At 71.1% G+C, this 92,774-nt stretch carries 76 protein-coding genes (1 of these 76 cut by a window edge); 37 read left to right on the top strand and 39 right to left on the bottom strand.

Annotated features, from left to right (window positions below; translation table 11 throughout):
* Nucleotides 1–575: 575 nt before the first annotated feature.
* Nucleotides 576–2,048 carry a phosphodiester glycosidase family protein gene (locus ACFWY5_RS36105; protein WP_379637339.1) on the bottom strand — a complete coding sequence of 491 codons (1,473 nt, stop codon included), beginning with the start codon at nucleotides 2,046–2,048 and terminating at the stop codon, nucleotides 576–578.
* Between the two features lie 246 nt (nucleotides 2,049–2,294).
* On the opposite strand from ACFWY5_RS36105, the gene ACFWY5_RS36100 reads away from it, so the two are divergent.
* Nucleotides 2,295–2,444 (top strand): hypothetical protein, encoded by a 150-nt coding sequence (locus tag ACFWY5_RS36100; RefSeq protein WP_379620467.1) that lies wholly within the window; start codon nucleotides 2,295–2,297, stop codon nucleotides 2,442–2,444.
* A 182-nt stretch (nucleotides 2,445–2,626) separates the two neighbouring features.
* Nucleotides 2,627–3,589: a tryptophan--tRNA ligase gene (gene trpS / locus ACFWY5_RS36095; RefSeq protein WP_379637337.1), complete on the top strand. Its 963-nt coding sequence runs from the start codon at nucleotides 2,627–2,629 to the stop codon at nucleotides 3,587–3,589.
* Nucleotides 3,590–3,877: 288 nt separating this feature from the next.
* Here the strand turns inward: trpS and ACFWY5_RS36090 are convergent, their stop codons facing one another.
* The 4 genes from ACFWY5_RS36090 to ACFWY5_RS36075 all read right to left on the bottom strand — a co-directional run bounded on the left by ACFWY5_RS36090 (nucleotide 3,878) and on the right by ACFWY5_RS36075 (nucleotide 8,316).
* Nucleotides 3,878–4,252, bottom strand: a complete 375-nt coding sequence (locus tag ACFWY5_RS36090; protein ID WP_184967307.1) for a cupin domain-containing protein — start codon at nucleotides 4,250–4,252, stop codon at nucleotides 3,878–3,880.
* Between the two features lie 23 nt (nucleotides 4,253–4,275).
* Entirely contained in the window at nucleotides 4,276–5,892 is a 1,617-nt protein-coding gene (locus ACFWY5_RS36085; RefSeq protein ID WP_379620472.1) for a PucR family transcriptional regulator, read from the bottom strand.
* 101 nt (nucleotides 5,893–5,993) lie between these two features.
* Nucleotides 5,994–7,601 carry an AMP-binding protein gene (locus ACFWY5_RS36080; RefSeq protein WP_379637335.1) on the bottom strand — a complete coding sequence of 536 codons (1,608 nt, stop codon included), beginning with the start codon at nucleotides 7,599–7,601 and terminating at the stop codon, nucleotides 5,994–5,996.
* A gap of 13 nt (nucleotides 7,602–7,614) precedes the next feature.
* Nucleotides 7,615–8,316, bottom strand: coding sequence for a TetR/AcrR family transcriptional regulator (locus tag ACFWY5_RS36075; RefSeq protein ID WP_379620476.1), 702 nt, complete (start codon nucleotides 8,314–8,316; stop codon nucleotides 7,615–7,617).
* A gap of 55 nt (nucleotides 8,317–8,371) precedes the next feature.
* Here ACFWY5_RS36075 and ACFWY5_RS36070 point away from each other — a divergent pair, with 55 nt between their 5' ends.
* The gene (locus ACFWY5_RS36070) at nucleotides 8,372–9,832 is read left to right on the top strand and encodes an MFS transporter (protein WP_379637333.1); all 1,461 of its coding nucleotides are present in this window, start codon (nucleotides 8,372–8,374) and stop codon (nucleotides 9,830–9,832) included.
* Here the strand turns inward: ACFWY5_RS36070 and ACFWY5_RS36065 are convergent.
* Nucleotides 9,829–10,533, bottom strand: coding sequence for an alternative oxidase (locus tag ACFWY5_RS36065; RefSeq protein ID WP_379637330.1), 705 nt, complete (start codon nucleotides 10,531–10,533; stop codon nucleotides 9,829–9,831). The two genes, ACFWY5_RS36070 and ACFWY5_RS36065, sit on opposite strands and share 4 nt — an antisense overlap.
* Nucleotides 10,534–10,772: 239 nt before the next feature.
* Between ACFWY5_RS36065 and ACFWY5_RS36060 the strand changes: the two genes are divergently transcribed.
* A complete protein-coding gene (locus ACFWY5_RS36060; protein WP_379637328.1) occupies nucleotides 10,773–11,663 on the top strand; it encodes a DUF6531 domain-containing protein in 891 nt (296 codons plus the stop codon).
* Here ACFWY5_RS36060 and ACFWY5_RS36055 read toward each other — a convergent pair.
* The gene (locus tag ACFWY5_RS36055; protein ID WP_379637326.1) at nucleotides 11,636–15,016 is read right to left on the bottom strand and encodes an FHA domain-containing protein; all 3,381 of its coding nucleotides are present in this window, start codon (nucleotides 15,014–15,016) and stop codon (nucleotides 11,636–11,638) included. The genes ACFWY5_RS36060 and ACFWY5_RS36055 overlap by 28 nt on opposite strands.
* Nucleotides 15,017–15,165: 149 nt before the next feature.
* On the opposite strand from ACFWY5_RS36055, the gene ACFWY5_RS36050 reads away from it, so the two are divergent.
* From ACFWY5_RS36050 to ACFWY5_RS36035, 4 genes are all read left to right on the top strand, one after another.
* Complete coding sequence (locus ACFWY5_RS36050; RefSeq protein WP_379637324.1) at nucleotides 15,166–16,440, top strand: aspartate aminotransferase family protein; 1,275 nt, start codon at nucleotides 15,166–15,168, stop codon at nucleotides 16,438–16,440.
* Entirely contained in the window at nucleotides 16,427–17,932 is a 1,506-nt protein-coding gene (locus ACFWY5_RS36045; RefSeq protein WP_379637322.1) for a CoA-acylating methylmalonate-semialdehyde dehydrogenase, read from the top strand. Before ACFWY5_RS36050 ends, ACFWY5_RS36045 begins: the two co-directional genes overlap by 14 nt.
* A 66-nt stretch (nucleotides 17,933–17,998) precedes the next feature.
* The gene (locus ACFWY5_RS36040; protein WP_379620490.1) at nucleotides 17,999–19,123 is read left to right on the top strand and encodes an extracellular solute-binding protein; all 1,125 of its coding nucleotides are present in this window, start codon (nucleotides 17,999–18,001) and stop codon (nucleotides 19,121–19,123) included.
* 160 nt (nucleotides 19,124–19,283) lie between these two features.
* Complete coding sequence (locus ACFWY5_RS36035; protein ID WP_379637320.1) at nucleotides 19,284–20,489, top strand: saccharopine dehydrogenase family protein; 1,206 nt, start codon at nucleotides 19,284–19,286, stop codon at nucleotides 20,487–20,489.
* 4 nt (nucleotides 20,490–20,493) lie between these two features.
* Here ACFWY5_RS36035 and ACFWY5_RS36030 read toward each other — a convergent pair whose 3' ends face one another.
* Both ACFWY5_RS36030 and gabT read right to left on the bottom strand, forming a co-directional pair.
* A complete protein-coding gene (locus ACFWY5_RS36030; protein WP_379620494.1) occupies nucleotides 20,494–20,709 on the bottom strand; it encodes a hypothetical protein in 216 nt (71 codons plus the stop codon).
* Nucleotides 20,710–20,886: 177 nt separating this feature from the next.
* Nucleotides 20,887–22,203, bottom strand: coding sequence for a 4-aminobutyrate--2-oxoglutarate transaminase (gene gabT / locus ACFWY5_RS36025; RefSeq protein WP_379637318.1), 1,317 nt, complete (start codon nucleotides 22,201–22,203; stop codon nucleotides 20,887–20,889).
* 119 nt (nucleotides 22,204–22,322) lie between these two features.
* Here gabT and ACFWY5_RS36020 point away from each other — a divergent pair, with 119 nt between their 5' ends.
* Entirely contained in the window at nucleotides 22,323–23,690 is a 1,368-nt protein-coding gene (locus tag ACFWY5_RS36020) for a PucR family transcriptional regulator ligand-binding domain-containing protein (RefSeq protein WP_379637316.1), read from the top strand.
* On the opposite strand, the gene ACFWY5_RS36015 is transcribed toward ACFWY5_RS36020, so the two are convergent.
* Nucleotides 23,680–24,312, bottom strand: coding sequence for a TetR/AcrR family transcriptional regulator (locus ACFWY5_RS36015; protein WP_379620500.1), 633 nt, complete (start codon nucleotides 24,310–24,312; stop codon nucleotides 23,680–23,682). The two genes, ACFWY5_RS36020 and ACFWY5_RS36015, sit on opposite strands and share 11 nt — an antisense overlap.
* 361 nt (nucleotides 24,313–24,673) lie before the next feature.
* Here ACFWY5_RS36015 and ACFWY5_RS36010 point away from each other — a divergent pair, with 361 nt between their 5' ends.
* From ACFWY5_RS36010 to ACFWY5_RS35995, 4 genes are all read left to right on the top strand, one after another.
* Nucleotides 24,674–26,101: an aldehyde dehydrogenase family protein gene (locus tag ACFWY5_RS36010; protein WP_379637314.1), complete on the top strand. Its 1,428-nt coding sequence runs from the start codon at nucleotides 24,674–24,676 to the stop codon at nucleotides 26,099–26,101.
* A gap of 20 nt (nucleotides 26,102–26,121) precedes the next feature.
* On the top strand, nucleotides 26,122–28,959 hold the full coding sequence (locus ACFWY5_RS36005; protein WP_379620504.1) for an NACHT domain-containing protein: 2,838 nt from the start codon (nucleotides 26,122–26,124) through the stop codon (nucleotides 28,957–28,959).
* A 254-nt stretch (nucleotides 28,960–29,213) separates the two neighbouring features.
* The gene (locus tag ACFWY5_RS36000; protein ID WP_379637312.1) at nucleotides 29,214–30,743 is read left to right on the top strand and encodes a B12-binding domain-containing radical SAM protein; all 1,530 of its coding nucleotides are present in this window, start codon (nucleotides 29,214–29,216) and stop codon (nucleotides 30,741–30,743) included.
* Nucleotides 30,743–31,360: a LysE family translocator gene (locus ACFWY5_RS35995; RefSeq protein WP_379637310.1), complete on the top strand. Its 618-nt coding sequence runs from the start codon at nucleotides 30,743–30,745 to the stop codon at nucleotides 31,358–31,360. Before ACFWY5_RS36000 ends, ACFWY5_RS35995 begins: the two co-directional genes overlap by 1 nt.
* A gap of 10 nt (nucleotides 31,361–31,370) precedes the next feature.
* Here ACFWY5_RS35995 and ACFWY5_RS35990 read toward each other — a convergent pair whose 3' ends face one another.
* Complete coding sequence (locus ACFWY5_RS35990) at nucleotides 31,371–32,279, bottom strand: alpha/beta hydrolase family protein (protein WP_379637308.1); 909 nt, start codon at nucleotides 32,277–32,279, stop codon at nucleotides 31,371–31,373.
* A 127-nt stretch (nucleotides 32,280–32,406) separates the two neighbouring features.
* On the opposite strand from ACFWY5_RS35990, the gene ACFWY5_RS35985 reads away from it, so the two are divergent.
* Together ACFWY5_RS35985 and ACFWY5_RS35980 are read left to right on the top strand one after the other, a co-directional pair.
* Entirely contained in the window at nucleotides 32,407–32,982 is a 576-nt protein-coding gene (locus ACFWY5_RS35985; protein WP_379620512.1) for a TetR/AcrR family transcriptional regulator, read from the top strand.
* 57 nt (nucleotides 32,983–33,039) lie between these two features.
* Nucleotides 33,040–33,681, top strand: a complete 642-nt coding sequence (locus tag ACFWY5_RS35980) for a DNA alkylation repair protein (RefSeq protein ID WP_379637343.1) — start codon at nucleotides 33,040–33,042, stop codon at nucleotides 33,679–33,681.
* Between the two features lie 12 nt (nucleotides 33,682–33,693).
* Here the strand turns inward: ACFWY5_RS35980 and ACFWY5_RS35975 are convergent, their stop codons facing one another.
* From ACFWY5_RS35975 to ACFWY5_RS35935, 9 genes are all read right to left on the bottom strand, one after another.
* Entirely contained in the window at nucleotides 33,694–34,818 is a 1,125-nt protein-coding gene (locus ACFWY5_RS35975; RefSeq protein ID WP_379637306.1) for a trypsin-like serine peptidase, read from the bottom strand.
* 55 nt (nucleotides 34,819–34,873) lie between these two features.
* Nucleotides 34,874–35,863: a trypsin-like serine peptidase gene (locus tag ACFWY5_RS35970; protein WP_379637304.1), complete on the bottom strand. Its 990-nt coding sequence runs from the start codon at nucleotides 35,861–35,863 to the stop codon at nucleotides 34,874–34,876.
* 121 nt (nucleotides 35,864–35,984) lie between these two features.
* A complete protein-coding gene (locus ACFWY5_RS35965; RefSeq protein WP_379637302.1) occupies nucleotides 35,985–36,827 on the bottom strand; it encodes an NAD-dependent epimerase/dehydratase family protein in 843 nt (280 codons plus the stop codon).
* Nucleotides 36,827–39,019, bottom strand: a complete 2,193-nt coding sequence (locus ACFWY5_RS35960; protein ID WP_379620520.1) for an FAD-dependent oxidoreductase — start codon at nucleotides 39,017–39,019, stop codon at nucleotides 36,827–36,829. Before ACFWY5_RS35960 ends, ACFWY5_RS35965 begins: the two co-directional genes overlap by 1 nt.
* Nucleotides 39,019–41,295, bottom strand: a complete 2,277-nt coding sequence (locus tag ACFWY5_RS35955; RefSeq protein WP_379637300.1) for a hypothetical protein — start codon at nucleotides 41,293–41,295, stop codon at nucleotides 39,019–39,021. The genes ACFWY5_RS35960 and ACFWY5_RS35955 overlap by 1 nt, the downstream gene beginning before the upstream one ends.
* A 21-nt stretch (nucleotides 41,296–41,316) precedes the next feature.
* Nucleotides 41,317–42,165: a carbohydrate ABC transporter permease gene (locus ACFWY5_RS35950; protein WP_379637298.1), complete on the bottom strand. Its 849-nt coding sequence runs from the start codon at nucleotides 42,163–42,165 to the stop codon at nucleotides 41,317–41,319.
* Complete coding sequence (locus tag ACFWY5_RS35945; protein ID WP_379620526.1) at nucleotides 42,162–43,028, bottom strand: carbohydrate ABC transporter permease; 867 nt, start codon at nucleotides 43,026–43,028, stop codon at nucleotides 42,162–42,164. The genes ACFWY5_RS35950 and ACFWY5_RS35945 overlap by 4 nt, the downstream gene beginning before the upstream one ends.
* Nucleotides 43,025–44,383: an ABC transporter substrate-binding protein gene (locus tag ACFWY5_RS35940; RefSeq protein WP_379637296.1), complete on the bottom strand. Its 1,359-nt coding sequence runs from the start codon at nucleotides 44,381–44,383 to the stop codon at nucleotides 43,025–43,027. The genes ACFWY5_RS35945 and ACFWY5_RS35940 overlap by 4 nt, the downstream gene beginning before the upstream one ends.
* Before the next feature lie 70 nt (nucleotides 44,384–44,453).
* Nucleotides 44,454–45,425: a LacI family DNA-binding transcriptional regulator gene (locus ACFWY5_RS35935; protein ID WP_379620530.1), complete on the bottom strand. Its 972-nt coding sequence runs from the start codon at nucleotides 45,423–45,425 to the stop codon at nucleotides 44,454–44,456.
* 146 nt (nucleotides 45,426–45,571) lie between these two features.
* On the opposite strand from ACFWY5_RS35935, the gene ACFWY5_RS35930 reads away from it, so the two are divergent.
* Genes ACFWY5_RS35930 through ispG form a run of 3 tightly spaced genes read left to right on the top strand, consistent with a single transcriptional unit; the run spans nucleotide 45,572 to nucleotide 49,164 of the window.
* Nucleotides 45,572–46,714 carry a mandelate racemase/muconate lactonizing enzyme family protein gene (locus ACFWY5_RS35930; protein WP_379620532.1) on the top strand — a complete coding sequence of 381 codons (1,143 nt, stop codon included), beginning with the start codon at nucleotides 45,572–45,574 and terminating at the stop codon, nucleotides 46,712–46,714.
* 34 nt (nucleotides 46,715–46,748) lie between these two features.
* Nucleotides 46,749–47,981: a 1-deoxy-D-xylulose-5-phosphate reductoisomerase gene (gene dxr / locus ACFWY5_RS35925; protein WP_379637294.1), complete on the top strand. Its 1,233-nt coding sequence runs from the start codon at nucleotides 46,749–46,751 to the stop codon at nucleotides 47,979–47,981.
* 10 nt (nucleotides 47,982–47,991) lie between these two features.
* Nucleotides 47,992–49,164: a flavodoxin-dependent (E)-4-hydroxy-3-methylbut-2-enyl-diphosphate synthase gene (gene ispG / locus ACFWY5_RS35920; protein ID WP_379620536.1), complete on the top strand. Its 1,173-nt coding sequence runs from the start codon at nucleotides 47,992–47,994 to the stop codon at nucleotides 49,162–49,164.
* Here ispG and ACFWY5_RS35915 read toward each other — a convergent pair.
* A complete protein-coding gene (locus ACFWY5_RS35915) occupies nucleotides 49,148–51,379 on the bottom strand; it encodes a xanthine dehydrogenase family protein molybdopterin-binding subunit (protein ID WP_379637292.1) in 2,232 nt (743 codons plus the stop codon). The two genes, ispG and ACFWY5_RS35915, sit on opposite strands and share 17 nt — an antisense overlap.
* A gap of 136 nt (nucleotides 51,380–51,515) precedes the next feature.
* On the opposite strand from ACFWY5_RS35915, the gene ACFWY5_RS35910 reads away from it, so the two are divergent.
* The 3 genes from ACFWY5_RS35910 to ACFWY5_RS35900 are packed head-to-tail and all read left to right on the top strand — an operon-like array spanning nucleotide 51,516 to nucleotide 54,589.
* A complete protein-coding gene (locus tag ACFWY5_RS35910; RefSeq protein WP_379637290.1) occupies nucleotides 51,516–53,144 on the top strand; it encodes an alpha/beta hydrolase in 1,629 nt (542 codons plus the stop codon).
* 36 nt (nucleotides 53,145–53,180) lie between these two features.
* Nucleotides 53,181–54,023 (top strand): GNAT family N-acetyltransferase, encoded by an 843-nt coding sequence (locus tag ACFWY5_RS35905; protein WP_379620649.1) that lies wholly within the window; start codon nucleotides 53,181–53,183, stop codon nucleotides 54,021–54,023.
* Between the two features lie 50 nt (nucleotides 54,024–54,073).
* On the top strand, nucleotides 54,074–54,589 hold the full coding sequence (locus ACFWY5_RS35900; RefSeq protein ID WP_379637288.1) for a disulfide bond formation protein DsbA: 516 nt from the start codon (nucleotides 54,074–54,076) through the stop codon (nucleotides 54,587–54,589).
* Here the strand turns inward: ACFWY5_RS35900 and ACFWY5_RS35895 are convergent.
* A complete protein-coding gene (locus ACFWY5_RS35895; protein ID WP_379637286.1) occupies nucleotides 54,561–55,211 on the bottom strand; it encodes a TetR/AcrR family transcriptional regulator in 651 nt (216 codons plus the stop codon). The genes ACFWY5_RS35900 and ACFWY5_RS35895 overlap by 29 nt on opposite strands.
* An 84-nt stretch (nucleotides 55,212–55,295) precedes the next feature.
* On the opposite strand from ACFWY5_RS35895, the gene ACFWY5_RS35890 reads away from it, so the two are divergent.
* The 3 genes from ACFWY5_RS35890 (at nucleotide 55,296) to ACFWY5_RS35880 (ending at nucleotide 57,498) form a co-directional block, all read left to right on the top strand.
* Complete coding sequence (locus tag ACFWY5_RS35890; protein ID WP_379620546.1) at nucleotides 55,296–55,667, top strand: nuclear transport factor 2 family protein; 372 nt, start codon at nucleotides 55,296–55,298, stop codon at nucleotides 55,665–55,667.
* 204 nt (nucleotides 55,668–55,871) lie between these two features.
* Nucleotides 55,872–56,540 (top strand): dihydrofolate reductase family protein, encoded by a 669-nt coding sequence (locus tag ACFWY5_RS35885; RefSeq protein ID WP_379637284.1) that lies wholly within the window; start codon nucleotides 55,872–55,874, stop codon nucleotides 56,538–56,540.
* Between the two features lie 25 nt (nucleotides 56,541–56,565).
* Entirely contained in the window at nucleotides 56,566–57,498 is a 933-nt protein-coding gene (locus tag ACFWY5_RS35880; protein WP_379637282.1) for a GTP cyclohydrolase, FolE2/MptA family, read from the top strand.
* On the opposite strand, the gene ACFWY5_RS35875 is transcribed toward ACFWY5_RS35880, so the two are convergent.
* The 3 genes from ACFWY5_RS35875 to ACFWY5_RS35865 all read right to left on the bottom strand — a co-directional run bounded on the left by ACFWY5_RS35875 (nucleotide 57,484) and on the right by ACFWY5_RS35865 (nucleotide 59,432).
* Nucleotides 57,484–57,879, bottom strand: a complete 396-nt coding sequence (locus ACFWY5_RS35875; RefSeq protein WP_379637280.1) for a DUF3037 domain-containing protein — start codon at nucleotides 57,877–57,879, stop codon at nucleotides 57,484–57,486. The genes ACFWY5_RS35880 and ACFWY5_RS35875 overlap by 15 nt on opposite strands.
* Nucleotides 57,876–58,682 (bottom strand): HipA family kinase, encoded by an 807-nt coding sequence (locus ACFWY5_RS35870; RefSeq protein WP_379637278.1) that lies wholly within the window; start codon nucleotides 58,680–58,682, stop codon nucleotides 57,876–57,878. Before ACFWY5_RS35870 ends, ACFWY5_RS35875 begins: the two co-directional genes overlap by 4 nt.
* Nucleotides 58,683–58,892: 210 nt before the next feature.
* Nucleotides 58,893–59,432, bottom strand: coding sequence for a TetR/AcrR family transcriptional regulator (locus tag ACFWY5_RS35865; protein ID WP_379637276.1), 540 nt, complete (start codon nucleotides 59,430–59,432; stop codon nucleotides 58,893–58,895).
* A gap of 63 nt (nucleotides 59,433–59,495) precedes the next feature.
* Here ACFWY5_RS35865 and ACFWY5_RS35860 point away from each other — a divergent pair, with 63 nt between their 5' ends.
* The gene (locus tag ACFWY5_RS35860; protein ID WP_379620559.1) at nucleotides 59,496–59,903 is read left to right on the top strand and encodes a hypothetical protein; all 408 of its coding nucleotides are present in this window, start codon (nucleotides 59,496–59,498) and stop codon (nucleotides 59,901–59,903) included.
* Nucleotides 59,887–60,423 carry a hypothetical protein gene (locus tag ACFWY5_RS35855; protein ID WP_379637274.1) on the top strand — a complete coding sequence of 179 codons (537 nt, stop codon included), beginning with the start codon at nucleotides 59,887–59,889 and terminating at the stop codon, nucleotides 60,421–60,423. The genes ACFWY5_RS35860 and ACFWY5_RS35855 overlap by 17 nt, the downstream gene beginning before the upstream one ends.
* Here the strand turns inward: ACFWY5_RS35855 and ACFWY5_RS35850 are convergent.
* Both ACFWY5_RS35850 and ACFWY5_RS35845 read right to left on the bottom strand, forming a co-directional pair.
* Nucleotides 60,407–61,255, bottom strand: a complete 849-nt coding sequence (locus ACFWY5_RS35850; RefSeq protein WP_379620563.1) for a TIGR03619 family F420-dependent LLM class oxidoreductase — start codon at nucleotides 61,253–61,255, stop codon at nucleotides 60,407–60,409. The genes ACFWY5_RS35855 and ACFWY5_RS35850 overlap by 17 nt on opposite strands.
* The gene (locus ACFWY5_RS35845; protein WP_379620565.1) at nucleotides 61,252–62,499 is read right to left on the bottom strand and encodes an LLM class flavin-dependent oxidoreductase; all 1,248 of its coding nucleotides are present in this window, start codon (nucleotides 62,497–62,499) and stop codon (nucleotides 61,252–61,254) included. The genes ACFWY5_RS35850 and ACFWY5_RS35845 overlap by 4 nt, the downstream gene beginning before the upstream one ends.
* A gap of 94 nt (nucleotides 62,500–62,593) precedes the next feature.
* On the opposite strand from ACFWY5_RS35845, the gene ACFWY5_RS35840 reads away from it, so the two are divergent.
* The 3 genes from ACFWY5_RS35840 (at nucleotide 62,594) to ACFWY5_RS35830 (ending at nucleotide 66,889) form a co-directional block, all read left to right on the top strand.
* Complete coding sequence (locus ACFWY5_RS35840; RefSeq protein WP_379637272.1) at nucleotides 62,594–63,409, top strand: TIGR03619 family F420-dependent LLM class oxidoreductase; 816 nt, start codon at nucleotides 62,594–62,596, stop codon at nucleotides 63,407–63,409.
* Between the two features lie 9 nt (nucleotides 63,410–63,418).
* A complete protein-coding gene (locus ACFWY5_RS35835) occupies nucleotides 63,419–64,831 on the top strand; it encodes a serine/threonine-protein kinase (RefSeq protein WP_379637270.1) in 1,413 nt (470 codons plus the stop codon).
* A gap of 105 nt (nucleotides 64,832–64,936) precedes the next feature.
* Entirely contained in the window at nucleotides 64,937–66,889 is a 1,953-nt protein-coding gene (locus tag ACFWY5_RS35830) for a PASTA domain-containing protein (RefSeq protein WP_379637268.1), read from the top strand.
* Between the two features lie 10 nt (nucleotides 66,890–66,899).
* Here ACFWY5_RS35830 and ACFWY5_RS35825 read toward each other — a convergent pair whose 3' ends face one another.
* Nucleotides 66,900–67,805 carry a class I SAM-dependent methyltransferase gene (locus ACFWY5_RS35825; RefSeq protein ID WP_379637266.1) on the bottom strand — a complete coding sequence of 302 codons (906 nt, stop codon included), beginning with the start codon at nucleotides 67,803–67,805 and terminating at the stop codon, nucleotides 66,900–66,902.
* Nucleotides 67,806–68,292: 487 nt separating this feature from the next.
* Between ACFWY5_RS35825 and fxsT the strand changes: the two genes are divergently transcribed.
* The 3 genes from fxsT (at nucleotide 68,293) to ACFWY5_RS35810 (ending at nucleotide 72,969) form a co-directional block, all read left to right on the top strand.
* The gene (gene fxsT / locus ACFWY5_RS35820; protein WP_379637264.1) at nucleotides 68,293–70,776 is read left to right on the top strand and encodes an FxSxx-COOH system tetratricopeptide repeat protein; all 2,484 of its coding nucleotides are present in this window, start codon (nucleotides 68,293–68,295) and stop codon (nucleotides 70,774–70,776) included.
* Nucleotides 70,777–70,923: 147 nt separating this feature from the next.
* A complete protein-coding gene (locus ACFWY5_RS35815; RefSeq protein ID WP_379620577.1) occupies nucleotides 70,924–71,766 on the top strand; it encodes a RimK family alpha-L-glutamate ligase in 843 nt (280 codons plus the stop codon).
* A 42-nt stretch (nucleotides 71,767–71,808) separates the two neighbouring features.
* Nucleotides 71,809–72,969: a cytochrome P450 gene (locus tag ACFWY5_RS35810; protein WP_379637262.1), complete on the top strand. Its 1,161-nt coding sequence runs from the start codon at nucleotides 71,809–71,811 to the stop codon at nucleotides 72,967–72,969.
* 3 nt (nucleotides 72,970–72,972) lie between these two features.
* On the opposite strand, the gene ACFWY5_RS35805 is transcribed toward ACFWY5_RS35810, so the two are convergent.
* From ACFWY5_RS35805 to ACFWY5_RS35790, 4 genes are read right to left on the bottom strand one after another with little or no spacing between them, the layout of a single operon-like run.
* Nucleotides 72,973–73,782 carry a carbohydrate ABC transporter permease gene (locus ACFWY5_RS35805; protein ID WP_379620581.1) on the bottom strand — a complete coding sequence of 270 codons (810 nt, stop codon included), beginning with the start codon at nucleotides 73,780–73,782 and terminating at the stop codon, nucleotides 72,973–72,975.
* Nucleotides 73,769–74,680, bottom strand: coding sequence for a carbohydrate ABC transporter permease (locus ACFWY5_RS35800; RefSeq protein ID WP_379620583.1), 912 nt, complete (start codon nucleotides 74,678–74,680; stop codon nucleotides 73,769–73,771). Before ACFWY5_RS35800 ends, ACFWY5_RS35805 begins: the two co-directional genes overlap by 14 nt.
* On the bottom strand, nucleotides 74,677–75,930 hold the full coding sequence (locus ACFWY5_RS35795; RefSeq protein WP_379620585.1) for an ABC transporter substrate-binding protein: 1,254 nt from the start codon (nucleotides 75,928–75,930) through the stop codon (nucleotides 74,677–74,679). The genes ACFWY5_RS35800 and ACFWY5_RS35795 overlap by 4 nt, the downstream gene beginning before the upstream one ends.
* On the bottom strand, nucleotides 75,930–77,153 hold the full coding sequence (locus ACFWY5_RS35790) for a Gfo/Idh/MocA family protein (RefSeq protein ID WP_379620587.1): 1,224 nt from the start codon (nucleotides 77,151–77,153) through the stop codon (nucleotides 75,930–75,932). Before ACFWY5_RS35790 ends, ACFWY5_RS35795 begins: the two co-directional genes overlap by 1 nt.
* Nucleotides 77,154–77,262: 109 nt before the next feature.
* On the opposite strand from ACFWY5_RS35790, the gene ACFWY5_RS35785 reads away from it, so the two are divergent.
* On the top strand, nucleotides 77,263–78,348 hold the full coding sequence (locus ACFWY5_RS35785) for an ROK family transcriptional regulator (RefSeq protein ID WP_379620589.1): 1,086 nt from the start codon (nucleotides 77,263–77,265) through the stop codon (nucleotides 78,346–78,348).
* On the opposite strand, the gene ACFWY5_RS35780 is transcribed toward ACFWY5_RS35785, so the two are convergent.
* Nucleotides 78,345–78,839 carry a cupin domain-containing protein gene (locus ACFWY5_RS35780; protein ID WP_379637259.1) on the bottom strand — a complete coding sequence of 165 codons (495 nt, stop codon included), beginning with the start codon at nucleotides 78,837–78,839 and terminating at the stop codon, nucleotides 78,345–78,347. The two genes, ACFWY5_RS35785 and ACFWY5_RS35780, sit on opposite strands and share 4 nt — an antisense overlap.
* On the bottom strand, nucleotides 78,820–81,117 hold the full coding sequence (locus tag ACFWY5_RS35775; RefSeq protein ID WP_379637257.1) for an MMPL family transporter: 2,298 nt from the start codon (nucleotides 81,115–81,117) through the stop codon (nucleotides 78,820–78,822). The genes ACFWY5_RS35780 and ACFWY5_RS35775 overlap by 20 nt, the downstream gene beginning before the upstream one ends.
* A 92-nt stretch (nucleotides 81,118–81,209) precedes the next feature.
* On the opposite strand from ACFWY5_RS35775, the gene ACFWY5_RS35770 reads away from it, so the two are divergent.
* Together ACFWY5_RS35770 and ACFWY5_RS35765 are read left to right on the top strand one after the other, a co-directional pair.
* Nucleotides 81,210–81,755: a TetR/AcrR family transcriptional regulator gene (locus ACFWY5_RS35770; protein WP_379637254.1), complete on the top strand. Its 546-nt coding sequence runs from the start codon at nucleotides 81,210–81,212 to the stop codon at nucleotides 81,753–81,755.
* A gap of 372 nt (nucleotides 81,756–82,127) precedes the next feature.
* A complete protein-coding gene (locus ACFWY5_RS35765; protein WP_379637252.1) occupies nucleotides 82,128–82,448 on the top strand; it encodes a hypothetical protein in 321 nt (106 codons plus the stop codon).
* Nucleotides 82,449–82,681: 233 nt separating this feature from the next.
* On the opposite strand, the gene ACFWY5_RS35760 is transcribed toward ACFWY5_RS35765, so the two are convergent.
* The 3 genes from ACFWY5_RS35760 to ACFWY5_RS35750 form a co-directional block, all read right to left on the bottom strand.
* Nucleotides 82,682–83,422, bottom strand: coding sequence for an ABC transporter ATP-binding protein (locus tag ACFWY5_RS35760; protein WP_379637250.1), 741 nt, complete (start codon nucleotides 83,420–83,422; stop codon nucleotides 82,682–82,684).
* Nucleotides 83,423–84,069: 647 nt separating this feature from the next.
* Nucleotides 84,070–87,315 carry an ATP-binding cassette domain-containing protein gene (locus ACFWY5_RS35755; RefSeq protein ID WP_379637248.1) on the bottom strand — a complete coding sequence of 1,082 codons (3,246 nt, stop codon included), beginning with the start codon at nucleotides 87,313–87,315 and terminating at the stop codon, nucleotides 84,070–84,072.
* Nucleotides 87,312–88,562, bottom strand: coding sequence for an ABC transporter substrate-binding protein (locus ACFWY5_RS35750; protein WP_379637246.1), 1,251 nt, complete (start codon nucleotides 88,560–88,562; stop codon nucleotides 87,312–87,314). Before ACFWY5_RS35750 ends, ACFWY5_RS35755 begins: the two co-directional genes overlap by 4 nt.
* A gap of 103 nt (nucleotides 88,563–88,665) precedes the next feature.
* On the opposite strand from ACFWY5_RS35750, the gene ACFWY5_RS35745 reads away from it, so the two are divergent.
* Complete coding sequence (locus tag ACFWY5_RS35745) at nucleotides 88,666–89,754, top strand: alcohol dehydrogenase catalytic domain-containing protein (protein WP_379637244.1); 1,089 nt, start codon at nucleotides 88,666–88,668, stop codon at nucleotides 89,752–89,754.
* Here ACFWY5_RS35745 and ACFWY5_RS35740 read toward each other — a convergent pair.
* On the bottom strand, nucleotides 89,751–91,112 hold the full coding sequence (locus ACFWY5_RS35740; RefSeq protein ID WP_379637242.1) for an FAD-binding oxidoreductase: 1,362 nt from the start codon (nucleotides 91,110–91,112) through the stop codon (nucleotides 89,751–89,753). The genes ACFWY5_RS35745 and ACFWY5_RS35740 overlap by 4 nt on opposite strands.
* Nucleotides 91,113–91,121: 9 nt before the next feature.
* Nucleotides 91,122–91,877, bottom strand: a complete 756-nt coding sequence (locus ACFWY5_RS35735) for an SDR family oxidoreductase (RefSeq protein WP_379620607.1) — start codon at nucleotides 91,875–91,877, stop codon at nucleotides 91,122–91,124.
* A gap of 74 nt (nucleotides 91,878–91,951) precedes the next feature.
* On the opposite strand from ACFWY5_RS35735, the gene ACFWY5_RS35730 reads away from it, so the two are divergent.
* Nucleotides 91,952–92,774, top strand: the 5' portion of a protein-coding gene (locus ACFWY5_RS35730) for an acyl-CoA dehydrogenase family protein (RefSeq protein WP_379637240.1). 275 nt of this gene lie beyond the right edge of the window; only the first 823 of its 1,098 coding nucleotides appear in the window; its start codon is at nucleotides 91,952–91,954; the stop codon falls past the right edge of the window.

The raw sequence follows: 92,774 nt of genomic DNA, 5'->3' as shown, positions 1-92,774 counted from the left end.
AACCCGGAAGTTAAGCTTCCCAGCGCCGATGGTACTGCACTCGGGAGGGTGTGGGAGAGTAGGTCACCGCCGCACAAAAACATGCAAGAGGAGAAGGGGCCCGACCGATCCGGTCGGGCCCCTTTTTCGCGTTCCGAAGGGGCTGTCCCGCCGTCGCGGGGTGGCCCCCTTTTCGCGTTCCCCCGAGGCGCTGGGTTTCCCCGAGGCGCTGGCGACGGCTCACCGCCCCCACCCTGCACCGGCGGGGGCTTACCGCCTCCCACCCTGCACCGGCAAGGGCTTGCAGCCCCTCCCCGCCCGCCTCGCCTCCCACCCGCCTCCCATCCGCGTCGCCCTCCTCGACGCTTGTCAAGCGCCGGTGCGGCGAGCACTCTCCGCGGACGTGAACGGCGCAACGTGCACGGCGCTCAGCTCCGTCCCGCCGCTTGTCTGGCACCGGTGCGGTGAAAGGCTGAGCGGGCGTGTTCGGCGCAACGTGGACGGGCTACCAAGGCACGACCACGCGTGGCTCGTGTGTTGCTGGGTTGGAGCGAGGGTGGGGGGCGCCCGGTGGGTGGTTGGGCGCCCCCTTCTGGCTACTTGGGGAGGACTAGCAGGGCGTCGCCCACGGCTCGTTCGGCGCCGTCCGAAGGCTTGTTGACGACCTTGTTCTTTACGACCATCGCCGTAGAACCGCCTCCGTCCAGGTTGATTGCCTGGACGGCGCCCAGCCAGCGCATCAGCTGGGCTGCCTCCAGCATGTTGGCCCCCACGGTCTCGCCGGGCTTGCGGCCGTCCACGGTGGCGAGGATCAGGCTGCCGTTTCTGGTGACGCCGGCGAGGGTACGCGGGTGCCGGCGGAGGATCATGTTGACCGAGTCGTGCCCGTCGCGCTTGGCCATGACCTTGACCCGGCCGTTGCGGACGAGGCCGACGCCGCCGGCGACCACGTTCAGGTTGGGGGTGAGGGCCAGGCGCTTGCCGGTGCGCAGGTCCACCAGCTTGGTGTCGATCTTGACGGTCCAGCCGTCCATGGCGTGCTGGCCCAGCCATTCGGCCGCCGCGCCCGCACCGTGCAGGACTCGGTGGCCGGCCGGGACCGCGGCGCCTGCGGCGCGTACGGCGACCACCTTGCCGTTGGCGTCCAGGACGACGTCGGTGCCGCCGTCGGCGGGGGTCTTGGCGCCCCATTCCTCCGTGTAAAGGACTAGTTCGTCGACCGCGGTGGGGCGGTTGATGCCGTTGACGTTGAGGGCCTGGCCGTCCTGGGACACGGAAGTGATGGTGGACTTCAGCTCGGTGATGCTGGCCTTGCGGCCTCTCAGGACGATGGCGGCGCGGCCGGGGACGGGTTCGCTCAGGAGCTTGCCCGCCACCACCGAAGCGCCGAGGGGGTCTCCGCGCAGCGCCTTCGAGGCGTGGATGTTGAAGAAGCCGCCGTTGATCGCGGCCAGGGCGCCTGCCGCCTTGGCCATGGCGGAGGTCGTCTCACGCTTGGCGACGCTGGTGCCGAGGCTGGCGCCGTACGAGCCGCGGAACTTCTTTGCGTCGATCATGAGGACGTTCATGTTCCACGGGCCGGTCGTGTCGACGCCGTCGTCGCCGAGGTAGTCGACCTTGGACTTGATGCCCGCGTCCTTCAGGGCCTTGACGGTCTCTTCCGCCTTCTTCTTGTCCTGCAAGGACCAGAGGCCGACCCGGACCATGAAGATCTCCTGGGCCGGGGCGTCGGCCACGGCGGGGCGGATGAACTGCTGGACGCTGGGGATCTGGCCGGCGGCCTCGACCTCGGCGGCCTTGGCATCGGCGGTCGCGCGGGTGCCGTAGTCGCGGCCGCTGGGCATGATCACGCTGACGCTGTAGCCCTGGGTGGCGGTGCCGGCCCGGACCTTGTACATGTCGATGCCACCGGCGACCGCTTTCTGCGTCTTGGTCGGTACGGTGGCCGTTCCCAAGGGGAACTTGGAGGAGGGGAACGTCACCGCCAGCTCCTTGGCGGCGACTGGCACGGTGGCAGCCGTGATCGCGGTGGCCAGGGACAGGCCGACGACGAGGGTGCGTCGAGACATCAAAAGACTCCAGGGTGCCGATAACAATCCGGACTATCCTGGCGCTCCCGCTTGGCCGGGGTGTGGGAACACGCCCGTGGTTACGAGATTGACATCAGCAACTAGCGAAAGGGCCCATGCCTGCGGCGATTGAATGGTCAATATGGGGGAGTACATGGGATTCTGCTGCGCCACAGGACCGGCCGGGGTTACCTTTCGGTAGGCCGTATTTCGAGCGGCACGAACTTTCCCCGAGAGGCAGCCGTTATGGGGCTGAGCATCCTCCTTGTGATCTTCGCGAGCGTCGTTCTGGGCTTCATCCTGGGCGCGTTCGTGGCGCGTCCCCGTCGGTGGGATCTGTACATCTGCGCAGACGACACCATCCACGCCGACATGTCGCACGATCACCGCAGGTAGTCACGAGCCGGCGCAAGCCGTACAGAATCTGGGTCCTGTACGGCTTGCGCCTACAATGGAGTCATGACCCGAATCAGCATGTGGTGGCGGCCGCCCGGCGGCCGCTGACCTTCGCATGCGAAAAGGCCGTCCCCAGGACGGCCTTTTGTGGTGTCTGGGGACGTCCGGAAAGGAATCCCAGAATGAACCACGTCGTGTTGACCGGCGATCGGCCGACCGGTCCGCTCCATCTCGGTCACTACTTCGGCTCGCTCGCCAATCGGGTGGAGCTGCAGCATCGGCACCGGATGTACGTGCTCGTCGCCGACTATCAGGTGATCACCGACCGTGACCTGCCCGGGGAGGTCCAGCGCAACATCACGGAGCTGCTGCTCGACTATCTCGCGATCGGGCTCGACCCGGCCAAGGTGACGATCTTCCAGCACAGCGCGGTGCCGGAGCTGAACCAGTTGCTGCTGCCGTTCCTGAGCCTGGTGTCGATGGCCGAACTGCAGCGGAACCCGACAGTCAAGGACGAGATCCTGCACAGTTCGCAGAGCGCGGTGAGTGGGCTGATGTTCACCTATCCGGTGCATCAGGCGGCCGACATCCTGTTCTGCAAGGGCACGCTGGTGCCGGTCGGCCGGGACCAGTTGCCGCACGTGGAGGTGACGCGGCTCGTGGCGCGGCGCTTCAACGAGCGGTATGGGATGGTTTTTCCCGTTCCGGAGGCGATGATGGGCGCGCAGCCCAGCCTCAAGGGGCTCGACGGCGGCAAGATGAGCAAGAGCCGGGGCAACTCCATCCCGCTCAAGGCCACCGAGGACGAGACGGCCGCGCTGATCCGCCGCGCGGTCACCGACGCCGACCGGCGCATCACGTTCGACGAGGAACGGCGGCCGGGGGTTTCTGGCCTGCTCACGCTGGCCGGGCTGTGCCAGGACCGCCCGCCGCGGGAACTCGCCGAGGAGATCGGGGACGGCGGCGCCGCCCGCCTCAAGTCCGTCACCACGGACGCGGTCAACGACTTCCTGCGCCCGATCAGGAAGCGCCGCGCCGACCTGGACGAGGGGGCCGTGCGGGCGGTCCTGCGCGAGGGCAACGCCACGGCCCGCGAGCGCGCCACCCACACCCTTGAGGAGGTACGGCAGGCTATGGGCTTCTGAAGGACCCTGTGCCCTGTCCGAAACCCTGAGGGTAAACGCCCACCGGCGGTGAAGGCCGCCGGAATCCCCCTTGCCGGTGGTGGAAGGCGGCAATCAGGGCAAAGGTGCGAAGGGCGGCTAAGGGGTGATGTCGCGGGAGGTGGCAAGGGGCGTCAGCCGGGAGTTGGTCCGAGGTGCTGGGCGGGGAGGTGGCGCGAGGGTGGCCAGGGGGCCGGGCCTGGGGGTGGCTTGGGGGTCAGGCTCGGGGCTGGGCCGGGAGGTGGGAAGGGGGTGGGGGAGTCTGGTGGGTTAGCGGGATTGGTAGACCTTGCGGAGGGTTTCGTGGACGATCCACGTGGTCTTCGCGCCGTCTGCCAGCAATGCCACATCCCCCGGCCCCACCTCGATCGTGGTTCCGCCCTCGACCGCGATCGTCGCCCGCCCCGACAACACCACGAACATCTCGTCCGTCTCCACGTCGGTGACCACGCCGGGTGTGATCTCCCAGATGCCGCGTCCGTTGCCGAGGTCCATGGAGGAGGTGGCGGGGTCGCCGGCGACGATCTGGTCGGGGTGGAGTTCGTCGGGCGTCAGCCGTACCTCGTGGACGGGGACGGCGAACGCGCCCGCGGTGGCGAGCATGGGGCCCAGCGCGGCGGGCTCGGGCACGAAGAGGTCAGGCATGAACGTCCTTGGTCCGGTTTGCTTCAGCGATTCTCGCGACGGAATGACTCCAGCGCCAGCAACGCCACGTGCAGCGACAGGCACGACTCGACATCGTCCAGGTCGGTGTCCAGGATGCGCTCCAGCCGGCGCAGCCGATCGTAGAACGCGGGCCTGGACAGGTGGGCTTTCTGGGCGGCGACCGCCTTGTTGCGGCCGGCGTCCAGGTAGATGCGCAGGATTCTGGTGAGGTCGCCGCCGCGCTGGGCGTCGTGGGCCAGGAGCGCGCCGAGTTCGCGTTCGGCGAAGGTCTGCATTCTGGCGTCGTCGCGCAGCAGGTGGAGCAGGCCGCGCAGGCGCAGATCGGGCAGCCGGTAGTAGGCGCGGCCGTCGGGCTGGCGAACGGCGACGTCGGCCACCTGTTCGGCCTCTAAAAAGCTGCGCCGCACGTCGCGGATCGACTCGACGACGGAACCCGCCGCGAGGACGAAGGCGGAGCCGGGCTTCCACAGCATGCGCAGCCGGTCGGCGAGCGTGGTCAGCGCGGGTTCCGCGTGGGTACGTGGCGGCAGCGGCAGCAGGACGCCGACCCGGTCCTGGTCGAGGGCGCCGACCAGCGCGGGCAGCCGGGCGTCGCGGCAGGCGGCGGCGGTGGCCTCGGCCAGTTCGCCGAGCTGGGCCTGGCCGTCGAGTGCCTGGTCGACGGGTTCGGTCGGCCGGATGACGACGCTGATCAGCTTGCGGCCGGTGAGCGGGACGCCGACGGCGCGGGCGCGGGCGGCGGCCTCGTCGGGGTCGGAGTAGGCGTGGGTGAGGATGCCGGTGATGATCGTGCCGTGGGCCTGGCGTTCGAGGGATTCCTGGTGGCGTTCGAGGAGGCGGCCGAGGGCGAGGGTGGTGGCGGCGCGTTCGGCCAGCACCATGTCGCGCGGTCCGGGCGGTACGTCGCAGAGCAGGATCAGCCGGCCCCAGTCCTGGCCGCGGGCGCCGACGGTGGTGACCAGCCAGCCGGAGGCGGGGTCGTAGGCGGTCCGGTCGGCGGGGGCCACGGCGCGCGACCTGGTCTCCCAGCCGGCGAGCAGCGCGCCGATGTCGCGGCCGGCGGACTCGCAGGCGAGCACCTGGTGGGCGAGGTTCTCCAGGAGGACGGGCCGGTTCGACAGCCGCGCGACCTGGGCGAGCACGTCGGCCGGCGAGGCGCCTTCGACCGACAGCTCGGTGAACACCTCGTGCAGCTGCTCGGAGGCGCGCAGCTCCTCCAGCTGGTTGTCGATGATCCAGGCGTGCACCGACTCGGTGATCTGCACGAACGGCGTCTCGCGGGTCAGCACGATCACCGGCAGCCCGTGCTCCTCGGCGGACTTGATCACGGCTCGGGGCAGTTCGCGGACGAACCGGCGGCCGAGCTCGACGACCAGCCCCGACGCGCCGACCTGGGCGAGCTCGGCGATGTAGTCGGCGAGCTTCTCGGGGTCGTCGGGCAGGGCCACGCCCGTGGTGAGGACGAGTTCGCCACCGCGCAGCAGGTGCGCGATGTCGGCGATCTCCCCGACGTGCACCCACCGCACCTTGGTGTCGAGCCGATCGGCCCCGGCGACCACACGCGGGTTCCCCCGGCGTACGGTCTCCAAGGCCAGGACATCGGCGAGAGTGGGCAGCACGGCCCGAGCCTATCCGATCAGCCTGTAATTATGGACACCTGGACCCTTACAAGATGCTATAGGGGAAATGGTGCTCTTCCTGGGATTTGTCCGTCAGGCGGTTAACGGAAGGACTCCTCGGTGAACTCCCGATCCGCCGCCTGCTCGCGCAGCTCGACCCGGCGGATCTTGCCGGAGATCGTCTTGGGCAGCTCGCCGAACTCCAGCCGCCTGATCCGCTTGTAGGGCGCCAGTTCCCGCCGCGAGTGCTCGAAGATCGCCCGCGCGGTCTCCTCCGTCGGCTCGTACCCGGGCGCGAGGGTCACATAGGCCTTCGGTACGGCCAGCCGTACCGGATCGGGGGCGGGCACCACCGCGGCCTCCGCGACCGCTTCGTGCTCCAGCAGCACGCTCTCCAGCTCGAACGGCGAGATGCGATAGTCCGAGGCCTTGAACACGTCGTCGGTGCGCCCGACATAGGTGATGTAGCCGTCGGCGTCCCGGGTGGCCACGTCGCCGGTGTGGTAGTAGCCGTCGGCGGTGCCCGGGTCCTGGCCGACGTAGCGGGTCATCAGGCCGAGCGGGCGGCGCTCGTCCAGGGGCAGGCAGATCTCGCCGTCGGCGCCCGGCTCGCCAGTGACCGGGTCGAGCAGGACCACGTCGTAGCCGGGCAGCGCGCGGCCCATCGAGCCGGGCTTGACCGGTACGCCGGGTACGTTGCCGATCTGGGCGGTCGTCTCGGTCTGGCCGTAGCCGTCGCGGATGGTCAGGCCCCACGCCTTGGCGACCTGGTCGATGATCTCCGGGTTGAGCGGCTCGCCCGCGGCGACGGCCGTACGCAGGGAGAGCTGCCACGCGGCGAGGTCCTCCTGGATGAGCATGCGCCACACCGTCGGCGGCGCGCAGAACGTCGTCACCCGCTCGTCACGCAGCACTTCGAGCAGCGCCTGCGCGGAGAAACGCTGGTAGTCGTGGACCAGCACGGTCGCCCCCGCGTTCCACGGCGCGAAGACGTTGCTCCAGGCGTGCTTGGCCCAGCCCGGCGAGGAGATGTTGAGGTGCACGTCGCCGGGCCGCAGCCCGATCCAGAACATCGTGGACAGGTGCCCGGCCGGGTAGGAGGCGTGCGTGTGCTCGACCAGTTTGGGCTGCGAGGTCGTGCCCGAGGTGAAGTAGAGCAGCATGGTGTCGCTCGCGAGCGTCGGCCCGTCGGGGGTGAAGTCCGGCTCGCCGTAGGAGTAGGTCCGCCAGCCGTCGGCCGCGCCGACGGAGATCTTCGTGTACGCCTCGCTGGTGAACTTCTCCGCGTCGGCGGCATTGGCGATGACATGCGCCACGCCGCCCCGGGCGACCCGCTCCTCGATGTCCTTGGCGGTCAGCAGCGTGGTGGCCGGGATGACGACCGCGCCAAGCTTGATCGCGGCCAGCATCGACTCCCACAGCTCCGCCTGGTTGCCCAGCATGAGCAGGATCCGGTCGCCGCGCCGTACCCCGGCCGAGCGCAGCCCGTTGGCCACCCGGTTGGAGCGTTCTGACAGCTCGGCGAAGGTGTAGGAGACCTTGCCGACGATGTTCAGGGCGACCGCGTCCGGCGACTCGGCCGCCAGTACGCCGTCGAACCAGTCCAGCGCCCAGTTGAACTCCGGAAGGTCGGGCCAGCGGAAGTCGCGGCGGGCGGTGTCGTAGTCGGACTGGAGCAGCAGGTCGCGCGCGGCTCGGAAATCGCTCATGACCGGAATCCTGCTACGTGACCAGGCGCGCCTCAAGACCGTCGAGCACCGTGTACAGGCCGAAGTCGAAACTCATCGCGCGGATCTCCTGGGGGTCGTGGGCCTGCATGTCCTTGACGAGTGCCTGCATCTCCGGGTAGCCGGCCACCGCGGCCACCACGGCCTGGCGCATGCCGTCCATGTCGGGCTGCCGCTCGTTGATGTACTCGTTCCAGACCGCCTCGGGGATCGTCATACCGAAGACGTAGCTGGTGAGGGTGCTCGCCGCGTAGTCGATCTCCAGGCCTCTGAAGCCCGCCTGGGTGAAGGCCTTGCGCAGCCGGTCGGTGACGCGCAGCGCGTTGGGGCCGATGGCCGGCAGGCGGCCGATGAGGCGGGCCGCCCAGGGATGCCGGAGGATGGCCTGCCGCATGCCCTTGCCGAACGTGGCGGCGGAGTAGCGCCAGCTGATCTGGTCCGGGTCGGCCACCTCCATGTCCGCCCAGATCTCGTCGTAGGCGAGCTCCATGAGCTCGTCCTTGTTGGCGACGTACCAGTAGATGCTGGTCGCCCCGGCGTCGAGCTTGGCGCCCAGCTTGCGCATGCTGAGCCCGTCGGTGCCTTCGGCGTCGAGGAGTTCCAGGGCGGCGCGGACGATCTGCTCGCGGCTCAGGCCGGGCGAGGACCTCGGCGAGCGTGGTTCGCGGGTCCAGACGGAGGTGAACTGCTTGGTCACCACTCCAGGATAAATGCTCTCGCACACTGTGCGAGAAGTGTCGTACAGTGTGCGAGTGGAATCGAACACTGTGCGAGACCCCCGCCGCTGGTGGACTCTCGCTGTACTCTGCCTGGCCACGCTCGTGCTGGCCGTCGACGGGACCGTGCTGAACCTGGCCATCCCGACCCTCGTGCGGGATCTGGGCGCGACGCCCTCCGAGATCCAGTGGATCCTGGACGCCTACGTGCTGGTCTTCGCCGGGTTGCTGCTCACCGCCGGAAGCCTGTCCGACCGTTTCGGCCGCAGGAAGATGCTGGTCATCGGCCTCGCGTTGTTCGGCGGCGCCTCCGCCCTCGCGATCCTGGTGAGCGAGCCGTGGCACCTCATCGCCATGCGGACGCTCATGGGCGTTGGCGGATCGGTGCTCATGCCCTCGACCCTGTCCATCCTCATCACCGTCTTCGACGCGGAGGAACGCCGCAAGGCCATGGCCGCCTGGGGCGCCACGTCGATGATCGGCGTCGTGGCCGGGCCCACGCTGGGCGGCCTCATGCTGGAGAACTGGGGCTGGGCCTCGGTCTTCCTCATCAACGTGCCGATCGCGGTGCTGGCGATCATCGCCGCGATCGTCCTCATGCCCGAGTCGAAGGCCCCGGCCCGCAAGATCGACCCGGTCGGCGTGGTCCTGTCCGTCGTCGGCCTCACCTCGGCCGTCTACGTCATCATCGAGCGGGAGTGGAACGTCGTCGCGATCGCCCTGGCCGTGCTCGCGCTCGCCGCCTTCTTCGTCTGGGAGCGGCGCTCCGACCATCCGATGATGCCGCTGGAACTGTTCAGGCAGCGCAACTTCAGCGGCGCTTCCTTCTCGATCCTGCTCATGTCCTTCGGGGCGGGCGCGCTGATGCTCATGCTCACGCAGTATCTGCAGTTCGTCCTCGGGTACGGGGCCATGCAGGCGGGGCTGGCGCTGGTGCCGTACGTGATCGCGGCGACCGTCTTCAACGCGGCCGGCGCGGCTCTGGGGCAGCGGGTGAGCAACCGGGCGCTCATCTCCTCGGGGCTGCTCGTGCTCGCCGCCGGGTTCGTCATCCTCGCGGTCACCACCGGGTACGGGCCCATGCTGGCCGGCCTCGTGGTCATGGGCATCGGCGGCGGCCTGGCCGGTCCGGCGGCCTACGCGACGCTCATGGGCGCGATCCCGGTGGAGCACGCCGGTGTCGGCTCGGCCATGAACGACACCGTCCAGCAGGTCGGCATGGCCCTCAGCATCGCCGTGCTCGGCAGCGTCCTGGCCGGGGTGTACACCTCAGCGATGCCGGAGAGCGCGCCCGCCCAGGCCAGGGCGTCGATCGGCGAGGCGCTCAGGATGGGCGGCTGGGAAGGCCCCGCCCGCGAGGCCTTCACCACCGCGATGCACGTCGGATCCTGGATCGGCGCGGTCTTCTGCCTCCTGGCCGCCGTGCTCGCGCTCGCGGTCCTGCGTACGCCCGCTCCCAAGCGGGCGGAGCAGTCCGTCGAGGCGGCCATCGGTTAGGCCGCCACGCGCGGCTCGCGCATGTTCTCCAGGCTGTCGAGCTTGTGCACCCGCTCGTCGTGGCCGATCTGGCGCAGCAGGTCGGCCACCGAGCGGTAGCGGCCGTACTCGTCGGCGTAGGTGCCGGGGTCGGGCACGAACTCCAGGTCCGGGTTCTCGGCCACGAACGTCATGTACTCGTGCTCGGCGTGGTCCTCGAACTCGGCGTTCAGCCGGTAGCTCCAGTCGGGCCTGACCAGGAACAGCATCCACGAGACGTGGTAGTAGAACAGTGCGATCAGCCACGGCGCCGCGCGGTGCAGCAGCCAGTTGCGCTTGAGCCCCTGCCGGTCGATCAGGTCTTCCATGATCAGCAGGTGGAACTGCTCGTTGTCCTGGTCGGAGCGGGCCTCGACGATCCGCTCGAAGACCCGTCTGGCCAGCCCGGAGCGGGTGCGGTGACGGTGGACCGCCCAGTAGCCCATGCGCTCCCACGCCTGGTACGGCACGCGGGCGATGATCTCGAGCATGGCGAACTTGGTGAACGAGCCTTCCTTGCCGTACATGATGTCGACCGGCTTGAACATCATCTTGGCCAGCAGGCTGTACTTCATGCGCGGGGTGTCCAGCGTCTCCTGCTGGGCGCGGCGCAACTGGTCGCGGTCGAGCTTCGGCGGGCCGGGGTGGACGTCAGGGCGGGTAAGCGTGGCGGTGTTCGTCATCGGATCTCCTTGTTCGTGGTGATGATCCGATAGTGGGTGATCGGCCCCCTTCCGGTCGTCGGCCCGCAGGCGGCTCTTGCCGTGCCTCAGCCGCGGTAGTGGGTGGCGGCGGCGTACACCGACAGGTGCACGGGATTCCCCCTAGGGGGCCCGGAAAAATCTTGCTCGGGAATTGAACCGCCGGGTGGGCGGGGTGCGTACAACGGGGCAGCCGAATTCCGTTCTGGGGGGGATGGTCCATGGGTGCGCGGGAGGCGGTCGCATCGGGGGCTGGATCGGACCGCGCGTCCGCACACGCCGGACCGATCCACTACGCGACCGGCACGGTGATCCTGCCGCAGCACGACCTGGACCTGCCCGGACCGCCCGCGCTGGAACTGCGGCGCGTGCACCGGTCCGGTCACGGGGACGGACGGTGGTTCGGCCCGGCGTGGACCTCCACCTTCGACCAGCGGGCGGAGGTTCACGCCGACGGCGTGCACGTGTTCGCCGCCGACGGCGCCGCGCGCCTGTTCCCGCATCCCGGCGACGGGTCCGTGGCCGCCTGCCCGCCGCCGGGCGAGCGCGCCGGGCGCGCCCGCCTGAGCAGGATCCGGTACGGCTACGCCGTCACCGACCCCGGCACCGGCCTGACCACGCACTACACCGGCGCCGGTGACCGCCTCCCGCTGACCGCGGTGGACGGCCCTGACGGCGGCCGGATCGAGCTGCGCCACGGCCCGGACGGCGCCCCGGCCGAGGTGGTGAACGCCGCGGGCCGCGCCCTGGACGTCGAGACCGCCGCGGGCCGCGTCGTCGCGATCCGGCGGCGCAACGAGCTCCTGGCCGCCTACACCTACGACCGGGCGGGCAACCTGACGGAGGCCGCCTGCCCGGGACTGGTACGGCACTTCGCGTACGACCGGGCCGGCCGCGTCACCGAATGGGACGACGGCCACCGGCACGCCTACACCTACGACGCCCTCGGCCGGTGCGTACACGCGTCCGGCCCCCAGGAGCTCGCGCTGGAGTACGAGTCACGCGGCACCTCGGTCAGGGACGCCGACGGCAACCACACCGTCTACCTGTACGACGGGCTGTCGCAGCTTGTCGAGCGCATCGACTACGCGCTCGACCCACGCGCGAGCTGAACCAGCACGGTCCGCCCGGACACCGACAGGTAGCCGCGCCCCGGCGGACCGGGGACGTGCTCGTCGTTCTCCAGCACGAGCCCGTGGATCAGCGCGGCGGCCCGGTCGCGGGGGTTCAGCACGATGCGGGCGCCGGACCTGAACACCTCGGTCACGACCGGCGCCAGTGGGTGCGGCCGTCCCTCCAGGATCGGCGTGGCGTCTCCCGCCAGGACCAGGACGTGCGCGCCCAGGCTGGAGGCGGTCTCGTCGAGGAGTGTGGGCCGGTCGGCGGCGGTGACGGTCACCTGGTCGAAGTCGTCCACCACCACGGCGAACCGCTGCCGCCCCGCCACCGCCGCGCGCAGTTCCCCGTCGGCGAAGGCCGTGCCGGTGAGGACCCGCGCCCCGGCCAGCGCCGCGACGGGCGAGCCGGGCGGGGCGATCACCAGGACGTCCACGCCCCGCTCCAGCAGGGCCCCGGCCAGCAGGAGCGCGGCGCCGCTGCGGCCGGAGCCCGGCGGGCCGGAGACCAGGACGGCGTGCGGCCCGGCGCCGAGCGGGTCCAGACCGATCGTGGTCACGTCCTGTCCGCCCATGCCGATCGCGAGCCCCGTGACCAGGCCGAGCTCGCCCGGCTCCACGCTGCCGGGCATCGGCGGGAACGGCCGCGCGGCCGTCAACGGCGTGCGCGGCAGCGCCGGGACGGCGATCTGGACCACCTGGCCGGTGGCCGCGTCGGCCGCCCTGCCCGGCGGCCCGTGCCCGAGCAGCAGCCGGCGGGAGAACAGCACGTTGTCGCGCCGGCCCGCGGCGACCGTGTGGATGCCGGCCGCCGGGCCCCTGGTGACCAGGCGGCGCAGGATCCTCATCAGCGATCGCGCGTCGGGCCGCTCGAAGCGCTCCCAGCCGTCGACCACCAGGACGATCACCGGATCGCCCGGCCCGGCGGCCAGGCGGCGCTCGGCCTCGCCCGCGAGCCAGGTGATGACGCGGCGGATCCGGTCCGGCTCGCCGCGGGAGACGACGGCTCCGCAGTGGGCGGTGTAGGCGGCCAGCTCGCCGGGCTTGTCCTCGATCGCGTAGATCCAGGCGGGGTGCCGGGTCAGGGCGCTGATGAGCGTGCGGGCGAAGGTGGTACGGCCGGATCCGGCGCGGCCCGCTACCAGCAGCCGGTCCGTGCCGCGCAGGTCGAACGCCGCCACGGGCTGGGCCTGGTGGGCGGGGTCGTCGGCCAGGCCGTAGGGCACCACCTGGGTGTTACGCGGCGCGGGGGGAGGCGGTAGCCGTACCGGATCGTGGAGGAGCTCGGGGAGCGGCGGCGGGATGGGGCGGAACGGCGGCCGGGTGCCGCGGCGCTCGGCCGCGCCGAGGATCGCCGCGAGGGTGGACTCCAGGTCGGTGGGCGTGCCGGCGGGCGGATCGGCGGGGCGGGGGTCGCCGAGCTCGGCCCAGGACACCACGCGCACGCGGGCGGGAGCGCCCCACGCGGGCGGGGGGTCGCCGAGCCCGCCGGTCCTGAACAGGTGTGGCTCGCCGCCCGGCCGCATGATCATGCCGAGGCCGCGGCTGCGGGAGGTGAGCGCCGTGACCAGCACCAGGTGCATGCCGAGCTGGGCGTTCTCCACCGGCTGCGGTGGCGCGTGGTCCTCCTCGGCGATCACCACCAGGCGGGGCGGCGGGGCGGCGTGCGCGGCCAGGAGCGCGGTGCGCCGCTGCGCCTCGGCCGTCAGGGCCGTGCTCATGCGCGGCTCCCAGGCCGGGAACCACCCGGTCACGTGCGGGCAGGTCGCGAACGGGCGCAGGCTCTCGCCGACCAGGACGAGGGCGAGCGCGTCCGGCGGATTGGCCAGGAGCAGCGCGGCGACGAGGGCGCGCGCGAGGTCCGGCCCGGCGCCGCCCAGGCGCAGGCGGGACTCGGCGGCGACGTCCACGCTGACGGTCCCGGCCACCGCCGCGCCGACCACCACCTTGGTCACCGGCGCGTCCGACCAGCGCACGGCGGGCGTCTGCATGCCGAGCAGGTCCAGCAGCCGCGCGGGCGAGTCGGGCTCGGCGCGGTCGCGCAGCGGCGCCAGCGCGCGGGCGATGCGCTCGGCCGACTCCGTGTCCACGTACTCGGGCCGGATCGGCGCGGGCAGGCCGTCGCCAGGCCGGGTGAGCAGCAGGTCGGTGCCGTCGAGCTCGCAGATGGCCCGGCACTCGCTCATGCCACGGCGATCGGCGCAGATCGTGTACACGCCGGCGGCGGGGCCGTCGCGCAGCACCTCGCGCAGGCCCGGCAGTTCCCGCAGCGAGCGCGCGCCGTCGAGCAGCACGACCACCTCCTCGCCCTCCGGCGGGTCGGCGATCAGCGCCAGGAGTTCGGCCACGCGCTCGGCCCGCGTCTCCTCGGTGGTACCGATCAGGCACGGCACCCGCCCGCCGCCGCGCAGGTGCGGCAGCCAGCGCGTCCAGGCCAGATGCTCGCCGCCCTCCTCGGCCAGGATCACCAGCCGCAGCTCGGCGGGGGCGCGCAGGGTGGCGAGCTGCACCAGCAGCCAGCGCACCAGCCCGTCGGCCGGCGGGCGCGGCCCCACGACGCCGAGCACGCCGGCCTCCCGCAGGTCCACGGCAGCCGGTACGGCGGGCTCACCCGTGACCCCCACCCGGAGCATGAGCCCGTCGGGGGAGGCGGCGTCGCGCGACCACAACCCCGGTCCCTCCCGCAGCGCGGCCAGGGTCAGGTCCAGCTCGTCGGGCACGTGATCGGATGCCGTTCCCTGCTCCCGGCGGGCGAGCGCGCGGTCGAAGGCGATCATGCCGTCGGCCCCGCGTACGGCATGCGGCCGGGCGGCCGGCAACGGCACCCAGCGCAGCAGATCGTCGCCCACCTGGAGAACCTCACCCGGCCGCAGCGGGGCCGAGCCGCTCACCTGCTCGCCCCCCACCAGCGTGCCGTTGGTGGAGCCCAGGTCGGTGACGGTGAGCTCGCCGGTCACGCTCACCTCAAGGCGGACGTGGAGCCGGGAGACCCGGTGGTCGCGCACGAGGCGGACGGCGGCGTCGCGATCCCTGCCCACGACGTGCGCGCCGGGCGAGAGCCAGACGAGCCGCCCGGCGTCGGGGCCGCCGACCACCCGCAGACCGCCCGTGGCCCCCGCGGGTCTGGCCCGCTCGTCGCGGGCCGGCTCGCCCACGCCGACCACCATTCCGGACACCAGCGGCCCGTCGGCGAAGGTGGCCTCGGGATCGAGCTTGGCGGAACCGGCGTAACAGGGCCGCGGCGGCAGCGCGCCGAGCAGTGTCGAGAGCTTCGTGCCCGGCTCGGCCGCCACTTCGAGGTCGTGCTCGGCGGTCAGTTCGGGGTCGCGGACGGTCAGTCGTATGATCATCGAACCCTCGCAGGGCGGGGACCTCAAGCGTGCCTCGCGAAGTGCCCTTCTGTCCCGGCTTCCGCAGGGTTACGACATGTAAGGCATCCGGCCTGCACTCCGACATGTTGCAGGTGTAAGGTGCTCCGGAATGCGGCGATACTCGGAACATGTCGGAGCTTCTCGCGCGCCACCGGGCAGTGATGCCCAACTGGTTGGCCCTCAATTACCACGAGCCCATCGAGATTGTCAGCGGCAAGGGCAGCCGCGTCGTCGACAGCGACGGCAAAAGCTACCTGGACTTCTTCGTCGGCATCCTGACCAACATGATCGGATACGACGTCCCCGAGGTACGCGAGGCCGTCGAGCGGCAACTGGCCACCGGTGTCGTCCACACGAGCACCGTCTACCTGCTGCGCGGCCAGGTCGAGCTGGCCGAGAAGATCGCCCGGCTCTCCGGCATCCCCGACGCGAAGGTCTTCTTCACCAACTCCGGCACCGAGGCCAACGAGACCGCCCTCCTCCTGGCCACCTACGCCCGCAAGAGCGACCAGGTCCTGGCCATGCGCCAGAGCTATCACGGCCGCAGCTTCGGCGCGGTCAGCGTCACCAGCAACCGCACCTGGAAGAACAACTCGCTCTCGCCGCTCAACGTGCACTTCCTGCACGGCGCCGACCGGCACCTGTCGCAGTTCAAGGGCCTGTCGGACGCCGACTACATCAAGGTGTGCGTCGAAGACCTGCGCCACGTGCTGGCCACCGGCGTCTCCAAGGACGTCGCCGCGCTGATCGCCGAGCCGATCCAGGGTGTCGGCGGCTTCACGATGGCGCCCGACGGGCTGTTCGCCGCCTACAAGGAGGTACTCGACGAGGAGGGCATCCTGCTCATCTCCGACGAGGTGCAGACCGGCTGGGGGCGTACCGGCAGCGCGTTCTTCGGCATCCAGAACCACGGCGTGACGCCCGACATGATGACGTTCGCCAAGGGCCTCGGCAACGGCTTCGCCGTCGGCGGCCTGGTCGCCCGCGGCGACCTCATGGACAGCCTGCACGCGGTCGGCCTGTCCACCTTCGGCGGCAACCCGATCTCCATGGCCGCCGCCAACGCCACCCTCGACTACGTACTCGACCACGACCTGCAGGCCAACGCCGCCCGCACCGGAGCGCACATCATCGACGGGCTGCGCGCGGCCGCCGAGCGGCTGCCGATCGTCACCGGCGTGCGCGGCAAGGGCCTGATGTTCGCCATCGAGCTGGCCGAGCCCGCGATGACCGGCCGCTTCATGGAGCTCACCAAGCAGGCGGGCCTGCTCGCGGGCAAGGGCGGCCTGTACGGCACCGCCATCCGCATGGCCCCGCCGCTCACCCTGACGATGGACGAGGCCGCCGAAGGCCTGGGCATCATCGTCGACGCTCTGGAGACCATCAACGATGAAGTCCGTTAAGCACTGGATCAACGGCGCGCTCGCCGACGGCGGCAGCCGTGCCCAGGAGATCTACAACCCGGCGACCGGCGAGGTCAGCGGGACCGTCGCGATGGCCACGGCCGCGGACGTGGACGCGGCGGTCGCCGCGGCCCTCGCGGCCTTCCCGGCCTGGCGTGACTCCTCGCTGGTCAAGCGGTCGCAGGTGCTGTTCCGCTTCCGCGAGCTGATGTACGCCCACCGCGACGAGATCGCGGCGCTCATCTCCGCCGAGCACGGCAAGGTGCACTCCGACGCGCTCGGCGAGGTGTCGCGCGGCCTGGAGGTCGTGGAGTTCGCCTGCGGCATCCCGCACCTGCTCAAGGGCGGCTTCTCCGAGGGCGTCTCGACGCGGGTCGACTCCTACTCGATCCGGCAGCCGCTCGGCGTCGTGGCGGGGATCACGCCGTTCAACTTCCCGGCGATGGTGCCGATGTGGATGTACCCGATCGCGATCGCGTGCGGGAACGCCTTCATCCTCAAGCCGTCGGAGAAGGACCCGTCGGCCTCGCTGCTGATGGCGCGGCTGTGGCAGGAGGCCGGGCTGCCCGACGGCGTCTTCAACGTCGTCCAGGGCGACAAGGCCGCCGTCGACCGGCTGCTGGAGCACCCGGACGTGAAGGCGGTCTCGTTCGTCGGCTCCACGCCGATCGCCCGCTACGTCTACGAGACCGGCACCGCGCACGGCAAGCGCGTCCAGGCGCTGGGCGGGGCCAAGAACCACATGCTGGTGCTGCCCGACGCCGACCTCGACCTGGTGGCCGACTCGGCGGTCTCGGCCGGGTTCGGCTCGGCGGGCGAGCGCTGCATGGCGATCTCGGTCGTGCTGGCCGTGGACCCGGTCGGCGACGACCTGGTCAAGAAGATCGTCGAGCGGGTGGACAAGCTCGTGATCGGCCCCGGCGACGACCCACGCTCGGAGATGGGCCCGCTGGTGACCGGTCCGCACCGCGACAAGGTCGCCTCCTACCTGGACCTCGGCGTCTCCGAGGGCGCCACGCTGGTCGTGGACGGGCGGCGGACGGAGGTGCTCGGCGGCACGCCGGCGGCCGAGACGCCCGGATTCTGGCTCGGCCCGACCGTGCTCGACAACGTTCCCGCCGGTTCGCGGGTCCACACCGAGGAGATCTTCGGCCCGGTGCTGTCGATCGTGCGCGTCTCCTCCTACGAGGAGGGGCTTGAGCTGATCAACGGGCTCGAGTTCGGCAACGGCACCGCCGTCTTCACCAACGACGGCGGCGCCGCGCGGCGCTTCCAGAACGAGGTGGAGGTCGGCATGGTCGGCATCAACGTGCCGATCCCGGTGCCGATGGCGTTCTACAGCTTCGGCGGCTGGAAGTCGTCGTTGTTCGGCGACACGCACGTGCACGGCACCGAGGGCGTGCACTTCTACACCCGCGGCAAGGTCGTCACCTCGCGCTGGCTCGACCCGTCCCACGGCGGCGTGAACCTGGGCTTCCCGACGAACAGGTGACACCCTCCCGTTGCGGTCTGCCCGGGTAAACTCCAGCGCAGACCGCAACGAGAAGGGGGCATCCTGTTGAACCGCCGCACACCCGCCCTGGCGCTGGCGGCGCTGGCCGTGGTGGTGTCCTCGGCAGGTGCCGCACAGGCGAACCCCATCCCCAAACCCACTCCGTCCACCGCCAAGCCGACGCCCACCCCCACCCAGAGCGACGGCACGCTCCAGATCCTCACCTACCGCGGCTACGCCGAGTACGGCGGCACGAGCCCCAAGGTCAACTGGACCGGCACCTTCGAGAAGGCCACCGGCTGCCGCATCGCCAGGCTCGACCAGGTCCAGACCCCCGGGGAGATGGCCACCCGGCTCAGGGAACGCCCCTACGACGTGGTCTCGGCCGGTCCCGGGCTGGCCGGGAGCCTCATCGCGGACAAGCAGGTGCTGCCGATCGAGCTGGCCAAGGTCGACGGGTACGCCGAGCTGGGCAAGTCGCTGCGCGACCTCACCACCTCCGGCGGCAAGGTGTACGGCGTGCCGTACCTGTGGGGCTCTCACGAGTACCTCTACGACGCGAGCCGGATCAAGGCGCCCGGCATGGACCAGGTCTTCGCCTCGCCCAAGGCGGCGTTCAGGGACGACCCGCTGACGATCGCGGACGCGGCTCTGGCGGCCGGGAAGTCCGGCAGTCCGTTCTCGCTGACCGAGGCCGAGCTGGACAAGGCGATGGAGATGCTCGGGCGGCAGGACGAGCGCGTCTACTGGGACGACCCGCTGGACGTGGTGACCGGGTTCGCGACTGGGCGGCTGGACTTCGCGCAGGCCACGCCGTACCTGCGGCTGGTGTTGCAGACGGCGGGCAAGCCGGTGAAGACGGTGCCGTCCGCGCGGAGCACGGGGTGGGTGGACTCGTGGATGCTGGGCGCGTCCGGGGCGAATCTCGACTGCGCCTACCGGTGGCTGAGCTGGACGGCTTCGGCCGATACGCAGCGTGCCGCGGCGGCGTGGGCAGGGCTGGCCCCGGCCAACGACAAGGCGTGCAAGGGGAAGGCCAGGCGGGTCTGCGAGGCGTACGGGGTGGGCAAGAAGTCGCGGTTCGACCGGATCGCCTTTGCCGTTCGGCCACCGGGGGATTGCCGTCCGCAGGAGCGGGAATGCACTGACTACGACACCTGGGAAGACAGGTGGACCGATCTTGTGAGCTGAGCGGGTGATGTCGGGGGCCCGCTCGCACATGCTGCGGGCGTGCCCGTCCCCCCGCTGGGCATCGCCTGCCTGAGGCGTCCCGGGCGTTCCCCCCGACCCGGGACGCCTCCCTTTTGCCCCTGCGATTGACTGAATAGCCAGTCAGTGAAAGAGTTCGGGCATGAGAATCCTCCTTGTCGGCGCCGGAGGCGTCGGATCCGCTGTCGTGCCCATCGCGGCCCGCCGAGATTTCTTCCAACACATCGTGGTGGCCGACTCCAAACAGGACCGGGCCGCGCGAGCGGTCGCCCAGGTCGACGACGCCCGGTTCAGCGCCATCCAGCTCGACGCCGCCGACCGGGCCCAGGTCGCCGAGGCGCTGCGGGCCCACGACTGCGACGTGCTGTTCAACGCCGTCGATCCGCGCTTCACGATGCCGCTGTTCGAGGCGGCGCTGGAGGCCGGGGCGCACTACCTCGACATGGCGATGTCGCTGTCGCAGCCGCATCCGCGCGAGCCGTACAGCAAGACGGGGGTGAAGCTCGGCGACCGGCAGTTCGAGCTCGACCCGCGCTGGCGCGAGGGCGGGCAGCTCGCGCTGGTCGGGATGGGGGTGGAGCCGGGGCTGGCCGACGTGTTCGCCCGCTATGCCGCCGACCACCTGTTCGCGCGCATCGACGAGATCGGCGTGCGGGACGGCTCCAACCTGGTCGTGGACGGTTACGACTTCGCGCCGACGTTCTCGATCTGGACCACGATCGAGGAGTGCCTCAATCCGCCCGTCGTCTGGGAGGACGGCGAATGGCGCACGACCGAGCCGTTCAGCGAGCCGGAGGTGTTCGACTTCCCCGAGGGCATCGGGCCGGTCGAGTGCGTCAACGTCGAGCACGAAGAGGTGCTGCTCGTGCCGCGCTGGATCGACGCGCGGCGGGTGACGTTCAAGTACGGGCTCGGCGAGGAGTTCATCGGCGTGCTCAAGACCCTGCACAAGCTGGGGCTCGACAGCGCCGACAAGGTGAGGGTGGGCACGGCCGAGGTCGCGCCGCGCGACCTCGTGGCCGCGAGCCTGCCCGACCCGGCCACACTGGGCTCGCGCATGCGCGGCAAGACCTGCGCGGGGACGTGGGTGAAGGGCACGGGCAAGGACGGCGCGCCGCGCGAGGTGTACCTGTACCACGTGGTGGACAACGAGTGGTCGATGCGCGAGTACGGCTCGCAGGCCGTCGTCTGGCAGACCGCCATCCACCCGGTCGTCGCGCTGGAACTGCTGGCCGGCGGCGCCTGGAAGGGGACGGGCGTGCTCGGTCCCGAGGCGTTCGACGCGGTGCCGTTCCTCGACCTGCTCACGGAGTACGGCTCGCCGTGGGGGATGCGTCAGGCGGCCTGAGGCCTCATCGGGCCCGGAAGGCCACCACGGTGGCCAGCGGCGCGGGCCGCAGCGCCTCCGCGCAGTCGTGGCAGGCCAGCACGGCGGTGTCGTCGGGGAAGCGGCCCACCCGCACCCGGGGACGCGGCCACCTCTTGTGGCAGACCACGCAGGCGTCCCCGTCACGCTGGGCCCAGCTCAGGCCGTCAGGGTCGAACGTCGGCATCGAACCCCAGTCCATCACTCTCCCCCAGGCGTTCGCCCACCCCTATACCGGATCCGTTATAGCCCCGGTCGCTCCGCCGATCGGCTAGCGCAGCGTCAAGCTCAGGTGAAATCACTGCCGGGTGGCGTGCGGTACACCAACAAAACAGGGCCATCCCCATCAAGGTGGATGGCCCGTTCTGTGGGGGTTCTTCTAGGAGAACGCCTTTTCCAGGATGCCGAGGCCCTCCTCCAGCAGGTGCTCGGGCATGACCAGCGGCGGCAGGAAACGCAGCACGTTGCCGTAGGTTCCGGCCGTGAGGATGACCAGGCCTTCGGCGTGGCAGCGCTTGACGATCTCCTGGACGGCGGCCGGGTTCGGGTTCTTCGTCCCGGGCTCGACCAGTTCGATGGCGATCATGGCGCCGCGTCCGCGTACGTCGCCGATGATGGGGAAGCGCTCCTGCAGCGCCCTGAGGCGGGGGAGCATGATCTCGCCGATCCGGCGGGCCTTGGCGACCAGGTCGTCCTGCTCGATGGTCTCCAGTACGGCGAGTGCCGCCTCGCAGGCCAGCGGGTTGCCGCCGTACGTGCCGCCGAGGCCGCCCACGTGCACCTTGTCCATGAGCTCGGCGCGGCCGGTGACCGCGGCCAGCGGCAGGCCGCCCGCGATGCCCTTGGCGGTGCAGATGATGTCGGGCACCACGCCCTCGTCCTCACAGGCGAACATGTCCCCGGTACGCGCGAAGCCCGTCTGCACCTCGTCGGCGACGAAGACGATGCCGTTGGCGCGGCAGTACTCCGCGATCCTCGGCAGGAAGCCCTTGGCGGGCTCGATGAAGCCGCCCTCTCCGGCGATCGGCTCGATGACCACGGCGGCCACGTTCTGGGCGCCGACCTGCTTCTCGATCATGTCCACGGCCTGGGCGTACGCCTCGTCGGCCGGGTTCTCGCCGGGCCAGCGGAACGGATAGGCCAGCGGCACCCGGTAGATCTCGGGCGCGTAAGGGCCGAAGCCCTGCTTGTACGGCATGTTCTTGGCCGTCAGGGTCATCGTCAGCAGGGTGCGGCCGTGGTAGCCGTGGTCGAACACCACGACGGCCTGGCGGCCGGTGGCGTAGCGGGCGACCTTGATGGCGTTCTCGACGGCCTCGGCGCCGGAGTTGACCAGGAAGGTGCGCTTCTCGTGCTCGCCTGGGGTGACCTGGTTGAGCTTCTCGCAGACCTCCACGTACGACTCGTACGGCGTGACCATGAAACAGGTGTGGGTGAAGTCGGCCACCTGCTTGCTCACCCGCTCGACCACGCGCGGAGCGGCGTTGCCGACGCTGGTCACGGCGATGCCGGAGCCGAAGTCGATGAGCGAGTTGCCGTCGGCGTCCTCGAGCACGCCCCCGCCCGCGCGCGTCACGAAGACGGGCAGCGTGGTGCCGATGCCGGGGGGCACGGCGGCCTGCTTGCGGGCCAGCAGTTCCTGGGACTTCGGCCCCGGGATGGCGGTGACGAGACGACGCTCCTGCGGAATGCTCATGCTCTTGACGGTACGGCGGGTGATGACCTGCGCCGATACGTCGATATGTCACACTTGAGGGGTCTTAATCTGCCGGACTGGACAAAATGCCGCCTTCTCTGGGAACCGTGGTGCGACGGATGGGCCTTCGGCCCCTGGCCGGGTCGCTGGACTCGGACGTGCGGTGGGTCGCGGTCAGCGAACTCGAGGACCCCACGCCGTTCCTGGAGGGCGCCGAACTGGTGCTGACCACGGGGATGCGGCTGAGCAGCGCAGGCGACTTTCCCGGATATGTCGGGCGGCTGGTGGAGCGGGGCGTCGCGGGGCTGGGGTTCGGGGTCGGGCTGACCCACGACGAGGTTCCGGCCGAGCTGGTGGCCGCCGCTGCCGCCGCCGGGCTGCCGCTGCTGGAGGTGCCCCGCGAGACGCCGTTCATCGCCATCGGCAAGGCCGTCAGCGAACTGCTGGCCGCCGAGCAGTACGAGGAGATCACCCGGGCCTTCGCCGCCCAGGGACGCCTGACCCGGGCGGCGCTCCGGCCCGAGGGGATGCACGCGGTGATCGACCGGTTGGCCAAGGAGGTGGGCGGGTGGGCGGCGCTGGTGTCGGAGACGGGGGAGATCCTGCACGCCACCGCCGGAACACGGACGGACCAGGTGGAGTCAGCGCTTCGGCGCCGGGGCGGGCGGTTTCCGGCGAGTGTGGCCATGTCGGGGCCCGACGGGCAGGTGGTCGTGCAGCCGCTCGGCGGCGGGGCCAGGCCGCGCGGGTTCTTCGCCGTGGGGGCCGGGCAGGCGTTCTCCCCTGTCACGCATACCGTGATCAACGCGGCCGGCTCCCTGCTGACGCTGGCCGTCGAGCAAGGGGGCGCGCACCGGGAGGCCGAGCGGCGGGTGCGCGGCGCCGTACTGGAACTGCTGCTGGCGGGGCAGGAGGGTGCGGCGCGCGCGGTGCTGGCCCCGGTCGGCGCCCACCTGCCGGACGAGCCGGTCGTGGTCCTCGCCGCCGCCCCCGACGCCCTGGACCTCCTCGAACTCCACGGCTTCACCGCCCTCCACGACGGCGCCGCGGTCGCGGTGGTCACCGCGGAGGCGGCCGGCCGGGCCGCCGGGAGGGTGGGGGTGAGCGGACCGGGCCCGTACCGGGACCTGCGCGGCGGGCTCGACCAGGCACGGCGCGCGCTGCAGGCCAGCACGGGCACGCCGGTCCGCTTCGCCGACCTGGCTGGGCAAGGGCTGCTCGCCCTGCTGGATCCCGCCGCCGCCCAGGCGTTCTCGTCCGCGCTGCTCGCCCCCCTCAGCCAGTACGGCTCCCGCGCCGACCTCATCGCGTCCCTGCGCGCCTACCTGGCCAGCAACGGCCACTGGGACGCGGCCGCCCAGCGCCTGGGCATCCACCGCCACACCCTGCGCTACCGGATGAAACGCGTCGCCGAACTCCTCGGCCGCGACCTGGACGACCCGGGGGTGCGCGCGGAGCTCTGGATCGCCCTGGAAGCTACTTGTTGACCAGGTAGCAGCAGATCGTGGCCGTGGTGACCGCCTCGTAGGTGCGGCCGTCGCGCAGGTGACCCGCCCGCTCCAGGCTGATGGCGCCCTGGGCGGCTGCCCAGAGGGCGTCGGCGATCTTCCTGGGCTGGGTCGGGATGAGGTAGCCCTGGGCGATGCAGTCGGAGATCACCCGGTCGAGGATGTTGAGCGCCGCGCGGGCCAGCGTACGGGCGCGCTCGCTGGGCTCGAAGCCGGGGATGGCACGCTCGAACATCAGCGAGTAGTAGCCGGGCTCGGCATGACAGGCCTGGCGGTAGGCGGGGCCGAGCGCGGTGAGGTACTCGAAGGGGTCGCGCCGGTGCGGCACCGCGTCGAGAAAGCGGCGGAACCGCTCGAAGCCCTCCAGGTAAAGCGCCTCGGCCAGGCCCTCCCGGTTGCCGAACATCGTGTAGATGACGGTGGTGGTGCAGCCCGCCTCGGTGGCGATCCTGCGCATGTTCAGGCTTTCCGGGCCGTCGCTGTCGAGCAGGGCGACGGCGACGTCGAGCAGGCGCGAACGCAGCTCGTCCTGCCCGGCCCGCTCGCCCAGAAGGTAGGCACCCTGAAGCCCGAGCGGAGCCGAAGCATGCTGCTCGGTCACGGGGCCCACGCCTTTCTAGCTCGGGGGCCCGCCGCGCTGGAGACCCGCACACGATGACTTAGCCATGGCGGCGATCGTTCAAACCGCTCCACACGGTAAACATCCCGATTTAGTACTACTTCTGTTACACAACGGGTAAACATGAGGGCCACGTGGCAACAGTGACGCCAAGCCCGGGGCGCCGATCAGGGAGCAGGCCTTACCCTGACTTGGGGTTAGAGATCTTACCCATGGCCTGATCGACGCCACCCTCCGAAATGCCGTCCCTCGTCGTGGGTTGTACGTAACGGTGGAGGCCCGGGGTGGGCTTGTGCACCCCGGTGTAAATCACCGATCTTCCTGGTGGCATAACGTCATGGGTATGGACGTGCGTACCTTCTGGCTCGCAGGGCGCCCCGCCACCGGGGACGTCGAGCTCACCGTGACCAATCCCCACGACGGTCGCGAGGTCGGGCGATATTCGGTGCCGACCGCCGCGCAGGTCGAGGAGGCCGTGGCGGCCGCCGCCGCGGTGGCCGGGCAGGCCGCCGCGCTGCCCGTCCACGTGCGCGCCGAAGCCCTGGCCCATGTCTCGCGCCGCCTGGCCGAGCGGGCCGACGAGATCGCCCATCTGATCATGTCGGAGAACGGCAAGCCGATCATGTGGGCCCGCGGCGAGGTCGGCCGGGCCGTCGCCACCTTCCGCTTCGCCGCGGAGGAGACCCGCCGCTGGTCCGGCACCACGCAGCGGCTCGACACCGAGCCCGCCGCCGCCGGCCGGCTCGCCTACGTGACCCGCGTGCCCAAGGGGCCCGTGCTGGCGATCACGCCGTTCAACTTCCCGCTGAACCTCGTCGCCCACAAGGTCGCCCCCGCCATCGCGGTCGGCGCGCCGGTCATCGTCAAGCCGGCGCCCGCGACCCCGCTGTCCTCGCTCGTGCTCGGCGACATCCTGGCCGAGACCGACCTGCCCGAGGGCATGTTCTCCGTGCTCCCCATCGAGAACGAGCGCGCCTCGTCCCTGGTCGACGACCCGCGCCTGCCCGTGGTGTCGTTCACCGGCTCCGCCCCGGTCGGCTACTCCATCGCCGACCAGATCCCGCGCAAGCACGTCACGCTGGAGCTGGGCGGCAACGCGGCCGCCGTTGTACTGGCCGACGCCGACCTCGACTGGGCGGCCCGGCGCATCGCCCTCTTCTCCAACTACCAGGCCGGTCAGAGCTGCATCGCCGTCCAGCGGGTGATCGTCGAGCAGCCCGTGTTCGACGCCTTCGTCGAGCGCCTCCTGCCCGCCGTCGGCGACCTGGTGACCGGTGACCCGGCCGACGAGAAGACCCAGGTGGGCCCGCTGGTCTCGCTGGCCGCCGCCGAGCGCGTCGAGCAGTGGGTCCAGGAGGCCGTCACGAGCGGCGCCCGGCTCCTGGCCGGCGGCACCCGCGACGGCGCCACGGTCGCGCCGACGGTGCTGGCCGACGTCCCGCACGACGCCAAGGTCAACGTCGAGGAGGTCTTCGGCCCGGTCATGATCCTGCAGCGGGCCGCCTCGATCGACGAGGCGTACGCGCTGGTCAACGACTCCAAGTACGGCCTGCAGGCCGGCGTGTTCACCCGGTCGCTGGACGCCGCCTTCCGGGCCAACCGGGAGCTGGAGGTCGGTGGGGTCATCATCGGTGACGTCCCCTCCTACCGGGCCGACCAGATGCCGTACGGCGGGGTGAAGGACTCGGGCATCGGCCGCGAGGGCCTGCACTCGGCGATGGAGGACTACACCTACGAGAAGGTGATGGTTCTGACGGGGCTGACCCTCTAAATCCCGCAATAATCGGCGGCATGGCGAGGGAGTACCGGTACGCCGACGCCGTGCGGTTACTCGGCGGTGACGACCCGGCGGTCAGGGCGCTCGACACGGTTCTCGGGGCCGCCACTCTGGGGCTCTGGGACCTGATCGACGCCAAGGGCGAGCTGATCCGGGTCGGCAACGACCTGCTCGGGCGGTGGCGGGACTGGCGGGCGGGCAAGGAGTGGCGCGGCCGTACGGACCGCATCGAGGCCGCGCACACCATCCTGGTCCTCACCGCGTTCTTCGAGGCGCTGGACGGGATCGAACTGCCGTTCAGCGCCCGTGAGCTGCGGATGAGCAAGACGGAGCAGGTCACGCTGCTGCGCGGGGTGGATCTGGGCAGCCCGGTCTGCCCGTCGCCGCAACTGCCGTTCGAGGAGGCCAAGAGCGTCATCCTCGTGCGGTACGAGCGGCTGCGCGGCGCGCTGCGGAGCTTCGCCGAGGGGCTGAGCCTCTGGGAACGGCTGCAGGAGCACCAGCGGGAGTGGGTCTTCGACAGCTCACTCGCCACGGCGGCCATCCGCAGGTACGAGGACGGCTACCGCCGGCTGGCCCTGGACGTGCCGGAGTTCGGATTCTGGTCGGCGATGGTCGAGCACCAAGCCACCCGGGCACGGCTGGCCGACCTCGAACGGCTGCTCGACGGCCTGGCCCCGGCCCGCGCGCAGGACGCCCGGCTTGCGGCGTTGGGCAACCTGCACCGGGCGGCGCTGCGCCGCCCGGTCGCCGAGACCGGTGACGTGCCCGCCGGGCTGGCACTGCCCAGCCTGGGCGACGCCTACGTCACCCCGCGCTTCCGCTCGGGCCGGCCGGAGCGCGCGGAGGACCCCAGCCAGGAGGCCTGGTGGAGCGAGCGCGAGGTGCGCGACGGCCTGCCGCGTTTCCTCGCCGGCTACCTCACCTCGCCGGAGGCGGGCAGGACGCCGCTCATGGTCCTGGGCCAGCCCGGGGCGGGCAAGTCGGTGCTGACCAAGGTGCTCGCCGCCCGCCTGCCCGCCGACTTCGTGCCCGTCCGGGTGCCGCTGCGCGACGTGGCGGCCGGCGCGGACGTACAGGAACAGATCGAACAGGCCGTCTACCAGCTCAGCGGCGAGCGGCTGCACTGGCCCGACCTGGCGCGGGCGGCCGACGGCGCGCTGCCCGTCGTGATCCTCGACGGCTTCGACGAACTGCTGCAGGCCACCGGCGTGCGGCAGTCCGACTACCTGGCCAAGGTGGCCCGCTTCCAGCAGCGCGAGCTCGACGCGGGGCGCGCCGTCGCGGTGATCGTGACCTCCCGTACGGCGGTGGCCGACCGCGTCGACTACCCCGAGGGCTCGCTGGTGACCCGGCTGGAGCCGTTCGACCTGGAGGAGATCGAGCAGTGGCTGGAGGTGTGGAACCACGCCAACGCCGCCTACTTCGACCAGGCGGGACTGCTGCCGCTGTCCATGGAGGTCGCCCGCGCGCAGCGGAACCTGGCCGAGCAGCCGCTGCTCCTGCTCATGCTGGCTCTCTACGACGCCTACGGCAACGCCCTGCGCAGGAACCTCGCCGACCGCATCGGCGAGGCCGAGCTGTACGAGCGCCTCATGCGTGCCTTCGCCGAGCGGGAACTGGAGAAGAGCCACCCGCGCGAGCGGATCCCGGCCCTGGTCGAGAAGGAACTGCTGCTGCTGGGCATCGTCGCGTTCGCGATGTTCAACCGGGGCCGCCAGTGGGCGACCGCCGCCGAGGTGGACGCCGACCTGGAGGCGCTGCGCCTGTCCGCCCGCCGCCCCACCTCGCTGGCCACCCCGCTGACCGCCGGCGAGCAGGCGTTCGGCCGCTTCTTCTTCGTCCACCAGGCCCAGGCCACCCGCGACGGCGGCGAGATCCTGCAGACCTACGAGTTCCTGCACGCCACGTTCGGCGAGTTCCTGATCGCCCGGCTGGTCGGCAGGCTCCTGGACGACATGCTGGTCCAGGAGTCGCGGCTGGTCGTGGAGGAGGTCAGCGACGGCATGCTCGGCACGCTGCTGTCCTGGTCGACGCTCTCCACGAGGCCGCCCGTGATCACGTTTCTGCGCGAGTCCGCCGACCCGGCCTGGCGCGGGCTGGCCACTCGCCTGTTCGCGCTGGCCGACCTGCGCGACCAGCTCGCCCACCCCGCCTACCGCCCGTGGACCGCCGGGCCCGCCCGCCGCAACGCCTACTACACGGCCAACCTGCTGAAGGTCGCCCTGGCCTGCGACCCCGCCCGCCTCCTCTGGTCCCGAGTACGGCCCGGCCACGAGGACCCCTTCACCGAGTGGCGGCGCTTCGCGCTGCTGTGGCGTTCCCAGCTGGCCAACGAGGAGTGGGACAGCCTGACCAGGGTGGTGCGGGCCGCGTCCGTCGGCGGGGCCGCCGACCTGGAGCTCGCCCTGGACACCGGCTCCACCTGGGATCTCACCCCGATGGACACCTCCTGGATCGCCCCGCCCGACACCGGCGCGTACCTGCGGGCCCGCCAGGGTGTGCTGTTCTCGTTCCTGCCGCACGAGACGCTCTTCCTGCACGCGCTGGAACCCGTGCTCGGCGCCGCCCTGTCCTGGAACGGCGGCAAGTCGCTGCTGCGCGAGATCCTGGAGATTCTGGTCCTGCGCGGCCCGAACGAGGACGGCCGCGCCCGCTCCTACCTGGCGCTGGCCGAGTACGTGCACTACCTCAGCGACCACGTGATCACCGAGGCCGTCATCAGGGCGATCGCCGGGGACATGGCCACGCTGCGGGAGGGCCAGGTGAGCGAGGTGGTCGACGAGGTCTCGCGCGGCTCGATCGCCGGACAGCGGCTGATGAGCCGGATCCTGCGCCTGCATTCCCGCTAATACACCTAGGGCATGGAGGGTGTCAATAGCGAATGACTGCTGTCAACTCTATCTGTCCGGTGCATTGAGCCTGTCCGCGATCGTGAGCGACAGTGAGCGCATGGAGCCGTCGTGGTCGGACAGCCGCGCGCTCTGGCCTGGGGGAAGCCGTTGACCGGGTGAATCGGTCCGGCCTCGATGTGTGTGCCCGCGGGGTTGCCTGCCCGTACTGGCTGGACCGGCACGTCGGCCTGGAACCCGCTGAGAGGTACTCGATGACCAAGAAGGTACAGAGTGTCCTGCTCGTCAACGCCGGCAGCGACGCTGATGTCTCCTCGATCGCGAACGACGGCACGTTCCCCGCACTCGGTGTCGTCTCGCTGGCGACCGTGCTGCGCCGCGACCACCCCGACCTGGACGTGATCGCCGTCGACGGCCAGATCACGCCCATGGCGGAGATCGAACAGCTCGTCAGGGATCTCGGCCCCGACATCCTCGGCGTGGGCGTGCTGGCCACGTCCTACGGCAACGCGCTGCGGCTGGCCGAACTCGGCAAGAACGCCGGGGCCGTCACGGTCTTCGGCAACGACCAGGCCACGGCCATGGCCGAGCGGATCCTGAAGCACCGCGAGGTCGTCGACTACGTGTGCGCCGCCGACGTCGGCGAGTTCGCCCTGTCCGCCCTGGTGAGCGCGGTGAAGGGGGAGCGCCCGATCGACTCCGTGCCCGAACTCCTCTACCGCACGCCCGACGGGCTCGCCCACAACCGCCTGCCGGAGATTCCCCCGGACGTGATCAAGGGCAGCGGAGGCGCGTTCAAGACCATGATCCTGGACGCCATCCCCGTGCCCGACCGCACGTTGATGCCGGACAACAACTGGGAGCGTTACCTGGACAACTACCTGAACCGTTATGGCGGGTTCCACGACGACGAGGAGGTCACCGGCGTCACCACCATGAACCGCGCCCGAGGTTGCGCGCGGGTGAAGGCGCCCTGCCATTTCTGCGGCATCATGGACCTGAGCCTGCGCTTCTCCTCTCCTGAGATGTTCTGGAACGACGTGCGCACCGCTCAGGAGCAGATCTCGGCCTCGATCTTCTACGAGGCGTTCGACAGCATGAGCAGCTCGCCGCGCTGGATCAAGGCCGTGGTCGACGCCAAGCCGGACGACATCGGCGACCCGAAGTTCTTCGTGTACACGCAGGCCGCCGAGACCACCCCGCGCCTGGTCGAGCTCTACCAGAAGCTCGGCGTCTACCGGGTGAACATGGGCCTGGAGGCGGGCGACACCAGAATGCTCAAGGTGCTCAAGGGCCCGCGCGACAGCCTGGAGAACAACCAGCGGGCCTGCCACCTGTTCCAGGACGCCGGAATCCTGATCCACGGCTCGCTGGTCCTGGGCGGACCCGGCGAGAACGCCGAAAGCCTGGAGAACACGGTCAGGTTCGGGCGCTGGCTGATCGACAACGGGATGATGGCCTCGCTGGAAGCCCAGCCGCTCTATCCCGACTTCGGCGCCCTGACCGGCAAATGGATGATGAACCCCGACCTGGCCAGGCAGGTCGCCAAGGAGCGGGGGTTCGAGATCTACGACGAGGAGCTGCTCGACCTCATGCCCGCCAAGTACGGCACGAGCGACATCGTGGACTTCGACGAGGTCTCCAAGGACTGGTGCAAGATCTTCAGCCACTCGACCTGGGACGAGCTCATCGACGCCACCCACTCCATCCGCTCCTACGCCGAGCGCGTCGGCACCGTCACCGGCTCCGGCCGCATCACCCAGGCCACCCTCGGATCGTTCTAGTGCTCTCGCTGCTGGCCGCCACTGTCCTGTCGTGCGCCCTCGTCGTCCTGACCCCCGGTCCGGGCGTGCTGATGGTGCTCCACCTCGGGGCCAGTGGCGGCCGCCGCTCCAGCTTCGTCTTCGTGCTGGGTCACCTGGCCGGTGACCTGATGTGGTCGCTGCTGGCGCTGGTGGCGCTGCGATGGGTGCGGCTGATCTCGCCCGTCTTCTTCGCCGCCCTGACCGTGGCCAGCGCCCTCTACCTGATCTACCTGGGCGTACGGGCCCTGGCCGCCGCGAACACCGAGCAGCGGGCGGCGACCTTCACCGGCCGGCGGGCGATGCTGCAGGGCGCCGCCTTCGGCATGACCAACCCCAAGAGCTACCCGGTGACGCTCGCCGTCTTCACCGCGGTGCTCGGCGACCGCATCGAACTGCTCACCGTGGCCACGATCCCGCTCTTCCTCGCCGCCGGCCTCCTCGGCTGCCTGGCCTCGGGCGCGCTGCTGGCCTGGATCTCGGGCCTTCCCGCGTTGCGGCACGCGTACGGCAGGGCGGCTCCCACGATCAGCCGGCTGGTGGCCCTGGTCTTCTTCGGCTTCGCCGCCTGGTCCCTCATCCACCTGTTTCTTCGGTGATGAACGTGGGCTACTTGCTCCGTAGCGTGCCCAGCGGGTTGGGGTCCTCCTCCAGGGCGGTGGCCGCCGCCTTCCACGCGGTGTCCTCCGGGTAGAGGGCGCTGCGGAGGAAGGCCGTGGTGAGCCGCTGGATCAGCGCGACGCGGGCGGGGTTCTCGTCGGTCGTCTCGGCCACCTCGTAGCCCGCGATGCCGCCGAGCGAGTGCTCCGCCCCGAACAGCGTGAGGAGGCTCTTGTCCGCCGGGCTGTGGAGGAAGGGGTCGACGAACCAGTCAGGTCCGCGGGTGGACAGGTGGGACTGGTCGTTGTCGCCGGCGACGATGAGGGCCGGTGTGGTCATGCCGTCGAAGGACGGCCGCATGAAGGGGAAGTGCTCGGCGGCGAACGGGACCAGGTCGTCGCCCAGGCCGGTCAGCGCGAGCAGTACGCCCGCCTTGACGCGGGGGTCGGACAGGTCCTCGCCGGGGACGCCGGCGGAGTCCAGGACACGCGCGCCCAGCAGCGTGCTCGCCGACTGCGCTCCCCAGGAGTGCCCGGCCACGGCGACGCGGTCGCGGTCGACGCGGCCGGCGAGACCCGGCACCGAGGCTTCGAGGACGTCGAGCTCGTCCAGGACGCGGGTCAGGTCGTTGATGCGGATGCGCCAGATGTCCGGCGTTCTGGGGTCGTCGGCCGGGAGCCCGAGCGTCCTGGAGTCGAGGTGGGTGGGCTGCAGGACGACGAAACCGCTGGCGGCCCAGTGGTCGGCCAGCGGGGCGTAGCCGTTCAGCGACCAGCCGAAGCCGTGCGAGAAGACGACGACGGGCAGGCCGCTGCCGGTGGCGGGGGCCGAGACGCGGACCTGAAGGTCCTCGCCGCGGCCGGGGACGGGCAGGACGACCGGGTGCGCGGATACCACCGTGGTGGTCGGGTGGGACATGGAAGTGCTCTCCATTCGGGTTGGCCGACAGGCCTCTGATCTGCCATCATGAGCGAAACGGAACGCTGCTCCGCTAACAATACGGAACACGGTTCCGCTTTGCAAGTTCCCCTGGAAGGAGTCCGCCGTGAACGACAGCGCGACCGGGTCCAAGCGCAAGGACGCCCGCCGCAACCAGCAGGCCCTGCTGGACGCGGCCGCGGCGGTCTTCGTCTCCGCGGGCGTGGAAGCACCGGTGCGCGACATCGCGGCCAAGGCCGGGGTCGGCATCGGGACGATCTACCGCCACTTCCCCACCCGGGCGGACCTCGTCATCGCCGTGTACCGGCACCAGGTCGACGCCTGCGCGGAAGCCGGACCGGCCCTGCTGGCATCCGGCCCGACCCCGTACGCCGCCCTCGAAAGCTGGGTCGGCCTCTTCGTCGACTTCCTGGTCACCAAGCACGGCCTCGCCGCCGCGATGCGGAACGACGGCACCGGCTTCGAGACCCTGCACGCCTACTTCCTCGACCGCCTGCTGCCGGTCTGCGCCCGGCTCCTCGAAGCCGCCGCCGCCTCCGGTGAGATCCGGTCCGACCTCGACGCGTACCAGCTCATGCGTGGCATCGGAAACCTCTGCGTCGGCGCCGAGACCGACCCTCGTTACGACGCCCGCCGCCTGGTCGCGCTCCTGGTCGCGGGGCTACGCGGGCACGTAGGCTGAGTCCCGCACGTGACGGACGGGAGGTTGTTGGTGGCCGAGACCACGGTGGCCGAGGTGATGGCCGAGCTGGCCGCACTCGAGGACCCGAAGATCCGCGAGGTGAACGAGCGACACGGCGACGACCACGGCGTGAACCTCACCAAGCTGCGCGCGGTCGCCAAGCGGCTGAAGACGCAGCAGGAACTCGCCCGTGAGCTGTGGAAGACGGGCGACACCGCGGCGCGGCTGCTGGCGCTCCTGATCTGCCGCCCGAAGGCGTTCGAGCGCGACGAACTGGACGCCATGATTCGCGACGCGGGCACGCCCAAGGTGCACGACTGGCTCGTGAACTACGTGGTGAAGAAGAACCCGCACGCCGAAGAGCTGCGCGTGGCCTGGTTCGCCGATCCTGATCCGGTCGTGGCGAGCGCGGGCTGGGCACTGACCAGCGAACGCGTGGCGAAGCAGCCCGGCGTCCTCGACCTGGCGGGCCTGCTCGACGTCATCGAGGCGGAGATGAAGGGCGCCCCGGATCGCCTGCAGTGGGCGATGAACCACTGTCTGGCGCAGATCGGGATCGAGCACGCCGAGCACCGCGCCCGTGCCGTCGGCATCGGTGAACGCCTGGAGGTGCTCAAGGACTACCCGACCTCCCCGGGCTGCACGTCCCCGTTCGCGCCCGTCTGGATCGCCGAGATGGTGAGCCGCCAGCACGCCTAGCCGGGCGCGGCTTCAGGCGTTCTGGGCGGTGGTGAAGAGGGCTCGGGCGGAGTCGCCGAAGTAGGGGCCGTACATGGTGCCCTGGTCGTCGGAGTACTTGAAGCTGCTGACCGAGGTCACCGTGCCCTTGCCGGTCGCCGCGTCGAAGCGGGTCAGCCACGGGCCGCCGCTCGATCCCGCGGTCATGTCGCAGCCCAGGCCCTGGTCGCGGGTCTGGCCGTAGGGGTCGTTGCGCAGGCGGCCCGCGCAGTAGAACAGGCGCTCGCCGTCGTACGGGGGGTCGGCCGGGTAGCCGAAGCCGTAGGCCTGGCCGCCCCTGCTGCCGTTGAAGGCGATCTCCTGGGTGCCGACCACATCGGCCACGTGCCTGCCCCGCGAGGTGTTCAGGGCGACCATGCCCACGTCGTAGCTGTCGTCGCCGCTGCGGGACCACGGTCCGGCGACGAACATCCGCCTGGCCGTGTACGCCCCGTACGGCTGCCCCCCGCCCTCCTGGTACCCGGGGACGAACGTCCAGTTGTCCGCCCATTCCCCGGCCCCGTCCTTCACGCAGTGGCCGGCGGTGACGACGACGTCCCGGTTGGCGCTCCTGACGGTGCCCGCTGAGCACACGAAGTCGACGCCGCCCACGGTGAGGAAGACCCGGCCGGTGGTCCTGGACACCAGGCCGCCGGTCACCCAGCGGGAGCCGGAGGTCGTGGCCTGGGGCCTGGCCGACTGGTGCCGGGGAGTCGCGCCGCCCGCCGGCCCGGGGACCGCCGCCTTGCCGGGCAGCTCGCGGGTGACGATCTTGGCAGCGCCCCCGGCCACCTCGGGAGCAGTGCCGACGCCGGACTTGCTGGACAGTCCGCTGAGCAGCCCGCCGTCCTTCATGACGATGCCGAGCAGGTCGATCGGCAGGGCTCCGGCCATGCGCTGAGGTGTCCAGTAGCCGAGCACGCGCCGCTGGTCCGCGGGTGTGCGGGCGGCGACGTGCTCGACGACCTCGGCGCGGGGTGCCGCGCGCTCGACGCTGGTGACGGACGGGCGGTCGGCTGGCTGCTGGGCGGGCGCGAGCGCCGTCGCGCCGATGAGTGCCGGTCCCACCAGTCCCGCGACGAGCGGTGCCGCCGCAAGCAGGGGGGTGCTCAGGGTCATGAACCCCGAGTGTGCACTACGTCGGGTGTTCTTGTGACTACTTTCGGTAAATGCGTCAGAGGGCGTCGGTGCTCTGAGCGGAGTTGTAGACGGCCTGGGCTTCTGCCCCGAAGTATGGGCCGAACATCCAGTTGGGGGCGAAGTTGTATTTGAAGCTGTTGACCGAGTTGAGCGTGCCCAGCCCGGAACTCTCGTTGAAACTCTGGAACCATGGACCGCCGCTCGAACCACCGGTCATGTTACATGTCAGGCCGTGGTCGCGGGAGAGCAGGAAGTCGTCGAAGGTCCGCCCGGCGCAGTAGATCAGCTTCGACCCGTCGTACGGCGCCGCCGCCGGGTAGCCGAACGCGTGCATCTGCACTCTCCGGCCCTGGTTGAAGGAGACGCCCTGCCCGCCCACCACGTCCGTCAGGGTCTTGCCGGACAGGGGCGCGACGACCGCCGCGGCCATGTCGAAGTTGATGTCCTCGCGGGCGTTCCACTGCGGGGTGGTGAGCAGCCTGGTGGCCGGCCAGGTGCCGTGGGGCCGCTGTCCGGCGTTGTAGCCGGGCACGAAGACCCAGTTGGTGTGGAAGGCGCCGCCCATCTTGACGCAGTGCCCGGCGGTGATGACGACGCTCTCGTTGGCGCTGGTCACGGCCGAACCCGAGCAGGAGGCGTTGCGGCCCTGGTAGGTGAAGAAGACCCGGCCGGTGGTCTGCGCGACGGCGCCGCCGCGGGTCCACGGGGCGCCGCCGCTGGCCTGGGCCTGCTGCTGCGGGGTGCCGGTGGGCGGGACGCCCCAGGGGTTGCCCGTGGTGGGCTCGCCGGGGGTGCCGGGCCCGTGCTTGGCGTTGGCCTTGGGCGCGGGGGGAGTGAGCGGCTGCGCGTCCTCCATCTTCTGCGGGGTCCAGTAGGACAGGACCTCGCGCTGCTCGGACTTGCTGTCTGCGGCGGCTTTGGCGGCGGGCTTGGGGCCCGCCGCGGCCTGCGCCGCCCCGGCCGGGAGCAGGAAGCTCCCGGCCGCGAGGGTGACGAGGGAAAGCAGAGCGACTCTGCGGTGCATTACGTACCTCCCGAAACCGGACCTGGGGTTGGAAGGTAGCGGTGCCAATATCCCGATTTCTCAAGATTTACGCGAACAGATATAGCGATATTCGGGCATTAATCCCGTCAATTATCTGGTGTCACATCTGTAGCCGGTATTCGGCCGTGAAACCCAGCAGCCGCTCCGCCTTCGACAGGTCGACCGGGACCGTCCGGCCGGGCAGCGGAGCGCGTACCTCCGCGTCGGGGTGGTAGCGGCGCAGCAGGTCCTCGGTCGGCTCCTTCGCCATCGTCTCGGGGGCGCAGACGTTCACCGCCTCCACGCCGGGACCCGGCACCCCCAGGGCCAGCACGCACGCGCGGGCGGCGTCGCGGGTCTCCAGGTAGGCCCAGTAGCCGCGGGCGTGCGCGCCGGGGTCGGCGGCGCAGCGCGCGGCGAACGCGTCGAGCCGCTCATCGAACCCGCCCACGTACGGCAGGCGCAACGCCACGATCCCCATCCCGTGCCGCCGCGCCATCGTCGCCGCGGTCAGCTCGTCCACCTGCTTGGACAGCGCGTAGGGGTCCTCGGACCGCGACGGCAGCCGCTCGTCCACCGGCACGTAGGCCGGATGCAGTTCCCGCGCCGCGAACGGCACCCCGTCGGCCGCCATCGAGCTGGCCAGGCACACCCGGCGCACCCCCGCAAGCCCGGCCTGTTCCAGCACGGTGAAGGTGGCCAGCGTGTTCACCCCGAACACCTGCTCGGCGGGCAGCCACTCCGGCGTGGCGATGGCGGCGAGGTGGATCACCGCGTCCACGCCGTCCAGCGCCCGCCCGACCGCCGCGGGATCGGTCGCGTCACCGGTCACCACCCGCGCGGCGGGCAGGTCGCCGGGGTCCGAACGTTCCAGCGCGACCGCCTCGACGCCCCGCGCCTTCAGGAGGGTGAGCACCGACCGTCCGATCCGGCCCGCGGCGCCGGTCACCAGCACACGGTTCATCAGTAGGCCCTGACCGCGATCAGGTGCGCCGAGGGCGCCCCGTTCGACGCCTCGACGACGATCCGCAGCCCCTCCGCCGTCACGGGCTCGGGCAGCGGGTGCGCGATCCGCCTGCGGCGGTTGCCGCGGGTCTCGGCGACCTGCCGCCACTGCCCGCCGGCGAGCACCTCGACGCGGTAGTCGCGCACGAGCGTCGGGATGATCTCGAACGGCGTGCGGTGGTGATGCAGGTTGATCAGATCCTCGTTGACGTCGTCGTCGGCGATGACCTCCACCCGCCCGATCGTCACCGGCTCCGGCCAGCGCAGCTCCAGCTCGGCGGGCAACGTGGCCGAGACCCACATGTGCGGCCCGGCGTAGGGACGCTGGTAGCCGTCGAGCGCCTTGTCCGGCGCGAAGGCCGCCGTCGCCCCCGTCTCCAGGCAGAAGGTACGGCGCAGCAACCCGCGATCGCTCCACTCCCGCAGCCGCTGCGGCGACTCGGCCTGCGGCGGCAGCGGCACCCGCGTGAAGCACAGCACGCCGGGCGTGGCCTGGTCCGCCACGTGCAGGGACACCAGAGGATTGGCCTTGACCAGCAGGAACGCGTTGCGCGCCGTCTCCGGGCGCCAGTCCAGGCCCAGCTCCGCCCACTGCTTCTCACCGGCCGCGAGCACGATCTCCCGGGTGGCGACCAGCTCGCGCGGCACGTAGTTCTGGCCGAGCACCGGGTCGTGCAGCTCGACGGTGAGCGTGGTGTCGCCGGCGGCGTCGAGCAGCAGCCGTACCCCGGTGAGCGACGGGTCCACCGGCAGCACGATCCCGGCGTCGGCGTCGAGCCGCCACGCCTCCTGGGGCGTGTCGGCCACGAGCCGGGTGAGGGTGCCGGACGCGGTGGCGGCGGCCGTACCGCAGAGGTCGGCCGGATCGTCGTAACGCAGGCCGACGACGGAGGCGTCCTCGCGCAGCAGGGTGCGCTGCAGGTCGGCGACCGGCAGGTCGCGCGGTCGCGCGCCCGTCGCCGCGCACAGGGCGGCGGCGGTGCCCGCCGCCTGGCCGATCGTCGCGCAGGTGGCCATGACGCGGGTGGAGCCGAACGCCACGTGCGAGGCGGAGATGTTGCGGCCGGCCATGAGCAGGTTGGGCACGTCGACGGAGTAGAGCGAGCGGTAGGGGATGTGGTAGATCCCGTCGGCGTACTGCTGCTTGGCGCCCGCCTCGGTGGCGTACATGCCCTGCGGCGGGTGCAGGTCGATGGACCAGCCGCCGAAGGCGACACGATCCTCGAACGGCGTCTGGCCGAGCACGTCGTGCTGGGTGAGCACGTAGTCGCCGAGCAGGCGGCGGTACTCGCGCTTGCCGGGCAGGGCGCCCACCCATTCGAGTGTCATCGTGTCGGCGTCGAACTGGCCCGAGTTCTTGATGTGGTCCCAGATGCCGTAGATGACCGACCAGAGTTCGTCGCGGATGCGGTCGTTGTCGTGGACGGTGTCGAGTTCGCCGCCGAACTCGATCCACCAGTAGGCGCAGCCGTTGTCGCCGGCCTTGATGATGCGGCGCTCGGGGATGGAGGTCCGCGTGATGTCCTTGGCGAAGTCCGGCGGCACGTAGCGGACGGGCTCGCCCGCGTCCTTGGTGTAGAACAGCAGCGTGCTGCCGAGCGTGATGTCGTCGGGGACCTCCGGCGCCCACGGCTCGCCGTACTCCTCGCGGCCCTCGCGGCCGATGCGGTGGCTCGCGCCGGCGAGGTGGCCGACCAGGCCGTCGCCGGTGCAGTCGAGGAAGAGCGCGGAGTCGAAGGTGATCTCCCGTTCCGAGCCCATCATCCAGCCGGTGACCGACTCGATGCCGCCGGGGCCGGCGGTGACGTGGCGGACGTCGGTGTTGAGGAAGACCGAGAGGTTCGGCTCGGCGCGGACGGCGTCGAGGATCGTGGTGTCCCAGAAGTAGGGGTTGCCGTGCGGGTTGCGGTACTGGTTCTCGACGAACAGCTCGCCCATGATGCCGCCCTCGCGGGCGTGGTGGTTCTTGCCGTGGCCGGTGGCGCCGCAGACCCAGACGCGGACCTCGCTGCTGGAGTTGCCGCCGAGCACCGGCCGGTTGTTGACCAGGGCGACGGTACGGCCGAGGCGGGCGGCGGCGATGGCGGCGCAGGTTCCGGCCAGGCCGCCGCCGATCACCGTGATGTCAGCTTTTATGGTTTCTTGTCGCATTAGCACAATCCGTAGTAGATGCGGGGCGCGCCGTCCAGGGTCAGCGTCACCTTGCCGTTCTTCACCGGGACCCGGGTCTCACGGCCGATGCAGTCCACGACGCGCACGTGTGCGCCCTTGGCCGCCACGGTGAGCCGCGTCTTGGTCGGCCAGTGGTCCACCCACGCCTCCTTGTGCGGGTACCACTGGTCGGGGCCGTGGTCGGCGTTCAGGTGGTAGCCGTCCTTACGGGTCCACAGGATGGCGAACTTGTCGAACCGCAGGCCCTTGACCTGGTTGTCCTTGAAGGTCATCCATTGGACGAACCTGGCGCCCTCCAGCGTCCTGGTGGCGGTGGCGTAGGCCAGCAGGGCCGCCTTGACGCTGGTGTCGCGGTTCATGAGGCCGAAGTGGTACTCGGCGTTGTTCGGGTCGGCCTCCTGCGGGTGATGGATCGTGCTGTCGTGGGGCTGGTACCAGTTCACGCCGTCCACCCCCTCCGACAGCGCCAGGGCCAGCGTGAGCAGCACGTTCTCCGCCGCCTGCCGGTGGTTGTCGTTCCACCAGCGGTTGGGCCGGGTGCAGGCGTAGGCCTCGGTCAGCCAGAGCTCCTTGCCGCCGCCGTGCGCGTCGACGGTCCTGCGCGCCTCGCGCAGCGCGCCGAGGAAGTTCCAGTACGTCCCGTTCTCGCCCTGCTGCCACTCCGACGGCGGCGGCGCGTAGTCCGGGGTGAAGTTGCCGCGCCCCGGGTGGAAGGCGAAGACGTCGATGAGCGGCCAGCCGCCCGCCTTGTGGAAGTTCGCGGTCCAGTTGACGTCCATGCCGCCGAGGCCGCAGTTCATGAGCTTGATGCCGGAGCCGTTCAGGCGGTCGTGGATCGGCTTGAGCCCGTCGCGCACGTACTCGGCCGCCTTCTGGCCGGACATCCACGGCTGGTTGAGCTCGTTGGCCACCTCGAAGTAGCGGGCGCCGGAGGCGCGGGCGATCGCCGCCTTCTCGTCGGCCCACTTGGTGATCTGCTCGGGCGTGCCGTTGAAGATGACGCCGCCGAGCTGCACGTTGTGCGGGATGCCGAGGGCGTCGAGCTCGGCGGGGGAGTGGCCGGGCGCGCCGTCGTAGGCGATGCGCACCGACTTGACGCCGATCTTCGTCATCAGCTGCCCGACCGCCGCCTTGTCCGGGACGAGCATCCACGTGTAGTTCGCGATGCCGAAGCGGCCCTCGGCCTGGTAGGTGTGGTCCTTGAGCGTGGCCAGGTTGGTGCGGGCGAACACCTCGTCGGTCCCGGCGACCGCCTTGACCTCGGTGAAGACGATGCCCTGCGGGGCTCCCGCGACGGTGAACGACTCGTCCCAGACGGCGCCGGGCGCGAGGGTCCTGTTCAGGGTGCCGCCGCCGACCTGCCCGCCGTCGAAGTCGCGGGCCCACCAGGTCAGCGTCACCTGCCGTGGTACGGCGGCGCCGTTCACGACCTGGGCCTTCAACGCCATGGGCGCGGCGCTGCCGTAGAGGCCGAAGGGCTGTTCGCTCCAGACGTCGACGCTGAGCGGCGCGCCGGCGCCCAGCGCGTTGGCGGCGGCCGGACGCATCGCGCCGAGCACCAGCTCGACCTCGGTGGCGCCGTCGGCGCCGGCGGGGGCGTGGATCCAGCTCGCGTTCGTGAAGCCGGGCGTGGTCTTGGCCAGCCGGAAGTAGGCCTGCGTGTCGCTCCACGTCTCCTGGTAGAGCGCGCCGTCATTCACCTCGTACGGCACGCCGCCCCGGGGATCGCGCGTCCACTTGGTCGCGGGCACGTAGCGCTCGGGCGCGGAGGGCGCCAGCAGGGTCCTGGCGAACATGTAGCCGGTCGGGGTCAGCGTCGTGGTGCCGGAGACCTCCCAGCGCAGGCGGGCCCGGCGGGCGGCGACCGTGAAGATCCCGCGCACCGTGACCGCCTGGGCGGAGGCGGACATGACGTAGGCGATCTGGATGGCCTGCCGCCCGTCCACGGTGATCAGGGAGGGCGTGCCGCCGAACGTGCGCTGCTGCCCTAAGACGCTGTCCTTGATCATGAAGTGGGTGAGCTTGATCCGGTCGGCGCCGTCGCCGACCGTGATCGACCCGTCGGTCCCGGCGGTGAGCACGATGCCGTCAGCCTCGATGGTGATCGGCGCGGTGGCGGTCGACGCTGTGCTCGCCCGCGCGGGCGAGGGTGCGAGGGCGGGGGCGACGGCGGCGGCGGGTGCGATGGCGGCCGCGCCCGCGATCTGCAGGGCGTTGCGTCGTGAAATTTCCGGCTGGGGTGAGATTTCCGGCATGGGGGTGCCTTTCGCGAGTTGTCAGCCCTTGACGCCGGTGAATCCCAGACCGGCGACGATGTACTTCTGGAAGACCAGGAAGACCAGCACCGGCGGGGCGAGCGCCATCGCCATGGCGGCGATCAGCTCGTCCTGCGGCGCCTGCTCGGCCAGGTTGGCCAGCGCGACGCTGATCGGCTGCTTCTCCGGGTCGGTGATGGCCACGAGCGGCCAGATGAAGTCCTTCCAGCTGTGCATGACGGCCAGCAGGCTGATGACCGCCACGATCGGCCGGCTCATCGGCAGCACGATCTTGGTGAGCAGCTGCCAGGTGGTCGCCCCGTCGATGCGCGCCGCCGCGAACAGCTCGGCGGGCAGCGCGTCGAAGAAGCGCTTGGCCAGCAGCACGTTGAACGCGCTCGTGCCCGCCGGCAGCCAGATCGCCCAGTAGGTGTCGACCAGCCCCAGGTCGATGACGGTCATGAACAGGCTGACCATCGAGACCGTGTAGGGGACGAACATCGTGGCCAGGATCGCCCCGTACACGTACCGGCCGAACCGGGGCCGCAGCACCGACAGCGCGAACCCGGCGGTCACCGCCACGAACAGCTGCACCGCCCACGCGCCGCCGACGACCTGCAGCGTGTTGAGCAGGTACCCGCCGACGCCCAGATCGGCCCAGGCGGTGGCGAAGTTCTCCGGGCGCGGGTCGGCCGGCCACAGCTCCAGCGGCTTGGCGATCAGGTCGGCCGAGGGCGAGATCGCGCCCTTGACCGTCATGTACAGCGGCCCGACCCCCAGCGCCACCAGCAGGCCGAGCGTGACCCACTGGATCGAGCGCAGCGCCGCCCGTACGGCCGGCCGCCGCTCCTCCACCGGCGAGATCATCATGAGGCGCTCCAGCTCCGGGTGGCCCGCAGGTAGACCGCGGACAGGATGCCCAGGACGATCGCCAGCAGCAGCGAGAGCGCGGCGGCCTGGCCGTAGGCGCCGTCCTGGAAGGCGTAGCGGAAGATCAGCAGCAGCACGGTCAGCGTGGAGTTCTCCGGGCCGCCGCCGGTGAAGACGTACGGCTCGGTGAACACCTGCATGGTGGTGATGAGCTGCATGAGCAGCAGCAGCCCGATGACCGGGCGCAGCTGCGGCAGTGTGATGTGCCAGATCCGGGCGCGGATGGAGGCGCCGTCCATCTGGGCGGCCTCGTACAGCTCCGAGGGGATGCCGACGATGGCCGCCAGGTAGATGAGGACGGCCCCGCCCATCCCCGCCCACGTCGACTGGAGCACCAGGCTGAGCATCGCGCTGCCGGGCGAGTCCAGCCACGGGAACGGTCCCAGGCCGGCCAGGCCGAACAGCTCGTTGAACAGGCCGTGCCCGGGGTCGTAGAACCACTTCCACAGCAGGATCGCCACCACCGGGGGGATGACGACCGGCAGGTAGACGAGGAACCGGTAGAGGCCGGCCGCCCGCCGTACCGTGGCCATGACCGTGGCCAGCACCAGCGGGGCCGGGAAGCCGATCAGCAGCGCCAGCCCGACGAACAGCAGGGTGTTGCGGATCGAGACGCCGAGCAGCGGGTCGGCGAACAGGGCGGTGAAGTTGGCCAGTCCCACCCACTCGGCGGGGTCGACCAGGTTGGTGCTCTGGAAGCTGATCAGCAGCCCGCGCACGATCGGCCACCAGGAGAAGGCGCCGAAGACGATGAGCGCGGGCACCAGGAAGACCAGTGCCGTGAGCGTGTTCTTGCGGATCATCGCTGGGCGGCGGCGAGCTTGGCGTTCACGTCGGTCTCCGCCTTGGCCAGCAGCGCGTCGACGTCGGCGTCCTTGTCGGTGAGCACCGCCTGCACGACCGTGTCGAGCACCGCGTAGACCTGCTGGGCCTGCACGGGCGGCTCGGGCTTGAGCGTGAGCGCGGGCGTGCCCTCCAGCCAGGGCGCGAAGTGCTCAAGCTTGACGTTCACGTACGGCTTGACCGCCGCGTCGATCTTGGCCTGCTGGGCGGCGTCGAACATCGGCAGGGTCGGCACCCCGACCGCCGACTCGGGATCGGCGGCGAGCTGCTTGGCCCGCCCCGCCGCCGCGGCCGGGTCGTAGGCGGGCTGGGCGTAGGCGAACAGCAGCCACTTCACCGCCGCCGCGGCCTTCTCCTTGCTCACCGACTTGGGCACCAGGTAGACGTCGCCGCCGGTCAGCGTGGCCTTGCCGCCGGCCTGGGGGAGCGGGCCGATGCCGAACGCGTCGGTGTTCTCCATGCCGTAGGTCATCTTGGCCAGGCGGTAGGTGCCCGGCGTGCCCATGTACATGCCGATCTCGCCGGCGGCGAAGCGCTTGATGACGTCGTTCTGGTCGTTGAGCTGGTTGCTGCCCATCGAGTCGTCGCTCCAGCGCATCTCCTTGAGCAGGGTCAGCGCCTTCTTTGCGGGCTCGGCGTTGAAGGCGGCGACGTACTTGCCGCCGCTGTCCTTCTCGATCTCGCCGCCGTGGGTGTAGGTGAGCATGGTGAGCTGCCAGCCGCCCTGGTTGCTCTTCGACTCGTGGACGAACCCGGCCTTGCCCGTCTTCCCGGCGATCCGCTTGGCGGCCGCGCGTACCTCCTCCCAGGTGGCGGGGGGCTTGTCCGGGTCGAGACCGGCCTTGGTGAACAGCTCGCGGTTGTAGACGAGGCCCTGGGCGAAGGGGGCCTGCGGCACGCCGTACACCTGGCCGGAGCCGTCGCTGAGCGGCTGCAGGACCTGCGGGTTGAACTCCTTGTAGTGCGCCCACTTGCCGAGCTCCTCGGTCAGCGGCTGCACCTGCTTGCGCGCGATGAGGCCCTGTGGCTCGGTCAGGGGGACCTTGATGACCTCCTCGGCCCGCCCGCCGGCCAGCTTGGCGGAGAACGTCAGCGGGTCGAAGGCGGTCGTCGAGCCCTGAACCTTGATGCCGGGGTTCTGCCGCTCGAAGTCCGCGACCATCGTCTTGAACTGGGCGAGGCCGGGCTTGTCCGTGGCGGGCGGCATGCCTTGCACGCGGATCACGACCGCGCCGTCGTCGGCGCTGGGTGATCCGCACGCCGCGAGCGCCGTGGCGAGGACGGCGCAGCCGAGAAGGGCGGCGGTGTGTTTCATGATGACTCTCCCGCGTTGGGGCAGGTGGGGATAGAGGTACGGCGATCGCCGCACCTTCAGGAGGGTGGGTTCAGCGCGGGGCGGGCCCCGTGGAGGCGCGCGGGATCAGGCGCGAGCCGATCTCCACCACGCGCCCCCCGCCCCGGCCCGCGATCGTGTCGATGAGCAGGTCGGCGGCCTGGGTGGCGACCTCGTCGGCGGAGATCCTGATCGTGGTCAGCGAGGGGGTGGACGTGGCGGCCAGCAGCGTGTCGTCGATGCCGATCACGCTGACGGCGCCGGGGACCTTGACGTCGAGCTTGGCGAGCTGGTGGAGCACGCCGAGGGCGACCAGGTCGTTGTGCGCGACGACGGCCGTGGCGTCGCCGGAGGCGACCAGGGTCGCGGCGTGCACGCCGGTCTCGAAGCGGGGCTCGTAGGGGCCGAGCTCGGCGAGCGAGAGCTCGTGCGCCTCGAACGACTCCCTTATGGACTTGCCGCGTTCGAGCTCGGGTCGCGAGCCGTTGACGAACACGCAGCGGGTGTGGCCGTAGGCCTTGAGGTGCTCGGCGGCCTGCGAGATGCCGGCCGCCAGCGAGATGCGCAGCTCGGGAATGCCCTCGACGTGCCGGTTGACCAGCACGAGGGGAATCTCCGCCGCCAGCTCGCGCAGCCGGTCCTCGCCGAGCATGGACGCCCAGAGCACCAGGCCGTCGACCCTTTTGGAGACGGTGGCTATGGTCTCGAGCTCGTCGAACTCCCGCTCGTCGGTGTCGGCGGCCAGGATCGTGTACCCCTGGCGCCGGGCCCTGGCCTGCATGGCCTTGAAGATCGGCGGGAAGAACGGGTTGTTTATGTCGGGGATGATCAGCCCGAGCGAGCCGGTCCTGCCGCCGCGCAGGGAGCGGGCGGCCGGGTTGGGCGCGTAGCCGAGCTTGGCCGCCGCGTCCAGGATGCGCTGCAGCGTCTGCGGCTGCACCTGGTCGGGCGCGGTGAAGGCCCGCGAGACGGTCGAGACGGAGACCCCGGCGGCGCTCGCCACTTCCTTGATGGTTACCGCCACTCCGGCCTCCTCTTCGTTGGTAGCCAGGATGCTTGCAAACGTTACCGCCATGCGTCAAGAGTGATAAATCCAGATCTTTTGCAGATTGCGCGGAGATGTCATGATGCGTTCCTGAGATTCTCGGGAACGTTTTCATAGGAGCACGAGTGAAGATCACCGGCTGGGAAGTGCTGACCCTGCCCGACCACGGCGACAGCATGATGCTGCTGGTCCTGGATACCGACGAGGGCCTGCACGGCATCGGCGAGGTGGGCATCCGCTCGCGCCAGAAGGCCGTGGCCGGCGCCATCGAGCACCTCGGCGAACTGCTCGTCGGCGAGGACCCGGCCAGGATCGAGCACCTCTGGCAGGTCATGTTCCGCCGCGGCTTCTTCCCGGCCGACCGCTTCGTGTCGGCGGCCATCGCCGCGGTGGACGTGGCGCTCTGGGACATCAAGGGCAAGGCCCTCGGCGTGCCCGTCTACGAACTGCTCGGCGGCCGGGTACGCGACCACGTGCCCGCCTACATCCACCTGGGCGACGGCTACGACGACCGCGAGCGCTTCCTGGCCAAGGCCCGGGACCTGGTCGCGGAAGGCTGGGGGCACCTGCGCTTCGCCGTACCCCACGCGCCGGACGGCGTCCTGGACCAGCGCGCCTCCATGCGGGCGGGGATCGAGCTGTTCCACCAGGTCAGGGCGGCGGTCGGGGACGAGGTCGAGCTCATACTCGACGTCCACACCCGGCTCGACCCGCCGGAGGCGCTCACCCTGTGCAGGGAGATCGAGGCGGCGCGGCCGTACTTCGTGGAGGACCCGCTGCGCAGCGAGGGCCTGGACGCCTACCGCATGCTCCGCTCCCGTACGGCGGCGCCGCTCGCGGCCGGCGAGCAGTTCGGCTCCAAGTGGGAGTTCCAGCGCCTGGTGGAGGCCGACCTGATCGACTACGCCCGGGTCGACGTGGGCGTGGCGGCCGGGCTGACCGAGGCCAAGAAGATCGCGGCCATGTGCGAGGCCCACTACGTCAAGCTCGCCACCCACAACCCGCTCGGTCCCGTCACCGCGGCCTCCTCGCTCCACCTCAACCTCGCCTGCCCGAACGTGGCGATCCAGGAGCACCAGGAGCAGCCGGAGCCCGAGATCGACGCGCTGTTCACCGCCCGGCCGAAGATCCACGCCGGCCGCGTGGAGATCTCCGACCTTCCCGGTATCGGGGTGGACATCGACCGGGACGCCGCCCGCCGCTACCGGGCCGTCGCCGCGGAGCGGCCCCATCTACGCGGCTCGGACGGCGCTTTCACCAACTGGTGAACAGGGCGGCACTCCCGGGCGGGAGAATGGAGCCGTGCATGCAGACATCTCCCGCCCCGTCGTCGTCCTCGGCTCCACCGGCTCGATCGGCACCCAAGCGCTCGACGTGATCGCCGCCCACCCGGCCGGCTTCCACCTGGTGGCGCTGGCGGCCGGGGGCGGCAGAGCCGGACTGCTGGCCGAGCAGGCCGCCCGGTTCGGAGTCGAGGCGGTCGCGGTGGCCGACGCGGCGGCCGTACCGGCGCTGAAGGAGGCGCTGGCGGCGCGCGGCGTCCGGCCCGAGGTGCTGGCCGGGCCCGAGGGCGTCGCCGAGGTCGCCACCTGGACGCCCAGCGGGTCCGGCGACCTGCCCGGGGCGGCCTGGGCGCCGGGCGCCACGCCGCTGGTGCTCAACGGCATCACCGGAGCGCTCGGCCTGACCTCCACGCTGGCCGCGCTCGACGCCGGGCGCACGCTCGCGCTGGCCAACAAGGAATCCCTGATCATCGGCGGACCCCTGGTCAAGCGGCGGGCCAAGCCCGGCCAGATCGTGCCGGTCGACTCCGAGCACTCGGCGCTGCAGCAGTCGCTGTGGGCTTCGGGCCCCTCCGGCCACGACCCCGAGGCGGTCCGCAAGCTCATCGTCACCGCGTCCGGCGGGCCGTTCCGCGGCAGGCGGCGCGCCGAGCTCACCGGCGTCACCCCCGAGATGGCCCTCGCCCACCCCACCTGGTCGATGGGGCCGGTCATCACCATCAACTCCGCGACCCTGGTCAACAAGGGCCTGGAGGTCATCGAGGCGCACCTGCTGTTCGACATCGGCTTCGAGCGCATCGAGGTCGTCGTCCACCCGCAGTCGATCATCCACTCCATGGTCGAGTACGTGGACGGCTCCACCATCGCCCAGGCCAGCCCGCCCGACATGCGGCTGCCGATCGCGCTGGCGCTCGGCCACCCCCACCGCATCGACGGCGCCGCCCGGCCGGTCGACTGGAGCACCGCCCACACCTGGACGTTCGAGCCGCTCGACAACGAGGCCTTCCCCAGCGTCGAGCTGGCCAGGCACGTCGGCACCGAGGGCGGCACCGCCCCGGCCGTCTACAACGCGGCCAACGAGGTCTGCGTGGACGCCTTCATGCGCGGGGCGCTGCCGTTCCTCGCGATCGTGGACACCGTGGCCGAGGTCGTCGCGGAACACCAGGTCACCCCGGCCGACTCGGTCGAGGAAGTGCTCGCCGCCGACGCCTGGGCCCGCACTCGTGCCGGTGAGCTCACCGGCGTTGCCTAGACTGGGTCCCGTGACTTCTGTAGCACTCGGCATTCCGACGGTCCGCCCGAAGCCGCTCGCCGAACGCCGGCACTCCCGCCAGATCATGGTCGGCAACGTGCCGGTGGGCGGCGACGCGCCGGTATCCGTGCAGTCGATGACGACCACGGTCACCGCCGACATCAACGCGACCCTGCAGCAGATCGCCGAGCTGACCGCCTCGGGCTGCCAGATCGTCCGCGTCGCGGTGCCGTCCCAGGACGACGCCGAGGCCCTGCCCATCATCGCCAGGAAGTCGCAGATCCCGGTCATCGCCGACATCCACTTCCAGCCGAAGTACGTCTTCGCCGCCATCGACGCGGGCTGCGCGGCGGTGCGGGTCAACCCGGGCAACATCAAGAAGTTCGACGACAAGGTCGGTGAGATCGCCAAGGCCGCCGCCGAGACGGGCACCCCGATCCGCATCGGCGTCAACGCCGGCTCGCTCGACCCCCGCCTGCTGCAGAAGTACGGCAAGGCCACCCCCGAGGCGCTGGTCGAGTCCGCGCTGTGGGAGTGCTCGCTGTTCGAGGAGCACGGCTTCCGCGACATCAAGATCTCGGTCAAGCACAACGACCCGGTCGTGATGATCAACGCCTACCGGCTGCTCGCCCAGCGGTGCGACTACCCGCTCCACCTCGGCGTCACCGAGGCCGGGCCCGCCTTCCAGGGCACGATCAAGTCGGCCGTCGCCTTCGGCGCGCTGCTGGCCGAGGGCATCGGCGACACCATCCGCGTCTCGCTGTCGGCTCCTCCGGTCGAGGAGGTCAAGGTCGGCGCCCAGATCCTGGAGTCGCTCGGGCTGCGCGAGCGCGGCCTGGAGATCGTCTCCTGCCCGTCCTGCGGCCGCGCCCAGGTCGACGTCTACACGCTGGCCGAGCAGGTCCAGGCCGGTCTTGAGGGCATGAAGGTGCCGCTGCGCGTGGCCGTCATGGGCTGCGTCGTCAACGGTCCCGGCGAGGCCCGCGAGGCCGACCTCGGCGTCGCCTCCGGCAACGGCAAGGGCCAGATCTTCGTCAAGGGCGAGGTCATCAAGACCGTCCCCGAGTCGCAGATCGTGGAGACCCTCATCGAGGAGGCCATGCGCATCGCCGACGAGATGGGCGTCGAGATCGACCTCGACGACGAGGACGCGCCCGGCCCGCAGGTCACCGTGGCGAGCTGAGCCAGCCCCACACCACCTCGGGTGTCATCGGGGTGCGCGTCACCCGCTCGGCGACCTCGGGCAGTGCCGCGGCGACCGCGTTGGCGATCGCCGCCGGCGGCCCGATCGTGCCCGACTCCCCGGCGCCCTTCATGCCGCCCGGCGTGAGCGGCGACGGGGAGCTGTGCAGCACCACCGTGACGTCCGGCACGTCGCGCACCGTCGGGGTCAGGTACATGCCGCCCGGCTGCCCGTCCGCCGTGTAGACGACCTCCTCGGTCAGCGCCATCCCGATGCTCTGCGCGATGCCGCCGACCAGCTGTCCCTCGACGATGGCCGGGTTGACGACCACGCCGGAGTCGGCGACCGCCCAGTAGCCCTCCACCTCGACCTTCCCGGTCTCCGGATCGACGGCCACGGCCGCCGCGTGCGCGCCGTAGGCGTAGGTGGTGTCCGGCGGGTCGTAGGACGCCCGCTCCTCCAGGCCGGGCGAGAAGCCCTCGGGCAGGTCCCAGCCGCGCCAGGCGTGCGTGGCGATCTCCCGCAGCGTCAGCGCCGCATGGGGGTCGCCCTTCACCCGCACCGTCGAGTCGACCAGCTCCAGGTCCTCCGGCGCCGCCTCCAGCCGGTGCGCGGCAAGCGCGAGGACACGTTCCTTGAGCCGGTCGGCGGCCTGCCGTAGCGCGCCGCCGCCGACGACCAGCGACCGGCTCGCGATCGAGCCGATCCCCGAGTACGGCGTGGCCGCCGTGTCACCCAGCACCACCCGCACGCCCGCCAGCGGCACCCCGACACGCTCGGCGGCGATCTGCGCCAGCGTCGTCTCGATGCCCTGCCCCATCCCGGCCACCCCCGCGGACACGACCACCGAGGCGTCCGGCTCCATGCGCACCACAGCGGTCTCGAACCCGCCCGCCCGCATGCCCATCCGCCGCATCGCCTCCGACGGGCCGAGGCCGGTGCCCTCGACCTGGCAGGAGTACCCGACGCCGCGCCGCCGCCCGTCGTCCTTGGCGGGCGCCTCGACCAGCTCGCACAGGGCGCGCAGCGCGCCCGGGTAGTCGCCCGAGTCGTAGGCCTGGCCCATCCGGCTGGTGTAGGGCAGTTCCTCCGGGCCGATCAGGTTGCGCAGCCGCAGCTCGACGGGGTCCAGGCCGAGCCGCCTGGCCGCCTCGTCGATCAGCCGCTCCCTGGTCATCGCCGCCTCCGGCATGCCGAAGCCGCGGTAGGAGCCGGTCGGCACGGTGTTGGTGAGCACACACCGCAGCCGCGCCCCCGCGCGCTCGAACCGGTACGGCCCCGGCAGCATCGAGGCGGTCACCGCGAACGGCGAGGTGCCCACGTTGGAGGGATGCGCGCCCAGGTCGCCGAGCACGTCCGCGTGGATCGCCACGAACCGCCCGTCCGCGTCCAGGGCCAGCCGGGCCCGGTGCGCCGCCGCCCGCGCCGGCAGCGACGCCACCAGCCGGTCGCCCGGTGTCTCCGCCCAGGCCACCGGACGGCCCAGCCGCATCGCCGCCAGGCACACCAGCGCCTCGTCCGGGTACAGGTGCTCCTTGGAGCCGAAGCCGCCGCCGGTGTCGCCGGCGACCACCCGGATGCGGTCGAGCGTGAGTCCGAGCGCGTGCGCCACGTGGTCGCGGACGTGGTGCGGGGCCTGGGTGGCGGTCCACAGCGTGAGGTCGCCGCCGGTGTGGTGGGCCACGACGCCGCGGGGCTCCATGGCGTACGGCGCGGCCCTGCCGTACCGGAAGGACATCTCCACGACGTGGGCCGCTTCGATCTCCAGCGCGTCGGCGTCACCCAGCGTGAAGTCCGTGACCACCTCGCCCTCGCCGAGGTCCACGACCGGTGGCAGTTCGGCGAGGTCCAGGTCGATGAGGTCGGCGGCGTCGCGGGCGAGTTCGGGAGTACGGGCCACGACCAGGGCCACCGGCTGGCCGACGTAGCGGAGCGTGTCGTCGAGCACCGGGTAGCTGGTCTGGGCCTGGCCGGGGGCGACGGTGACGCACGGGAGCGCGGCGCCGGGGGCCTCGCGGGCGGTGATCACGTCCAGGACGCCGTCGAGGCCGCGCACCGCGTCCGCCGCGCAGCCGAGCAGGCGGCCGTGCGCGATCGGACTCCTGACCACGAACGCGTGGACCATGCCGGGCAGGCGCACCGCGCCCACGAACCGGCCCGTGCCCGTCAGAAGTCGCGCGTCTTCCCTGCGGGGTGTCCTGGAACCGATGACCATGTCGTGATTCTGGGCCGATTACAGAAGGCAATCAAGCGATTACACCATGGTAAGAGTTTCTCCATACCGAATGTAGTGGATCCGCCGCGGGCGGCACCATCGCAGTGCCGTACGACTAGAGCGGGGGAACAGCCGGGTGAAGCGGGTTGTCGGGATTGTCGCCGGACTGGCGGTGCTGGCCACGGGGGCCGTGGGCATGGGCGGCGCGGTGGTCGCGCCCTCCGAGGCGTCCTCCGGGCGCGCGGACATCGTCTGGGAGAAGTGCGCGAACAAGAAGCAGGGATCGGTGACCGGGAACGTGCTCGGCGGCACGGGGCTGGTCGACGAGGAGCCGCCGGGGCCGGGCGTCGAGTGCGCCACGCTGCGGGTGCCGCTCGACTATCGCGAGCCCATGGGACAGACCATCAAGATCGCCCTCAACCGGGTCAAGGGCAGCGTCTCGCGTGACCACCATCACCTCGGCACGCTCCTGGTCAACCCGGGCGGGCCCGGCGCCTCCGGGCGGGAACTGGCCGAGTACGTCGCCGCCGCGCTGCCGGGCAAGCTCGCCGAGCGCTTCGACGTGATCGGCTTCGACCCGCGCGGCGTCGGGGCCAGCGAGCCCGCGCTGCGCTGCGTCGACCCGGCCAAGTTCTACGCGCCGCCGCGGCCCGACGCGGTGCCGCGTACCGGCCGGGACCAGAACGTGCTGCAGGCCCGCGCCCGCGAGTACGCCGAGCGCTGCGGCAACCTGTGGGCCTGGATGCTGCCCCACATGACCACCGAGAACGTCGCCCGCGACATGGACACGATCCGCGCCGCGCTCGACGAGCAGGAGATCAGCTACCTCGGCTACTCCTACGGCACCTACCTCGGCGCCGCCTACGCCACGCTCTTCCCCGAGCGGGTCAAGCGCCTGGTGCTCGACAGCAGCGTCGACCCGGACGGCGTCTGGTACAAGGCCAACCTGGCCCAGGACCGCGGCTTCGAGCGCAGGCACCGCGACTTCCTCGCCTGGACGGCCAAGAACAACAAGGTGTACAAGCTGGGCCGTACCGCCAAGCAGACGAGCTTCGCCTGGTACGAGATGCGCTCGCGCCTGCGCGGGCGGCCCGCCGGGGGCGTGGTCGGGCCGAGCGAGCTCGACGACATCTTCACCGTCGGCGGCTACACCGACACCATCTGGCCCTCGCTGGCGCAGGCGTGGGCGAGCTACGTCCGCAAGGGTGAGACGAAGGACCTGGTCGCGGCGTTCAAGCGCCACGGCGAGAAGGACGCGGAGGACGAGAACGGCTACGCCGTCTACCTGGGCGTGCAGTGCCGCGACGCCGCCTGGCCGCGTGACTGGAAGGTGTGGCAGTCCGACATGAGCCAGCTCCACCGCAAGGCGCCGTTCCTGACCTGGCCCAACGCCTGGTACAACGCGCCGTGCGCCTACTGGTCCGTGCCCGGCGGGAAGCCGCCCAGGATCCAGGGGGCCAAGGAACTGCCGCCGGTGCTCATGCTGCAGTCGAAGGGGGACGCGGCCACGCCGTACGTGGGGGCGTTGAACATGCGCAAGCTCTTCCCCACCGCCCGCATGCTCACCGAGTCCGGCGGCAACCACGGCATCTCGCTGGCCGGCAACCGCTGCGTGGACAAGGCCCTGGCCGCCTACCTCGCCGACACCACTGTGCCCAAGTTCGGCGCTACTTGCCCGAGTCTGCCCGCTCCGCGGCCGGCGGCTCGTATGTCGTCCGGTTTGCCCCAGGGTCACGAAAGGCTCACCGACGTCATTGCGAGATGAGCCAATCGGGGGGCGTTCGCGTAGTCTGACCGTGTGATGCTGCGTACATCGGCGTCGCGCGTGCTCGATGACAGCGATCGCGATGAGGTGCTCGACCTCCTGGACACCGATCCGGTCGCCAACGTCTTCGTCGCCTCCCGGGTGCGGACCGTCGGACTCAATCCGGCACGGCTGGGTGGTCAGATGTGGGGCTTCGGGCCGCGCGGCGGTCTCGTCTCGCTCTGTTATGCCGGTGCCAACCTGGTGCCCGTCAACGCCGGTCCTGAAGCCGTGCACGCCTTCGCGGACCGTGCCCGCAAGCAGGGCCGGCGGTGCTCGTCCATCGTGGGCCCGCAGGGCGCGGTGTCGCTGCTGTGGGAGCGCCTGGAGCCGCACTGGGGGCGGGCGCGGGCGATCCGCTGGGCGCAGCCGGTGATGGCGACCGCGCAGAAGCCGCTGGTTCCGGCCGATCCGCTGGTACGGCGGGTGCGGCCGGAGCAGTTCGAGCGCCTGCTGCCGGCCTGCGTGGCGATGTTCACCGAAGAGGTGGGGGTCTCGCCCAACGCCGGTGACGGGGGCGCCCTCTACCGGACCCGGGTGGCCGAGCTCATCCGGATCGGGCGCTCCTACGCCCGGATCGACGACGGCCGGGTCGTCTTCAAGGCGGAGGTCGGGGCGGTGACGCCGCAGGCCTGCCAGATCCAGGGCGTGTGGGTGGACCCGCAGCTCAGGGGGCAGGGGCACGCGGTGGCCGGGATGGCCGCCGTGGTGGAGGCGGCGCTGGCCTGCTTCGCGCCGGTGGTGACGCTGTACGTCAACGACTTCAACCGCTCGGCGCGGGCGGTGTACCGGAAGGTCGGGTTCCACGAAGTGGACACCTTCATGTCGGTACTTTTCTAGCTATGTTGGTGTCCTTTTGGTTTGACCCGAGCTGTCCCTATACGTGGATCGTGTCCCGGTGGCTCGTCGAGGCCGCCGACGTGCGCCCGCTCGACCTCCGGTGGCGCCTGCTCAGCCTGGCCGCCCTGAACGAGCACCTGGAGGTGGACCCGGAAGGGGACACCGAGGGCTACCTGTGGTTCCCGGCCCGGGTCTGCGCCGCCGTGGAACTCGCCCACGGCTCGGCCGCGCTCGGCCGCTTCTACGAGGAGATGCAGAAGCTCGGCGGCTGGGACTGGACGGTGGCCCTGCGAGCCGCCGGGCTCCCGCCGGAGCTGGCCGCGGCGGCGGAGAACACCGGCCACGACGACCACCTGCGCGCCTCGACCGCGGAGGGCGTGGCGAAGGTCGGCCCGCACGTGGGCACCCCCATCATCGCCGTCGAGGACGGCCCGGCCTGGTTCGGCCCCGTGATCTCCCAGATCCCGAGGGGCGCGGCCGCCGGAGCCCTGTGGGACGCCGCGCTGGTCATGGCCGCTACGCCCGGCTTCCATGAGCTCAAGGGCGGTCCGCACGCCGAGATCTAGGCGCGTAGTCCTGGAGTCCCTGGGCCAGGAGGGTGAAGGCGCGCTCGCCGTACCGGCGCACGTCGCCCGCGAGATCGCGCACCCGATCGTCGGACAGCAGCCGGACGCGGGCCAGATCCACCATCGCCCGGTGCACCCCGACCAGCGCGCCCGCCGCCACCCGGGCCGTGGTCTCGTCGCCGGTGTCGGCGGCGATCGCGCGGGCCAGGTCGGCGGTGAGCCGGGTGAAAGCCTGGGCCTCCCTGGCCTGCAGGGCGGTGCTCTCGGAGATGACCCGGTGGACGGTGCGGGCGCGGGAGAGCGCCTGCTCGTCGCCCTCGGCGATGGCCTCCAGCAGGCCGCCGGACTCCAGCAGGAACCACCGCACGGCCGCGATCACGGGCTCACCCGCCGCCCGCCCGGAAACGGCGGCCACCAGGCGGGCCCCGAACTCGTCCAGGCCCGAGTAGAACAGGTCCTCCTTGCCGGGGAAGTAGTTGAAGACGGTGGCCGGCCCCACCTGCGCCTCCCGGGCGATCTCCGCGACCGTCACCCGGTCGAAGCCGCGCTCGGAGAACAGCCGCCAGGCCGTCTCCATGATCTGCTGACGCGTCAGCTCCTTCTTGCGCTCCCGCAGCCCCACCTTGGCTCCAAACTTAGAGTTGCTATAAGTCGATAGTAACTCTAGATTGAGAGTAAGTACACGATTCGAGCGAGGAGGAACAGCATGTCCGCGGAAGTTCTCGATCTGGTCAACCGCTGGGCCGCCGCCGAGCAGGCCAACGACGCCACCGCCCTCGACGGGCTCCTGGCCGACGGCTTCGTCGGAGTGGGCCCGCTGGGGTTCGTGCTCACGCGTGAACAGTGGCTGGTGCGGTTCGACAACGGCCTGGTCAACAGCGCCTTCGTGGTGGAGGAGCCGCAGGTGCACGAGCACGGCTCGGCCGCGGTGGTCGTCGGCGTGGACGCGCAGGAGACCACGTTCGGCGGGCGCGACAACTCCGGCCGCTTCCGGCTCACGCTGTCGGCCGTCCGGCAGGAGGCCGGGTGGAGGGTCGCCAGCGTCCACCTCGGGCCGCTGCGACAGATGGGCGGCTAGCCATGCGCGTCAGCGCTCTCCGGCGGCCGGGCGAGGCTGGGCATAGAGGCATCGACCACGCCGTCGTCATCACTCCAGGCCCCTGGACCCCAGCTCGCTGACCACCCTCACCACAGCCGTGCGGAGGCTGCGGTAGACAGGGCGGGCGGGGCGACGGCATGCTCGTAGGTGATCGGCAGCCCCTTTTCCCACCCTTAGGGAGCCATGCGCAGGCCTTTACTGGCGGCGAGCTTCGGCGGTTCGTTCACGGGCCACATCTGGCATCGTGACCAGCCGATCCTCGGCAGCCGGCGTGACCGGTACATGCTGGAGTGGCTGCGGGCCCAGGCGGACGTGCTGCTCTACGGGGCCGGCACCGTACGCGTCGACCGGCGGCGCATCCGGTTCACCTTCCCCGACCTGCGGTCGCACTACGCCGAACGCGGCGGCGGGTCCGTCCCGCCGCTGGCGGTCGTGGCCACCCGGGCGGACTTCGACTGGGAGGATCCGTTCTGGACCACTCCCACGGACATGACGCTGTTCCTGCCGGGTGAGGCCCGTACGGAAGAGATTCCCGGCCATGTCCAGGTGATCACCGACGTGCCGGATCTGTCCGATGTGCTCGACCGGCTGGGCGCGCTCGGCCACTCCAGGGTGCTTTACGAGGGCGGCGGTCGGCTCTACGCGTCGCTGTGCCGGCTCGACCTCGTGGACGAGCTCTTCTACACGGTCACGCCGTGGCTGATGGGCAGCGACGCCGCCCCGGTCACCGCGGGGCCGCTGTCGCCGCAGCGCTACACGCTGGTGTCGGCCACCACCGCCGATCAGGAAGTGTTCCTTCGATATCGGACCCCAAGCGGCCGAGTCTGGACGACCTGCGCGGTTCCCGGCTAGGCCGCCGGTGAGAGGACGCACACGCATGACGGTGACGAAGCAGCCCTATGCCGATGATTTTTACGATGTCCCCGCACAGAAACCCGCCGTCGGCATCGCGTTGGACCGGGTCGGTGTCCACGGCCAGCGCGTGCTCCTCGACGTGGCCGACGAGTTGTTCGGGGGAGTGCGGGAGCTCCTGTGCGACGCGCGGGCGGAGGTGTCGCTGGCCGCGGGCCAGCGGGGGATCCACATGTCACGGATCGAGGGCGCGTTCGTGAACGCTCCCGGGGCTTTGCCGCTGGCGGTGATCGCCTCGGCGATCGCCAGGGAGGTCCGCGACACGCAGACGCAGGAATCGGCGCGGGTGACGTTGCGGGCGTTCGCGCCGCTACGCACCCGCACCCGCGTCACCGGGCTGGCCTCGCCGGACACCGTCGAGGTCGCGGCGGTCGCGGTCGCCGGGCCGCGGCCGTCCGCCGGGCTGTCCCTCGCGGCGACCAACATCACCGCCTGTCCCTGCATGCAGGGGTACGCGCTGAGCGAGCTGGTCGGCGAGCTCGGCCTCGGCCCCGACGAGGGACGGCGGCTCATGGAGCGCGTGCCGATCGCCACGCACAGCCAGAAGGGACGGGTCCGCGTGGAGGTCACCGCGCCGGACGCCCGCCGGCTGCCGGACTACGCCTTCCTCCACCGCCTTCTCAGCGGCCAGACGACGCTGACGCAGGAACTGCTCAAGCGGCCCGACGAGTACGACCTCGTCCGGCGCTCCCATCTGCGGCCGCAGTTCGTCGAGGACGTGGTGCGCGGCGTGGCGGAAGGACTGGCGCGCGGGCTCGCGGAGAGCGCGCCCGACCTTGAGGACGTCGAACTGGACGTGTCCGCGGAGAGCTATGAGTCGATCCACGGCCACGACATCAGCGCCCAGCTCAGAATCCCGGCGACCGCCCTGCTCGCCGAGCTCTCACCGCTGAAGTGAGCGGGGGATGTGGACGAGGGTGGTGAGGAGGCGGTCGAGTTCGGCGTCCGGGTCGGCGGTGAGGCCGGCGTGGACGGGGCCCGTCTGGACGATGGTGCTTCTGGGGGCGGTCAGCCAGCGGAAGCGGGCGCCCAGGGGCTGTCTGGACAGGGGGCCGGAGGAGGCGTCGCAGGTGAGCTGGTAGGCGGCCAGCGCCTGGCGGAGTGCGGGGAGGTCGGCGGACGGGTCCAGGGCGTGCAGGCGGGATTCGTCCAGGTCTATCCGGGCGCAGAGGTAGGAGCGGGGCTGGCAGTACAGGAGTACGCCGACGTTGATCTGCTCGCCGCGCTCCACGCGCGGGATCACGCGGATGACGGCGTACTCGTAGGCGTCCCTGCTCATCGTTCGCTTCCTCGCCAGAACTCGCCGACCGAGGACGGGCCGGGCTTCGCCTTGGGTTCCTCGCCGCGGACCAGCCAGTTGCCGGGGCCGTGGGCGCGCTGGAGGAGGTGGTAGACGTAGGCCTGGCGGACGTCGGCCGCCGAGCCGAAGCCGGGCTCGCCGTCCAGCCACTCGTCGGGGACCAGAGCGGTGACCTCGCGCAGGAGGCCGGGGGTGATGCGGGCCGACAGGTCGGCGGCGGCCGCGTCGAGCTGGGTGGCGTAGGCGGCCAGGACGTGGTCGCTCGCGTCGAAGCGCCGCTGCGGGTCGGCGGTGCGCCAGTTGTGGTGGAACCAGAGCGCGGCGCCGTGGTCGATCAGCCAGACGGTGTTGTGCCAGACCAGGAGGTTGGGGTTGCGCCAGCTACGGTCGATGTTGTGGATCAGGCCGTCGAACCAGACCACGCGCGAGGCGAACCCGGGGTCCGGCGGCCAGGCCAGCGGCTCGAAGCCGAGCGCACCGGGCAGGAAGTCGACGGCCAGGTTGAGCCCGGCGCTCTTGCGCAGCAGTTCCTGGACCTCCTCGTCGGGCTCGCGGTCGCCGAACTGCGGGTCCAGGTCGATGAGCTTCAGCTCGGGGGTACGCAGCCCGAGCCGCCTGGCCAGCTCGGCACAGATGATCTCGGCCACCAGCACCCGCCTGCCCTGACCGGCTTCGCGGAACTTGACGGCATACGTGCCGAGATCGTCGGCCTCGACCACCCCGGGCAGCGACCCGCCCTCCCTGAGCGGCGTCACATACCTCGTCGCCGCGATCCTTTCCACGTGATCGAGGTTACCTCTCCTTTTATCCGTTACGGCTCGCGCCCGCCCACCCGCACCGCCGCCCCCGGCGCGCGCCCGTCGAGCGATGGTCGTGAGGGCTCACGGGCTTCTCGCCGCAACAACTCCGCCCTCGGCACGCGGCGGCGATAACCCCGCCCTCGGCACGCGGCGGCCACAACCCCGCCCCAGGCACGCGCGGGTGAAGCCGCTTCACTCGCCCAGCAGTTCCGCCAGTGCCAGGTTGACCAGGGCGGCCGTGTCCTCGTGCATGATGCCCAGCCGCCGCAGCGCCGCCACTCCCAGGTAGCTGGCGTATCCGGCCAGCACGCGGCGTTCGGCGGCCTCCTCGCCGATTCCCGTCTGGGCGACCGTCGCCGTCATGAACGCCAGGCGGCGCTCGTTCACCCGTCTGGCCACCTCGGCCACGGCCGGGTCGTCGGCCTCGCTGATCAGGCGGAACGACACCGCCGCCTCCGTCGCGTCGGCGAACGCGAGCTCCAGCAGGGTCCGGAGTCGTTCGCGTGGATCGGGGATCTTCTCCAGGCCATGGATGATCTGCTCGGTGCCGCGTTCCCAGTAGGCGAGGGCCGCCTCGACCAGGGCCCGCCGGTTGGCGAAGTGCCAGTAGAAGCTGCCTTTGGAGACGCCCAGCCGTACCGCCACAGGTTCCACGGCGACGGCGGCGAGGCCGCCTTCGGCCAGGGCGGCGAGCGCGGCCCGCGCCCAGTCGTCGGCGTTCAACTTACCCACCGGAACAGCCTGCCATACGGTGGCGTATAGTCGGGCCATACGCATCCGTATGGAGGTCGTGACATGGTCTACAACGTGCATGAACGGGTCATCGCCGGCTCGGTCGAGGAGGTGTGGGCGAAGCTCGCGGACGTCGGGCGGATCTACCCGGCGAGCAGCGGGACGTTCGAGCTGCCCGAGGGGCTCTTCGAGGGCGCGCCGGTCCGGCACGACCGTGCCCGCTACCGGGTCGCCGTCGTCGAGCCCGGCCGCAAGCTCTGGTTCGACCTCGGCAAGACGATCAGCGGCGGGCACGGCTTCGAGCTGTTCCCCGTGGAGGGCGGCACGCTGGTGCGCCATCACCTCAAGGGGCGGCTGTCGGGGGTGTTCGCGCTGCTCTGGCCGCTGATCATCCGGCGCCATCACGATACGGCGCTCGAAGGGCTTCTCGACAACCTGGAGCGCGAGGTCGCACATGCCGACGCTGGCTGAGGGGTTCATCCCGGTTCCCGACGCGTCAGAACGGCACGCGATCGTGATCACCGCGCCCCGCGAGCGGGTGTGGGAGGTCGTCAGGCGGCCGGACCCCTCCGACATCCGCCTGGTGAAGCCGCTGTTCGCGCTCAGGAACCTGATCTCCAGGCTGCTGAACGGGCACGAGCAGCGGGACATGCCCACCTTCACGCCGCTGGCGGAGGAGCCGGGCCGCGAGGTCGTGCTCGGCACCGTCGGCCAGTGGTGGCGGCTCGGCCGCTCGAAGGGCGTCGACTCGGTCGGCACCGCCGAGGAGTTCACCGCCTTCGACCGTCCCGGATACGCCAAGGGCACCTTCAGCTTCGTGCTGGAAGAGGCCGGGCCGGGCCGGATCAGGCTGGTGACCGAGACCAGGGTGGCGGCCACCAGCCCGGACGCCCGCCGGGCCTTCCTGCGCTACTGGGCGGTGATCCGGCTGGGCAGCGGGCTGGTGCGCTGGGCCATCCTGTCGTCGATCAAGGCTAGAACCTCGCGATGACCTCCTCGGCGAAGCGCTCCATGGTGGCGATCTTGAGCTCCAGGGTGCCTTCGCCGTGCTCGGCTTTCTCCTCGGGCGTGGCCAGCCACCACGGGGCGGCCATGGTGGCGGTGACGCCCTTCGCGGCGAAGCGCCGGTAGACGGCGGCGTCCGGCATCACCGCCAGCGGCGCGACGACCTCGAACGGGCGGTCCTTCGGCAGCTTGGCCAGGACGGGGTCGAGCTGTTCCTCGGTGTAGATCCGGTTGCCGATCCACCCGTCGCCGAGCCGGGAGGCGCGGGTGAGCGCGGCCTCGCTGTCCCCGCCGACGTAGATCGGGATGTTCCCGGACGGCGTCGGGCAGATGGACAGCTCGGGCAGGCCGTCCAGCTTGACCGCCGAGCCCGTCCACAACTCCCGCAGGGCCGGGATCATCTCGTCCAGCCGCCGTCCCCGGGTGTGGAAGTCCTGGCCGGTCGCCTGGAACTCCTCCTTGCACCAGCCCACCCCGACCCCGAACGTCACCCGCTCGCCCGACAGCACCGCCGCCGTCGAGACCTGCTTGGCCACGGTGAACAGGTCGCGGGCCGGCGCGATGTAGACGTTGGGGGAGAAGCGCAGCGTGCTGGTCGCCGCCGCCATCGCGCCGATCGTGACCCACGTGTCCGGCCAGTGGGTGCCGGCGTCCCAGCGTGGCCTGCCGCTCTTGGAATAGGGGTACGGCGAGGCGAAGTCGGCGTAGAAGATATGGTCGGAGAGCGTCAGCGTGTCGAACCCGCAGCGCTCGGCGGCCCGCGCCAGCTCCACGAACTGGTCGGTGGGGACGAACGAGGCCCCCAGCCAGAACCTCACTGGAACTCCGGGATGACCTTGGTGGCGAACATCTCCAGGTTGCGCTTGACCGTGTCGAGCGGCAGCACGCCCTGCTGGCCCTGCATGTACAGGCCGAACCACTCCAGGTCGGGCATCCGGTCGAGCATGCGCTGGATGCCGCGCTTGACGTCGTCGGGGGTGCCGAACAGGGCCATCTCGACGTCGTTCATGCGCTTGGCGTCGCCCTTCTCCGGGGAGATGGGCTTGTGCTTCTCGTCCTCCTTCTTGCGCAGCACCTCCAGGTAGCCGAAGGGGCCGAAGAAGGCGGCGAAGTCCTTGGGGATGCTGCGGCCGAAGGTGTTGATGGCCTCCTCGGTCGTGTCCGCGATGCCGACGATCTTGAGGATGCCGGTGTGCTCGCCCAGCTTGTAGTCGCGGCCCTGCCGGGCGGACTCCTCCTGGTAGAGCTTGGCCTTGGCGGCGTGGTCGTCGGGGTTGGGGGTGAACATCCAGGGCAGGATGTTCTCCTGCGCGGCGCGGATGACCGAGCGGTCGGAGATCGTGAACGGCTGCCACAGCTCCGGGTGGGGGTTCTGGTACGGCCGCGGGCAGACGGAGACCGCCTGGACCTTCCCGTCGTCGTCGAGTTCGCCGGGCGCGCCGAACGTCTTCGTCCACTCCTGCGCCGGCCAGCCCTCGATGCCGTCGAAGGGGAAGGGCACCTCGTAGTCCAGCACGTCGGACTTGTAACGCAGCGTCTCCTGGGTCCAGGCCATCTTCATGATCTTCAGGACCTCGCCGAACACGTCGAAGTTGCGCGTGTCCGACGCCGAGCCGTCCGAGCGGGCCGCGGCGGCGTGCCAGCGCTGGCCCAGGACGTTCATCCAGCGGTTCTGGTAGCCGCGGGCGACGCCCAGGCGCAGCCGTCCCTTGGAGAACTGGTCGAGCAGCGCCACGTCCTCGGCGGCCCGGATCGGGTCCCAGGCGGGCAGGACCATGCCGAGCGGGGCCAGCAGGATGCGTTCCGTGCGGGCCGCGAGGTCGGTGAGGAACATCAGCGGGTTGACCGAGAACTCCATCCCCTCCGAGTGGAAGTGGTGCTCGGTCATCATGAGCGCGTCGAAGCCGATCTGGTCGGCGTGGACGGCGATCTCCCGCACCTCGTGCAGCAGTCGCTGGTATGACTCGGTGTCCCGTCCGATGGGCCGCTTGGCTTTGGCGTTCTCCTCGGCGGCATATCCGGAGCCTGGAATCTGCGGGTTCAGGAAGATGGAAAACTTCACCGGGAGTCCTCTTTCCGCGGGGCGTTTCTCTGACCGGCAAGCTACTCTAAGAATCTTAGCCGAGCAATCGCTTGGTTGACATGGGAGGTCGGCAATGCGGCTGGGCGTCACGATGTTCTCCACCGATCTGGCGATGCCGGTGCCGGATCTGGCGCGGGCCGCCGAGGAGCGCGGCTTCTCCTCGCTGCTCCTGCCCGAGCACACGCACATCCCCGTCTCCCGCCGTACGCCGCCGGCCGGCGGGCAGGCCGTGCTGCCGGAGGAGTACAAGCGCACCGTGGACCCGCTCGTCGCCCTCGGCGCCGCCGCCGCGGTGACCACGCGGATCCGGCTCGGCACCGCCATCCTGCTGGCCGCCCAGCGCGAGCCGATCGTCACCGCCAAGGCCGTGGCCACGCTCGACCACCTGTCCGGCGGGCGGGTGATGCTCGGGATCGGGTTCGGGTGGAACGTCGAGGAGATCGAGAACCACGGCGTGCCGTACCGGGAGAGGCGGGAGGTCGCGCGGCGCAACGTGCTGGCGATGCGCGCGCTGTGGAGCCGGGAGGTGGCCTCCTTCGAGGGGGTCGAGGCGTCGTGGTCGTGGCCGAAGCCCGTCTCGGGGCCGCCCGTGTACGTGGGCGGCGCGGCGGGGCCCAAGATGTTCGCGCACGTCGCCGAGTACGCCGAGGGGTGGATGCCGATCGGCGGCAAGGGCATCAAGGCGGCCCTGCCCGCGCTGCGCGAGGCCTGCGAGAAGGCCGAGCGCCCCATGGCCGAGGTCATCCCGATCGGAACCCTGCCCACCCAGGAGAAGCTCGACTACTTCGCCGGGCTGGGCATCGAGGAGGTCGTGGCCACGCTGCCGAGCGGGCCGGCCGGCCGGGTGCTGCCGGTGCTCGACTCCTACGCGGAACGCTTCCTGTCATAATTACGCGCTATGTCGCGATTGGCGGAGCTTCGGGCGGGCGATCCGCGCCGGCTGGGCTCCTACCTGCTGGCGGGCCGGCTCGGCCAGGGCGGGCAGGGCGTCGTCTTCCTCGGCCAGACCCCCGCGGGCGCGCAGGTCGCGATCAAGCTGCTGCACGCCAGCGTGGCCGCCGACCCCGAGGTGCGCCGGCGTTTTCTCGGCGAGGTGGAGGCGGTGCGCCGGGTGGCGCCGTTCTGCACCGCGCAGGTGCTCGACGCCTCCCTTGAGGACGACCGGCCGTACATCGTCAGCGAGTACGTGGACGGCGTCTCCCTGCGCGACCACGTCGTGGCCAAGGGGCCGAGAACCGGCGGCTCGCTCGACCGGCTGGCCATCGGCACCGCCACCGCGCTCAGCGCCATCCACCGCGCCGGAGTCGTGCACCGCGACTTCAAGCCGGGCAACGTCCTGCTCAGCTTGGACGGGCCGAGGGTCATCGACTTCGGCGTCTCCCGCCTCATGGACAGCGCCGCCACCACCAACCAGATCCCCGTCGGCACCCCCGCGTACCTGGCGCCCGAGCGCATCGAGGGCGAGTCCGCCGGCCCGCCCGCCGACATGTACGCCTGGGCCCTCACCCTCGCCTACACCGCCAACGGCCGCCACGCCTACCGCGCCGACACCTACCAGGAGATCCTCGCCCGCATCGTGTACGGCCGGCCCGACCTGGGCACGCTGACCGGCCGGCTGCGCGAGATCGTGGAGGCGTGCCTGGCCCGGTCGCCCGGCGAGCGGCCCCGGGCGGAGGAGGTCCTGAGCGTGCTGCTCGGCCACGAAGGGCTGGACGTCCGGGACGTCCTGACCTCGGGGGCCAGGGCCGCCGTCGACACCACCGACCCGAGGGCCGGCGTGCCCGCGGGCAACGTCTCGGCCTCGGGGGAGAGCGACACCCTCCCGATCGGGCCGGAGGAATCCACCCCGACGACACCCGGACCAGAAGACGCCCCTCGGACCGGCCACCCGGGGCGCGGCCGGCGGCGGGTGGCGAGGTGGCAGATCGCCGTGGCCGTCCTGGGGGTGCTGGCCGGGGTCGCGGGGTTCGGGTTGTGGCTGCGTGGCGCGCAGAGTCCCGGGCTGGCGGGGACCTGGACCGGTTCGGCCGATCACCCCAGCGCGGGCCGCGTGTTCCCGGTGGAGATCAAGCTGGCGGGCGAGGGAGACTCCGCCATGCGGTGGGGCGCCGACCTGCGCTGCTCCGGTCGCCTGGCCGGCACCTCCAGCGCGATGGTCTACACCCTCGATGACGTACGCGGCGCGGAGTGCTACCCCGGCACCCTCCGGATGTTCCCCAGCGGCGGCGACGCCGACCAGGCGGTGATCAGGGTGACGCGCCGCGGTGACACCGATGTCACCTACTCGGGCAAGGTAAGCCGCCCGTCCTGACCGGATGTGTCACGGTCGTGTGCCGATTGGGCGGCCCGCGTTGACTGTCCGCCATTGGTTGCTTTCAGTGGAATGAGTACCGGGTGGCGGCGAGGGGAGGCCCTTGTGCCTGACACGCAGCCGCTCAAATCGGGGGACCCGCGGCAACTGGGCGACTACACACTGTCCGGCCGGCTGGGCGAAGGCGGCCAGGGCGTGGTGTTCCTCGGGATGAGGGGCGAGGAACACTACGCGATCAAACTGCTCCACGGTCCGGTGGGGGACGAGCAGGCGACATTCTTACGCGAAGTGGAGCTGGCCAAGCACGTCGCACGGTTCTGCACCGCCCAGGTGGCGGACGCCGGGTTCGACGAGGGCCGGCCGTACATCGTGAGCGAGTTCGTCGACGGTCCTTCGTTGTATCGGGACGTCACGCTCACCGGGCCCAAGAGCGGCGGCGCGCTGGAGCGGCTCGCGGTCGGGACCGCGACCGCGCTGGCGGCCATCCACCGCGCCGGGATCGTGCACCGCGACTTCAAGCCGCAGAACGTCCTGCTCGGCCCGGACGGGCCCCGGGTGATCGACTTCGGGCTGGCGCGGGTGCTGGACGCCGCGGCCACGCAGAGCGGACGCGGGGTGGGCACACCCGCCTACATGGCGCCGGAGCAGATCACCGCCGCGCTGGTCACCGGCGCGGCCGACGTGTTCTCCTGGGGCGCCACCATGTGCTTCGCGGCCAACGCCAGCGCGCCGTTCGGGCAGGACTCCGTGGCGCCGGTGCTGCACCGCATCCTCACCGCGCCGCCGGAGCTCGGGCGGCTGGACGGGTACCTGCGCGACCTGGTGGCGGCCTGCCTCGACAAGGACGCGCGCAACCGGCCGTCGAGCCGCGACCTGCTGTACGCGCTGCTGGGCGACTCCGACGGGGTGCCGGCGGAGGTGCTGCGCTCACCTCCGCCGCACCTGCTGCGCTCGGGGGCGGCCCCGATGGCCGAGCCCGAGACGACAGGGGCGGCCCCGGACGTCTACCACCTGCCGGCCCCGTCGGCCGCGTCAACTCCATCGAGCCCGTCGAGCCCGTCGGCCGCGTCGGTCGCCGTGCCGCTCGGCGCCGCGGTGAGCGGTCCGGTGGTGGTGAGCCAGGACACGCAGGACGTGCGCGCCGGCCGGCGGGCCAGCGCCGCCAACCGCGCGGGGCTCGCGGTCTCCTGCGCGCTGCTGGTGAGCGCGGCGGTGCTGGTGACGCTGCTGGTTCCGGCCTTCCGCTCCGGCGACGGCCCGGCGCCCCAGGCGGCCGCGCAGCCCAGCGGTTCCGTGCCCGCGCTGCTGCTGCCGCAGCTCGCCGAGCCCTCCCCGTCGCGCGAGCGGCAGGAATCGAAGGTACGAGGGGGCGCCACCGAACCGGCTCCGCCACCGCCGAGGGCGGAGCCGGTAGGGGTGGGGGTGCCGAGCGTGGTGGGGCTGGATCGTTCCGCCGCGGTGAAGGCGCTCAGGCGGGCCGGGCTCAGCGCGGGGACGTTCCACGAGGTGGACTCCGGGCAGCGGATCGGCCGCGTGCTGGCCAGCCGTCCCGCCGCCGGTGCGCTGCTGGCCAAGGGGGCGGAGGTCGATCTCGACGTGTCGGCGGGGCTGGCCGTACCGGAGCTGAAGGGGTTGGGCAGGAAGGCGGCGGAGCTCGCGCTCGGGCGGGCCGGGCTGGAGACCGGTGTGGTGAGCCGGGCCTGCTCGGCGCAGCCGGGCGGGCGGGTGCTGTCGTCGGAGCCCGCGGCGGGCAGCCGGGTGGCGGGCGGGAGCGCGGTGGCGCTGGTCGTCACGCAGCACGGGGCCGAGGTGCCCGCGGTGGTCGGCAAGGGCAGGGAGAGCGCGCTCGCGGGGCTGAAGGCGGCGGGGTTCGCCGTGGAACAGCGGGTACAGATCGTGACCGAGCCCGGCGAGGTGGACACGGTGCTCGCGCAGAACGTGCCGGCGGGCCGGTGTGCCCAGCCCGGCCGGACGATCGTCATCACCGTGGGAGTCGAGGGGCAGACCGGCCCGGATCCGGGCGAACCCGACCCGGATCCCACGCCCAGCCCGTCATAGCGCCCGCTCCTCACGAGGCGGGCGCCTCGACGGCGGGGACCTCGGTGTTCCCGCCGCGTACGCGCGTGGCGTTGACGAACACGGCGACGAAGGAGTAGAGGCGGTCGGCGTAGACCTGCCGCATGGCGCTGAGCTGGAGTCCGGCCTCGTCCGCCCGGGCGCCGACGGCGAGCGGCGGGACGGCCCGGGTACGGAGCCCGACCTTGGCGCCACTGGTGGACATGGCCTGGTAGAGCGGGTGGGCCTCGGTGTAGCCGGGGTCGATGTCGCAGACGATCAGCGTTCCGCCCGGAGCGAGCAGACCGGCCAGCCGCCCGAAGTCCGGCATCTCCGGCATCGAGGACAGGACGAGGTTGAGCAGGATGACATCCTGCGACCGGGGCGCGATGCGGTCGCGGACCCGGTTGATGTCCTCGACGAGGATCTTCGTGCGCTCGTAGAGCGGCTGACCCGCCAGATGACGCTGGAACTGCTCGGCCATGCCCGGACAGAAGTCCACGTAGGTCCAGCGCATCGAGGTGTCGAGGAAGAAGTGCGTCGCGACGTTCTTGCCGGAGCCGCCGCCCAGGTCGAGGACGCGGAGATTGGGCTTGGCGTCGCGCAGGCCGACCAGCAGCCTGATGACCGCCCGGTGGGTCTCCAGCAGGTTGGCGGAGTTGCGCTGGTCGTAGTTGGGGGCGATCGCCTGGTAGAAGTCGCGCGCCTGCGTGGTCTCGAAGAGCTGGACGGCCTCGTCGTCGGTCGCCGCCGCCGGGGCGAGCGCCTCCTCGCGCGGTCCCACCCGCGGCGGCCAGAACTCGATCGACCTGCCCTGCCGGTACGCGCCGACGAGGACGACCAGGACAATGGCGGCGACCCCCGCCACCAGATATCCCGAGCTGCTGCCCAGGGCGTCGAACACGTGCTTCAGATCCATCCCGGAACCTCCTTACCTGCGTCCATGAACGCTCGCGCGCGACTGTCCCGCCAGAGCGGTGGACAAGATCGTGCTGGATCCGCGCCACTCGCGGATGGGACAGGACACGCGGGGACGCGGGCGCGGAGAATAGGTCCGGCTTTTCCCCGCGATAGCGGTCACATAAATGCGCACCGGGTGCTAAAGAGCGGACAATTCGCGTACTCTTGCGGACAAGCTTGGACAATCGCGGACAGTTCAATGAGGCGTTATGGGAGAAGAGTCGGCTGACCTTGCCTCTGCTGTGACAAAGGTCGCGACAAAGGAAGACTTGGCGCGACTTATGCGGATACTGCGTGCGCGGGCGGATATGCCGGCCTATCGCGATCTGGAGAAACGTGCGGTCTCCGCCGGTGGCTCGCTGCCGCGCACAACGCTGGGGGAAGTACTCAACGGGCGTAAGTTCCCAACGAAGGCCTTTCTGATTACCTTTCTCAACGTCTGTGAGGTGCCGGCGGCCGAGCAGGTGACCTGGCTCCAGGTATGGAATCGGCTGGCCGCCGAGTACAACGCCGGCGCCATCACGGACGGCGCCCGCGCGGCCGAAGGGGAGCCGCCGTTGAGGGAGGCCAGAGAGCTGGCCGACCGCCTGGGCGAGGACCTGGCCCGGGAACGGCGCCGGCTGTCCGAGCACGGCGCGCGGCTGGAGGAGATTGTCCCGATCTTGCATCAGGCGGTGTCCGTCCTCGCCGAGTCCGGACAGCACGAGCTGGCCGAGCAGATCTCCGGCGGCGTCGTGGAGCTGTGCCGCGGCGCCGCCTGCGACAAGTCGCCCGCGTGCCTGAGCCTGCGCCACGAGCGGGCGACGATCCTGGCCCAGCGCGGCGCCCCCTCCGCCCCGTCGCTGCTGGGGGAGCTTCTGGCCGACTGCAGGGAGACGCTCGGCGACGCCGATCCGCTGACCGCCACGGTGGAGGCGGCGCTCGCCCGCTACGCCACCGGTGCTCCGCCCGCGACCGGCATGCTGCCCACCGTCTGGAACGTCGAGCCGCGCAACCCCGAGTTCACCGGCAGGGAAGAGGTCATCGCCGAACTGGGCCGCCGCTTCCGCACCGGCGGCCTGGCCAAGGTCCAGGTGCTGCGCGGCTGGGGCGGCGTGGGCAAGACACAGATCGCGATCGAGTACGCGCACCAGTTCGCCGCCGACTACTCCGTCGTGTGGTGGATCGACGCCGAGGACCCGATGCTCATCGGCAAGCAACTGGCGGAGCTGTCGGTCCAGTTACGGCTGGCGATCCCCGACGTCGACTCGGGCAGCGCGGTCGCCCTGCTCAAGGCGCACCTGCGCCAGCACTCCGGCTGGCTGCTGCTGATCGACAACGCCGAGGATCCCGGGCTGGTCCGCCGCTGGCTGCCCGGCGGCCCCGGCCACGTGGTGATCACCTCCCGGGTTGGCGGCTGGGAGCACCTGGCCGTCACCGTCCCGGTGAACGTGATGGAGCGGGCCGAGTCGGTCCAGCTGATCCGCAGTCACGGCCCGGACCTGCGGGGGTCCGAGGCGGCGGCGCTGGCCGCCGAGCTCGGCGACCTCCCGCTCGCGCTGGTGCAGGCGGGCACCTTTCTGGCCGAGACCGCGACCGCCCCGGGCGACTACCTGGGGCTGCTGCGCTCACGGCCGAAGGAGGTGCTGAGCGAGGGCGCGGCGGGCGAGTACCCGCACTCACTGGCCGCGGCCGTGGGCCTGACCATCGAACGGCTGGCCAGGCACGAACCGGTCGGCCTGGCCCTGGCCCGGATCTGCTCGTTCCTCGCGCCGGACACGATTCCCGTGGAGTGGCTGGTCGGCGCGCACCCGGTCGCGGCCGGGAAAGGCCCGCTGGACGGCCTGACGGCGGCCGAGGACGACGCGCTCGCCCTGCGCCGGGGCGTCGGCTCCCTGAGCCGCTTCGGCCTGGCGGTCGGCGCGCGCGGCGGGCTCCGGCTGCACCGGCTCACCCAGAGCATCATCCGCGATCACCTGCCGCCGGCCGAGCAGGAGATCGTCCTGGAGCACGCCAGGGCGCTGCTGGCCCACTACCGGCCCGGCGACCCGGAGGACCCCGCCGGATGGGCCGCCTGGTCACGCATGGTCCCGCACCTGTTCGCCGTCGCCCCGGACGCCTCCGGCGACCACGACCTGCGGGGGATGGCCTGCGACGCCGGCTGGTACCTGATCGAGCGGGGCGAGGCCCAGGCCAGCGCCAGGTTCTCCGCCCAGCTCTACGCGCAATGGCAGAAGACCCTCGGCCCCCGGCACGCGCAGACCCTCGCCGCCGCCCGTGACCTGGCCAGGGCGCTGCGCGAACAGGGCGACTACGCGGACGCGGCCCGGCTCTACGAGCAGGCGGCCGACGAGGCGGAGGCGGGACTGGGCGCCGACGACCCCCTGACCCTGCGGCTCAAGCACGGATCCGCGATCAATCTGCACCTGCTCGGCCGCGACCGGGAGGCCTACGCGTTACAGAAGGACGCCTTCGAGCGCTACGAGCGCGTGCTCGGCCCGAGGCACCCGCACACCCTGCACTCCGCCAACCACCTGGCGGTGGCGCTCCACGCGCTCGGCCGCTTCGAGGAAGCCCGCGACCTGCACGAAGAGACCTACGCCCGGTACCGGGAGGTACTGGGCGACGATCATCCCGACACCCTACGCTCGGCCAACAACCTCGCGGTCGACCTGCGGACTCTGGGCGACCACGAGCGGGCCCACACCCTGCAGGTCGAGGCGCTGAGCCGCCGGCGGCGGACACTCGGCGAAGATCACCCGCACACGCTGCAGTCGGCCACGAGCCTGGCCGAGACCCTGCACACGATGGGCCGTTCAGAGGAGGCCTTCCGCCTGCAGAAAGAAACCCGCGACCGCAGCATCAAGGTTTTGGGCGCGCATCATCCGGACTCCCTGCACGCGAGCCGAAACCTTACTAACATCCAGGAGTCCCTCCGCCATTCCTCATAGACATCTGCCCTAGAGAATCGTTGCCCGCGCCCAATTGTCATGGTTCTATAAGGGCGGCCGATTTCCAAAGGACGGGTGCACATGACTCATGCGCGCATTGCCTTGGTGACCGCCAGACCGCGACCGGAAGTCAATCCCGATTTGGATATGCCGCTGCTGCACGCGGCCTTCGACGAGGTCGAAGCCGAAGCGGAAATCACCTATTGGGACGATCCAGAAATCGATTGGTCCTGTTTCGATCTCGCCGTCGTCCGCTCTCCGTGGGACTACTCCTGGCGTTCGGCCGAGTTCCTGGCGTGGGTCGACCGCTGCGCGGAGCGCACCCGCGTGGCGAACCCGCCGGAGATCATCCACTGGAACGCCCGCAAGGAGTACCTGCTCGAACTGCGTGAGCGGAAGGTCCCCGTGGTGCCGACCACGTACCTGGTTCCCGGCTCGGCCGTCGAGCTGCCCGCCGGGCACGACTTCGTCGTCAAACCGGCCGTGGGGGCGGGGGCGCGCTTCGCCGCCCGCTACACCCCCGCCGATCGGGACCAGGCCGCCGCCCACGTCGAACGCATCCATGCCGACGGGGTCACCGCTATGGTCCAGCCGTACCTCTCGCGTATCGACGTGAGCGGGGAGCGGGCGCTGGTCTTCGTCCGCAACCGCTTCCTGCACGCCATCCGCAAGCGGGCGGTCCTCGCGCCCGGCCTGCGCTACGACGCGCCCAGGGACGCGCACCCCGGCACCGAGCCCTGGCGGCCGACCGCCGCGGAACGGGACCTCGCCGATCGGGTGCTGGCCACCGTGCCCGATGCGGACAAGCTCCTGTACGCCCGGGTCGACATGGCCGACGACGCGGCGGGAAACCCCATCCTGACCGAGCTCGAACTGGTCGAGCCCGGCCTGTACCTGCGCTTCCACAAGGACTCGATTCCCGCGTTCGTCGAAGCGATCGTGAACGTCGCCGAGGCGCTCCGGCCGGCGGGGAGCGGCCGTACGAGCTGAGCGGCACCGCCAGAGGAACCTTCCAGCCAGGGGGACCGCGCCGTGTCAGAGGAGTTCGGGCCGATGCCCTTCACGGCGCCCACTCCCTTCGCCGAGCCTCCCGAGTTCGAGCGTCTTCGCGCTCGGGAGGGTCCGGTCCGCGTGCGCACCGCCGCGGGGGCCGCCGGCTGGCTGGTGACCCGCTACTCCGACGTGCGCGCGCTCTGCGCCGACGGGCGCATCGGCCGGTCCCACCCCGATCCCGCGTCCGCCCCGCGGCTGTGGCCGGCGCGGCTGTTCGATCCGCCGGGCGACGTTCACGGCGAGATGGCCGCTCATCGGCGCCAGCGCGCGCTGCTGTTACCGGCGTACGGCAGGCGCCGGGTGGCCGCGGAGCGGGCGCGGGCCCAGGCCGTGCTCGACGAGATCCTGTCGAAACTCGTGGCCCGAGGCTCGGCCGCCGACCTGTATGCCGAACTGGCCGTGCCGTACGCCATGCGGGCGGTCTACGGCTTCGTGGGCGTACCGGAACCGGAGTGGGAGCTTTACCGGTGGCGCTCCCGCTGGTTACGCGCGCCGGGACGGATGGCGGACGAGCCGGCCGGGATGCGCGCGGCGATGAGCAGGATGGTCGAGCGGGAGCGTGGCAGGGCGGGCAAGGACGTGATCACCCGGCTGGCCGCGCTCGGCCCCGAGGCGGCCACCGATGTCCTGTGCGGCCACGTGGGGCTGGTGGAGTACGAGACGGTCGCGGCGCGGATCGGATACGGGCTGCTGTACCTGCTGGCCGATCAGGCTCAGCGGCGGCGGCTGGTGGCCGAGCCCGGCCTGGCTCCCTCCGCGGTCGAGGAGATCATGCGGGTGGCGGTGCCGGGAGGCAGCTGGATCCCCCGGTACGCGCTGGCCGGCATCGACCTGGGTGCGGCCAGGATGCGAGCGGGGGACCTGGTGGTCCTGTCGATGCAGGCCGCCAACCGGGACGCGCGCTGGTTCCGCGAGCCCGGCGCGTTCCTGATCGACCGCGTGCCCAACCCGCACCTCGGCTTCGGGCACGGCAAGTTCTACTGCCTGGGCGCGCAGCTGACCCGGCTGCTGCTGCACCTGGTGCTCACGACGGTCTTCCTTCGCCTGCCGGCGTTGCGGCTGGCCGTACCGGCGGAGGAGGTCGAGTGTGATCGTTCGTCGGTGACCGGAGGGGTGCGGGCGTTGCCGGTCTGCTGGTGAGGGCTACTTCAGGGCGCCCGCCGTGAGGCCGGCGACGATGCGGCGCTGGAAGAACAGGACCAGCAGGACCAGCGGGATCGTCACCAGGACGCCCGCGGCCATCTGCGTGCCGAACGGGGTGTCGAACTTGGCCGCCCCGGTGAACTGGGCGATGCGGACCGTCGCGGTCTGCGTCGCCTGGTCGTTGACCATGGTCACGGCGATGATGAACTCGTTCCACGTGCAGATGAAGGCGATGATAGCGGTGGTGAAGACGCCGGGGGCGGCCAGGGGGAGCAGGACGCGGCGGAAGGCGGCGAAGGCCGTGCAGCCGTCGATCATGGCGGCCTGCTCCAGTTCCAGGGGGAGCTGGCGGAAGAAGACGGTCAGGTTCCACACGGTCAGCGGCAGGGCGAACGACATCGAAGGCACGATCATCGCCTGGTAGGTGTTGATCCAGCCGATCGTGGTGAACAGCTTCAGCAGCGGCACGATCAGCAGCGCCCCGGGGAACATGGACACGGCGATGATCAGGGCGAGGATGAGGTTCTTGCCGCGGAAGGTCAGCCGGGCCAGCGCGTACGCCGTCATGGTGCCCACGAGCAGCGTCACGGCGGTCGTGACGGAGGCGACCAGCAGACTGTTGCCCAGCGCGCGGCCGAAGCCCATGCCCTCGGCGAAGACGGCGGCGTAGTTCTCCAGCGACCACGGCACCGGCACCGGCGACTTGTCGTAGATGTCGGAGGTACGGCGGAAGCTGGAGACCACCATCCAGTAGAAGGGCACCAGGCAGTACAGGGCGATGCCCACCAGGCCCGCTCTACGCAGCAGCATCGCGCGACTCCTTCTTGCGGGCCCGGACGTCGCTCAGCAGGTCGGCGCCCAGCAGCTTCACGAACACGAACGCGATCACCGCGATGTAGACGAACAGGGCGGTGCCGTAGGCGGAGGCGGGGCCGTAGTGGACGCGGGTGGCCTCGTCCCAGATCAGCCCGGACAACGTCTCGACCGACGCCTTGCGCGGTCCGATGAGCACGTACGGCAGGTCGAAGACGCGCAGGGCGTCCATGAGCCGGAACAGCACCGCCACCAGCAGCGCCGGTTTCACCAGCGGGAGCGTGATCCGCCAGAACCGCTGCGCGGCCGAGGCGCCGTCGACGCGGGCGGCCTCGTACACCTCGGCCGGGATGATCTGCAGCCCTGCCAGCACGAGCAGGCCGACGAACGGCGACGTCTTCCACACGTCGGCGATGATCACGGCCAGCTTGGCCCACACGCCGTCGGCGGTCCAGAGGATCTGGGTGCCGAGGATCGCGTTGGCGACGCCGTCCGCCTGGAAGATCCACTTCCACATGAGGCCGGAGACCGCGGTCGGCACCGCCCACGGCACCAGGATGCTGGCCCGCAGGAACGCGCGCCCGCGAAAGGCGCGGTGCATGACCAGCGCCATCGCGACGCCGAGCACGACCTCCAACGCCACCGTCACCACCGTGAACAGCGTGGTGTTGAGCGTGGCGTTGAGGAAGCGCTCGCCGAGGACGCCGGCGTAGTTGGCCGCGCCGGCGAACCGCTCGCCCTCGACCACGAAGCCGTCGGCGTCGAGCGTCTGACCGCTGGTGTAGAAGGATTCGCGCATCGCCGCGACCAGGGGATAGAACACCACCAGCGCCAGTACGACCAGCGTCGGCGAGACCATCCCCCAGCCGAGGAGATTCTGCCTGGTGCGGATCACTTGAGCAGGGGGCTCAGCGCGGACTGCATCTCGGCGAGCGCCTGGTCGACGGGCTTGGTCCCGGAGACGATCGCGTACGCCGACTCCTGGATGGCCGCGGTGACGTCGCCGTACTTGACCGCCGAAGGCCGCGGCTTGGCCGCCAGGATGCCCTCCTTGAGCGCGGGCAGGTACGGGTACTTCTTGATCAGCTCGGGGTCCTCGTAGAGCGAGGCCCTGGCCATGGGCGTGGAGTTGATGAGCGCGAACGCCTTCTCCTGCTCGGCCGAGGTGACGAAGGCGATGAAGTCCTTGGCCGTCTCCTTGTGCTTGGAGAAGGCCGACAGGGCCAGGTTGTTGCCGCCGAGCGTGCCGGCGCCCGGCCCGTTCAGCCCGGGGATCGGCGCCACGTCGAACTTGCCGGCGACCTTGCTGGAGCCGTCGGTCTTGTTGGCGGCCTCGTACATGTAGGCCCAGTTGCGGTAGAAGAGCAGCTTGCCCTCCTGGAAGGCGACGCGCCCCTCTTCCTCCTTGTACGTGACCGCCTCCTTGGGGATCATCCCGGAGGTGAATCCGTCGGCCAGGAACCGCGCGGCCTGCTTGGCCGACTCGCTGCTGACCTCGGGAAACTGGCCGCCGGCCGAGTTGACCGCCTCGGCGAAGTTGACGGTCAGGCCCTCGTACTTGTCGAACTGCCCGCCGTAGCAGGACATGCCCTTCTGCTTCGGCAGCACCTCGGCACAGATCTTCTTCATCTCGTCCCAGGTCTTGGGCGGCTCCTTGACCAGGTCCTTGCGGTAGTAGAGCAGCCCGGTGCCGGTGAACAGCGGCATCGCGTAGAGCTTGCCCCGGTACTTGCCGGTCTCGACGGACGGGGGCAGGAAGCCGGTGACGTCGAAGCGCGGCCCGGTCAGCTCGTCGGCCCAGCGGTTGGCGGCGAACTCGCCGGTCCACACGGCGTCGATGAGCAGGACGTCGAAGGCGTCGGACTTGGTCTGGGCGTTCTGGATGAGCTTGCGGCGCTGCTCGTCGGCGCTCTCCGGCAGCAGGACCGAGGTGACCTTCTCGTTCGGGTGGGCGGCGTTCCAGGTGTCGACGATCTTCTGCGTGGCCTCGGCCTCGAACTTGCCGCTGGCGAAGGTGAGCGGGCCGCGCCCGCCGTCGGCCGGTTTCTGGGTGCTGGTGGATCCGGCGTCCTGCCCGCCGCAAGCCGCCAGGCCGAGGCCCAGCAGTCCCGCGACCAGAGCGGCCGTGATCTTCTTACCGTGCATTATCGGGGGGTTCCTTCCAAGGTGACGGTGGTGCCGTCGAGGCGGGACCTCTCGGCCGCCCAGGCGATCAGGTGGCTGTGCAGGCTCTCGCCGGGCGAGGACAGCACGGCCGAGCGGTCTCCGGTCTCGACCGCGCTCAGGAACGCCGCCATCAGGCCCTCGTCGCCGCCGCCGTGACCGCCGCCGGCCGTACCGTCGCCGGTGGCGGAGCTGTCGACGACGGACGTCTCGCCCGTCACGAAGTCGGTCACCTTCAGCAGCACGCCGTCGCCCTCGATGGAGCCGTGCGTGCCGAAGATCCGGGTCTGGCGGTGTTGCTGGGGGGTGAAGGCGGTCATGGTGAACGCCGCGCTCGCGCCGCCCTCGAACTCCATGTTGACGACCTGGTGGTCGACGACGTCGTTGTCGCAGGCGTAGACGCATCTGCCGTACGGGCCGGTGCGCAGCGCCTCGCGTACGCCCGCCGCCGAGACGTCCTCGGTGATCACGGTCAGCGGCCAGCTCTCGCGCCCGGCGAGCGGCAGGTAGAGGCGGGGCGCGGAGTAGGGGCAGGTGCTCTCGACCGCGCAGTCCAGGCAGCGGTCGGCGGCGCCCTCGGGACGGTTCTCCGGGCGGAAGTGCTTGAGGCCGCCGAAGGAGGAGACCCGGGTGACCTGCCTGCCCATGATGTGCACGAGCCAGTCGAGGTCGTGGCAGGACTTGGCGAGCAGCATGAAGGTCGACTCGTCGGTACGCCGCCAGTTGCCGCGCACGTAGGAGTGGGCCTGATGCCACCAGCCGACCGGTTCCAGGTGCTGCACGCTGACGATCTCGCCGATGGCGCCCGTGTCGAGCAGCTGCTTGAGTGTCCGGGTGTAGGGCGTGTAGCGCAGCACGTGGCAGACGGCGAAGACGGTGCCGGCCTTCTCGGCGGCGGCCACGATCGTGCGGCAGTCCTGCTCGGAGACCGCCATCGGCTTCTCCAGCAGGATGTGGTAGCCGAGCTCGGCGAAGCGGACCGCGGGCTCGACGTGGTCGGCGTCCATGGTGGCGATGATCACGGCGTCGGCCTGGCGGGGGAGGGCGGCCAGCTCGCGCCAGTCGGCGTACTGGGCGGCGTCGGGGAAACGTTCCCGGCGGGCGGCCAGCGGGTCGGCGACGGCCACCACGCGTGCCCTGCCCTCGGCGCGGCGGGCGTACCCGGACCCGCGTGAACCCGCGCCGACGACGGCGAGAGTGACCATCAGCCCTCCAGATATGTAACCAATTCACGTATGTCGGCCGATGCTAGGATTCGAGGTCAAACAGGTCAATAGGTGGAGTCGGTCACAGTTATGAAACGGAGTCACATAAGTGGCGGGTGACGCTTCGCTCCTGCGACGGGTGAACACCCAGGTCACGCTGAACGCGCTACGCCGCGAAGGCGTGGCCACGCTCACCCGGCTCGGCCGGATCACCGGGCTGTCCCGGCAGACCGTCGAGGCCGTCCTGGACGAGCTGGCCGAGCGCGGCTGGGTCAGGGAGATCCCGCCGGACGAAGGCGTCATGGGCCGGCCCGCCCGCAGGTTCGGCTTCCGCGCCGACGCCGGATACGTGCTCGGCGTCGACATCGGCGCCAACAAGATCCTCGCCGCGCTCGCCGACCTCAACGGCGAGGTCGTCGGCTGGCACCGCGTGCCCGTCTCCGACGGCGCCCCCGCGCCCGAACGCCTGGAGGCCGCCCGCCAGGCCGCCCTGGCCTGCGTGGACGTCGCGGGCGTGGCCCGTACCCGGGTGTGGGCGGTCTGCGCGGGCACCACGGGCGTCGTGGACCGCTCGGGCCGCGTCTCCCTGTCGACCGTGCTGCCCGGCTGGACGGGCGTCGACCTCGCGGGGCTGGCCGGGGGCTGGTTCGGGTGCAAGGGCCTGGCCGCCAACGACGCCAACCTCGCCGCCCTGGCCGAGCACTGGCGCGGCAGCGCGCAGCACGCCGCCGACGTCGTCTACGTCCTGGTCGGCCATCGGGTCGGCGCGGGCATGCTGATCGGCGGGCGGCTCCATGGCGGCAGGACCGGCGCGGCCGGCGAGATCGGCGCGCTGCGCCAGGTCGGCTGGGAGGACGCCGCCGCGGAACTCGACACGCACGGCGAGGCGGCCGCCGTCTTCAAGGCCGCCGGCGACGGCGATCCCGCCGCCGCCCGCGCGGTGGAGCGCTTCGCGGAGAAGCTCGCGATCGGGGCCGCCGCCCTCGTGCTGGCCGTCGACCCCGACCTGCTGGTGGTCGGCGGCGGTTACTCCCGCGCGGGCGACGTCCTGCTCGTGCCGTTCCGCCGCCATCTGACCGACCTGTGCCTCGGCGTGCCCGAGGTGGTCACCTCCACGTTCGGTGACGAGAGCGTCGCTCTGGGCGGGGTACGGCTGGCCCTCGACCACGTGGAAAGGGAGATCCTCGGGCTCTAGACCATGTACTGGTCGTGCCGGTGATACAGCTCGGTCCACTCCTCGTCGCTCAGCTTGCGGCCGGAGGTGGCGAGCTCGGCCAGCGCCTCGAAGTACGCCTCCCGCGGCGCGCCCGGCGTGAACAGGATCAGCATGGTCACGCGCTCGCCCGACTCGTTGCGGAAGCCGTGGTGACCGCCGGGCGGCACGTACAGGAAGTCGCCGGGCCGGCCGTCCACCCACGTGTCGCCGCTGTAGAGCTTGACCGAGCCGGAGATCACGTAGAACGACTCGGAGATCGTCCGGTGGAAGTGCGGGGTGGCGCCGCCCGGCCGGACGCCCATCTCCCACCGATACAGCCCGAACTGCCCATCGGTGGTGGCGCCGGTTCCGAGATAGTGCACCTCGGTGCCGCCGGCGCCCATGACCAGGTCGGGGGCTTGATCGCCCGGGCGGAGCACGCCGCTGTGCTCTCCCGAGTCGCCTTTGTACCTAACTTCGGGATACGACATGGGGCTCACTCTTCCAGACCCGCGGCTCCTCGTCGTCCTCGTGACCTTCGACCGAGAGGTTGGGCAGCAGTCGGTCCAGCCAGCGCGGGCACCACCAGTTGAGGCGGCCGAGCAGCACCATGGTGGCGGGGACGAGGAAGCCGCGGATGATCGTGGCGTCCACGGCGATGGCCACCGCCAGCCCCACGCCGAACGTCTTCACCAGCGGGTCCGGGTAGGCGATGAAGGCGACGAACACCGCGACCATGATCAGGGCGGCGGAGGTGATGACCCGGCCGGTCGAGCCCAGCCCCTCCGCCACCGCCCTCCGGTTGTCACTGTGTCCATGGTCGCGCCCGCTTCGCTCCTCGTTGGCTCCTTCGTCGCTCTCTCGTCGCGAGCTCCTGCGCTCCGTCTGTTTCAGGTACGCCTGCCGTACCGCGGTGAGAAGGAACACCTCATAGTCCATCGAGAGCCCGAACAGCACCGCGAACAGCATCAACGGCACATAAGGCTCGATGGGCACGGTGAACAAGAGGGTCTGCAGGTAGGAGGCGTCGGCCGGTGGGTCCATGCCGACCAACTGGCTGCCCAGGCCGTAGGAGAAGACGATCGCGAGCGCGCCGAACGCGGCCCCCAGCGACACCAGGTTCATCAGCGCCGCCTTGAGCGCCACCACCGGCGCGCGGAACGCCAGCAGCAGGAGCATCGCGCTGAGCAGCACCACCACGCCGATGACCAGCGGTGTGTTGCCCGAGATACGGTCCGCGGCGTCGGCGAGCGCGGCCACCTCGCCGCCGACGTGCACGTTCACGCCCGGCCTGTCCAGCGCCCTGACCGCCGCGACGACGGCGGGCGCGCGCTCGTCGCTGGGCGCGTAGTCGGGGATCGCCTGGATCAGCACGGTACGGCCGGCGTCGTTGAGCTTGGGCGGGCTCACATGGGCGATGCCGTCGATCTTGCCCACGTCCCTGGCCAGGCCTTCGACGATCGGGTCGGTGGCCTTGGCGACCTTGTTGCCCAGTTCCGCCACGACGACCAGCGGGCCGTTGCTGCCGGGGCCGAAGCCGGTGGCCATCAGTTCGTAGGCGCGGCGGGGGGCCGAGCCCTGCGTGCCGTACCCGTCGTCGAGCGGTCCCAGCTTGAGCGCGAGCGCGGGCGCGGCGAGCGCGCCGAGTGCCAGGACACTGGCCAGCAGGACGCTCCACGGCCGCTTGGCGACCCACGCGCCGAGCCCGGCCCAGCCGCCGCCGGAACTCTCCTTGCGGCGGCCGAGGAACGGCACCTTGAGCGCGTTGACCTTCTCGCCCAGTACGCCGAGCAGCGCCGGGACCAGCGTGATCGAGGTGAGCACGGCGAAGACGACCGAGATGCCGGTGATCCAGCCGAGCGTGCGCAGCAGCGGGAAGCCGCCGAGCACGAGCGCGCTGAGCGCGATGATCACCGTGCCGCCCGCGAACACGACCGCGCCGCCCGAACTGGAGACCGTCCGCCGCACCGACTCCAGCACCGGCACCCCGTCGGCCAGCAGCTTGCGGTGCCGCGAGAGCAGGAACAACGCGTAGTCGATGCCCACGCCGAGCCCGATCATCGTGGCCATGATGCCCGCCTGCTTCGGCACGTCGACCACATGCCCGAGCAGCCCGATCACGCCCAGGCCCGCGGCCACGCTGACCAGCGCGGTGAAGATCGGGATCAGGGCGGCCACGAGCGTGCCGAAGGCCAGCACCAGCACGAGCAACGCGCACGTGACGCCGATGATCTCGCTGGGGCCGGTCTTGATCTCCTTGTCGGCAGGCGTCGAACTGTCCGCCGGAACCACCTCGATGCCCACCGCGCGGGCCGGATCCGCGGCCTTCGACAGCGCCTGCGAGGTCTCGGCGACCTTGGCGCTGTCGTGGCCCTCCATCCGGATCACGATCAGGCCGATCTGCAGGTTGGAGGCGATGCCGCCGCGCCGGTAGGGCGTCTCGACCTGCTCGACGTGGGGGAGGTCGCGGAGCTTGTCCATGGACCTTTCGACGGCCTGCTTCTTCGGCTCGTCCGTGAGCGGTCCCTTGTCGGAATAGAGCACCAGCTGCACCGTGCCGCCCGGCGCGTACCCCGGGCCGAACCCGTCGCGCATCAGGTCGTGCGCGCGCTGCGCGTCGGTGCCGGGAATGGTCACGTCATTGCTGACCGGCCGGCCGGAGACCAGGCTGCCGACCATGAGGCCGGCGGCCGCGATCACCCATAACGCCAGTACCAGCCGCCCGTGCCGTGCACACCAGCTACCGAGCCGCCCGAGAAACCTCGTCATTGTTTACGCCCGTCCTGTACGCTCGTACAGCGTCTACGATGCCGAGATTAGACGGGAAATTTCCGGAAATCCCGTGCTAAACCGGAAATGAGATGATGACCACAATCGACCCCGGGAACGACACCCGCAGCCGCATCCTCGCCGCCGCCCAGCGCCTGTTCGCCGAACGCGGCTACGCGGCCACGTCACTGGCCGACATCGCCGCCGAAGTGGGCCTCACCAAAACCGCGGTCGCCTACCACTTCCACCCGAAGGACCGGCTGGCCGCCGAACTCCTCGCGCCCGCCGCCGACGACGTCTTCGCCCTGCTCGGCACCCGCGACGACTTCGTCCCCGCGCTGGTGGACTGCGTGGTGCGCAACAGGGCGGTGATCCGGCTCCTCATGGAAGACTTCGGCACCGCCGACTCCGCCCCACCCGGCACCCCCGGCGAGGCCATCCGCACCTTCCGCGACGCCATCCACGAACGCCTGGTCGGCCCCAACCCCTCAGAACGGGACCGGATCCGTGGATGGGCTGTGCTGGGGGCGTTGCAGTGGGGCGTCGTCCACACGATGGACCTGCCGGAGAACCTCATCCGCACCGAACTCCTCCACCTCGCCCAATCCCCCACCCCCCCAAACCCTCTGAGCACTTGACCCGCTGGGCCCAAACCTTTCCCGAACCACCGGCACCCCGAACCACCGGCACCCCGAACCACCGGCACCCCGAACCACCGGCACCCCGAACCACCGGCACCCCGAACCACCGGCACTCTGAGTCGCGGACACCCGGGCCGCCGACGCCCAGAGCTCCACCCACCCTCCCTGGGCAGCTGACACCCTGAGCCCGAATGCCCTGGGCCACTGCCCCTCTGGGCCGGAACCCGGCCGCGCCATGGACCGGCGCTTATCCACAGGCTCTCGCCCGAGCGTCGCCGTTATCCCCAGAACCCCGTTCTGCCCCCCAGAGCCCACCCCGGCTGAGCGATGCTAGGCCCTCCAACCCGCAGCACCCCTTGGAGCCGCCACATGCACGCCCGCCTCCACCACCTCAGCGTCATCGCCGGGGCACTCGCCGGAGTCGTAGCCCTCACCGCCACGCTCGCCTCCCCGGCCACCGCCAGGCCCGCACCCACCACCCCACGGACGGCCGCCTCCCAGGTCACGACGCAAGCCAAACCAGCACCCCAGGCCACAGCAAGCCCCACGCCTTCGCCCGTGTCCGCCGCACGAGCACCCCTAGCCTCAACCCCCGAGAACGCAACACCTCAGGGAACCCCCGAGCCTCCCATCGACGGCCACACCCCCCGCGACGCCGACCCTGACGAGTACCGCCACCGCCAGGCCTGAACAACCCTCGCATCCCCGGCAATGCCCGGACCTGGCCCGGCGGCGAACCACCCTCGCATCCAGGCCATGCCCGGGCTGGTCCGGCGGTGGACCAGGCCAGCCCAGGCAAGCGACCCAGACCAGGTCAGCCCAGGTAGGCCGTGCTGGACCAGGCCAGCCCAGGCAAGCGACCCAGACCAGGTCAGCCCAGGTAAGCCGTGCTGGACCAGCCCAGGCAGACCATCCGAACCAGGTCAGCCCAGGTAGGCCGCTCGGACCACCGGGTTCTCCCGGATCTCCGCCGGTGTGCCGCGGGCGATGACCTTGCCCAGGTCGAGGACGACCAGCCGGTCACAGGTGCCCATGACGAAGCCCATGTCGTGCTCCACCAGCAGGACCGTGGTGTCCAGCGCGGCGACGACCTGGCGGAGCCGTACCGTCTGGTCGTGGTCGAGGCCCGAGGTGGGCTCGTCGAGCAGCAGCAGGCGCGGACGGTCGGCGATCGCCCGCGCCAGCTCGACCAGCCGCCGCTGCCCAACGGGGAGGGCCGCGGCGTAGGCATCCCGAAGCTCAGTAAGCCCGCACAACTCCAGAACCTCCGCCACCCGCCGAGCCCGCTCACGCTCCAACCGCCGCCGAGTCGGCCACCCGACCAGATCGGCAGGCAGCCCACCACCACCCCCACGCCAATCAAGCGCAGCCAGCACATTGCCCGCGACAGTGAGCCGCCCGAACACCTGCGTACGCTGAAATGTACGGCGCAACCCCACTCTTGCCCGCCGAAGCGGCGACAGCGCGGTCACATCAGCGCCATCCACCCCCACCCGCCCGCTCAGCGGCCTGCGCAAACCGCACACGACATCGAACAGCGTCGTCTTCCCCGCCCCATTCGGCCCGATGACGCCACAGATCTGCCCCTCCGGCACCTCGAACGTCACCTCCGACAACGCTCGCACCCCGCCAAAGGCAACCGACACGTCCTCGATCGCAAGCATCACAACACCCCCGAGCAGACGCCGGCGAACAGATCGCGGTGCGCTCCGGCCGTGGTGGTGAGCGGCAGGTCAGTGGTTGTGGGCATCAACACCCCCGGGCAATCGACAGTGAGCGATCGTGGTGCCGCTGAGAACCGGGCCCAGCGGTGGAGACTGACAAATCAGCCCTCATGCGCATCGTGGACACCGCCTTGCAGGTACGCCCGGAAAGGCCTGGCAGGTACGCCCAACCATGATCTGGCAGGTTCGCCCCGACAAGTGTGAGGGCTGCTGGGACGCTGCCCGGAAGGTTTGGGGCCGGGTGAGGTGCCGCGCGGGGCAGGCAGTGAGGCCGCCGGGGTGCTCTGTGGGCTGGTGGGGTGCTGGTCGGCAGGCTGTAGGTATCGGGACGGAGGCGCCGCACGGAGATGCCGGGACGGAGGTGCCGCACGGAGATGCCGGGACGGAGGTGCCGAAAGGAGGTGCCGGGAGGGGGTGTCGGGAGGGGTGCGGGCCAGAAGCGCCGCGAGGAGATGCGGGGCAGAGGTGCCGGGACGGAGGTGCTGAGACGAGGTGTCGGGAGGGGGTGTCGGACGGAGGTGCCGAGGCGAGGTGTCGGGAGGGGTGTCGGGACGGAGGCGGGTGGTTGGTGGTGGGGTGGTTGGGCATTAGGGGGCTCCCAGGTAGGTGGCGGTGAGGCGGGTTGGGTCTACCTCGGAGCGGGGGCCGGTCCAGGTGATGCGGCCCAGGCTCATGAACGCGACCCTGTCCGCCACCGCCAGTACCTCTGTCGCCTTCTCCTCGACCAGGAGCAGTGCCACGCCGCGTTCGCTGAGTTCGGCGAAGACCTCGAAGACCTGCTGCACGATCAGTGGCGCCAGGCCGAGCGAGGGTTCGTCGGCGATCAGTACCGCGGGGGGTTTGATGAGGGCGGGCGCGAGTGTGAGCAGTTGCTGTTCGCCGCCGGAGAGGGCTCCTGCGGCCAGGGTACGGCGGGCCGCGAGCTGCGGCATCCGGTCGTAAACCGCCTCCGGATCGGGGAGCCAGGTGCGCAGGTTCTCGTCAACGGTGAGGCCGGGGAAGACGCCGCGGCCCTCCGGCGCCAGCAGGATGCCCTCGCCGACCCGCCGGTGCGCGGGCCATCGGGTGACGTCTATGCCGTTGAGCAGTATCCGGCCCGCGCTGACGGGCAGGTCTCCGGCTGCCACGGCGCAGGCGGTGGACTTGCCGGCCCCGTTCGCGCCCAGCAGGGCGACGACCTCGCCCTCGTGCACCTCCAGGTCCACGCCGCGCAGCACGGTCGTGTCGGCATACCCGGCCACCACGTTGTCCAGCCGGAACAACGGCGTGGCGTCCAGTTCCCCGGCCCCACCCACCGGCCCACCCGCACTCCGCGGCCTCGGCACCGCCACAGCCCCGGCCGTAGCGGGTCCGGGCCTGGCAGTGGGTGCTTCCGCTCCGGCCGTGGTACGCGCCGACGCGGGTGAGGTGCCTGCGGCCGTCCCGCGCGTGCCTGTGCTGGGCGTCGCCGCTGCCGCTGCCGGTGCCGCCGGTGCGGGTGCCGGTGCTGGTGCTGGTGTGGGCGCGGTTGGGGTTGGTGCGGGCGCGGTGGGTTCGGAGGTGGAGTCGGGTGCGGTCACGGCGTGGGGGAGAGCCGAGGCAGGTGCAGTAGGGGTGGGCGTGAGAGTCGGGCCAAGGGTGGTTGGGCTGGTGCTGGAAGCCGGGGTGATCGGGGTGCGGGGGAGAGGTGGGGCAGGGGCGGGTGTGGTCGTGCCGGGTGCGGGCGCGGTGGGTTCGGACGTGCCGGGTGCGGGCGCGGTGGGTTCGGGCGCGGTGGGTTCGGACGTGGTGGGTGCGGGCGCGGTGGGTTCGGGCGCGGTGGGTTCGGACGTGGTGGGTTCGGGCTTGGTGGATGCGGGCGTGGTGGGTTCGGGCTTGGTGGGTTCGGGCTTGGTGGGTTCGGGCGTGGTGTCGGGTGGGGGCAGGGGGTGGGGGAGGGTTGAGGTGGGTGCGGTAAGGGTGGAGTGGCGTTGGCGGCGGTGGTGGTGGTGGCGTTGTTGGGCTAGTTGGGTGAGGACGCCGTCGGGGTGTTTTGCGAGGATTACGCCGCCTGCTCCGAACAGGATCGCGCCCACGTGCGCGGAGATGTGCCAGGCTGAGAGGATTTCGGGGAAGGCGGCGGCGATCAGGCCACCCAGTACGGCACCGCCGATCCGCCGGACGCCCTGGAGGACCACCACGGCCAGCCATACGAACCCGGCGAACGCCGGCAGGTCGGTGGCGGTGATGGAGCCCTTGGAGACGGCGAACAGCACTCCGCCCAGCCCGGCGATCCCCGAGGCCAAAGCGAAGAGCATGATCTTGGTTCGGGGGCCGGAGATGCCCGAGGTGGTGGCGGCGGCCGGGGCGGAGCGGACGGCGAGGATGGCGCGGCCGGAGGCGGAGCGTTCGAGGTTGCGCACCAGCAGGGCGACCAGGCCGATGAGGAGCAGGAGGACGACGACGCGTACGCGGGGATCGGAGGTGTCGGCGAAGCCGAAGCCCAGGGCGGGCAGTTGCCAGCCGATGGTGCCGTTGCTGAACGCGTCCACCTGGAAGAGCACCTGGTCGGCCAGCAGGGCCAGGGCGAGCGTGGCCAAGGTCAGGATGCGGCCGCCCAGGCGCAGGGCGGGCAGCGCCACCAGCATGCCCACGGCCGTCGCCGCCAGGACGCCGAGCACGATCGCCACCGCGAACGGCAGGCCGGAGGCGAACGCCCAGCCGCAGGTCAGCGCGGCCATCGAGGCGAAGGCGGCCTGGGCCAGGTTGACCATGCCACCGATCCCGGTCACCACGACGAAGGAGCAGAAGATCAGTGCCAGGACGAGCCCGTGGGCGGCGATGCCGACGTAGTACTCCTGGGCGGTGAAGGTGAAGACGATCAGTACGGCCAGCGAAACAGCCCACGGCAGCCGGCGCCGCCAGGCCGGGATGCCCGCGAGGTAGTCGGGCGGCGGCGCGTCCTCGGCCGCGCTGCCGGCGACGCGTTCGCGGGATCGGTTCAGCAGGATCAGGCCGGCGAACAGCAGCAGGACCGGCACCGCCGTACGCAGGCCGGTGATCTCCGACAGGAAGTCGGTGTATCCGGCGACCAGGTTCTGCACGACGCCCAGCCCGAGCCCGGCCGCGAACGTCCACGGGATCGAGCGCAGCCGCCCGAAGACCGCGGCGGTCGCCGAGGCGAACAGCAGCACGGTGTACGCGGTCGCGTCCAGCCCGATGATCGAGACGGCCAGGACCCCGGCCAGCCCGGCCAGGCCGGAGCCGAGCATCCAGGCCAGGCCGGAGGTGGCGTCGGCGTCGATGCCGCGCAGGGTGGCCAGGCGCCGCCGGTCGACGCTGGCGCGCATCCGCAGGCCGTACGGCGTGTGCCGCATGAACGCCCACAGCCCGAGCGCGGCGACGGCGGCGAAGGCGAACGTGATGAGCTGCCCGGAGTCGAGCGGCACGCCGAGCACGGTGAAGGAGGTGGCCGGGAAGGGGCCGAGGCCGCGGGGGAGGGAGGTGGCGTCGGCGCTGGGGAGTTCGAGGAGGTCGACGAGGAGCAGCCCGGCGGCGGGCAGCGCGATCGTCAGCCCGATCGTGCCGACAATCTGCGCGGTTTCCCCCGCCTGCGCCAAACCCCGAAACATCACCCGGTGCAGGAAATATCCGAGTAAGGGGGCGAAAAAGCCAACGGCCACCACCGCACACACCCACGTCGGCAGCCCCAACGCCACATTGAGCTCGTAGTACACCAGAGCGGTCAGAAAGCCGACCGCCCCGTGCGCGAAGTTGAAGACCCCGGTGGCCGCGTAGGACAGGGTCAGGCCCGAGCCCATCACCGCGAAGATCGCGCCCGTGACCAGCCCGCTGAGAATGTAGCCCAGGATCATTTGAGCGGCACGTTGTCGAAGCACTTCATGTTCTTGGCCACCTGGAACGCGCCGCTCTCAAGCTTGACCAGCGCGCCGCAGCCGTTCGGCTCGGCATGGTCCTTGGGGTACTGGACCCTGCCGAAGCCCGCGTTCTCGTAGTTGTAGGAGCCGTTGCCCACGTCGAGCACCTTCTGCCGGGTGAGGTCCTTGCCGGCTTTGCCGGCCATGTCGAGGAAGATGTCGGCCGACCAGTATCCGATGGCCAGGTGCTGGGTGAGCGGGGTGCCGGGGGCGACCTTCTCCACGTCCTGCCGCAACTGGGCGATCTCCGGCGCGGTCGACTCGAAGGGCTCGAACATGGGCGCGGCGATCACGCCCTCCATCGCCTGCGCGGTGGCCGGGTCCTTGAGGATGGCCACGTCGTAGCTGGTGGCGTCGCTGAGCGTGCCCTTGTAGCCGGCCTTCTTCAGCGCCGTGTAGAGCCCGACGTTGAACTTGGTCCCGGCGATGATCGAGACCACGATGTCGGGCGGCCGGCCACCGTCCGAGGTCATGATCTTGTTGACGTACGGCAGCCAGTCGGGTGGCGGCGCGGCGGCGGGCAGCGCCGAGTTGAGGCCGACGAGCGTGAACCCGGCCGCCTCGAAGGACTGTGAGATGGTCTTGCCGCCGTACTTGCTGCCGCTGGAGTCGGAGGTCTGCACGTAGACGCTCTTGCCGTCGGCGCCGCCGAGCAGGTCGGCCATCTGCCGTCCCCACCAGGTTTGGGAGCCCGCGCCCGTCTTGGGGGCCAGGCAGCCGCTGTAGCCGAAGCCGGTCTTGGTGCCGCACCACTGGGGGCCGGTGGCCCAGCCGTACCAGGGGACGCCCTGTTGTTCGAGGAAGGCGGCGCCGCCGAAGTTGGGCGCGTGCACCGGCAGCACGGCGAAGACCTGGTCCTTCTGGACGAGCTTCTTGGCCGCGGCGTCGCCCTTGGCCGCGTCCTGGCCGTCGTCCTCTGCGCCGACGAACTCGATCTTCCGGCCGTGGACCCCGCCCGCCGCGTTGGCGCGCTCGAAGCGCGCCTTCGCGCCGATCTCGGCGTCCTTGGTGGAGTAGCCGCTGGCGCTGGTCTTGGTCAGTACGCCGCCGATTCTGATCGTCGTGTCCGTCACTCCGGGTACGGCGCCGCCCGCCGCACCGGGGGCCTTCTGCTGGGCGGCGCACCCCGCGAGCGCCACCAGCACGGCCACCATGATCCCGAGTTCCCGCCGCAACATGGCCATCACCGCTCCATTTGGCCTAGCGCTCGCTTGGTTTCGGACAGCGTAAGCAGCGGTTTCCTGCACGTCAATGTTCAACCAAGCAATTGCTTGATACGGTCTGCGCATGCTGATGCGAGCGGCCGTCCTGACCGAGTACGGCAAGCCCATGGAGATCCGCGAGGTCGACGTCTCCGACCCCGGACCAGGCGAGGTACGCGTCCAGGTCAAGGCCTCCGGCGTCTGCGGCTCCGACCTCAAGGCCATCGACGGGAAGAGCCCGGTCGTCTCGCGCCTGCCGTTCATCCTCGGCCACGAGAGCGCCGGAATCGTCGAGAGCGTGGGCGCGGGCGTGAGCGCGGTGAAGCCCGGCGACCACGTGGTCGTCTCGATGAGCGGCCCCTGCGGCGGATGCCCGGCCTGCGGCGCCGGCCGCTTCCACCTGTGCTCGGGCCCGGACCGCCTCGCCACGATCATGGGCGGCCCGCCCCGCGTGCACCTGGACGGCGCGGAGACCCGCCGCTTCATCGGCATCGGCTCCTTCGCCGAGTACGCGGTCGTGCGCGAGCCCGCCTGCGTGAAGATCGCGAAAGGCGCCCCCTTCGACGCGATGTGCCTGCTCGCGTGCGGCGTCATCACCGGCGTCGGCGCCGTGCTCAACGTCGCCCGGGTACGGCACGGCGCCACCGTCCTGGTCGTCGGCTGCGGCGGCGTCGGCCTCAACGTCATCCAGGGCGCCGTCCTCGCCGGAGCCACCACGATCATCGCCGCCGACGTGGCCGAGCAGAAGCTCAAGCTGGCCGAGCGCTTCGGCGCCACCCACACCCTGATCCCCGCGGACCTGCCCGCGCAGGTCGCCGAGATCGTCCGGGGCGGTGTGGACTACGCCTTCGACGTCACCGGCGTCCCCGGCGTCCTGGCCTCGGCCTTCGCCGCCACCGCGCCCGGCGGGACCACCGTGATGGTCGGCAGCCCGCCCCAGGGACAGCCCGCGCAGATCGAGCCCGGCCTGCTGTTCGCCTCCCGCCGCCTCATGGGCACCCAGGGCGGCGACAGCGCGCCCCACCGCGACCTGCCCATGCTCGCCGCCCTCGCTCAGCAGGGCCGTCTCGACCTGGCCGGCCTGATCAGCGAACGGCTCCCGCTGGATCGGATCAACGAGGCCGTCGAGCACACCCGGCAGGGCGCCGTGGCCCGTACCGTGATCACCTTCTAGAGCACTTTGCCCGGGTTGAAGATGCCCGCCGGGTCGAGCGCCGCCTTGACGGAGCGGTGCAGCGCCAGCACCTCGGGACCGAGTTCGGCGTGCATGCCGCGCATCTTCAGCAGTCCTACGCCATGCTCGCCGGTGACCGTGCCGCCCAGCGCGATCGCGTCGTCGAGGATCGACTCGAACGCCTGCTGCGCGCGGGCCCGCGCGGCGTCGTCGCCGGCGGGCACCACGATCAGCGGGTGCAGGTTGCCGTCCCCGGCATGGGCGATGTTGGCGATGTGCACGTCGTTGGTCTTCGCGTGGCCCTCGATCCTGGCCAGCATCTCGGGCACCATGCCGCGGGGGACGCAGACGTCCTCGGTGAGCACCGGGCCGAGCCGTTCCAGCGCGGGGTAGGCGAGCCGGCGCGCGGAGAACAGCGCCTCGGCCTCCTCCGCGTCGGTGGAGCGGGTGCTCCAGCCCGCCCCGGCCGTGTCGAAGCAGCGTTGCAGCTCGGCGGCCTCACGCTCGTTCCCGCTGTCGATCCGGCCCAGCAGCAGGACGTCGCCGAGGTCGGCCAGTCCCATGTTCTTCCAGTCGTCCACCGCGCGCAGGCAGTAGCGGTCCACCAGTTCCAGCGCGGCGGGCGTGACGCCGCTCGCGGCCACGGCGGCGACGGCCCGGCCCGCGGTGACCAGCGAGTCGAACGCGCCCACGACGGTCGTGGGCGCGCCCGCGGGCAGGCGCAGCAGCCTGACGGTGATCTCGGTGATGACGCCGAGCGTGCCCTCGGAGCCCACGAACAACGCCGTCAGGTCGTAGCCGGCCACGCCCTTCCTGGTCCTGCGGCCGAGCCTGACCAGCTCGCCGGTCCCGGTGACGACCTGGAGGCCGAGCACGTAGTCGCGGGTCACGCCGTACTTGACGCAGCAGACGCCGCCCGCGTTGGTCGCGGCGTTGCCGCCGATCGTGGACCACGGGGAGCTGGCCGGGTCCGGCGGGTACCACAGGCCGTGCCCGGCCACCTCCGCGCGCAGCCGGTCGTTGACCACGCCGGGCTGTACGACCGCGATCTGCTCGGCGGAGTCGATCTCCAGGATGCGGTCCATGCCCTCCATGGCCAGGATCACGCAGCCGTCGACGGCGTTGGCGCCGCCGGACAGGCCGGTGCCGGCGCCTCGGGTCACCACCGGGACCCGGTGCTCGGCGCAGACGGCCACCACCGCGCGTACCTGCTCCGGGTCCTGGGGTCGCACGAGCGCGGCCGCGCGCCCCTGCGGCGCCCAGGCGGCCTGGTCGCGGGAGGAGGCGGCGATGACGTCGGGGTCGCGGACGATCCGGCCGGAAGGCAGGACGGCGGAAAGCGCATCGAAGAACGGCACGTCCGCACGTTACGTGAACAACTGCCCGGAGTTCACGTCGACCGTGGCGCCGGTGATGGCGCCGGCCTGGTCGGAGGCGAGGAAGATGACGGCCCGCGCCACGTCCTCCTCCGTCGCGATGCGGCGCAGGGCCATGGCCCGCAGGTCCCGCTCGCGGATCTCGTCGAAGGTCACACCCTCGGATTCGGCTCTGGTACGCATCCAGTCGTCCAGCACGTCACTGGCGATCCAGCCCGGCGCCACGCAGTTGACCCGCACCCCGGAGGGCCCGAGCTCGTCGGCCAGGCAGTGGGATAAGAGATGGGCGCCCGCCTTGCCCACGGCGAAGTCGGAACGGCCGGCGTAGCCCTTGCGCGAGGACATCGAGGTGACGTTGACGATCGAACCCGACCCCTGGGCCACCATGTGCGGAGCGATGTAGCGACAAGCCACTAAAGTCCCATAAGTCCCGATATCTACGGCTTCACGCCACGATCTAAGGTCATCTGGGGACATGTCGAGGACATTGCGGCGATGCGTGCCCGGGAAGGCCGCGTTCACCAGCACGTCGATGCGCCCGAACCGGGCCAGCGTCCTGGCCGCCAGCCCGCGCATGTCGGCGGGCACGGTGACGTCGGCGGCCACCGCGATCGCGCCGGGGACCGGCCGCCCGGTCCTGGCCGCCGCGACGACCTCGGCGCCCTCCTCCCTCATCAGCCCGGCGAGCGTGGCGCCCAGGCCGGGACCGGCGCCGGTGATGATCGCGATCTTGCCGTCGAGCAGCATGGCCGGATCGTAACAAGCGCTTGGCTCCCTGTCCTGCCTGGCCGGAAAACCAAGCGTGCGCTAGGTTGGGTGGCGTGGATCTCGACTTCACCCGGGCCGAGCAGGACTTCCGCACCGAGATACGCGGCTGGCTGGCCGATCACGTGCCCGCCGTGCTGCCGTCCATGGACACCCGCGACGGCTTCGCCGCCCACCGCGCGTGGGAGGCGGAGCTGGCCGCCGCACGGCTGTCGGTCGTCTCCTGGCCCATCGAGTACGGCGGGCGCGCCGCCTCACTGATCGAATGGCTGATCTTCGAGGAGGAGTACTGGGCCGCCGGCGCCCCGGGCCGCGTCACCCAGAACGGAATCTTCCTCCTCGCCCCCACCCTGATGCGCTTCGGCACGCCGGCGCAGCGCACCCGCTGGCTGCCCGGCATGGCCACCGCCGAACACGTCTGGGCCCAGGCCTGGTCGGAACCCGAGGCGGGCAGCGACCTGGCCGCCCTGACCTCCCGGGCCGAACGCGCCGACGGCGGCTGGCGCCTCTACGGCCACAAGACCTGGAGCTCCCGCGCCGCCTACGCCTCCCACGGCTTCGGCCTCTTCCGCACCTCCGGCGAACGCCACCGCGGCCTCACCTACTTCCTCTTCCCGCTCGACGAGGTCGAGGTCCGCCCCATCGCCCAGCTCGACGGCGAGCACGGCTTCGCCGAACTCCACTTCGACGGCGTGTTCGTGCCCGACGACATGGTCCTCGGCGAGCCCGGCGAGGGCTGGCGCATCGCCATGGCCACCACGTCCTCCGAACGCGGCCTCGCCCTGCGCAGCCCCGGCCGCTTCCTGGCCACCGCCGACCGCCTCCTGCGGCTGGCCGCGCCCGACCCCGTCCTCGCCGACCGGGCCGCACGCTGCTGGA

Origin of the sequence: Nonomuraea sp. NPDC059007, from assembly GCF_042740555.1 — a bacterium.
In the GTDB taxonomy this organism is placed as follows: Bacteria; Actinomycetota; Actinomycetes; order Streptosporangiales; family Streptosporangiaceae; genus Nonomuraea.
This window is presented reverse-complemented; position numbering and strand designations above follow the sequence as displayed.

Bases quoted from the DNA above. Each gene is read 5' to 3' on its own strand.
- ACFWY5_RS35970 (WP_379637304.1), bottom strand. From the start codon at position 35,863: ATGCACCGCAGAGTCGCTCTGCTTTCCCTCGTCACCCTCGCGGCCGGG.
- ACFWY5_RS35965 (WP_379637302.1), bottom strand. From the start codon at position 36,827: ATGAACCGTGTGCTGGTGACCGGCGCCGCGGGCCGGATCGGACGGTCG.
- ACFWY5_RS35990 (WP_379637308.1), bottom strand. From the start codon at position 32,279: ATGTCCCACCCGACCACCACGGTGGTATCCGCGCACCCGGTCGTCCTG.
- ACFWY5_RS36045 (WP_379637322.1), top strand. From the start codon at position 16,427: ATGAAGTCCGTTAAGCACTGGATCAACGGCGCGCTCGCCGACGGCGGC.
- ACFWY5_RS35780 (WP_379637259.1), bottom strand. From the start codon at position 78,839: ATGTCGTATCCCGAAGTTAGGTACAAAGGCGACTCGGGAGAGCACAGC.
- ACFWY5_RS36090 (WP_184967307.1), bottom strand. From the start codon at position 4,252: ATGCCTGACCTCTTCGTGCCCGAGCCCGCCGCGCTGGGCCCCATGCTC.
- ACFWY5_RS35855 (WP_379637274.1), top strand. From the start codon at position 59,887: ATGCCGACGCTGGCTGAGGGGTTCATCCCGGTTCCCGACGCGTCAGAA.
- ACFWY5_RS35735 (WP_379620607.1), bottom strand. From the start codon at position 91,877: ATGCTGCTCGACGGCAAGATCGCGATCATCACCGGCGCCGGTCCCGGC.
- ACFWY5_RS35945 (WP_379620526.1), bottom strand. From the start codon at position 43,028: ATGATCCGCAAGAACACGCTCACGGCACTGGTCTTCCTGGTGCCCGCG.
- ACFWY5_RS35750 (WP_379637246.1), bottom strand. From the start codon at position 88,562: ATGGCCATGTTGCGGCGGGAACTCGGGATCATGGTGGCCGTGCTGGTG.
- ACFWY5_RS36005 (WP_379620504.1), top strand. From the start codon at position 26,122: ATGGCGAGGGAGTACCGGTACGCCGACGCCGTGCGGTTACTCGGCGGT.
- ACFWY5_RS35840 (WP_379637272.1), top strand. From the start codon at position 62,594: ATGCGGCTGGGCGTCACGATGTTCTCCACCGATCTGGCGATGCCGGTG.
- ACFWY5_RS36035 (WP_379637320.1), top strand. From the start codon at position 19,284: ATGAGAATCCTCCTTGTCGGCGCCGGAGGCGTCGGATCCGCTGTCGTG.
- ACFWY5_RS35770 (WP_379637254.1), top strand. From the start codon at position 81,210: ATGATGACCACAATCGACCCCGGGAACGACACCCGCAGCCGCATCCTC.
- gabT (WP_379637318.1), bottom strand. From the start codon at position 22,203: ATGAGCATTCCGCAGGAGCGTCGTCTCGTCACCGCCATCCCGGGGCCG.
- ACFWY5_RS35755 (WP_379637248.1), bottom strand. From the start codon at position 87,315: ATGATCCTGGGCTACATTCTCAGCGGGCTGGTCACGGGCGCGATCTTC.
- ACFWY5_RS36060 (WP_379637328.1), top strand. From the start codon at position 10,773: ATGGGTGCGCGGGAGGCGGTCGCATCGGGGGCTGGATCGGACCGCGCG.
- ACFWY5_RS35815 (WP_379620577.1), top strand. From the start codon at position 70,924: ATGCCGCTGCTGCACGCGGCCTTCGACGAGGTCGAAGCCGAAGCGGAA.
- ACFWY5_RS35805 (WP_379620581.1), bottom strand. From the start codon at position 73,782: ATGCTGCTGCGTAGAGCGGGCCTGGTGGGCATCGCCCTGTACTGCCTG.
- ACFWY5_RS35825 (WP_379637266.1), bottom strand. From the start codon at position 67,805: ATGGATCTGAAGCACGTGTTCGACGCCCTGGGCAGCAGCTCGGGATAT.
- ACFWY5_RS35890 (WP_379620546.1), top strand. From the start codon at position 55,296: ATGTCCGCGGAAGTTCTCGATCTGGTCAACCGCTGGGCCGCCGCCGAG.
- ACFWY5_RS35940 (WP_379637296.1), bottom strand. From the start codon at position 44,383: ATGAAACACACCGCCGCCCTTCTCGGCTGCGCCGTCCTCGCCACGGCG.
- ACFWY5_RS35765 (WP_379637252.1), top strand. From the start codon at position 82,128: ATGCACGCCCGCCTCCACCACCTCAGCGTCATCGCCGGGGCACTCGCC.
- ACFWY5_RS36000 (WP_379637312.1), top strand. From the start codon at position 29,214: ATGACCAAGAAGGTACAGAGTGTCCTGCTCGTCAACGCCGGCAGCGAC.
- ACFWY5_RS35745 (WP_379637244.1), top strand. From the start codon at position 88,666: ATGCTGATGCGAGCGGCCGTCCTGACCGAGTACGGCAAGCCCATGGAG.
- ACFWY5_RS35980 (WP_379637343.1), top strand. From the start codon at position 33,040: ATGGCCGAGCTGGCCGCACTCGAGGACCCGAAGATCCGCGAGGTGAAC.
- ACFWY5_RS35960 (WP_379620520.1), bottom strand. From the start codon at position 39,019: ATGCGACAAGAAACCATAAAAGCTGACATCACGGTGATCGGCGGCGGC.
- ACFWY5_RS35835 (WP_379637270.1), top strand. From the start codon at position 63,419: ATGTCGCGATTGGCGGAGCTTCGGGCGGGCGATCCGCGCCGGCTGGGC.
- ACFWY5_RS35885 (WP_379637284.1), top strand. From the start codon at position 55,872: ATGCGCAGGCCTTTACTGGCGGCGAGCTTCGGCGGTTCGTTCACGGGC.
- ACFWY5_RS35950 (WP_379637298.1), bottom strand. From the start codon at position 42,165: ATGATGATCTCGCCGGTGGAGGAGCGGCGGCCGGCCGTACGGGCGGCG.
- ACFWY5_RS35955 (WP_379637300.1), bottom strand. From the start codon at position 41,295: ATGCCGGAAATCTCACCCCAGCCGGAAATTTCACGACGCAACGCCCTG.
- ACFWY5_RS36050 (WP_379637324.1), top strand. From the start codon at position 15,166: ATGTCGGAGCTTCTCGCGCGCCACCGGGCAGTGATGCCCAACTGGTTG.
- ACFWY5_RS35860 (WP_379620559.1), top strand. From the start codon at position 59,496: ATGGTCTACAACGTGCATGAACGGGTCATCGCCGGCTCGGTCGAGGAG.
- ACFWY5_RS35880 (WP_379637282.1), top strand. From the start codon at position 56,566: ATGACGGTGACGAAGCAGCCCTATGCCGATGATTTTTACGATGTCCCC.
- ACFWY5_RS35875 (WP_379637280.1), bottom strand. From the start codon at position 57,879: ATGAGCAGGGACGCCTACGAGTACGCCGTCATCCGCGTGATCCCGCGC.
- ACFWY5_RS36100 (WP_379620467.1), top strand. From the start codon at position 2,295: ATGGGGCTGAGCATCCTCCTTGTGATCTTCGCGAGCGTCGTTCTGGGC.
- ACFWY5_RS36080 (WP_379637335.1), bottom strand. From the start codon at position 7,601: ATGAGCGATTTCCGAGCCGCGCGCGACCTGCTGCTCCAGTCCGACTAC.
- ACFWY5_RS35975 (WP_379637306.1), bottom strand. From the start codon at position 34,818: ATGACCCTGAGCACCCCCCTGCTTGCGGCGGCACCGCTCGTCGCGGGA.
- ACFWY5_RS35795 (WP_379620585.1), bottom strand. From the start codon at position 75,930: ATGCACGGTAAGAAGATCACGGCCGCTCTGGTCGCGGGACTGCTGGGC.
- ACFWY5_RS36030 (WP_379620494.1), bottom strand. From the start codon at position 20,709: ATGGACTGGGGTTCGATGCCGACGTTCGACCCTGACGGCCTGAGCTGG.
- ACFWY5_RS35915 (WP_379637292.1), bottom strand. From the start codon at position 51,379: ATGGTCATCGGTTCCAGGACACCCCGCAGGGAAGACGCGCGACTTCTG.
- trpS (WP_379637337.1), top strand. From the start codon at position 2,627: ATGAACCACGTCGTGTTGACCGGCGATCGGCCGACCGGTCCGCTCCAT.
- ACFWY5_RS36105 (WP_379637339.1), bottom strand. From the start codon at position 2,048: ATGTCTCGACGCACCCTCGTCGTCGGCCTGTCCCTGGCCACCGCGATC.
- ACFWY5_RS36010 (WP_379637314.1), top strand. From the start codon at position 24,674: ATGGACGTGCGTACCTTCTGGCTCGCAGGGCGCCCCGCCACCGGGGAC.
- ACFWY5_RS36055 (WP_379637326.1), bottom strand. From the start codon at position 15,016: ATGATCATACGACTGACCGTCCGCGACCCCGAACTGACCGCCGAGCAC.
- ACFWY5_RS35790 (WP_379620587.1), bottom strand. From the start codon at position 77,153: ATGGTCACTCTCGCCGTCGTCGGCGCGGGTTCACGCGGGTCCGGGTAC.
- ACFWY5_RS35775 (WP_379637257.1), bottom strand. From the start codon at position 81,117: ATGACGAGGTTTCTCGGGCGGCTCGGTAGCTGGTGTGCACGGCACGGG.
- ACFWY5_RS35760 (WP_379637250.1), bottom strand. From the start codon at position 83,422: ATGCTTGCGATCGAGGACGTGTCGGTTGCCTTTGGCGGGGTGCGAGCG.
- ACFWY5_RS35905 (WP_379620649.1), top strand. From the start codon at position 53,181: ATGCTGCGTACATCGGCGTCGCGCGTGCTCGATGACAGCGATCGCGAT.
- ACFWY5_RS36020 (WP_379637316.1), top strand. From the start codon at position 22,323: ATGGGCCTTCGGCCCCTGGCCGGGTCGCTGGACTCGGACGTGCGGTGG.
- ACFWY5_RS36065 (WP_379637330.1), bottom strand. From the start codon at position 10,533: ATGACGAACACCGCCACGCTTACCCGCCCTGACGTCCACCCCGGCCCG.